The 113192-nt window shown below is 48.9% G+C and carries 121 protein-coding genes, 1 tRNA gene and 9 pseudogenes (2 of these 131 running past the window's edge); 52 read left to right on the top strand and 79 right to left on the bottom strand.

Annotated features, from left to right (window positions below):
* Window positions 1–419, top strand: the 3' portion of a protein-coding gene (locus A31E_RS01105; RefSeq protein ID WP_001143195.1) for a YjjI family glycine radical enzyme. 1132 nt of this gene lie to the left of the window's left edge; the window shows 419 of its 1551 coding nt (coding positions 1133–1551); the start codon falls outside the window, past its left edge; its stop codon occupies window positions 417–419.
* Window positions 391–1254 (top strand): YjjW family glycine radical enzyme activase, encoded by an 864-nt coding sequence (locus A31E_RS01110; RefSeq protein WP_001517705.1) that lies wholly within the window; start codon window positions 391–393, stop codon window positions 1252–1254. Before A31E_RS01105 ends, A31E_RS01110 begins: the two co-directional genes overlap by 29 nt.
* Window positions 1255–1354: 100 nt before the next feature.
* On the opposite strand, the gene A31E_RS01115 is transcribed toward A31E_RS01110, so the two are convergent.
* The 5 genes from A31E_RS01115 to prfC all read right to left on the bottom strand — a co-directional run bounded on the left by A31E_RS01115 (window position 1355) and on the right by prfC (window position 6209).
* Window positions 1355–2134, bottom strand: coding sequence for a metal-dependent hydrolase (locus A31E_RS01115; protein WP_000563020.1), 780 nt, complete (start codon window positions 2132–2134; stop codon window positions 1355–1357).
* Window positions 2131–3204 carry a patatin-like phospholipase family protein gene (locus tag A31E_RS01120; protein WP_000531526.1) on the bottom strand — a complete coding sequence of 358 codons (1074 nt, stop codon included), beginning with the start codon at window positions 3202–3204 and terminating at the stop codon, window positions 2131–2133. The genes A31E_RS01115 and A31E_RS01120 overlap by 4 nt, the downstream gene beginning before the upstream one ends.
* Window positions 3205–3327: 123 nt before the next feature.
* Entirely contained in the window at window positions 3328–3489 is a 162-nt protein-coding gene (locus A31E_RS01125) for a DUF1328 domain-containing protein (RefSeq protein WP_000490275.1), read from the bottom strand.
* Window positions 3490–3615: 126 nt separating this feature from the next.
* Window positions 3616–4221, bottom strand: coding sequence for a molecular chaperone OsmY (osmY, locus tag A31E_RS01130; RefSeq protein WP_000178899.1), 606 nt, complete (start codon window positions 4219–4221; stop codon window positions 3616–3618).
* A 401-nt stretch (window positions 4222–4622) separates the two neighbouring features.
* Window positions 4623–6209: a peptide chain release factor 3 gene (gene prfC, locus A31E_RS01135; protein ID WP_016249582.1), complete on the bottom strand. Its 1587-nt coding sequence runs from the start codon at window positions 6207–6209 to the stop codon at window positions 4623–4625.
* A gap of 219 nt (window positions 6210–6428) precedes the next feature.
* Between prfC and A31E_RS01140 the strand changes: the two genes are divergently transcribed.
* Complete coding sequence (locus A31E_RS01140; RefSeq protein WP_001217553.1) at window positions 6429–6677, top strand: DinI-like family protein; 249 nt, start codon at window positions 6429–6431, stop codon at window positions 6675–6677.
* Window positions 6678–6985: 308 nt separating this feature from the next.
* The gene (locus A31E_RS01145; protein ID WP_001766808.1) at window positions 6986–7990 is read left to right on the top strand and encodes an SDH family Clp fold serine proteinase; all 1005 of its coding nucleotides are present in this window, start codon (window positions 6986–6988) and stop codon (window positions 7988–7990) included.
* 50 nt (window positions 7991–8040) lie between these two features.
* Here the strand turns inward: A31E_RS01145 and A31E_RS25965 are convergent.
* Both A31E_RS25965 and A31E_RS0123390 read right to left on the bottom strand, forming a co-directional pair.
* Window positions 8041–8214, bottom strand: a pseudogene (locus A31E_RS25965) (LexA family transcriptional regulator); the annotation flags it as partial.
* 1 nt (window position 8215) lies between these two features.
* Window positions 8216–8560, bottom strand: a pseudogene (locus tag A31E_RS0123390) (recombinase family protein); the annotation flags it as partial.
* Window positions 8561–8586: 26 nt separating this feature from the next.
* On the opposite strand from A31E_RS0123390, the gene A31E_RS01150 reads away from it, so the two are divergent.
* Complete coding sequence (locus A31E_RS01150; protein WP_187415624.1) at window positions 8587–9120, top strand: phage tail protein; 534 nt, start codon at window positions 8587–8589, stop codon at window positions 9118–9120.
* Window positions 9120–9722, top strand: a complete 603-nt coding sequence (locus A31E_RS01155; RefSeq protein ID WP_001057696.1) for a tail fiber assembly protein — start codon at window positions 9120–9122, stop codon at window positions 9720–9722. Before A31E_RS01150 ends, A31E_RS01155 begins: the two co-directional genes overlap by 1 nt.
* Here A31E_RS01155 and A31E_RS01160 read toward each other — a convergent pair.
* The 35 genes and pseudogenes from A31E_RS01160 to A31E_RS01320 all read right to left on the bottom strand — a co-directional run bounded on the left by A31E_RS01160 (window position 9694) and on the right by A31E_RS01320 (window position 32445).
* Entirely contained in the window at window positions 9694–10131 is a 438-nt protein-coding gene (locus tag A31E_RS01160) for a tail fiber assembly protein (protein WP_016249579.1), read from the bottom strand. The two genes, A31E_RS01155 and A31E_RS01160, sit on opposite strands and share 29 nt — an antisense overlap.
* An 806-nt stretch (window positions 10132–10937) precedes the next feature.
* Window positions 10938–11234: pseudogene (gene stfP / locus A31E_RS0123380) on the bottom strand (protein StfP); the annotation flags it as partial.
* A 3-nt stretch (window positions 11235–11237) separates the two neighbouring features.
* Window positions 11238–11822, bottom strand: coding sequence for a YmfQ family protein (locus A31E_RS01165; protein WP_016249577.1), 585 nt, complete (start codon window positions 11820–11822; stop codon window positions 11238–11240).
* Window positions 11813–12871, bottom strand: coding sequence for a baseplate J/gp47 family protein (locus tag A31E_RS01170; RefSeq protein ID WP_000785308.1), 1059 nt, complete (start codon window positions 12869–12871; stop codon window positions 11813–11815). Before A31E_RS01170 ends, A31E_RS01165 begins: the two co-directional genes overlap by 10 nt.
* Entirely contained in the window at window positions 12858–13283 is a 426-nt protein-coding gene (locus A31E_RS01175) for a phage GP46 family protein (protein WP_000424732.1), read from the bottom strand. Before A31E_RS01175 ends, A31E_RS01170 begins: the two co-directional genes overlap by 14 nt.
* Entirely contained in the window at window positions 13283–13831 is a 549-nt protein-coding gene (locus A31E_RS01180) for a phage baseplate assembly protein V (RefSeq protein WP_001522208.1), read from the bottom strand. The genes A31E_RS01175 and A31E_RS01180 overlap by 1 nt, the downstream gene beginning before the upstream one ends.
* Window positions 13831–14910, bottom strand: a complete 1080-nt coding sequence (locus A31E_RS01185; RefSeq protein ID WP_000999510.1) for a phage baseplate assembly protein — start codon at window positions 14908–14910, stop codon at window positions 13831–13833. Before A31E_RS01185 ends, A31E_RS01180 begins: the two co-directional genes overlap by 1 nt.
* Window positions 14907–16280, bottom strand: coding sequence for a DNA circularization protein (locus A31E_RS01190; RefSeq protein WP_016249576.1), 1374 nt, complete (start codon window positions 16278–16280; stop codon window positions 14907–14909). The genes A31E_RS01185 and A31E_RS01190 overlap by 4 nt, the downstream gene beginning before the upstream one ends.
* Before the next feature lie 56 nt (window positions 16281–16336).
* Window positions 16337–16825: a hypothetical protein gene (locus tag A31E_RS01195; protein ID WP_016249575.1), complete on the bottom strand. Its 489-nt coding sequence runs from the start codon at window positions 16823–16825 to the stop codon at window positions 16337–16339.
* Between the two features lie 64 nt (window positions 16826–16889).
* Window positions 16890–18791 carry a phage tail tape measure protein gene (locus A31E_RS01200; protein WP_016249574.1) on the bottom strand — a complete coding sequence of 634 codons (1902 nt, stop codon included), beginning with the start codon at window positions 18789–18791 and terminating at the stop codon, window positions 16890–16892.
* A gap of 84 nt (window positions 18792–18875) precedes the next feature.
* Window positions 18876–19199 (bottom strand): phage tail assembly protein, encoded by a 324-nt coding sequence (locus tag A31E_RS01205; protein WP_000571713.1) that lies wholly within the window; start codon window positions 19197–19199, stop codon window positions 18876–18878.
* A complete protein-coding gene (locus A31E_RS01210) occupies window positions 19196–19552 on the bottom strand; it encodes a phage tail tube protein (RefSeq protein WP_016249573.1) in 357 nt (118 codons plus the stop codon). The genes A31E_RS01205 and A31E_RS01210 overlap by 4 nt, the downstream gene beginning before the upstream one ends.
* Window positions 19552–21048 carry a phage tail sheath subtilisin-like domain-containing protein gene (locus tag A31E_RS01215; RefSeq protein WP_016249572.1) on the bottom strand — a complete coding sequence of 499 codons (1497 nt, stop codon included), beginning with the start codon at window positions 21046–21048 and terminating at the stop codon, window positions 19552–19554. The genes A31E_RS01210 and A31E_RS01215 overlap by 1 nt, the downstream gene beginning before the upstream one ends.
* Window positions 21032–21202 carry a DUF2635 domain-containing protein gene (locus A31E_RS01220; protein ID WP_000497751.1) on the bottom strand — a complete coding sequence of 57 codons (171 nt, stop codon included), beginning with the start codon at window positions 21200–21202 and terminating at the stop codon, window positions 21032–21034. The genes A31E_RS01215 and A31E_RS01220 overlap by 17 nt, the downstream gene beginning before the upstream one ends.
* 8 nt (window positions 21203–21210) lie before the next feature.
* Window positions 21211–21771: a phage tail terminator protein gene (locus tag A31E_RS01225; RefSeq protein ID WP_016249571.1), complete on the bottom strand. Its 561-nt coding sequence runs from the start codon at window positions 21769–21771 to the stop codon at window positions 21211–21213.
* Entirely contained in the window at window positions 21768–22274 is a 507-nt protein-coding gene (locus A31E_RS01230; RefSeq protein ID WP_000213502.1) for a hypothetical protein, read from the bottom strand. Before A31E_RS01230 ends, A31E_RS01225 begins: the two co-directional genes overlap by 4 nt.
* On the bottom strand, window positions 22249–22659 hold the full coding sequence (locus A31E_RS01235) for a phage head closure protein (RefSeq protein ID WP_016249570.1): 411 nt from the start codon (window positions 22657–22659) through the stop codon (window positions 22249–22251). Before A31E_RS01235 ends, A31E_RS01230 begins: the two co-directional genes overlap by 26 nt.
* Window positions 22656–22979: a head-tail connector protein gene (locus A31E_RS01240; RefSeq protein ID WP_016249569.1), complete on the bottom strand. Its 324-nt coding sequence runs from the start codon at window positions 22977–22979 to the stop codon at window positions 22656–22658. Before A31E_RS01240 ends, A31E_RS01235 begins: the two co-directional genes overlap by 4 nt.
* A 2-nt stretch (window positions 22980–22981) precedes the next feature.
* Window positions 22982–23182: a hypothetical protein gene (locus A31E_RS01245; protein WP_000601360.1), complete on the bottom strand. Its 201-nt coding sequence runs from the start codon at window positions 23180–23182 to the stop codon at window positions 22982–22984.
* 49 nt (window positions 23183–23231) lie between these two features.
* Window positions 23232–24437, bottom strand: coding sequence for a phage major capsid protein (locus A31E_RS01250; RefSeq protein ID WP_000257507.1), 1206 nt, complete (start codon window positions 24435–24437; stop codon window positions 23232–23234).
* Window positions 24438–24451: 14 nt separating this feature from the next.
* Entirely contained in the window at window positions 24452–25102 is a 651-nt protein-coding gene (locus tag A31E_RS01255; protein ID WP_016249568.1) for an HK97 family phage prohead protease, read from the bottom strand.
* Window positions 25080–26321, bottom strand: coding sequence for a phage portal protein (locus A31E_RS01260; RefSeq protein ID WP_016249567.1), 1242 nt, complete (start codon window positions 26319–26321; stop codon window positions 25080–25082). The genes A31E_RS01255 and A31E_RS01260 overlap by 23 nt, the downstream gene beginning before the upstream one ends.
* Window positions 26321–26503, bottom strand: coding sequence for a protein YmfR (gene ymfR, locus A31E_RS01265; protein ID WP_016249566.1), 183 nt, complete (start codon window positions 26501–26503; stop codon window positions 26321–26323). Before ymfR ends, A31E_RS01260 begins: the two co-directional genes overlap by 1 nt.
* Before the next feature lie 11 nt (window positions 26504–26514).
* Window positions 26515–28248 carry a terminase large subunit gene (locus A31E_RS01270; protein ID WP_016249565.1) on the bottom strand — a complete coding sequence of 578 codons (1734 nt, stop codon included), beginning with the start codon at window positions 28246–28248 and terminating at the stop codon, window positions 26515–26517.
* Entirely contained in the window at window positions 28245–28739 is a 495-nt protein-coding gene (locus A31E_RS01275; RefSeq protein WP_016249564.1) for a phage terminase small subunit P27 family, read from the bottom strand. Before A31E_RS01275 ends, A31E_RS01270 begins: the two co-directional genes overlap by 4 nt.
* A gap of 125 nt (window positions 28740–28864) precedes the next feature.
* Window positions 28865–29215, bottom strand: coding sequence for an HNH endonuclease (locus A31E_RS01280; RefSeq protein ID WP_016249563.1), 351 nt, complete (start codon window positions 29213–29215; stop codon window positions 28865–28867).
* Window positions 29216–29349: 134 nt separating this feature from the next.
* Window positions 29350–29751, bottom strand: coding sequence for a DUF2513 domain-containing protein (locus A31E_RS01285; protein ID WP_000686855.1), 402 nt, complete (start codon window positions 29749–29751; stop codon window positions 29350–29352).
* A gap of 74 nt (window positions 29752–29825) precedes the next feature.
* Window positions 29826–30020: a hypothetical protein gene (locus A31E_RS01290; RefSeq protein WP_000219368.1), complete on the bottom strand. Its 195-nt coding sequence runs from the start codon at window positions 30018–30020 to the stop codon at window positions 29826–29828.
* Between the two features lie 54 nt (window positions 30021–30074).
* Window positions 30075–30296, bottom strand: coding sequence for a hypothetical protein (locus A31E_RS01295; protein WP_001125701.1), 222 nt, complete (start codon window positions 30294–30296; stop codon window positions 30075–30077).
* 48 nt (window positions 30297–30344) lie between these two features.
* Complete coding sequence (locus A31E_RS24970; RefSeq protein WP_235784125.1) at window positions 30345–30557, bottom strand: DUF2560 family protein; 213 nt, start codon at window positions 30555–30557, stop codon at window positions 30345–30347.
* 148 nt (window positions 30558–30705) lie between these two features.
* A complete protein-coding gene (locus A31E_RS01300) occupies window positions 30706–30954 on the bottom strand; it encodes a hypothetical protein (RefSeq protein ID WP_000885689.1) in 249 nt (82 codons plus the stop codon).
* Window positions 30955–31031: 77 nt separating this feature from the next.
* On the bottom strand, window positions 31032–31217 hold the full coding sequence (locus tag A31E_RS25960; RefSeq protein ID WP_001447355.1) for a hypothetical protein: 186 nt from the start codon (window positions 31215–31217) through the stop codon (window positions 31032–31034).
* On the bottom strand, window positions 31205–31642 hold the full coding sequence (locus A31E_RS25955; protein WP_016249561.1) for a lysis protein: 438 nt from the start codon (window positions 31640–31642) through the stop codon (window positions 31205–31207). Before A31E_RS25955 ends, A31E_RS25960 begins: the two co-directional genes overlap by 13 nt.
* Window positions 31639–32115 (bottom strand): glycoside hydrolase family 24 protein, encoded by a 477-nt coding sequence (locus A31E_RS01315; protein ID WP_001197766.1) that lies wholly within the window; start codon window positions 32113–32115, stop codon window positions 31639–31641. The genes A31E_RS25955 and A31E_RS01315 overlap by 4 nt, the downstream gene beginning before the upstream one ends.
* Window positions 32116–32118: 3 nt before the next feature.
* The gene (locus A31E_RS01320; protein ID WP_001120492.1) at window positions 32119–32445 is read right to left on the bottom strand and encodes a phage holin, lambda family; all 327 of its coding nucleotides are present in this window, start codon (window positions 32443–32445) and stop codon (window positions 32119–32121) included.
* Window positions 32446–32730: 285 nt separating this feature from the next.
* On the opposite strand from A31E_RS01320, the gene A31E_RS01325 reads away from it, so the two are divergent.
* Together A31E_RS01325 and A31E_RS01330 are read left to right on the top strand one after the other, a co-directional pair.
* Entirely contained in the window at window positions 32731–33753 is a 1023-nt protein-coding gene (locus tag A31E_RS01325; RefSeq protein ID WP_004030019.1) for a hypothetical protein, read from the top strand.
* A gap of 7 nt (window positions 33754–33760) precedes the next feature.
* On the top strand, window positions 33761–34345 hold the full coding sequence (locus A31E_RS01330; protein ID WP_001122064.1) for a hypothetical protein: 585 nt from the start codon (window positions 33761–33763) through the stop codon (window positions 34343–34345).
* Between the two features lie 3 nt (window positions 34346–34348).
* On the opposite strand, the gene A31E_RS01335 is transcribed toward A31E_RS01330, so the two are convergent.
* From A31E_RS01335 to A31E_RS01390, 13 genes are all read right to left on the bottom strand, one after another.
* Window positions 34349–34699, bottom strand: coding sequence for an antiterminator Q family protein (locus A31E_RS01335; protein ID WP_001205459.1), 351 nt, complete (start codon window positions 34697–34699; stop codon window positions 34349–34351).
* Window positions 34700–34716: 17 nt separating this feature from the next.
* A complete protein-coding gene (locus tag A31E_RS01340; RefSeq protein ID WP_016249560.1) occupies window positions 34717–35706 on the bottom strand; it encodes a DUF968 domain-containing protein in 990 nt (329 codons plus the stop codon).
* A 7-nt stretch (window positions 35707–35713) separates the two neighbouring features.
* A complete protein-coding gene (locus A31E_RS01345; RefSeq protein WP_001061444.1) occupies window positions 35714–36523 on the bottom strand; it encodes a KilA-N domain-containing protein in 810 nt (269 codons plus the stop codon).
* 19 nt (window positions 36524–36542) lie between these two features.
* Complete coding sequence (locus tag A31E_RS01350) at window positions 36543–36932, bottom strand: RusA family crossover junction endodeoxyribonuclease (protein WP_000767113.1); 390 nt, start codon at window positions 36930–36932, stop codon at window positions 36543–36545.
* Window positions 36929–37255, bottom strand: coding sequence for a LexA family protein (locus A31E_RS01355; protein WP_000210148.1), 327 nt, complete (start codon window positions 37253–37255; stop codon window positions 36929–36931). Before A31E_RS01355 ends, A31E_RS01350 begins: the two co-directional genes overlap by 4 nt.
* Window positions 37252–37905 carry a phage N-6-adenine-methyltransferase gene (locus A31E_RS01360; protein WP_016249559.1) on the bottom strand — a complete coding sequence of 218 codons (654 nt, stop codon included), beginning with the start codon at window positions 37903–37905 and terminating at the stop codon, window positions 37252–37254. The genes A31E_RS01355 and A31E_RS01360 overlap by 4 nt, the downstream gene beginning before the upstream one ends.
* Complete coding sequence (locus A31E_RS01365) at window positions 37905–38393, bottom strand: PerC family transcriptional regulator (protein WP_077688188.1); 489 nt, start codon at window positions 38391–38393, stop codon at window positions 37905–37907. The genes A31E_RS01360 and A31E_RS01365 overlap by 1 nt, the downstream gene beginning before the upstream one ends.
* Window positions 38390–39208 carry a helix-turn-helix domain-containing protein gene (locus A31E_RS01370; RefSeq protein ID WP_000061529.1) on the bottom strand — a complete coding sequence of 273 codons (819 nt, stop codon included), beginning with the start codon at window positions 39206–39208 and terminating at the stop codon, window positions 38390–38392. The genes A31E_RS01365 and A31E_RS01370 overlap by 4 nt, the downstream gene beginning before the upstream one ends.
* Entirely contained in the window at window positions 39205–39441 is a 237-nt protein-coding gene (locus tag A31E_RS01375; protein WP_000933942.1) for a hypothetical protein, read from the bottom strand. The genes A31E_RS01370 and A31E_RS01375 overlap by 4 nt, the downstream gene beginning before the upstream one ends.
* The gene (locus A31E_RS01380) at window positions 39434–40012 is read right to left on the bottom strand and encodes an ash family protein (protein WP_226112522.1); all 579 of its coding nucleotides are present in this window, start codon (window positions 40010–40012) and stop codon (window positions 39434–39436) included. Before A31E_RS01380 ends, A31E_RS01375 begins: the two co-directional genes overlap by 8 nt.
* Window positions 39942–40121, bottom strand: coding sequence for a DUF4222 domain-containing protein (locus A31E_RS26515; protein ID WP_001341559.1), 180 nt, complete (start codon window positions 40119–40121; stop codon window positions 39942–39944). The genes A31E_RS01380 and A31E_RS26515 overlap by 71 nt, the downstream gene beginning before the upstream one ends.
* A 145-nt stretch (window positions 40122–40266) precedes the next feature.
* A complete protein-coding gene (gene ymfL / locus A31E_RS01385; RefSeq protein WP_000515860.1) occupies window positions 40267–40818 on the bottom strand; it encodes a protein YmfL in 552 nt (183 codons plus the stop codon).
* A gap of 43 nt (window positions 40819–40861) precedes the next feature.
* Complete coding sequence (locus A31E_RS01390) at window positions 40862–41062, bottom strand: helix-turn-helix domain-containing protein (protein WP_000649477.1); 201 nt, start codon at window positions 41060–41062, stop codon at window positions 40862–40864.
* Between the two features lie 90 nt (window positions 41063–41152).
* Here A31E_RS01390 and A31E_RS01395 point away from each other — a divergent pair, with 90 nt between their 5' ends.
* The 6 genes from A31E_RS01395 (at window position 41153) to A31E_RS01420 (ending at window position 45625) form a co-directional block, all read left to right on the top strand.
* Window positions 41153–41827 carry a LexA family protein gene (locus A31E_RS01395; RefSeq protein ID WP_000859460.1) on the top strand — a complete coding sequence of 225 codons (675 nt, stop codon included), beginning with the start codon at window positions 41153–41155 and terminating at the stop codon, window positions 41825–41827.
* A gap of 668 nt (window positions 41828–42495) precedes the next feature.
* A complete protein-coding gene (yfdP, locus tag A31E_RS01400) occupies window positions 42496–42858 on the top strand; it encodes a protein YfdP (RefSeq protein WP_000135680.1) in 363 nt (120 codons plus the stop codon).
* 65 nt (window positions 42859–42923) lie between these two features.
* Complete coding sequence (locus A31E_RS01405) at window positions 42924–43748, top strand: YfdQ family protein (RefSeq protein WP_000081278.1); 825 nt, start codon at window positions 42924–42926, stop codon at window positions 43746–43748.
* Window positions 43749–43875: 127 nt separating this feature from the next.
* A complete protein-coding gene (yfdR, locus tag A31E_RS01410) occupies window positions 43876–44412 on the top strand; it encodes a 5'-deoxynucleotidase (RefSeq protein WP_001371719.1) in 537 nt (178 codons plus the stop codon).
* The gene (locus A31E_RS01415; protein WP_000335009.1) at window positions 44403–45281 is read left to right on the top strand and encodes a phosphoadenosine phosphosulfate reductase domain-containing protein; all 879 of its coding nucleotides are present in this window, start codon (window positions 44403–44405) and stop codon (window positions 45279–45281) included. Before yfdR ends, A31E_RS01415 begins: the two co-directional genes overlap by 10 nt.
* Complete coding sequence (locus tag A31E_RS01420; protein WP_000206055.1) at window positions 45278–45625, top strand: hypothetical protein; 348 nt, start codon at window positions 45278–45280, stop codon at window positions 45623–45625. The genes A31E_RS01415 and A31E_RS01420 overlap by 4 nt, the downstream gene beginning before the upstream one ends.
* Window positions 45626–46101: 476 nt before the next feature.
* Here A31E_RS01420 and A31E_RS01425 read toward each other — a convergent pair whose 3' ends face one another.
* From A31E_RS01425 to holD, 6 genes and pseudogenes are all read right to left on the bottom strand, one after another.
* Window positions 46102–47343 carry a hypothetical protein gene (locus A31E_RS01425; protein ID WP_016249556.1) on the bottom strand — a complete coding sequence of 414 codons (1242 nt, stop codon included), beginning with the start codon at window positions 47341–47343 and terminating at the stop codon, window positions 46102–46104.
* A gap of 184 nt (window positions 47344–47527) precedes the next feature.
* Window positions 47528–48751 (bottom strand): tyrosine-type recombinase/integrase, encoded by a 1224-nt coding sequence (locus A31E_RS01430; RefSeq protein ID WP_001218286.1) that lies wholly within the window; start codon window positions 48749–48751, stop codon window positions 47528–47530.
* Between the two features lie 226 nt (window positions 48752–48977).
* Window positions 48978–49046: pseudogene (locus tag A31E_RS26825) on the bottom strand (hypothetical protein); the annotation flags it as partial.
* A 90-nt stretch (window positions 49047–49136) separates the two neighbouring features.
* Window positions 49137–49814 (bottom strand): pyrimidine 5'-nucleotidase, encoded by a 678-nt coding sequence (gene yjjG / locus A31E_RS01435; protein WP_000870712.1) that lies wholly within the window; start codon window positions 49812–49814, stop codon window positions 49137–49139.
* A 14-nt stretch (window positions 49815–49828) separates the two neighbouring features.
* Window positions 49829–50275 carry a ribosomal protein S18-alanine N-acetyltransferase gene (gene rimI / locus A31E_RS01440; RefSeq protein WP_001092453.1) on the bottom strand — a complete coding sequence of 149 codons (447 nt, stop codon included), beginning with the start codon at window positions 50273–50275 and terminating at the stop codon, window positions 49829–49831.
* Window positions 50244–50657, bottom strand: a complete 414-nt coding sequence (gene holD / locus A31E_RS01445; RefSeq protein ID WP_016249555.1) for a DNA polymerase III subunit psi — start codon at window positions 50655–50657, stop codon at window positions 50244–50246. Before holD ends, rimI begins: the two co-directional genes overlap by 32 nt.
* 102 nt (window positions 50658–50759) lie before the next feature.
* On the opposite strand from holD, the gene rsmC reads away from it, so the two are divergent.
* Both rsmC and A31E_RS01455 read left to right on the top strand, forming a co-directional pair.
* Window positions 50760–51791, top strand: coding sequence for a 16S rRNA (guanine(1207)-N(2))-methyltransferase RsmC (gene rsmC, locus A31E_RS01450; RefSeq protein WP_001272304.1), 1032 nt, complete (start codon window positions 50760–50762; stop codon window positions 51789–51791).
* Window positions 51792–52102: 311 nt separating this feature from the next.
* Window positions 52103–52189: transfer RNA gene (locus A31E_RS01455), tRNA-Leu, on the top strand.
* A 38-nt stretch (window positions 52190–52227) separates the two neighbouring features.
* Here the strand turns inward: A31E_RS01455 and A31E_RS01460 are convergent.
* A complete protein-coding gene (locus A31E_RS01460; protein ID WP_001468488.1) occupies window positions 52228–52464 on the bottom strand; it encodes a DUF1435 domain-containing protein in 237 nt (78 codons plus the stop codon).
* 140 nt (window positions 52465–52604) lie between these two features.
* Between A31E_RS01460 and fhuF the strand changes: the two genes are divergently transcribed.
* On the top strand, window positions 52605–53390 hold the full coding sequence (fhuF, locus tag A31E_RS01465) for a siderophore-iron reductase FhuF (protein WP_016249554.1): 786 nt from the start codon (window positions 52605–52607) through the stop codon (window positions 53388–53390).
* Window positions 53391–53426: 36 nt separating this feature from the next.
* On the opposite strand, the gene bglJ is transcribed toward fhuF, so the two are convergent.
* The gene (bglJ, locus tag A31E_RS01470; protein ID WP_001517702.1) at window positions 53427–54104 is read right to left on the bottom strand and encodes a DNA-binding transcriptional activator BglJ; all 678 of its coding nucleotides are present in this window, start codon (window positions 54102–54104) and stop codon (window positions 53427–53429) included.
* Window positions 54062–54787: a helix-turn-helix domain-containing protein gene (locus A31E_RS01475; RefSeq protein ID WP_000936620.1), complete on the bottom strand. Its 726-nt coding sequence runs from the start codon at window positions 54785–54787 to the stop codon at window positions 54062–54064. The genes bglJ and A31E_RS01475 overlap by 43 nt, the downstream gene beginning before the upstream one ends.
* 627 nt (window positions 54788–55414) lie before the next feature.
* Here A31E_RS01475 and A31E_RS01480 point away from each other — a divergent pair.
* From A31E_RS01480 to opgB, 6 genes are all read left to right on the top strand, one after another.
* Window positions 55415–56185 (top strand): threonine/serine exporter family protein, encoded by a 771-nt coding sequence (locus A31E_RS01480; RefSeq protein WP_001468486.1) that lies wholly within the window; start codon window positions 55415–55417, stop codon window positions 56183–56185.
* The gene (locus A31E_RS01485; RefSeq protein WP_000538195.1) at window positions 56176–56649 is read left to right on the top strand and encodes a threonine/serine exporter; all 474 of its coding nucleotides are present in this window, start codon (window positions 56176–56178) and stop codon (window positions 56647–56649) included. The genes A31E_RS01480 and A31E_RS01485 overlap by 10 nt, the downstream gene beginning before the upstream one ends.
* 106 nt (window positions 56650–56755) lie before the next feature.
* The gene (dnaT, locus tag A31E_RS01490) at window positions 56756–57295 is read left to right on the top strand and encodes a primosomal protein DnaT (protein ID WP_001468485.1); all 540 of its coding nucleotides are present in this window, start codon (window positions 56756–56758) and stop codon (window positions 57293–57295) included.
* A gap of 2 nt (window positions 57296–57297) precedes the next feature.
* On the top strand, window positions 57298–58035 hold the full coding sequence (gene dnaC / locus A31E_RS01495) for a replicative helicase loader DnaC (protein WP_001468484.1): 738 nt from the start codon (window positions 57298–57300) through the stop codon (window positions 58033–58035).
* 48 nt (window positions 58036–58083) lie between these two features.
* Window positions 58084–58578, top strand: a complete 495-nt coding sequence (gene yjjA, locus A31E_RS01500; protein ID WP_001517700.1) for a DUF2501 domain-containing protein YjjA — start codon at window positions 58084–58086, stop codon at window positions 58576–58578.
* A gap of 259 nt (window positions 58579–58837) precedes the next feature.
* On the top strand, window positions 58838–61129 hold the full coding sequence (opgB, locus tag A31E_RS01505; RefSeq protein WP_024193626.1) for a phosphatidylglycerol--membrane-oligosaccharide glycerophosphotransferase: 2292 nt from the start codon (window positions 58838–58840) through the stop codon (window positions 61127–61129).
* Between the two features lie 179 nt (window positions 61130–61308).
* Here opgB and A31E_RS01510 read toward each other — a convergent pair whose 3' ends face one another.
* Window positions 61309–62331, bottom strand: a complete 1023-nt coding sequence (locus A31E_RS01510; RefSeq protein ID WP_000106014.1) for a zinc-binding alcohol dehydrogenase family protein — start codon at window positions 62329–62331, stop codon at window positions 61309–61311.
* A gap of 138 nt (window positions 62332–62469) precedes the next feature.
* Here A31E_RS01510 and A31E_RS01515 point away from each other — a divergent pair, with 138 nt between their 5' ends.
* Complete coding sequence (locus tag A31E_RS01515; protein ID WP_000091590.1) at window positions 62470–63375, top strand: GntR family transcriptional regulator; 906 nt, start codon at window positions 62470–62472, stop codon at window positions 63373–63375.
* A gap of 122 nt (window positions 63376–63497) precedes the next feature.
* Here the strand turns inward: A31E_RS01515 and A31E_RS01520 are convergent, their stop codons facing one another.
* The gene (locus A31E_RS01520; protein WP_001468481.1) at window positions 63498–65150 is read right to left on the bottom strand and encodes a Na+/H+ antiporter; all 1653 of its coding nucleotides are present in this window, start codon (window positions 65148–65150) and stop codon (window positions 63498–63500) included.
* A 730-nt stretch (window positions 65151–65880) separates the two neighbouring features.
* Between A31E_RS01520 and A31E_RS01525 the strand changes: the two genes are divergently transcribed.
* The 3 genes from A31E_RS01525 (at window position 65881) to A31E_RS01535 (ending at window position 68656) form a co-directional block, all read left to right on the top strand.
* On the top strand, window positions 65881–66852 hold the full coding sequence (locus A31E_RS01525; RefSeq protein ID WP_001468480.1) for a C4-dicarboxylate TRAP transporter substrate-binding protein: 972 nt from the start codon (window positions 65881–65883) through the stop codon (window positions 66850–66852).
* A gap of 62 nt (window positions 66853–66914) precedes the next feature.
* A complete protein-coding gene (locus A31E_RS01530) occupies window positions 66915–67388 on the top strand; it encodes a TRAP transporter small permease (RefSeq protein ID WP_001210260.1) in 474 nt (157 codons plus the stop codon).
* Entirely contained in the window at window positions 67385–68656 is a 1272-nt protein-coding gene (locus A31E_RS01535; protein WP_000118645.1) for a TRAP transporter large permease, read from the top strand. The genes A31E_RS01530 and A31E_RS01535 overlap by 4 nt, the downstream gene beginning before the upstream one ends.
* Before the next feature lie 42 nt (window positions 68657–68698).
* On the opposite strand, the gene tsr is transcribed toward A31E_RS01535, so the two are convergent.
* The gene (tsr, locus tag A31E_RS01540; RefSeq protein ID WP_016249552.1) at window positions 68699–70360 is read right to left on the bottom strand and encodes a methyl-accepting chemotaxis protein; all 1662 of its coding nucleotides are present in this window, start codon (window positions 70358–70360) and stop codon (window positions 68699–68701) included.
* A 513-nt stretch (window positions 70361–70873) separates the two neighbouring features.
* Between tsr and btsT the strand changes: the two genes are divergently transcribed.
* The 3 genes from btsT to yjiA all read left to right on the top strand — a co-directional run bounded on the left by btsT (window position 70874) and on the right by yjiA (window position 74314).
* Entirely contained in the window at window positions 70874–73024 is a 2151-nt protein-coding gene (gene btsT / locus A31E_RS01545) for a pyruvate/proton symporter BtsT (RefSeq protein ID WP_016249551.1), read from the top strand.
* Window positions 73025–73143: 119 nt separating this feature from the next.
* Window positions 73144–73347 (top strand): YbdD/YjiX family protein, encoded by a 204-nt coding sequence (locus A31E_RS01550; protein ID WP_000467859.1) that lies wholly within the window; start codon window positions 73144–73146, stop codon window positions 73345–73347.
* A gap of 10 nt (window positions 73348–73357) precedes the next feature.
* Window positions 73358–74314 carry a GTPase gene (gene yjiA, locus A31E_RS01555; protein ID WP_001297640.1) on the top strand — a complete coding sequence of 319 codons (957 nt, stop codon included), beginning with the start codon at window positions 73358–73360 and terminating at the stop codon, window positions 74312–74314.
* 33 nt (window positions 74315–74347) lie between these two features.
* Here yjiA and A31E_RS01560 read toward each other — a convergent pair whose 3' ends face one another.
* The gene (locus A31E_RS01560; RefSeq protein ID WP_000063150.1) at window positions 74348–74650 is read right to left on the bottom strand and encodes a BrnA antitoxin family protein; all 303 of its coding nucleotides are present in this window, start codon (window positions 74648–74650) and stop codon (window positions 74348–74350) included.
* The gene (locus A31E_RS01565; RefSeq protein WP_016249550.1) at window positions 74637–74924 is read right to left on the bottom strand and encodes a BrnT family toxin; all 288 of its coding nucleotides are present in this window, start codon (window positions 74922–74924) and stop codon (window positions 74637–74639) included. Before A31E_RS01565 ends, A31E_RS01560 begins: the two co-directional genes overlap by 14 nt.
* Window positions 74925–75120: 196 nt before the next feature.
* On the opposite strand from A31E_RS01565, the gene A31E_RS01570 reads away from it, so the two are divergent.
* From A31E_RS01570 to A31E_RS26510, 6 genes and pseudogenes are all read left to right on the top strand, one after another.
* On the top strand, window positions 75121–76287 hold the full coding sequence (locus A31E_RS01570) for a restriction endonuclease (RefSeq protein WP_016249549.1): 1167 nt from the start codon (window positions 75121–75123) through the stop codon (window positions 76285–76287).
* 63 nt (window positions 76288–76350) lie between these two features.
* On the top strand, window positions 76351–77973 hold the full coding sequence (locus tag A31E_RS01575; RefSeq protein ID WP_016249548.1) for a type I restriction-modification system subunit M: 1623 nt from the start codon (window positions 76351–76353) through the stop codon (window positions 77971–77973).
* The gene (locus A31E_RS01580; protein WP_016249547.1) at window positions 77960–79345 is read left to right on the top strand and encodes a restriction endonuclease subunit S; all 1386 of its coding nucleotides are present in this window, start codon (window positions 77960–77962) and stop codon (window positions 79343–79345) included. The genes A31E_RS01575 and A31E_RS01580 overlap by 14 nt, the downstream gene beginning before the upstream one ends.
* A 94-nt stretch (window positions 79346–79439) precedes the next feature.
* Window positions 79440–82703: a type I restriction endonuclease subunit R gene (locus A31E_RS01585; protein ID WP_016249546.1), complete on the top strand. Its 3264-nt coding sequence runs from the start codon at window positions 79440–79442 to the stop codon at window positions 82701–82703.
* Between the two features lie 93 nt (window positions 82704–82796).
* A pseudogene (locus A31E_RS26820) lies at window positions 82797–82850 on the top strand (GntR family transcriptional regulator); the annotation flags it as partial.
* Between the two features lie 77 nt (window positions 82851–82927).
* Window positions 82928–83326: pseudogene (locus tag A31E_RS26510) on the top strand (aminotransferase class I/II-fold pyridoxal phosphate-dependent enzyme); the annotation flags it as partial.
* A gap of 242 nt (window positions 83327–83568) precedes the next feature.
* On the opposite strand, the gene A31E_RS01595 reads toward A31E_RS26510, so the two are convergent.
* Window positions 83569–84513: an Rpn family recombination-promoting nuclease/putative transposase gene (locus A31E_RS01595; protein ID WP_016249545.1), complete on the bottom strand. Its 945-nt coding sequence runs from the start codon at window positions 84511–84513 to the stop codon at window positions 83569–83571.
* Between the two features lie 184 nt (window positions 84514–84697).
* Here A31E_RS01595 and A31E_RS01600 point away from each other — a divergent pair, with 184 nt between their 5' ends.
* The 6 genes from A31E_RS01600 (at window position 84698) to A31E_RS01625 (ending at window position 90451) form a co-directional block, all read left to right on the top strand.
* Complete coding sequence (locus A31E_RS01600) at window positions 84698–85978, top strand: DUF445 domain-containing protein (protein ID WP_010378299.1); 1281 nt, start codon at window positions 84698–84700, stop codon at window positions 85976–85978.
* Between the two features lie 118 nt (window positions 85979–86096).
* Window positions 86097–87248: a double-cubane-cluster-containing anaerobic reductase gene (locus A31E_RS01605; RefSeq protein WP_016249544.1), complete on the top strand. Its 1152-nt coding sequence runs from the start codon at window positions 86097–86099 to the stop codon at window positions 87246–87248.
* A gap of 9 nt (window positions 87249–87257) precedes the next feature.
* Entirely contained in the window at window positions 87258–88025 is a 768-nt protein-coding gene (yjiL, locus tag A31E_RS01610) for a putative 2-hydroxyacyl-CoA dehydratase activator YjiL (protein WP_001517686.1), read from the top strand.
* On the top strand, window positions 88022–88279 hold the full coding sequence (locus A31E_RS01615) for a putative Se/S carrier protein (RefSeq protein WP_001517685.1): 258 nt from the start codon (window positions 88022–88024) through the stop codon (window positions 88277–88279). Before yjiL ends, A31E_RS01615 begins: the two co-directional genes overlap by 4 nt.
* Before the next feature lie 64 nt (window positions 88280–88343).
* A complete protein-coding gene (locus tag A31E_RS01620; RefSeq protein ID WP_016249543.1) occupies window positions 88344–89204 on the top strand; it encodes an SdiA-regulated domain-containing protein in 861 nt (286 codons plus the stop codon).
* 68 nt (window positions 89205–89272) lie between these two features.
* Window positions 89273–90451 (top strand): MFS transporter, encoded by a 1179-nt coding sequence (locus A31E_RS01625; RefSeq protein WP_016249542.1) that lies wholly within the window; start codon window positions 89273–89275, stop codon window positions 90449–90451.
* On the opposite strand, the gene kptA is transcribed toward A31E_RS01625, so the two are convergent.
* On the bottom strand, window positions 90446–91018 hold the full coding sequence (kptA, locus tag A31E_RS01630; protein ID WP_016249541.1) for an RNA 2'-phosphotransferase: 573 nt from the start codon (window positions 91016–91018) through the stop codon (window positions 90446–90448). The two genes, A31E_RS01625 and kptA, sit on opposite strands and share 6 nt — an antisense overlap.
* Window positions 91019–91155: 137 nt before the next feature.
* Between kptA and A31E_RS25505 the strand changes: the two are divergent.
* From A31E_RS25505 to A31E_RS25930, 3 genes and pseudogenes are all read left to right on the top strand, one after another.
* Window positions 91156–91430 (top strand): annotated as a pseudogene (locus A31E_RS25505) (hypothetical protein); the annotation flags it as partial.
* A gap of 12 nt (window positions 91431–91442) precedes the next feature.
* Window positions 91443–92615 carry a beta-aspartyl-peptidase gene (gene iadA, locus A31E_RS01635; RefSeq protein ID WP_016249540.1) on the top strand — a complete coding sequence of 391 codons (1173 nt, stop codon included), beginning with the start codon at window positions 91443–91445 and terminating at the stop codon, window positions 92613–92615.
* A 4-nt stretch (window positions 92616–92619) separates the two neighbouring features.
* A pseudogene (locus A31E_RS25930) lies at window positions 92620–92795 on the top strand (LysR family transcriptional regulator); the annotation flags it as partial.
* A gap of 86 nt (window positions 92796–92881) precedes the next feature.
* Here A31E_RS25930 and nhaC read toward each other — a convergent pair.
* The 3 genes from nhaC to dhaR form a co-directional block, all read right to left on the bottom strand.
* A complete protein-coding gene (gene nhaC, locus A31E_RS01640; protein WP_001208427.1) occupies window positions 92882–94285 on the bottom strand; it encodes a Na+/H+ antiporter NhaC in 1404 nt (467 codons plus the stop codon).
* A gap of 14 nt (window positions 94286–94299) precedes the next feature.
* Window positions 94300–95670 carry a putative intracellular survival FAD-dependent oxidoreductase IbeA gene (gene ibeA / locus A31E_RS01645; protein ID WP_000397943.1) on the bottom strand — a complete coding sequence of 457 codons (1371 nt, stop codon included), beginning with the start codon at window positions 95668–95670 and terminating at the stop codon, window positions 94300–94302.
* A gap of 286 nt (window positions 95671–95956) precedes the next feature.
* A complete protein-coding gene (gene dhaR / locus A31E_RS01650) occupies window positions 95957–97891 on the bottom strand; it encodes a dihydroxyacetone kinase operon transcriptional regulator DhaR (RefSeq protein ID WP_016249539.1) in 1935 nt (644 codons plus the stop codon).
* A 393-nt stretch (window positions 97892–98284) separates the two neighbouring features.
* Here dhaR and gcl point away from each other — a divergent pair, with 393 nt between their 5' ends.
* From gcl to A31E_RS01670, 4 genes are all read left to right on the top strand, one after another.
* Window positions 98285–100024, top strand: coding sequence for a glyoxylate carboligase (gene gcl, locus A31E_RS01655; RefSeq protein ID WP_016249538.1), 1740 nt, complete (start codon window positions 98285–98287; stop codon window positions 100022–100024).
* A 12-nt stretch (window positions 100025–100036) separates the two neighbouring features.
* Window positions 100037–100819, top strand: a complete 783-nt coding sequence (gene hyi / locus A31E_RS01660) for a hydroxypyruvate isomerase (RefSeq protein ID WP_001051316.1) — start codon at window positions 100037–100039, stop codon at window positions 100817–100819.
* 18 nt (window positions 100820–100837) lie between these two features.
* Window positions 100838–101725 carry a 2-hydroxy-3-oxopropionate reductase gene (locus tag A31E_RS01665; protein WP_001020470.1) on the top strand — a complete coding sequence of 296 codons (888 nt, stop codon included), beginning with the start codon at window positions 100838–100840 and terminating at the stop codon, window positions 101723–101725.
* A gap of 74 nt (window positions 101726–101799) precedes the next feature.
* Window positions 101800–102942, top strand: coding sequence for a glycerate kinase (locus A31E_RS01670; RefSeq protein WP_016249537.1), 1143 nt, complete (start codon window positions 101800–101802; stop codon window positions 102940–102942).
* A 52-nt stretch (window positions 102943–102994) separates the two neighbouring features.
* Here the strand turns inward: A31E_RS01670 and A31E_RS01675 are convergent, their stop codons facing one another.
* From A31E_RS01675 to A31E_RS0123345, 4 genes and pseudogenes are all read right to left on the bottom strand, one after another.
* Window positions 102995–104545 carry a BCCT family transporter gene (locus A31E_RS01675; RefSeq protein ID WP_001199195.1) on the bottom strand — a complete coding sequence of 517 codons (1551 nt, stop codon included), beginning with the start codon at window positions 104543–104545 and terminating at the stop codon, window positions 102995–102997.
* 300 nt (window positions 104546–104845) lie between these two features.
* Entirely contained in the window at window positions 104846–106210 is a 1365-nt protein-coding gene (locus A31E_RS01685; protein ID WP_024193625.1) for an FAD-dependent oxidoreductase, read from the bottom strand.
* 17 nt (window positions 106211–106227) lie between these two features.
* Window positions 106228–107496 (bottom strand): MFS transporter, encoded by a 1269-nt coding sequence (locus A31E_RS01690; RefSeq protein WP_016249535.1) that lies wholly within the window; start codon window positions 107494–107496, stop codon window positions 106228–106230.
* Window positions 107497–107561: 65 nt separating this feature from the next.
* Window positions 107562–108643 (bottom strand): annotated as a pseudogene (locus tag A31E_RS0123345) (glycerol dehydrogenase).
* A gap of 324 nt (window positions 108644–108967) precedes the next feature.
* On the opposite strand from A31E_RS0123345, the gene dhaK reads away from it, so the two are divergent.
* Genes dhaK through ptsP form a run of 3 tightly spaced genes read left to right on the top strand, consistent with a single transcriptional unit; the run spans window position 108968 to window position 113059 of the window.
* A complete protein-coding gene (dhaK, locus tag A31E_RS01695; RefSeq protein WP_000733763.1) occupies window positions 108968–110032 on the top strand; it encodes a dihydroxyacetone kinase subunit DhaK in 1065 nt (354 codons plus the stop codon).
* A gap of 12 nt (window positions 110033–110044) precedes the next feature.
* Window positions 110045–110677 carry a dihydroxyacetone kinase subunit DhaL gene (gene dhaL, locus A31E_RS01700; RefSeq protein WP_000701649.1) on the top strand — a complete coding sequence of 211 codons (633 nt, stop codon included), beginning with the start codon at window positions 110045–110047 and terminating at the stop codon, window positions 110675–110677.
* A 3-nt stretch (window positions 110678–110680) separates the two neighbouring features.
* The gene (gene ptsP / locus A31E_RS01705; protein WP_016249532.1) at window positions 110681–113059 is read left to right on the top strand and encodes a phosphoenolpyruvate--protein phosphotransferase; all 2379 of its coding nucleotides are present in this window, start codon (window positions 110681–110683) and stop codon (window positions 113057–113059) included.
* Window positions 113060–113106: 47 nt separating this feature from the next.
* On the opposite strand, the gene iraD is transcribed toward ptsP, so the two are convergent.
* A protein-coding gene (gene iraD / locus A31E_RS01710) for an anti-adapter protein IraD (protein WP_016249531.1) crosses the window boundary here: on the bottom strand, window positions 113107–113192 show its 3' portion. Its footprint extends 298 nt past the window's final position; 86 of the gene's 384 nt are visible here — the last part of the coding sequence; its start codon lies off the right edge, out of view; the stop codon is at window positions 113107–113109.

Below are 113192 nucleotides of genomic sequence, written 5' to 3'. Positions count from 1 at the left end.
AGTCGGGGATCAGTTCTGATGTTGGCACCACACCGGGGGCGCGCTTGCCGTATGGCGATGAGCCAGATCCGATCACCCATCTGCAAACCGTCGCTCCACATCATGCATATTACTACTCCGGGATCAGCGACATTCTGACGCTCGACGAAACCATCAAGCGTAATCCGCAGGCACTGGTGCAGCTTTGCCTCGGTGCCTTTAAAGCCGGAATGCGCGAATTTACTGCCAACGTCAGCGGTAACGATTTGGTTCGTGTTACCGGTTATATGGTGCGTTTGTCAGATTTAGAAAAATATCGCGCCGAAGGCTCACGTACCAACACCACATGGCTGGGCGAAGAAGCTGCACGTAACACTCGTATTCTGGAACGCCAACCGCGCGTGATAAGCCATGAACAGCAGATGCGCTTTAGTCAGTAAGATCATCCCCTTCTCCTGCGTTGACGGGCCAGGCAGTCGTCTGGCTCTGTTTTTACAGGGCTGTAATCTGCGCTGCAAAAATTGCCACAATCCGTGGACGATGGGGCGCTGTAATGATTGCGGGGAGTGCGTGCCGCAGTGTCCACATCAGGCGTTGCAGATTGTCGACAGCAAAGTGGTGTGGAGCGTTGCGGTCTGTGAGCAGTGCGATACCTGCCTGAAGATGTGCCCACAACACGCCACGCCGATGGCACAATCGATGAGTGTGGACGAAGTGCTTAGTCATATCCGCAAAGTGGTGCTGTTTATCGAAGGGATAACGGTGAGCGGCGGCGAAGCCACGACCCAGCTCCCGTTTATGGTGGCACTGTTTACTGCCATCAAAAGCGATCCACAACTGCACCACCTTACCTGTCTGGTGGACAGCAACGGCATGTTGAGCGAAACCGGCTGGGAAAAATTACTCCCGGTGTGCGACGGCGCGATGCTCGATCTTAAAGCGTGGGATAGCGCCTGCCATCAACAGTTAACCGGACGCGATAATCAACAGATTAAGCACAGTATCTGTTTGCTTGCAGAGCGCGGTAAACTGGCGGAACTGCGTTTGCTGGTAATCCCCAATCAGGTGGATTATTTGCAGCATATTGATGAATTGGCAGCGTTTATCAGGCAACTTGGTGACGTTCCTGTACGGCTGAACGCGTTTCATGCGCACGGTGTGTATGGAGAAGCGCAAAACTGGCCGAGCGCCACGCCGGAAGATGTTGAGCAGTTGGCTGGCGCGTTAAAGGAGCGTGAGGTGAGTCGATTGATATTTCCGGCGCTGTATTTGTGACATGCCGGTGGCACAGGCCAGTAGGCATGACAAGACGCGTCAGCGTCGCATCCGGCATTGTGCGCCAACTGCCAGATACGGCGTGAACGCCTTACCCGTCCTACGGCACGTTAAACATCGCATATGTGTTATTACGCAACGCTTCAGCAATCTCATCTTCTGCTTCCGGACGTAACTCGCACAGCACGGCAAACACCCGGGCGGCCTGTTCCGGGCGGTTGGGCTGCCCCTGAAAACCGTTGAGCGGCATATCCGGCGCGTCGGTTTCCAGTAACAACGACGCCAGTGGCAGTTTCGCTATTACATCGCGAGTTTTACTGGCGCGTGGATAAGTGATGGTGCCGCCTACACCGATTTTGTAGTTCAATTGTACAAACCGTTCGGCCTGTTGCAGGCTGCCGGAAAAACCGTGGACTACGCCAGTGCGTGGCAAATCGTGGCGTTTAAGGTGCATCGCCAGTTTGTCATGAGTACGGCGCGAATGGAGGATCACCGGCAGATCATAGCGTTTCGCCAGTTTCAGTTGTTCGTCGAGCAACCACTGTTGGTGATCGAATTGTGGATCATCGCCAAAGAGATCCAGACCGATCTCCCCCACTGCCACCACCTTTGCGGGACGTCTTTCCAGCGCCTGCTGTAACTGTTCCAGCGACTCATCGGTGTGTTGATCCAACATCCCTGGGTGTAGCCCTAACGCGGCGTACAGCGGTTGATAATTTTCCGCCAGCGCCAACACGCGGGCAAAGTTTGCCGCCTCGGTTGCCGGAACAATGATCTTGCCTACGCCCGCTTGTGCCGCGCGTTGCAGGCTGGACTCTTCATCGCCACGAAACGGCGGAAAATCAAAATGACAGTGGGTATCGATAAAACGGCAAATCAAGCCAGATCCTCATTATTAAATGTCGGGTCATTCGCCTGCGGAGCGTCACTCACCCCGGCAACCAGCGTATCGTTGGCGACTGGCGCAGGCGGAATGACGATCGATTCAGGCGTCGCCGCGGGCACCAGATGGCGGGTAAGCGGCGCTTTTTCGGTTAGCATTTTACCGACGGTTGCCAGAAAATAACGACCGCATAAACGCCCGAGTTTATAGTCATCGCGCAGCGCCGGAAGCCGACTTCCCAGGGCGATACTATGCAGCGGCTTCGGCGGATAAATTTCGAATATCCGCAGCTTGCCCGGTGGTTTTTCAATAAATTGCTGGATGTCACGATAACTGGTTTCATGGTGCTGCACCAAATTCACCAGCGGTTGCAGGCTACTGTCGCCCAGCCAGCGTTCCATGCGTTTAAACCACTGCGGTGTGTAATACATTTGCGACGGCACAGTGCGGATCACCACCAGCGTTTTCGCTCCTTGTCTTGCCGCTTCCTTAACCGGGATCGCATCGCTGACGCCACCATCAAAATAGTTAATTCCATCAAGTGAAACTCCGGTGCGATAAAAACCAGGAATCGCACTTGAGGCGCGAATCAAATCCAGCCAGTTTTGTTTGGTCGGCAAAAAGTAGTTCGGCGTGTAATCGTCCTGACGACAGGCACACATATAAAACGATTTGCCGCTCTCAAACAGCCGCGCGGCGGTATCCATCTGCAACGGCATCTGGCTGGCCGTCGCCTCTATCAGCCAGTCCAGATCGATAAGATTTCCGCCACGCACAAAACGCACTGGATCGAAAAATTCGCGTTTTGTGGTATAGCGCATGATGACTTTGCGGGCGTAACCAGGCTGGTTACAAATATACGCCGAAAGGTTCTGCGCCCCGGCAGACGTGCCAAAATAAAGATCGAAAGGATTAAACTGCGCGCGCATAAACTCATCCAGCACGCCAGCCGTGAAGATACCGCGTTGCCCACCGCCTTCGCACACCAGCGCAATACGCCCGGGCTGGAACGGCCTTAGCGACAACGGCGCAATATTACCAAGCGTTACAGGTATTCGCTGCCCCACCTCTGCCTTCCTGTTTTTTTAATGTGAAAGACTGACAAAGTAACGCAATTTATTATTCGCTAAAACCGTAAAAGCCAGTCCGCTGGACTGGCTTTGTATAAAATTTTCTTAATGGTCTGAAATCTAGGGTCGTTTTCGGCCCATGAACAAACTCACCAGGAACAGAATAATCCCGACGACAAAGACAATTTTTGCTGCACCTGCAGCAGTACCGGCCAGACCACCAAACCCAAGTGCGGCGGCGATTAACGCGATAACCAGAAATATGATGCCCCAACGAAACATAAGCGTCTCCTTTACCATAGTTAATGTCACCGCTTGATATGAGCGTGCAAATCACTCAATGCGATATTTTTAGTGTGGTGCACATCGCGCCTCCCGACAAAGTTCGGGAGGACGAATTACGACGAATTACTTAGTTTTCAGATCATTTTTAACGCTTTTCACACCATCTACCGCTTTAGCGATACTTTCAGCACGGTCGCTTTGTGCCTGGGAATCAACAGTACCGGAGAGCTGAACCACGCCGTCGGTGGTTTCAACTTTCACATGACGGGAAGGGACGATATCGTCTGCCAGCAGTTTGGCTTTGATTTCACTGGTGGTGGCGGTATCACCTGCGTAACCCTTCACAGAGCCTTCTTTAGCGTCGCGAACGTGCAGTTTGTCGCTGACAGAGGTCACACCCTCAACCCCTTTAGCCACTTTCACGGCCTCTTCAGCCTGTGCCTGGCTTTCAACAAATCCGCTCAGAGTCACGACTTTTTGATCGGTTTTAACAGAGATATCGGTGCTTTTGATGTTGTCATGATCCACCAGAGCCGCCTTCACTTTCGCAGTGATGGCGCTGTCATCCATGAAATTACCGACTTTATTCATAGAGCTATCGACTTTTTGCCCTGCGGTTTCGTTGGTGGTCTGCGCGTTGTTTTCCGCAAAAGCAGAGCCTGTCGCCACGGCAGAGGTCAACATTACGGCCAGCAGCGTTTTCGAAATCTTCAGTTTTGTCATAGTCATCGATGTATTCCTGTATGTTTGCTCATAATTTGAGCCTGGCAACACGAGGTTGCATTGCTGAAAGGGAGAGACTTCACCCTGTACAGAAGTCAATGGTCGCCATCACAAAAGCGATGAGTGATGAATAACGACCATCACAGCCTCTGGATCAGTTATTAATATCAATAGAATGACATTTAACGGTTTTAAATACTGATATCCACGAATTGAACGGTATTTAAAGCCGTCACAAATGTCATCACTTTGTTAAATATAGATCACAATTTTGAAACCGCTCGCCGCATCGGCTAAAAAACGCGCAAACATAAGCAAAAGCGAATGTTTTAAGAACATTCCGCAAGCGGCTAATAAGGAAGGGAAAGTGACAGGGCGCAGCGGTTGCCGCGCCCTTGAGGCAAGAATTAATGTTCGCGAGTCTGGTGGAACTGAACATCCGGGTAACGCTCTTGCGCTAAGCGCAAGTTCACCATGCTGGTAGCGATGTAAGCGAGGTTGTCGCCGCCATCAAGCGCCAGTTGGCTTTCGTTCTTACGCTTGAACTCTTCGAATTTCTTCGCGTCCGCACATTCTACCCAACGGGCGGTGGCAACGTTGACCGACTCGTACACGGCTTCAACGTTGTATTCGCTCTTCAGGCGCGATACCACCACATCAAACTGCAGCACACCAACCGCACCTACGATCAGGTCGTTGTTGGAGAGCGGACGGAACACCTGTACCGCGCCCTCTTCGGAAAGCTGTACCAGCCCTTTGAGCAGTTGTTTTTGCTTCAGCGGATCTTTCAGGCGGATACGGCGGAACAGTTCTGGTGCGAAGTTCGGAATACCGGTGAACTTCATCATCTCGCCCTGGGTAAAGGTGTCGCCAATCTGAATAGTGCCGTGGTTGTGCAGACCAAGGATATCGCCCGGATAAGCTTCTTCAACGTGCGAACGGTCGCCCGCCATAAAGGTCAATGCGTCGGAAATCACCACGTCTTTCGCGGTACGCACCTGGCGCAGTTTCATGCCTTTTTCATATTTACCGGACACGACTCGCATAAACGCCACGCGGTCGCGGTGTTTCGGGTCCATGTTGGCCTGAATTTTAAATACGAAGCCGGTAAATTTGTCTTCGCTCGCCTCTACAGTGCGAGTATCTGTCTGACGCGACATCGGCGCAGGCGCCCACTCCACCAGCCCGTCCAGCATATGATCCACGCCGAAGTTACCCAGCGCAGTACCAAAAAATACCGGGGTGATTTCACCTGCAAGGAACAGCTCTTTGTCGAACTCGTTAGATGCGCCTTTCACCAGTTCCAGTTCATCACGCAGTTGTTGCGCCAGATCTTCACCAACAGCAGCATCGAGATCCGGGTTGTTCAGCCCTTTAACAATGCGCACTTCCTGAATGGTGTGACCTTTACCGCTCTGATAGAGATACGTTTCATCTTTATAAAGATGGTAAACGCCTTTAAACAGCTTGCCGCAGCCAATCGGCCAGGTGATCGGCGCACAACCGATTTTCAGCTCGTTTTCAACTTCATCGAGCAATTCCATCGGGTCGCGGATATCACGGTCAAGTTTGTTCATAAAGGTGAGGATCGGCGTATCGCGCAGACGGGTAACTTCCATCAGCTTGCGGGTACGATCTTCTACACCTTTTGCGGCGTCGATCACCATCAGGCAGCAGTCCACTGCAGTCAGTGTACGATAGGTATCTTCCGAGAAGTCTTCGTGCCCCGGGGTGTCGAGCAGGTTAACCAGGCAATCCTTATAAGGGAACTGCATCACAGAAGTGGTAATAGAGATACCACGCTGCTTTTCCATCTCCATCCAGTCCGACTTCGCGTGCTGGTTAGAGCCACGGCCTTTTACTGTACCGGCGGTCTGAATGGCCTGTCCGAACAGCAACACCTTCTCGGTAATAGTGGTCTTACCTGCGTCCGGGTGAGAAATAATTGCAAAGGTTCTTCTTTTCGCTACCTCTGCGGCCAAAAGGCTTGTCATAATTGTTGTCTCTTTAATTATGTACAATCATATGTACAAAGAAAAATTCATGCCGCTGATTGTACATTTTGGAGGTATCAGAGCATAGCAGAACATGATCAGTAGGTGTATTTGTAGCCAAAGAACATTTGTACATGCAGCAATCTTTGTTCTATTGACACTGTTTATTCATACAGTTAAAAATAATACTGTATACAAACACAGTGTAGAGGGACTTTTATGCGTATTGAAATCTGCATAGCCAAAGAAAAAATGACTAAAATGCCAACCGGTGCTGTGGATGCGTTAAAGGAAGAATTAACCCGACGCATCAGTAAACGTTATGACGATGTAGAGGTGATCGTAAAAGCCACCAGCAACGATGGCCTTTCTGTTACACGCACCGCAGATAAGGATTCTGCAAAAACTTTTGTTCAGGAGACTCTGAAAGATACCTGGGAATCTGCTGACGAGTGGTTTGTTCACTAATTAACACGTAAAATCGGTAACGGCTGGAAATCATTCAATACTCGCACTATCGAAAGTTCGCCAGCCAGCCGCAGCACGTTCTTGCATACGACGTGCCTGCGGTTTCCGAGACCGTTCTAACCGTCATACTTACACATCAACTTAGCGCCCATCCAGAGAAATTATCTTTTTTGCATTCCGAAGATTCAAAGAGTTAGCCTAATTTTCCAGATAGTTTTCTCGACAAATCTGAGGTATTTTGGTTATCGATACAGTGCTTTGGCTGAGGAACAGCATTAAATTCAACCATTTTATTCATAGGGATTAAAATGCAAGATACAGACGTTTACGTATACATAGGCGATGTTCACCGCTCTGGTCATCACGACATCACCAAAGCGATTAAAGAAAGAAAAACTAACCATGGTTTACAAAAAAATGTTCTTTTTTGCGTCGCTACCTATGGCGGTGATCCCAGCGCAGGATATAGAATTGGCCGCGCTTTGCAACACAACTATGAGCACATCACCGTTCTAGTTGTTGGCCCTTGCAAAAGTGCTGGAACATTGATGGCTGTCGCCGCTCATAAGCTCGTGATTGGTGATATGGGTGAGCTTGGCCCTCTAGATATCCAACTTAAGAAAAATGATGAGATCGGCGAATTGAGCTCGGGCCTTGTTATCGCAACGGCGATTGATGAAATAAAAGAGTGCGCTATTTCGACCTTTAGATCATACGTACTTGATATAAAGTACAGAAACCAAATTAGCACAAAGATGTCTGCAGATATTGCTGCTAAGCTTACTGAAGCAATCATATCGCCGATGGCCTCACAGATAGACCCTATCAAACTCGGGGAGCATCAGCGAGCAATGAACATAGCGCTTTCCTATGGGGAACGTTTGAATAGTCACTCGAAAAATCTTAAGGAAAGCTCATTAGGCAAGTTGATCGCTGGATATCCAGCCCATGGTTTTGTGATAGACCGTAAAGAGGCGAGGGAACTATTCAACCATGTTGAGAGTCCTACAGATTTTGCAGCCAACCTGTACGAAGTTCTTGGTGAAATGATTTCGTCAGGCGAAATCTCTATCTTCGACAAACCGATGATTAAAGATTTAACTCCTAAAAAACAATATGAAACAACTAACGCAGAGGAAGATTCCCATGACAACAGCAGAATTCAGGAAGGAGATGAAATCTCTGACCAAAATTCAGGAAGAGCAGAACCGCCAAGGGATGAACCTGTCCAGGGAGGCGATGGAAAACATGCGGAAACTGAAGAAGAGGCTGGAACCTTACCAGCAGAGCAACCAGATGAAGGCACTCAGTGAATATTGTAGTTTCTGATTGAGGACCTCGGCTACTACGCCGGGGTTTCTTTTTACATCACTGGACAGTCATTAAACTCCGTATTCCTAACATCATTATGATGTACGTGATTGCTCCGAAGATTGAGTGTGAATAATTGTAGCCACCACCATCATCTGGCAGCGCTTCCGTTCTTCAGATTTATTAGGTGGGACCAAGGGTGAGTACGATATCGCTTAATCCTGAAACTCAATTTCAGCCAAGCCCCCCATCACATAAAAGAAAAAACGCCCCATCGACGTGCTGATATCAATAGCATCCGTTAGGCTGCGAAAATTAACGCCACGTTCGCGCAACTCCTCAACCAGAATGACCAGATGCCGCATACTACGCCCCAGCCGATCCAGCTTCCAGACAACCAGAGTGTCACCTTCCGATAATGTCCTGAGCAGTTTTTTCAGTCCCGGCCTTTCAGACTTTGTACCGCTTATCTTGTCTTCAAAAATCAGCTCGCATCCTGCACAGTTCAGCGCATTACGCTGTAGATCTGTGTTCTGGTCATTTGTTGACACACGTACATAGCCAATAAGCATGGTAGATCTCCCTGACAAAAGCAGGAATGATGCCATTTGCTCGTTATTTCTGCATTTTCATAAACGTTGGTTTGGGAGAAGGCTCTGCATTACCTGTTGGTGTGCCTGTTCCGTGGCCTTCCGCCACTCCGCCGACAGGCTGGCTGAAATGCAATGGTGCGGCTTTTTCTGCTGAAGAATACCCGGAACTGGCAAAGGCTTACCCGACAAATAAATTGCCTGATTTACGCGGTGAGTTTATTCGTGGCTGGGATGACGGACGTGGAGTGGATAACGGAAGGGGATTATTAACGCTTCAGGACGGTGCGATTGTCAGTCATAACCACTATTGGGGAATCTGGACTTCACGAACTAACGACCAGACTCTGGAAAGTTTTACAGGCACCACGATTTTAAAACAAATCACGCCCCTGTCTCCGGCCATTGACTTCGATAATTACCCAATTCCCAACCAGGCTATTACAGAGGGTGGTGTTGTTGCGGCAACGACTAAACCTGCAGGTGCGAATGAAACACGCCCACGAAATGTCGCTTTTAACTATATTGTGAGGGCTGCATAATGAATAACGCAGAATTAAACAGTGAATTAATTGCCACTATGGCAGGAGAAATTACTGTTTATAACTTTGATGTCATGAGTCGGGAATATATTTCAGCTTCAACTGAATATCTTGCTATTGGTGTCGGCATTCCGGCATATTCCTGTTTAGATGCCCCAGGCGCATACAAAGCTGGTTATGCAATCTGCCGATCTGCAGATTTTAACTCATGGGAATATGTGCCAGACCATCGCGGTGAAATCGTCTTTAGCACCGAAACAGGAGAATCAAAAGAAATCACAGTTCCGGGTGATTACCCTGATAATACAACCACTATCGCCCCGTTAACGCCATACGATAAATGGGATGGTGAGAAATGGGTGACGGATACCGAGGCACAGCATAGCGCCGCAGTAGACGCGGCAGAAGCACAACGTCAGTCACTGATTGATACTGCAATGGCTTCCATTAGTCTGATTCAACTGAAATTGCAGGCCGGACGGAAGTTGACGCAGGCAGAAACAACCCGACTTAACGCCGTGCTGGATTACATTGACGCGGTGACGGTAACAGATACCAGCACCGCGCCGGATATCATCTGGCCTGAACTGCCGGAGGCGTAGGCCATTCAATATCTGGCGCACTGGAAGTATCGACCAGCTCCAGTGCGTCCAGATAATCCAGCCACAAATTATATTGCGCCAGTTCCTCACCTTTCAGACGACCAATAGCTGCTTTACCTGGCCATTGCCTGTTATTCATGTGCTCATTGGCAGTATCTATGCGCCGCTGACGCTCGTATTCTGCCATCTTTATCAGTTCTTCAGGTGCCAGTGGCGGAATATCACTCCATACGGGATAACCATCATCACCCGCAATCCTCATTTTTCCCTCCGGTGGCTTCTGAAATGCAGCAAAAGTCTCTTCATCAACTTCCACGCCTTTTTCGGGCCACATCCCTGCCGCCTCATAGTCTGCCTGCATTGCTAATGGATAAAATGCGTTAGTTACTGCGTCGTATAAATATTTCATTTTTATCTTCCTATTGCTATCCAGTTGGCACCAGCTCCTTTGACAGCCCCCTGACGCGATGACGCGAGATAAAAACCATAGTTATTTATCTTACTTGTCGAGAATGCCGGGCAGTCTTCTGCACTGGTTGGCGTATCGAAAGAACATGCGACGCGATAATCATCGGTAAAAGGTATCGGGAAATTAACAGCAGTTGGGTAGCCAGCAGAGCCTGAAATGTTCGTACCAAACTGCATGATGGTGCCGTCAGGAAATTTCACCCAGCCAGGACCTGATGTGAAATTAGCCATTGTCGGAACCTGATTATCCCCATTTCCCAAGTTTGCTGTTGCTGCTGAGCCAAGCCCTAAATTTGCTCGTGCGTCAGCAGCTGTGGTCGCGCCGGTTCCGCCCTGACTAAGCGCTAGAGCCATTGGCGTTCCGATATTGTTAAGTACGCCCCATGCACCACTATCATTCACAAACAGCCGATAGTTATCGCTTTGTGAAGTAATGTATGTGTCAACTAAGCCTTGTACTAAACGATTGACGCCAAGGTTACTACGCGCTTCTGCCAGAGAAGTCCCGCCAGTTCCCCCCTTAGACAGAGGTACTGTGTTCTCCGTTGCCACATCTCCCAGACCAAGATTACTACGCGCGCTGGCAGCATCTTTTGCACCTGTACCGCCAGATGATAATTGCAGTGCAATAGTCCCTGCTTGGGGATTTATTGAATATGCCCCCCATCCATCATTCTGCACAAAAACATAAGATTTTTTGTCTGGTGACCAAATGCGTGTTTCGTTAGTGTCCTGATCACATCTTTCTAAACCAAGATTTTCGAGAGCCGTTTTCACCGTGCCATCCGATTTGATATCACCAAACGGATTCTTGCGGCTTAACAGCAGCGCGCGAAGCGCGGTAAGTAGCTGGTTGTGCCGCCCCTTCTCCAGGCTGGCACCGGAAGCCTCCACCACGCTGCAAAGTTCCTCCTGCAACATGTCAAAGTAGTCATCATCCAGATCGGTGGCAGGTGTGCCGGTCTGGGGGTTACCACGGGTAAAACCGTTCTTACCCGCGCCGAACTTATCCTTCTGCGCGGTTTTCGTGTCTATACGATGCATGGATTACTCCGGATATTTAAAAATTACGTAGGTATGCGAAGGGCAGAGTTTGTTAAGTACACACTCGACAACGGTGTTGCCCCAGATACGCAGCGCGGAATCACAGGGATCGCCACATGTCATCCAGGTGGTGTTGGTGGCAGCTGGCATGTTGACCTGCCAGTAATACCGCCATTCCGGCGCGTTCACAGCGTCAGTACAGGCCGATGAGCAGGTGAACGTGCTTTTGTCGTATCGCGTGATGGTAGCGTCTGGTCTGCCCAGGGCAGCAAGCTGTGCAAGGTAAAAATCCTCATTGATGCCGCCCGCCAGGTTAACCTTCGCATCCAGTCGTTGCTGACGCTGGCGAAGGGGCTGTGTCCCTGCGGGAATACATTCATCCGGCAGGCCGCACAGACGCTCCCAGCGATTTATCAGTTCGGTGGTGGTGCGCGGATCCAGCTCCCGCATCAGGGCATCCGCACGCTGATGAACACGGGTTAATGACGGTGCCGCACCAGCAATCGCCGGATCGCTGGCTGACCACGCCGGACCGGGCGGCAACAGTGCCGATAACAGGCGGATGTAATCATCGTTTGTCACGTCCATGAAATCGTCCCCAGTACCGCCAGTTCGTTTTTCGCAATGGAGATATTGTCCACCGGTGCAAGCAACTGATGGCTGTATTCCCCGTTCGCACCGGAAATCGCCTCACTGATACGCGATACCTTCAGTTCTCCCTGCGGATAACCATCACGCAGCAGGAACGAACGCAACTCCGCGGTAATGGCAGCCCGTATTTCCGGTGTGTCCGGCGTCACGCGGATATGAAAATCCACCGTATGTGCCACCGGCCTGAATACATACAAATCAGAGCCTGCCACCGGGGCCAGTGGCCCGATATGTTGTCTTGCTGCCGTTTCCGTTGATTCTTCCGGAATGGGATTAATCAGGTCACTGCTGGCAATCATCACACCGACAGTTCCCGTTCCCATCCAGTGACGGTATGTCCATGCGCGGGTAATGCCGGGCACTTCTTTAGCCCAGACGACATAGTCCCCGTCAGCCCCGCCCTGCGGCGTCCAGTAATACCGCTCAATGACGCGGGCGCGCCACGTTTCCAGCTCTTCAGTATCAAATCCACCTGTCAGGGTATCTGCCACGCCGGAAGACGGCAGACCATTAACCGGCGTGACCAGGATTAATGACGTACCGTCGTCAGCGTTACCGACCGCGCCTGCACTTGAGCAGGCGATCGGCACGCGCAGGACACCACCGGAGCTGGTTGCATCGGCAGTTGCCGTGTACTGAACCAGGTCATCGCGCTGAATAACACTCCCGGCGGTCACCTTCAGGCCATCGCTGACACCTTCCCAGCGCATATACCCGCTGGCAGCCGTGGCCCCCTTGCGCGGACACCGTTTCATCGCAGCATGTCGCGCCAGCCAGGACTCATCGCACAGGTCAGGCAGCATGTTCATTGCCAGATAATCGATGTACCCGTAAACCGTATGCAGCGCCGCCGCATACACCTTTGCCCGCACGTCTTCATCCATGCGCCGGAGCGTGTCGCTGACGTCCAGCCTGGCGAATAAATCGTTACGGAGCATACTGATATTTTCTGCCAGCGTCGGGCGCTGAAATTCACTGTCCGCCATGCGTTATCGCACTCCACAGATCATCAAAAGAAATCATTACCGGTCCGTCACGACGCCAGAGAGTGATACTGTTACCCAGTTCATTAATCCCGGTGCGGCGGATATCCAGATCAATACGGGACACCACGCCGTCATCAATCATCCATTGCAGGCATTCGCGGATATACCCCCTTACTGTCTGCACCAGCTGATTGGTCAGTTTGCTGCGCTGAAGCAGCCACAGTCGGGAGCCGTAACGGTCATTCTGTACCGCAGGCCAGGTATCCCCCCACCATCCCATCGGGACGTCGGCGTTGTCATCAGGCTCCGCCCGCCGCCAGGTAAACAGGGAAATCACCACGGCGCGGGTCAGCGGATCCAGCGGTGCGCTGGCGCAGGTGCGTTTACCGTTCACCGTCAGCCACAGTTCCATCATGCCTCCATCGCTTTATCAGGTTTGTCGGTGTTACTGCCCTGACCGTTCTCTCTGTGACGATGCCCGTTATAGGCAAGCCGCATCGCTGACATGGTGGTGCCGCCGGAGTCGCACAGGTCTTTCACCTGTCCTGTCACTTCCAGGTCCATTTCAAAACGTGCCTTAGGCGCATTGCGAAACGTGATCGTTTTACCTGCACCGTCCACCACGATCCCCTCCCGGGTCAGCGTCACGGACTGCCCCTGATCGTCATAGACCGCCACCTCCCCCGTCTGCAGCCCTTTCAGGCGGTAGCGACGGTCCGACACCGTAACAACCACCGCATGAGAACGGTCGCCATCCGGAAACAACACCACCGCTTCCGCACCGCTGTTTGCCCTTGCGGTAAAACCGTAGGGTTCAAGATGTTCAACCCCGGCTTTGGGTTCACCGGCAATCAGGGACACATCCACGGTCTGACATTTCGTGGCGGCACTGATGCTTTTCACCACGGCCCGCCCAATCAGGCCGAGGAGTTGTCGCTGCATGGCTTCAATCGTCCTCATCAGAACGGGTCCTCCTGTACTCTGGCTTTTTTCTTTTTCCGCGCGCCGGGGGCTTCGGGTTCAGGCAGATAAGCATCAGGTGGGCCGACACGGATTTCCGTCAGGGTGCCGTTCTGGTCCTGAGTAAACGTGACTTCCGAAACAAGCAGTTCGGTATTGTCGAAACCACAGACCGGATCAAAGACAATCACCCGCTGGTTGGGCTGCCACAGCGTACCGTTACCCTGTCGCCAGCCCTGCACCACATAGGTGGTTTCATCCGTCCGCGCCGCCCGTTGTCGGGCTTCAAAGTCCGCACGGGCAATACAGCCTGCCCCCGTAGCCTGCCCTGTCTGCCTGATATACATCGGACGGTAACGGGCAATAAATGCGTCCTCTGTGCGGGCCCGCAGCGCGGTGGTGGTGGCCTCACCGAAATCATCGTCGTTTCCGGCACGCTGCCCCGCCACCTGGTAAACTGAAAACCGCTCCCGGATACTCTTCTCCGTATCACAGGAAAGGATGTTTTCCCCGAGTACCAGTGCAGTATGTGCCCGCGTTGAGCCAATACCGCCAATCACCAGCCTGCCGTGCGGGTCGTCGTAAGCCAGTGCCTGCTGCTGACCGAGTATTTTGTTGATTACCTCAATCACCGTTTCACCGTGATCAGGCTGAACATCAGGAATAACACCCGACGGCGCACCGCTGTTCACCACCTCAATGCCGAAAGGCGCAGCAAGCGCCTGCGCAATCTGCACCAGCGAGCGTCCGTTAAACTGTGTCGGTTCGGCTGCACAGTCAATCAGGTCAGCCGTCAGACTGCGTCCGGCAATACCGGTACTGACCGAACGGGCATCGTAACGAACGGGCGTCGCCTCCACCCAGCCGGTGATCACCAGCTCATCACCAATCAGCACCTCCACTTTTGAACCGTTTTTAATGCGCGGCTGAAGCGTGGTGATACCCTCATCTCCCGGCCACTGGCGGGTGATCTCCACACTGAAATCCCGCGCCAGCCGTTCAATACCGGCACCGATGCGCACCGATGTCCAGCCATTCCACTCCCGGCCATTTACCCGTAGCGTGACATTGTCGTTCATTGCACTGGCACCTTCAGAGGGATCACCGGCACAAAGCCGGGATGCGTAATGGCATTACGCCGGATAATGTCCGCGTCACGCGCCGCGTTATCAAACCAGGTCGCCGCCAGCACCAGCGCGGGTAAAACCTCATCCGGTGTGCGCTGAATGATCCGTGCAGACTGTTCAAGGCGCGTGTTGATATCCGCATTCAGATCTGCTTTCACCCGGCGCAGCGCCAGAAACAGCGCATCGCTGGTTGTACGGGACAACTCCTTATCAATTGCCGTATTCAGTGTGTCGCGAATGTCAGTCAGTTCTTCCCACGTCGGCAGGTCAACCGTGTTTTTCACCGCCGGTGCATTGTTCAGTGCCGGATGCGTGACGGAAGGCCAGCCAGTGCTCTGCGCGGGTGTTGTTGCCTGCCCCACTGCGGAATTCTGCATCACCGCGGAAGTTGTTGGCGCAGGCAATCGGGTGACGGTATACGCCGCTTCGCTGATTGCGGTCGTACGAAGGGTGCTGGCAACCACGTTACGCTGCTGCGTCGCCGTGGCGGTGGTTTTACTGTCCGTTTTCCAGACGCCGCGCGGTTGCAGATCGCTGCCGAGGCTGACACCGGAAAGCGTTTTGATCATGGTGACCAGGTCGCTGGCGTTACCATAAAGGCGTTTCCCGGTACGCCACATTTTCTGCACCTGCTCAACGAAATTTTTGCCTGACGATGGCGGCGGCAGAAGTACCGAGATATCCCCCTGCAACAGCCTGGCGGCATCCGATACGGCAGAATCCACCACTTTCATCGCATCAGAAACATACCCCAGCATTATGCTGGCATTACCGATAACGTCGTTCTGCACGAAATCCGCCACACCATCGATACTGAAACCGCTGAAGCTGTCACTGATGCAGTCATCCAGTGCAGAACAGGATGACATCAGCGTCTGCGCCGTCGCCGCACCTGATGTGGGGTAAGAGAGTTCTCCTGCTTCGACAAACTTCAGGTCAAAGCGGACAATACGCCCTTCACTTTTCGATGTGCTGACCCGAACTTCCCCGTCAACACAGACTTTCAGCTCACCATATGTCGGGTGGACAAGCGTGCCGGGACCGGGTTTATTCAGCGCTTCAATCAGGCGATCGCGCTGGTCAAAGCAGTCATCTCCCACCACATAAGCTGTGATGGACGGGCGGAAAGTGACTTTTCCCAGATCTTCGGTATAGGGCTTGTCGCGGTTCGGGTATTCATGTGTTTCCACACGGCGACCGGTTCCCGCACTTTCTTCTTCAACCTTAAACGGCACACCTCGAAATGATGCTTCAAGTAGCTTTTCACGCCAGCCACTTCGAGAATCAGAGGATAGGTACGAAGAAATATGAGAAAAATCCATGGCGTCACCTCAAATAAAAACCGCGTGTAAACGCGTTTTTTTATTAGGTAATAAAATTAACGAGCATAATCAATATTATGAGTATCTATTCTACATGATGAATAAGTAATTTCGCTTTCACCACTAATATTTACGCCAGCCTTTACCTTCCCTGTTTTCGTAACATCAACAAAGAATTGCCCTCTTGGCATTTTAAATGCAAAAGAGAAACCAATAATTTCCGAGTCAAAGTTATTTTCATCCTCACTAATTGGTACAATAAAAGTCAATGGTGCAGATTGTGAGTTATTTTCAAAATCAAAAGCACCAATGCTTTTATTAAACTCGTAGGATGCTTTTTTTATTAAAAGAGTTCCACTTGCCGACTTTGCTGGGCATATTACAGACAGTCTATTTATTCCCTCTACATCTAGATCTATATTCTTATCCGCTGAAGTTTTAACGTTATCTATAAAGTATGTAGCAAGCTGCTTTTCCGTTACTGGCTTCGCAAAGGAGTTTAATGGCAGTCCTACAGCCAACAACAATATAAACATTTTCTTCATATTCTCTCCTACTTTCAGCACAAGCTTTACCACTCAATAATCCTACTTGATTAAAGTAGTTATATTATCGTCTGAATGGAGAATACCCCACATCGTGCGTGATTTTCATCAGGGGATCGGCTTTGCCCGGTACATCAATTATCTTCATACTTGGCGGAGCATTCTCGAACGTGACTTTCAGCTCGCTGTGCTGTGTCATGGAAGAAGATGGATTCAACAGCGGAACATTGGGTTTGTACTGACTCAGGTTGGCCTGATACTGCTCGTACTCTTTACGATCAAAAAAAGGCGTCCAGTCTGAAGCCAGAAACAGCCCTTTATTATCCAGCCAGTTAACCGTATCTTCAGGAACAACACTTTCCAGAGTATCTTTAACCGGCTCATACATCAGGGTTCCCAGAAAATCATATACCCCGGCCTTCCCGATAAAGCCGCGGCCTTTCCCCATCAATCCCGTTTCTGCCGATACCTTCCCCAGCGTACGCATCTCTCTGGTCACTGCGGTAATAGATTTGGTAACGTCAGCAACCCATTTGGTTGCCATAAACAGGGCAATCGCTTTCAGAACAGTTTCCCATCCCCCCATCACCTGCGCCGTTTCATCCACCACGTGCCAGACTTTTTTTATGACAGGACCTACGGTTTCCCAATTATCAATAATGAGGTAAGCGCCACCAACCAGAAGAGCAATCAGCCCCTTAGCAGGCGTCATATTCATCACACCGCCGAGAACTTTCATGATTCTGGACAAAGAGCCTGCAGCGGCCCCCACTGTCAGTAAAGCCAGACCGATTTTAGCAATGGTCTTAACGAGCTCCGGGTTTTCACGGACAAACGTTCTCACTTCCTCAAGGAGCGGTTTTACCGCTTCAAGACCATCATTAACCTCAGGAAGAAACGTTTCCCCCAGAGTGGAAGAAATTGCATCAAGTTGATTTTGCAGAAGTAAAAGCTGGTTTTCCGTCGTCGCTGCCCTCGAAGCATATTCCTTCTGCATCGAACTGCCATACTGCTGGGAATCCGCAACCCGCCTGAAGTTGGTACGCAACAAATCAAGGTTAGTCAGCAGAGGTGCTATCGCGCCCAGAGACTCTTTCCCGAACAGGGCATTCAGCACAGCTGCCTGTTTTTCTTTAGGCACTTTAGCCATCGCATCCAGTACAGACAGCATGGTTCCCCGGGCATCTTTCTGCATATCAGCAGCTAATTTCTTCGGATTGATCCGCAGAAAACGTAATGCCTGTTTCTGCGATTTTGTCGCGGAATTTCCCGCGGTCAGGGAAAGCATGAAGTTCTTGATCCCTGTGGCGGCAATTTCTGACTCCACGCCCATCCCGGCAATGGTTGCCCCCATTGCCGCGATTTCGCCGGAAGCCACACCTGCAACACCACCTAAAGGACCAATACGCGTAACAATATCGGAGATTTTCTTCGCATTCGCCGGGCCGGTATTACCAAGGTAGTTGATTTTGTCAGCCAGCCCGGCCACTTCATCCTGCGTCATATTAAACGCAGTACGCCACTGGGCCATCATCTGCCCGGACTCTTCAGCCGTGGTATCAAAGGCCACGCCCATCTTCACCGCATCAGTGGCAAACTGCATCAGTTCATCACGTGCAATCCCGGCCTGACCGCCAGCCGCCACAATTTCCGCGATCCCGTCTGCAGACATGGGAAGCTCAGTAGACAAAGCGCGTACCTGCTCCGTCATGGCCTTAAACGCATCCGGCGTATCCAGACCGTCCACCACTTTGCGGACATCAGCCATCTTCGATTCAAGGGTGATGGCTGATTTTACAGGGAGTGCCAGTGCCCCCATTATTGCAGTACCCGCCCCGGCAGCGCCCAGAGCAAGGCTGGAGACTTCTTTCTGAAACCCCTTAAGCTGACGCTGCATACCTTTAAGCGGGCCGGATAGCCTGTCAACGGCGGTGATGATGGCTTTCAGCTGAAAATTATCAGCCATGCTTCATCTCCTCATTTATACGGACGGCCTCTGCCTCCAGATCAGCAAAGTGGGAAATAGCCGTCCGGCGAAGTTCAAGGGGGTTTAATTTCCAGAACCACGCGACATTGTAGAATCGCTTCCGGAGGTCTCTTCCGTCTCCAAGCCGGTAAAAAAACGCATTACAATCATGCCTGCCTTGAAAATATCCAGCTTCGTCATCTGCGCTGCAGACGAGCGCGGAATCCCGGCCAGAAGCGGGATATATTTCAGCGCTACCTGACTGTCCATTTTCATACCACCATCAGGCGAAACAGAGAAAGGGAACCCCAGCGCCTCAATCTCGTCATACGTAGGCTCACGTATTTCCAGCACATGCAGTGTTTCTTTGTGGGCGATGATCGGTTTTTTAAGTACAAGCTCAATCACTGGTAATCCCCTTCTTCACCGTGGAACTCAAGATCAACCGTGCCTTCTTCGGCATTATGGTTCGCTTCACCGTACAGCCAGGCAGACGACAATACATAGACCTGACCGTTCGCCAGCTCGGCAGTGATGGTCATCTCATCAGACGAGGTGATTTTGCTCACCGGAAAATTCTTCGGCACCTTGAAGGTCCCTTTGACATAAGGTGCACGGTGAGTTTCCTTGCGGTCCACTGAACCGTCCAGGCCGATGATGTCATCATTAACCGTCCTGTTCATGGGCACCTCAATGCCGCCGGTCAGCGATAGCTGCTGACCGTCAATTTTGAAATAACAGGTTCCCCCGATACGGGCCATTATGCAGACTCCTCTGAATACTGAAGACGGAACTGGTTAACCACGGCAAAGACACGCAACTGGTTAACATAGTCAGGCGGGAACAGCGTGTTCAGGCGGTTCGGATCGCTGGCATCACGCTCCACAACCAGGTACTGCTTAAACAGTTCGTAGTTTTCCACGATCCCCGCACGCTCAAGCTGACGGTAGGTTGCCAGCAGTTCCCCTTTGATCACCGCCGGTGTGACAATCGCCTGACCGGGACCAAAGCGGGTACCGTCGCTGGCAAGCTTGTGACGCCCGTACTTACTGGTAATGACGGATTTCAGTTTGCGCAGCACATACGCGCTGGTATGCAGCGTCTCGCTGTCGAGGTAGCTGTTATCCGCAACACCGTAAGCGTTTTTCCTGTACGTGGTGACATCACGCTGAATGCGCAGCACCCCGCTTTCGACATACGCCGTTGCCACGCCATGAGACAGCAGGGTCTGTTGTTCGGTCATCGTGAACCGTTTCCCCTTCGGCGCAGGCAGCATACCCACCAGCTCACCGGTCTGCGTGGGACGTGCCGGATCGTTGCGAATAAACACCGCTGCGCGGGCGGTACGGCTTGCCGCCAGCTCGTCGGCAGGCGTCTGGGTCTCTTTTTCGTATCCCGCCAGGGTAATGTGCTGCTGGTTAAACTGGTCACCTGCGGTCACCAGTTCTGACAGCGTGCCGATCTTTGCCGTATACACATGACCATACAGCTGACGCGCATAGCTCCAGCGACCGCTGGTATCGTTCATCTCGGTCACCAGCGTGTTAACGGAGGCCGTGTCGTTGAACGGCAGGCCGATATAATCAAACGGCTCATCCGCCATTGCAGCCACCGCGCCGGTGAGAACAGGAGCGCCCGTTCCGGCGGTACCCGTCGCCACGGCAATCTGTACGCCCGCTGGCAGCACTTCGCCCCCACCAAAGCCGTAGTAATTGAGGCTGACAGGAATTTCATTCCCGCAAAGCCCCTTATGACGCGCGGTCAGTGTGACCACGCCAGCCGAAGATGAGGCCGTAAACGGCAGGGCCGGAACGGCATTGATGGCATCTTTGATACTGCTGGCAATCGTCGTGACGTTATCGCCGTTGGTCACCGGAGCCTGCACGCGGGTACGTCCCACATAGACATTCACCGTGCCGGTTTCGGTTGCCGCCCCGGTCACCGTCAGCGTAACCGTTGCCGCCGCGCCTGTGGATTCAGGAACGGCAATCACATACAGCTCGCCAAACGGGTCGGTCTGGCGATAAGCCTCGACCATACGCGCCAGCTGACTTCCCGCACCACAAATCTGGCGTGCATAGTCTGCCGACGGCATCAGCACCAGACTGTTGGCAACAATCTCTGCACCGTTATTGGCATGACCAATCAGCAGCGATGCTCCGCTGTCCTGTGCAGTATTCGCAGCCTGGTTATCCATTTCCGCATAAAACAGCGGAACCAGCGTATTCGACGGAATGGTGTTAAAGCTTATCGTCATCGGTGTTCACCTTTTTATTCACGCGCCGGATATCACCCGCTGCTTCACGGCGCAGCCAGTAGTTGTTCTCATCAACATTTCGCCCTTCGGCGGGCAAAAGGTCGCCGCGGGCAGGGTCAGGCACTGACCGCCCTTTAACAGGTTTCACAAACATGATGATCCTCAGGAAGGAAGGGTTATTTCGGTGTGATGTTCGATATCGCCGTCAGGCCCGTTACCGGGATCGAGATAATCAACATCAATCGCCAGCGTTTGCAGTTCATCCAGACTGTTCAGGTCATCCTGCTGGCGGGTATCGTCTTCGGTCAGCTCGCTGATGACCGAAAAATCGAACTGATAAATCAGCTCATGACGATTCAGATCCAGCAGCGTGCCGCCGTCATAGGTAATCGGGTTACCGCACGCTTCCGGGTTCCAGCCCAGCAGAGTCTTAAAGAGCATCTGCCGGACATCGTCCACCACATCATACGAAGCAAACTGACCGCGCTCATCACGCCCGTTACTCAGTATGACAACCACGGAGAAGCCCTCTTTCAGCTCCTGCCAGTAGTCGGTCTGGCTTTTGTTTTCTCCCGGAGAGTCATCACCCGGTACCACATACGCCGCCGGGAGTCTCAGCTTTCCGACCTCCGGCAGATTTTTGAACTGTGCCGCGCCTGCCACCCGGTTTTCAAAATACGGGCAGCGGGCACGCAGCGCAGCAATAACAGGCGTCAGTTTCATCTGTGTCGTCGCTCCGGCTTCAGTGATTTACGCAATTCCCGCGCCAGAAAATAGCGTGTCCAGCTGCGGTTCTTTTCAAGCGTTTCCACCATGAAGTTATTACGTGGAGCCAGTCGCCAGCCGCTGCCACCGGATGCACCACGATGATGGCTGCGACGACGCTTTGCCCCTCGCCTCACGCCATAGAACAAAAAAGCCGGATAAAAATCACCGGTGATACGGCGGTTTCCCTCTCCATTACGCTGGTTAGGGGCTATACGTGCCATAAAACCAGGGCGATGTTTACTGGCTCTGGGTACCATGTAACCAATCGAACGAGCCAGGCGTCCGGTCTGATAACCGGGGTTTTCACCCGGTGCCGACCGCGCACGGCGCATCACCAGCCGACGGGCATCACGCATATGACGCTGACCAATCGTGACAAACGCCCGCCGGACACGGGCGCGGTTAAAGCGCATCTCCGCGGGCTGCTGAAAATCAACGTGCAAAAAGGAAGTCGTCATTGTTGCCTCCGTGACTCTGCCTACATTCGCCCAGCTCCGTACACTCCAGCAGCAGAAAGCGCCGCGCCCCGTTCAGATCGCGCTGACGTTTCACCCGGTACACACTGTCACCGCAGACCACCTCATAATCAGCGGTGATCCCCCGGCGGTAACGAATGGTGATGTAATGGGTGATGGCGTCCCCGGTCTGCGCGGTTTCCTGCCAGGTGGTGGCACTGGTCTGGACAACCTTCGCCCATGTCCGGAACGCAACCGGGTATTGAGGCTCCACGCCAAAGTTATCCGCGGGCATATCCACCCGCTGGCGGATCAGGACGCGTTTATTCAGTTCACCGGGGTCCGGCAGAATGTAGGTTACGCTGGTCTGCGCCTGACGAATTTTCATTGCGGAAAGTACCTGTACGGGCCGACAAGCCAGTTAAAGCTCATTGGCAACTCCATTTTCTCAACGTCTGTAACCGACGAGCGATTTTCGTAAAAATGGCTGATAAGCATCAGCATCCCCAGACGAATATCATCCGGCAGGTGCAGCCCGTCCGGATCGCTGTCCGGAATGGTTTCATCCGGTGCATAGAGCTTCCGGTTCAGATACGTTTCCGTCCGCTTTTGTGCCGCACAGGCCAGCAGTTGCAGATGGCGGTCATCAGTATCGAAATCCTCATCCAGCCGGAGTTGGGCTTTAATCTCTTCCATTGTCAGAAGCATGCTCAGCCCTCTTTACTGGTCGTGGCTTTTTTCTCTTTTGCCGCTTTACTGCTTTTTGCACTGATTCCGCGCTCTGCTAACCCGGCCTGAAGTGCAATCTCCTGCACACGGGCAGGAAGCGCCCCGTCGTCATACTCACCGGCCCGAATGACCTCAACACGCATACCGTCCGGTGACCATTTCAGATCTTGTTTCAGGATCATGATTCTTCACCCGTCAGAACAGGGGGCGCGGTTCCGCGCCCATGAATGATTACGCCGCTGCAATCTTCAGCAGTTTGATGGCCTGCGAATCGACCAGCATGCCGCCGGTGCGCTTGGTGGTATAAAAACCGACAAATGGTTTATTGGTGTACGGATCACGCAGAATGCGGGTGCCGATACGGTCTACGATGGTGTAACCCCGTTTGAAGTTACCAAATGCAATGGCTTTCGCATCTGCAGCGATATCCGGCATCTGCTCGTTTTCAGCGATACCGTAACCCGCCAGAGAGGACGGTTGCCCCAGTTCCAGCCCCGGACGCCACAGATAGTTACCCTCGGTGTCTTTCAGCAGACGGATGGCAAACAGGCTGTTGTTGTTCATCATGAACTTCGCGCCAGTGCGGTGTGCCTTACGCAGCGTGTAAATCAGTTTGATAATGGCGTCTGCGGTCACCGCAGTCGCTTCGCCGGATACAATATGCTGAAGTTTGCCGAACGCCCGGACCTTATCGGTTTCATCAGTGGATTCATACGCCAGGAACCCTTTCGGCTTCTTGGTGCCATCGCCAGAGGTAAAGGCAATTTCTTCCTGTTCAGCAAATTCGGTTGCCAGCTCGCTGTTGATCCAGGCCTCCACGTTGAAGAAGGCATCGTCCAGCATTTTCTGGGTAGCCTGCGGGTTGCCGTAGATTTCCCCCATGAGAGGTTCAATCAGCTCCAGTCTGGAGGTGGCAGTCTGGGATCGCGTATCCGTTTCCCCCACCCATCCGGAAGCCGTGCCGCCCAGATTCACCAGTTTTTTGTAGTCGGAACCGCCAACGGTGATCACCGTGGCTTCCTGACGCATCACCACTTCATCTTTCAGCAGGTTGAGAATGTTGCGATCCAGTTCTTCCGGCACGGCGTAGCCACCGTCTTCATCGGTGCCCACCTGCAATGCCTTACGCTCCAGATCGCGCAGACCATCTTCACGGCCTTTACGCAGGAAGCCCACAAACGCTTCTTTATGCTCGGTGGCCAGTTTATTTTGCGCACCACCTGCCGGACGTTTCAGCTCAAGCAACTCTTTTTCAAGGTCGCTTTTGAGATTTTCCAGCTCGCTGAGTTTCCCGTTCAGGGTTTCCACCTGCCCGGCAAGTTTGCCTTTTTCCTGCTCAATCGCATCCACGCGCTTGTCGTTCTTTGCTTTGAAGTCGTCAAACTTCTGCTGCAGCTCCTGCGCGACCTGTTCCACATCTTTAATATCAACCGCCATCGTATTTCTCCTGATTAGAAGTTCAGATTTTTCAGTGCATTCAGTGCAGAGCCCACATCCTCAGCGTCGCGCAGGGACAGTGCGCCATAGCCCCCGGCCATGAATGCTTTGGCCTGGGTACGGGAGAGTCCGACATCACGCAGGACTCTTTCGATTTTTTTCTGTTCGGGGATTTCCCCGCGGGCCAGCGCGTTCTTGACGTCGCTGATCCGCGCCTCGTCGTTAGACGGGAACGTCACCAGACTGACTTCCCAGAGGTCGATTTCTTTCAGCAGAAAGGCTTCTTTCGTCCGGTCGTATTCCCAGTCCTTCAGGACGTACCCAATAGAAAGGCCGGTTAACGAACCGGCCTTCATGTGTGCATGTGCGCGTTTTGCCAGGGGATCATCATCAATGAGCAACCGCCCCCTGACGTAAAGCCCGACATCGTCTTCCTTCATTTCGGTGTAAACACCGATGGGCTCATCCATGCGGTGCTGCCAGAGCAGCGCAGGTAACGCTTTTCTGTCACTCCACGCCCGCAGGGAGGCGGTAAATGCCCCGGACATCACCACATCATCGTGGCTGTCCTTTACACCAAAGACGGAGCCATACCCTTCAAACTCACCGGAGTCACTGACAGACTTCAGACTCAGCGGTACATCAAGACGTTGTTTCGTCTGCATTGGCGTTATCCTTCTGCTTACCGGCTTTACTGCCATCGGAGGGTTTCGTGGTCATGTTCATCGGTGTGAGATAGACATCACCACCGGGACGCGGATTCATATCTTCCAGGTCGCGGCAGTCATTGGGAGAGTAAATTCCCCAGTTGATCCCGGTGGCGTAGGCTTCAAAACGGGACTTCATATCCCCGCGCAGTAACGCCCCGGCGTTAAATTTGGCGTAATAAACGCCCTGCTTACTTTTTCGTACCAGTCCGGTGTTGATCCGCTGTTCGATGCGGGTCAGATACGGCACCAGTGAATAGTTGATAAATCCCAGCCCCAGCTCTTCGATATTGTTGAAGGTGGCGCGATCGGTGTTCTGCACCATGTGCAACGGCACCCGGAACAGACGACAGATTTCTTCAAGCTGAAACTTGCGGGTTTCCAGGAACTGGCTGTCCTCGGCGTTCAGCGCCATCGACTTCCAGTCCAGCCCCATCTCAAGGATCATCGGGCGGTGAGCATTACCAAGCCCGGTGTGACGCTCCTCAAAATCTTTCTTCAGGCGCTCATAAGCCTGATCCGACAGCGTCTGTTCTGTACGCAACACACCCGACGTCACCGCGCCATTGCTGAACAGTCTGGCCCCGTGCTCTTCGGTCGCAGCTGCCAGCGATATTGCCTCGCGGGCATAGGCGACGGGATTCAGTCCCACCAGACCGTCCAGCGTCAGCGTGCGCACATGCCAGATATCTTCCTGGCTCAGTACATCCGTGGAGCCGTCCGGGAATGTGACCTGGTAAACCGGTTCCCAGCTACTGTTAAGCTTCGGTACCACACAACCGGGATCGACGGGCAGCAGTTCAGCCACTTCGCCAAACGCTTTCACTTTGTAGGCGTAAAAGTTTCCCCGCAGGCACAGACAGGTGACCACCAGCTCCCAGAACTCCTGCGGCGTCATATAGCCATTGGGATGCGTGGAGATCAGCTTATGCAGACGTTCGCCGGTGGCCCTCTGCTTCAGGCTGCCGTTCAGGTAATACAGGTTGCAGGGCAACATCCCGACCGACTCTGCCAGAACCCTGACGCAGGAAAAAACCGCCGTCAGTCGCATGGCCCGCTGGCTGCTGATCTGCTTTCCGGTATAGGTGTCATATGACAGCCCGATAGCATCCGCCAGCTCTGCTGGCGTGGTCACCGGCGCGTCACTTTTTCGTTGAAACAATCCCGAAAAGAACACTATTTACCTCCGCTGACAGACGACTGTGTACGGTCGAGATATCGCGCCACCAGCCACGACCAGAACAGGCACAGCGCCCCGGCAACAACAAAACCCGCCGGGGGATAAATCAGCCAGGCACCATACGCCAGCAAAAGCGCACCCAGCACGCCCACCAGAGGCGCGAGAATCAGCATGATCATAATTACCTCAGTTAAAGCGAGCGGATCCCGTAGGACTCAATGTGATCAGACAGCGTGTCTTCTTTCTCGTACAGCATGGCTCTGCCAACCGCCATAATCAGCGCAACTGCACCGTCAATTTTGTTTTCCGCCTGCTCTTTGACGGGTTTCACCACATCATCGTTACCCGGCATGTTTTTGCCGACCACGTTGCCGATACACCAGGTCATGATGGGATTGCCGTCATGATGAAAACGTCCCGATTCAATCGCTGCTTCCAGCTCTTTCATCGGATCGGACATATTGGTGAAGTTCTGGAAGATAGTGACGGGATTCAGGTCTTCATCAGCAAGGTCATGTGACAGCCCGGTCGCCCCGAAGGGGTCGATGGGTGACTCGCTGACCGGGCTGATTTTGTTCGCCGCTTTGGCCTCTTCGAGGATGTAGCGATAATCCACCTCTGCACCATCGGTAACGGTCAGGACGCCCATTTCCACCCATTTCTGAAAGCGTTCGGCTGTCCGGCGATCTTCATTTTTCTCGACGCTGTACACCGTGTCATACGGTACCCAGAAACGCGGGGCCACACTGTAGTAATGCGTTTTACCGTCAATCTCGCGGGTATAAAGTCGCGCCATACTGTTCATATCCAGCTTACGCGCCAGGTCAAAGGCCAGGATGCACGGTTGCCCCTCGAACTGCTCAAGGGACAGTGATTTATCCTCGCAGCTCTGCCAGCTCACCAGGTTGAAATACGCCGAACGCGCCGACACCCAGATATTGAGGTGCTTTGTTTTAAAGACGTTTGCCAGACGGGCGTTATTTTTCGCACGCTGCTGCTGACTTAACAAAAATTCGCGATAAACCGACACGCCAATATTCGGGTTAGCTTTTTCCAGCACCTGCGGGTCGGTCCAGTCGTCACCTTCATCAACGGTATAGATGATCCCGAACAGTTCATCGTTGGGTACCGACCCGTTGAGCATCTCGATAACTTCCCGCCGCTTGTCGTAGCACGGCCCCTCAATGTTGTACCCGGCAGTAGTAATGGCCCACATCAGTGGCTGACGTCGCGCCCCCATCCCGGTAAGCATCGTGGTGTAAAGCGCATCTGTGGCGTGCTCGTGATATTCATCCACCACCGCACAGTGGGGTGATGAACCATCACCGGGGTTACCGATCAGCGGTTCAAACCGCGCGCCATCCTCCGGACGATTCATGTTTGAGGCGTTAACCTCAATCCCGAACGCTTCCGTCAGCATGGGTGTGCGTTTACACATCAGTCGAGCCGGGCGAAAGACTTCCCACGCCTGTTTCTCTGTCGTGGCACCGGAATACACTTCTGCGCCAAACTCGTTATCACAGGCAAAACAATACAGGGCAACACCGGCAGAGATTGCCGATTTGCCGTTCTTACGGGGGATTTCGGTATACACCTCCCTGAAGCGGCGCAGCCGGGAGCCTTTATTGACCCAGCCAAACGCACAGCAGATCACAAAGAGCTGCCACGGTTCCAGCGTGATGGGCATCCTCTTGAATGCCCACTCCCCCTTGGTGTGTGGCAACAGCTGAATAAATTTCGCGGCCCGTTCAGCCAGGTCCTTGTCGAAGCGGTAACGAAACGACTTACTTTTTTCCGCCATCAGGTCATCAAGATGGCGCTGGCAGGCCTGAATCACAAACTGGCAGGCCACAATCTTTCCGCGCACGACATCACGGGCATACTGATTGGCAGCATTTACGTTGGGGTAAGATTTCCGGCTCATGACTCGATGATTTTCAGAAACGGGTTAGTGGCTTTCTTCTGCCCCGCCAGGCCAATCAGACGCTGGCGGCTGCTGGGGTCGAGTCCGAGCATTGCCCCCGTGCTGCTCATCTCGGACTCCTGTTCTTTTTTGGCGGTCAGCTCCGGATTTTTGACCCTGCCGCCCATTGCACCGGTGATGGTGTTGCCCTGTATGGCAATATTTTTCACGGCACGTCGCCAGAACTCGTAGGCCACGCACCACCGCTCAAGCACCGCGAGGTCAGTCACGCACAGCAGGTCCTGACCGCAGAGTTCTTTGGTTGTCAGTTGCCACATGATCGTGGCGAGAGGGAGATCTTCTTCAGCGAACCACTCCGGTGGCTCAACACCTTTGATGGGCGTAAAAACAGGTTCATCTTTGTTCAGGGCTCGCTTGCCGGGGTTTCCGGCCAGCGCCTTGCGCGCCGTTGGCTTGGGGCGACGCCCGGAACGCCCCGCCGTTCCAGCCATATGCGGCACTCCTGGTTAAATTTCATTTTTCGCGGGTATAAAAAAACGATGGGGCGGGCAGTCCGGAAGACGTCAGGCCGCAGGGATTTGACCCGCCCCTCCCCTCAGGCAGTTGAGAATTATTATCACTTCAACCGTTCACGGGCCGTCTTCGCCTTATGACACGGCCAGCACAGACTCTGCAGATTACAGTCGGCATCAGTGCCGCCATGCGCTTTAGGGATGATGTGGTCAACGGTTTTCGCCTCGCGCACCACACCAGCACGCAGGCACAACTGGCATAAACCTTTGTCACGTTTCAGCACACGCGTGCGGATAACGTCCCACTTCGAACCGTAGCCGCGCTGATGACGGGATTGTCCTGGCTTGTATTGCTTCCAGCCTTCGCTTTTGTGGCTTTCGCAATAACCTGACGGGTCAGTGGTGGTATGGCGGCACCCGCGAACACGGCAGGCTTTTGGTGTGCGTGGTGGCATTATCCGTCCTTCGGTGATGTAGCTGCTTCTGTTGGGTTCATAGTTGAAATCCTGTTACGCCATAGCAATGTATCTGCCATCATAATGGCAATAAAAAAGCCCCGCGATTGCGGGGCTGATGGTTATATAAAATATTAGCCAATTAAGTCGTCAATTTTTTTCTGAATATAACCATCCAGCAAACGCCTTGAAACGTCAACTAATGTTCCAATGCTTGCATCTTTAAAGCCGGTCTTGAGAGAATTCCAAACCTCTTTATTCCTGAGAGCTTCAAGGAAGTCATGACCGCTTGAAGTTAATCGTAACGGTATAACGAACCATGATCCTCCATCAGCAGCCTCAGAGAAACCAAACCCATACTTGCCGTCTGTTCTAGCAATTAGTTGACGATCAGCCAATAAACGCATATGGAATAAAAATTCATCGGTGCTGTAGTCATACCCAGCCAGCTGCAGCTGCTTTATATCAGTATGCGGCTCTTCAGACGCCTCGAAAGCTTCCAAAAGACCTTTCAAATACTCGTGATCTATTTTCATAACATTCCCTTTTATGAATGAGGGAATAATTTAACATTAAACTAGGCACTTGATGAATACTTGGCGTAATGTCGCTAGTGGTCGAGTTGCAATACACCGTGATTCAGTAACTCTAAATAAGCGATGAGCCCGGCATAAACGGGGATAAACTCACAATCATCTTCGAATTCTGGGATTATTCCGGTTGCGATGGTGTATTGAGGCTGGCTATCTTCCTTCGCGAAGGATGCAAGGTCTTCAAACTGCTTAGCTGTAAGAACCACTGTCATACCTCTGTCGTTAAAAAGCCTCGCTATTGCGAGGCTTGGTTCGGAAGCTGATTATTACTTGGTGAAGTGTCTGATAGCCTTCTCAACTTTTTCGTCAGTGACCATACCGTCACAACGTGCGACGTTATAACTTATCCCGTCTAGTTCGTACTCCTCGATAGGCATAGTAAGCACGCCGCCCTTGTCACCCCTGAAGGTAACAATCTCCAGGTCGTCCTGGACAACAACATGATCAAACGCGTCACCCGGTAAAATAGCTATGACATTCTTTGGCATTTTTATCCCCTTTTTTTTGCGGAGGATTAAATTACCACATTCATTCACTTATGAACCAGATTCAGCTTCAAACCACAGTAGTGTGTCTTCCGACTCTTTGATAGCTTTCGTCGTTCTGGCTACCAGCCCGCTTTCAGATGTTACCCAGCTTAACTGGTTCACAAAGATTTGATACTTCAACGGATCGTCACCAACAAACTTAATCGCGTCTGCTGCAGCGGCGGTGTCATAGTACAGTTTCGCCAGCAGGTTTAAGCGGATCTGCTATGCAGGTGTAACCGTGATTTTAGACATTGTTTATCCCCTGGTGGGTATATTTATTGTCTTATCCGCTTGTTGGGATATCCATTATCAAAGCCACTCTGCAAGGAATGGCTTTTATGATGGCAATAAAAACAGTCGTAGGAGGTTAGATTAAGTCTTCACGTTTTTCATATTCATCGATATGATAAAGATGCATAAACTTTTCATCATGCCCACCAAATATCTGTGTTATCGATTCGTCATCCCGGCCTTCAACAATTAAATGCTTTTCATGTGTTCCTGGCATAAATAACGCCTTTACAACATATTCTAAGTGGTGTTTGAACTGTACGTGAAGCTCTCTTGCATCCTCAAAAGGAATATTTTCGGTAAGTTCAAAATAACGAAATGCCATATCTACCTCCCGTATAATGAGAGCTCATCATTAATGAATTTTCTTGTCATGACAATGACAAATTATTTCAGGTTCCATTAGATATAGCTTTGTAATGAACTGGCACTTATCTCAACACAGCCCTTACCGCGCGCCAGATGCTCAATATCAAGCATCAGCAATGAGATGTTTAATCTGGATTCGCTCCAGAAGTAAGCACCACCCTGTCTACAGAGCCAGATGTGAAGGATGATGAGTAAAATTATCGCTATCATCGAAGGCATTGCGTCCTGATGTACTCCTGCAGGTAGTTAACCTGCGCGGTTATCCTGTCGATTCCACTTCGGAGACGGTAATAATTGAGTTCAGCATCTGCTGTAAGTCCTGGGCTTTCTCCATCGCCCATGCTGCTGGCTCCGGTCGTTGACTTTGCACAGGTGGCGGCGACTTGCAGGCGCTTACGCCCAGCAGAAACATCAGCACGGAGACTTTCGATAGTCGCGTTAGCATCAGCAAGCTCCTTTGTATATCTGGCGTCGAGTTCTGCTACATCACGTTGACGCTTCTGCATGTCAGCGATGATGGATGTGGCTTTATCGCGCTGCTCTTTGTAGGCGATGGCGTTATCACGGTAATGATTAACAGCCCATGACAGGCAGACGATGATGCAGATAATCAGAGCGGAGATAATCGCGGTGACTCTGCTCATACCTCAATCTCTCTGACCGTTCCGCCAGCCTCTTTGAATTTTGCAATCAGGCTGTCAGCCTTATGCTCGAACTGGCCATAACCAGCGCCCGGCAGTGAAGCCCAGATATTGCTGCAACGGTCGATAGCCTGACGAATATCACCGCGATCAATCATCGGTAAAGCGCCACGCTCCTTAATCTGCTGCAATGCCACAGCGTCCTGGCTTTTTGGAGAGAAGTCTTTCAGGCCAAGCTGCTTACGGTAGGCATCCCACCAACGGGAAAGAAGCTGGTAACGTCCGGCGGCTGTTGATTTGAGTTTTGGGTTTAGCGTGACAAGTTTGCGAGGGTGATCGGAGTAATCAGTGAACAGTTCGCCGCCAACAATAACATCATAACCGTGGTTACGTGTCGGTTGTCGCCCGTTATCCGTTCCTTCTGACCATGCCACCATATCGAGGAAAGCTTTACGCTGGGAATTTAGTACCTGCATAAATTACTCCTTAGAGCCACCAAACTTATTACCGATTACTCTCATTGCAGCCCCACGAATAGCATCGACACCGATCAACCCAACGCCACCACCAATGGCAACAGAAAGCGATTTAGGCCATCCGACATACTCAAGCGCGGATGCAAAAGTCAGAGTCAGAGCGCCACAGAGCAAAATCTCGAGCGTTTTTCGCTTCCAGCCGCCACCACCACCAAAGTAGGCGATACGCAAACCAGCCATAACAATCGACATAATCACTGCGCCCAGCGGTGTGTCTCCACGCCACCAGCTCTGGAACAACTCCAGCCAGGTATTTGGGTTATGAGGCATTTGTAGTTATCTCTCACCTCGCTGATACAGCAGGTGCAAATTGAGGGAACATCATGTACAGCAAATTAGAAGCGGAAACGTCAAAGAAGCCGAACCAATGGATAACTGCGGAATAGACCAGGACCAACGAATCCCCAGCCCCAGAAACGACAAAACCCGCTCGACGGCGGGTTTAAGCTGTGTGGCGAAGTAACCACTCTTAACACGATACAATAATTTTTGCGTACGCGTTAGCGTTTTTGTAAGATTAACAAATAAATCGAAAAATCATAATCGGATGATTTCATGGCAAAATTAAATGCTAGCGAAAGACTCGTTACTCATCATAGTCTGACCATTGACACAAAGTTTAGAACCAAGGCAACACAAGAGGTAAAAGCCCAGTGTATATGTCCTGTTCCGGAAATGTACATGCTTGCCCCATTGATTGTTAAACAAAAGGGACTCGTTCATTCATATGATTCTGGGAATATTGTAGTTACTCTCCAAGATGTACAACTTTATCCTTTACTTCCAGATAACTCACCCACGCATATTGTCCTTCTTATTAATAGTGTTGATAAAAATGGAAGTACTACCGTTGTAAAAAATATAAATACTAATGAACGCGTTGAAATCCAACCAAAATATGAACAAGGTGAAGGCTATGAAGTTTCTACCTATGTTGTCATATCATTAAATGGAAATAAAAGAACCTATGATATGATTTGTACATCTACCCCAGGTGTATCTACGGCCCGGTTAAATAGTTTTTTAGACAAAATTCTCTTTGAAGTGGCGAAAGACAATGAAGACTTATTTACCGCAAAACATCCAACTAACGTTATTTCTGCAACATCAAAAAAAGAAGTAAAAATACGATACAAACCAATATTTGAATTTACAGGAATGTTAGACAAGGAGCTTTTTAATAAAATAAGCCAAAAAGGATTATCAGATGTCATATTAGTCAAGGATCAATTCGGAACAATTAATGCTCCTGATGTTAATTCACCTTACATTCCGACTGAAAGTACATTAAAATTACTTCCAAATCATGGTGACAATGTTATTGGATGGATTAAAAATGTAGCATCTCATTTCAATAAAAAAATGAATGGTGGTTATGATAAATTAAAGGTTAAATTCCAAGATCCTGAAACAAATAAACCAAGGCAGGTTGATTTCAAAACCTCAAACATCAATCTTAATAATTTAGAAAAAACATTTATTAAGAAAAGCATTATCGATAACTTTAATTCGCGCCTGAAGGATTCATATGTTAAAATTGAACTAGAGTTTGTTGTGAAAATGATAGATTTGATGTGAGGTTATTATGCCAATACTTTCAGTTTTCTCTCATCTAGGCAAGCCGTTTGGATATCTTTTTATTAAAGGTATTAGCGGCAAAGCTGCATATGATTGGGTAGCACCAATTCTACTTACTTCTATCACAGCAGTACTTTTCATTCTATTAAAAATCCCTGTCAAAGATTTATTTGATGACAATGGTTTCATTAAATCAATCGTTTCATTTATCTCTAACCTACCAGGGTTTTATATTGCCGCTCTGGCCGCCATAGCAACTTTCAATAGAGCTGAGATTGATTTACCATTGATTAGCAATGAAAGAAATGCCTCTATTGAAATAAAAGTAACAAAAGAAAATGGAAAAGTAGTAAATTCAGAGGAGGTTCTGACCAGACGATTATTTCTTTGCATGCTATTCTCTTTTTTAACAGCATTAAGCATTGTTATAATAATACTTAATGCTATATTTTCACCATTAATCAATGTCTATCAAAACAGTATTGTTTTAATGGTTTATACTGTTGTATTTACTTTCCTCGTTTGGCAACTCTTAGTATCAACTTTCTTTGGATTATATTATCTCGGAAACAGAATTCATATGAATTATTAAGCCCTACAGGGGCTTAATAATCAACAAAATACCTTCAATCACTCCTATTGCTGCTTGAAGTTGTTTTCTGATTGACCCGTCAGAGCATTTCCGTTTCTTTGCTATTGAACGGAGTGAAATACCGATAACAAAGTGAGCAATGATCAGTTCATATTCTTCTGGCTTATATTTCCGCAATCGCGCAACACAGCTGTCAATCATGATTCCTTCATCATCATCGCATTGTTGGCGTGTTTTCTTTCCATGAGGTAGTAAACCTTTAAACCCTGCAGCAACAGGCTGCCAGTCCACACCACTGTTATCTGCTGCAGCCCATGCTCCCCAGCGGTCCAATACTTCATACATATCACGCATCAACTTTCTCCACAAAATCAGGCCAGCACGCCGGTTGCCAGCGCACGATCGATAAAACGAAATATCAGCTCCAGCTGGGAGCCATACATCTCTTCAAATGCCACGGTATCCGCATGCAGCTCGTCGTGATGCTTTCTGCACAAAGGCAACACAAAGAGGTCATGCGCTTTTGTACCCATTCCACCCTGGCCGTGACCTATCAGGTGGTGGGGATCATCAGCAGGCTTTCCACAACATGCACACGGCTGTGTCTTAACCCAGCGCGTGTACTTTTCATTAACCCAGCGGCGACGTTTGGGGCGTAACATAAAAGACTCCGGCGACTCCGGATCCACTTTCAGCGTCAGCACCTTTTTCGCTTTATCCTGGATGATGCTGGTGGCAGGAACCGAAGGCACAAAGTCACTTTCCCGGGTGACAGACGGCACAACAGGCTTCGGTAATCTCAGTGCCTTACGGGCTGCACTTTCCGGTAAGGCATCCGCCAGGTCATTACGAATCAGCCACCAGCACAGTTCCGGCATTGTCACAACGTGACTATCATCAAAACCGAGATCCCGACGCACAACAGACAACACCCAGCGGGCACAGTTATCCGTTGCCATTGATTCCAGCCGTTCCGTGAACTGATCGCGCAGCTGGTTATCGCAGTGCCAGCACAGACGGATTGCGCCCGGCGCGTGTCGCATTGTGGCCATGTTCTCGCTGTGCCAGTCGGAATGAGGCCACTGACAGCCCTTTTCACGAAGTAACCAGCTTTCAAGACATTCCACGCCACCAGCACGACGGATCACTGCCTCATTGCGGAACACGGCCCGAACGGCAGGATCATCCGCCAGCGGTTGTGATGCCGCCGGAACGGCACCACTGGCGAAAGATGAATAACGTTCCGGCTCAGGCTCCAGTAGGACACGCCCCTGCATAAACAGGGGCATCAGCTCTGAACCTGGTCTGAACAATACGATCCCCATACGCGGGGCTATTTCAGGGGTCAGTAGTGCTCTCACGGTCACCTCAATGAACGGTATCGAGCAACTTTAACAGCTCAGGGAATCGGGATTCGAAGAAATGCGGCTGCGTCTCGCGCGGATTTGCGGGACTGGTGATGTTCTTGCCGAACATGCAGCCTTTCGCCGTCAGCGACCAGAATTTTTTGATGTTGTTAATCGCGGTACGGCTGTATCGTTCGCGCTGCTCGACGATCCCCAGCTTCGCCATCTGGTGATATGCCTGATTAGCCGTAAGGCGGATACCATACTGTTTCAGCAGTGCACTCAGCGACAGTGTCGGGCGACTTGAGCCATCAGGCGCGTCAGCAGGAGCATCAATGGCATAGCGCGGTGCCAGATTCGGTAAGCCAACAGCCTCCTGGAGTTTCTGACAGGCACCAAGCACTGAAGAGTTAGACAGGTTTAACTCCCTGCGCATAAAGTCCAGCAGAATCACTCCAGCCTGCATCTTGTCAGCAGCTTGTCCGGATAATTTTTCCGGTGCGCTGGTTACCATATCGAAAGTACGGATCACCTTCAGATGGAATGACGGGCTGATCCACATTGCATAGGCATACACCAGTTCCTTGCAGACATACGTTCCCCGTTCATTTCCCCCATGAATCACACTCACCGGGTCAACACCCAAATTCTGGGTGTTGGTCAATTCATGAACAAGCTCAACAGTTTGTTGGCTGGAAAGAAACTTTCCTGGCTCCTTGGTTCTGGCATTTGCACCAGATGCTACTGCTGCGCGATGCAGATCGTTCAGGCTGTAACGCCCATAAGCATCACGACGAACTTCAATACCATCAATGACCATCAGATTATTCATACTTCGTTTCTCCTCTTGATCAGGCGGCTGCACCCGCCGTTTTCTCGTACTTACTGATAGTGATCTCGACCTTCCCTTCCGGGATAACCGGTCCCCACTCCACCAACATTCTTTTCACCTGGCTGTCGTCTTCCCACACACCCGCGTGGGTCAGGGCGTCAAACAGCGCCTTGTTATAGTTGTCCAGATCGCGGATCCGGTTATCCGGAGGAAACAACACAATCTCCACTGAAGCAGGTGCCGACGTTGGTTTCGGCAGACGACGTAACTGCTCAACTATTGCTGCGCACGCCGCGCTCTGGAATTTTCGCCCCGCCGCACTTATCAGGCTCTTACCAGCAAATGCCCCTTTGTTGGGGTGTCGCCAGTAGGTGTTCACGCTGGGTGGAAAAGGCAGAATCAGCTTCATACTTTCAGCCCCCTCTCATGTAACCAGTGGGCTGCACGCAGCCTGGCGTTTTCCTCACCAGCAAGCAGTGCGCGGATAATCCCGGCCGCCTCGCTGTCGTCGTCCTTCACCGCGGTATGAAGCGTGATGCCCCGGGCCACACCACGCTTTATCGTGATGACGCCTTTTTTCTCCAGTGCGCGAAGATGCTCCACCGCTGCATTCACTGAACGGTATCCCAGCATGGTTGCCACCTCCTGATTGGTTGGCGGGAAGCCACGTTCTTTCTGATAAGAAATCAGCATATCCAGCACCTGCTGCTGGCATTGAGTTAACGTCGTCATGCCGCCATCTCCCTGACCAGTTTTTCCGCCTGCTGGCGAACCTGCGCCAGAAACGCCTCACCACATGCCTCAAGTTCATCGCGCCCGATGTAGCTGATTGCCGGTCCCTTCCAGGTCTTGTCGAAAACAGCAATAGCACCAGCGAAGAAAGCGCCTGTCGGCACCTGCTTCTCATCTTTCGGGATAAACCAGGCAGGCAGTTCAAAACCAATACGCCCGCGAATAAAAGCAATATGATCTGCATCTTCCGGCCACCACACTTCGCTGGTGGCAGCTTTGATCAGGAAAACATAGCGCCCGCCTTTATCACGCATGGCACTGGCATGCTTCATGATGTAACGCATGCCGGTGATGTATAGCCCCTCATGCTGACTGGCGCGGCTGTATGGGGGATTACCAAAGGCAGCGCCTTTAAGCTCCGCAAGACGTTCTGACCAGTCATGCGCCAGCGCGTTGTCTTCCGCCGTGTAATACGCGGCACATTTGGCGTTATCACCGTCAGTAAACAGATCCAGGACAAACGGGCCAAACAGGGTGTTAATTCCCCAGAAAATGTTATCCGGCGTGCGCCACTGATCGCCCACTTCCTTCAGTTCATGGGCTGGTTTGTTCCGCAGCTCCACCAGCGCCCGGCAATATTTATTACTCATTAAGCCCCCACGTAATTCCCTGACAGATACCACTCTTCACCCGATGCAGCGCGCTTGCTGCTTTTCCGTAAGCACCGCTCACGATGCGCCAGAAAATTGTTTCGTTCTGGCTGGGAGTGGCTTTCACGGAATGCCTCCATCCACACCGTTGCAGCTCGACGGAATAAGCCCCTGGACTCCAGTTCTTCAGCCTGGCGGGTCAGGCACAAAATCACCCGGGGGTCGTTAGTGCCGACATAGAAATTGCGCACAGGTCTGGTTTCACAAACTGGTTCCGGCTCCTGCGATATCTCAGCCTGGCGCGGGAAATGTCTGCGTGTATCCCCTTCACAACGGTGAGCCACACGCCCACTCTGACGTAACTTGCTTGCTGACTGCAGAACGCGCTGCCGTGAGTAACCTGCAAAAGCATCCGCAATGTCTCCGGAAGTACACCCCGGATGGGCTTCAATGAATTTCTGAACTTCATTCAAAAGACTCATGATCACCCCCTGAATCCTGCCGGGATCTGGCTGTAGTCCACGTTGTCGTAACTGGCTTTGAAGTACGGGTCCTCACGTCTGGCTGCAGATACCGCAGGAACTTCCCAGGATTCTTCGAAATGACGATCCGGACCAAAGAACGTGACAGCCTGTTTCACAAATTGTGTGCCGCTGTTACCCATCGCAGATACCCAGCCCGCGTAGCGTTTCACACCTTCCAGCATGGTTTCGGGGTTTACCCCCTCATTCAAACGGGCTTTCCAGGCTTTGAAGGCTGCAGATTTTGAATTACCACCAGCACGTTTGGGATATGCCAGCCATGCCTGCTCAAACTCCGGAGAGTATTCCGGCCGGTTTGAACGAACTCGCACGGACTCATCAACTGATGCACCAACAGCTATTGGTTCATTGACTGGTTCTTTGACTGGTTCAAAAGAGTGACTGGTTCTGGGTGAATCTCCTGCACTACCCCCTGGTGCAACTCCTGCACTACCTGGTGAATTTGCTGCACCAGATAGTGAATTATTTGCACTACCCCCTAGTGAATCTCCTGCACCATCCAGATGAAGGAGATAGATATTACTTGAGTTACCTTTTTCACCTTTCCGGGTGACTTTTTTTACCAGCCCGGACTCACAAAGGGCCGCAATATGATTCATCACAGAACGTTTGCTAATCTCGCACTGGTCAGCAATATGCTGGTAGCTGGGCCAGCACTCACCCTGATCGCTGGCATTATCAGCCAGCTTGATCAGAACCAGTTTTCGCAATGGATTACCCACTCGAATTTTCATCGCTTTAACCATCAGCTCCATACTCATGCTGCACCTCCGAGATGCTTCATGTTTTTTCCGGAGCGAAAGGCTATAAGCGGCATACTGACGCGGTAATTACGGCCCAGCGGTTCACAAATCACCTTCTGGCATTCACGGTCAACCAGGCTAACACGTAGAACATGCCCTGCAGGTGTGGTGTACCACTGCCCAACTGTAGGAATTGATGTTTTTTTACGCTGAAGCAAACGGCAAATATTGAGGATCAACGGATTAAGCATGACGATGCCCTCCGCTGATATTCAGGAGACGGTGAATATGAAAATTAGCCTTATCCGCCAGACGAATACGTTCAGCCTGCAAGTTAAGAAGGGTTTCTACCAGAACTTGATGCGCCTGCGGATCCGAAAGAGTTACCTTGCGCAGAGCACGTAGTGCAGTTGTTACATAACTGAGTTTATGTAAGTCTTCATCATTCAGACGAGCGAGGGTTGGGAGAGTAGTCATGGTGACAGCCCCTATGTTGAATTCAAAGAACTCACCACATGGGACGCCAATCACAGAGGTGGTGAGACGTACAGGGTTGGCGTAACCGGTCAACATAGAACCCGGCGCATCTTGCGATGCCCCTGCACGCCCCACCATAATTTGGACGTAGCAATGCTCATGATACGAAAAAACCGCATGAGCGCGGTTATGCTCTATATTGAATTCCAGGACGCCAATCCCGACACCCGCTTTATAAGGTGCCTGAACAGTGTAACGTCCCGGAATGGCAGAATCAATGTGCTGGTGGTCCTTCACACTCAACAAAATCACGCCTGAATTTCCACAAAGGACTAAAGCACTCATGCGGGTAGTCTTTGCGAAGATAGATAACGCGCTGCGTTTCTGGCTCCCAACGAATAACATGGACATAAAGCCCTCTTCCGTCACGAAACCAGCGGTTAAGTTCCTGCACAACTCGCCCCCCACAGTCAGGTAAAGTTCTCTGTGGTTACTTACAGCCAGGTGATTTGGTAATCTGCATTCATGCCGTAACAACAGGTGTTCAGCGACGCTGACCACCAGCTGTTGCGACAAACGGTTATTTGCCGTTAAACTGTTCATGCGTTAGTTTCTCCACAGACACAAAACGCCACGACGCCCGGAGCTGCACACTCGCGGGCGTCACTCTTTTCTGGAGCGCAAAAGATTTTGTAGACCAGTGCTGCATGCTCCTGGAGCTTCGAAATTGACAGATACAACTCATCATTAATTGCTGTCTGCTCGTGTGGCTCCACTACCCCGTCTTCGATTGCCGAACGAATCTGCTTTGAGTAACTCCCGATCTGTTCGATGACTTCCAGCAGGCGCTGGTTTATATCGGCGTTCTCTACTTCCTCAATTTCAGGAAGCGATACAAACACCCCACCAGCAGACTGTGCGACAGCATCCGCAATGTAGTGAGTGCCAGCCGCGCGCTGTAAAATCATTGCCCATCCCAGCGGGAAAATCTGATCGCCATCTGCACGAAGGCGGTTGAATAAAGCGTTCTCTGTTACATCCAGCCACTCAGCAGCTTCAGCGTACCCCCCCGGCAACGCCGCGATAGTTTTTCTGACAGCTTTCACGTACCACTCAGGCTGTTTTTCTACTTTCCAGTGATGCTTACCCACGGTTAGCCTCATCGTTCTGTGGTTAAAAATTGAAGGTGTTCTGTTAATCTTTCGGATAGATATCCGGTCTTAAGTCAGATTTCGTAATTGCACCTGACGTGCATTGCTCAAGTTTTTTAGCCAGCACAAAACTGGCTTTTTTATAACCATTGAAAACCAGCCGTAAGTAGCCTGGTGTTGAGCCAACTTTTCCGGCCAACTCGCCCTGCTGTTCTTTGGTTAAAGAGTCCCAATACGCTTTCATACAATATGTACCTCCAATATACATATTACATGATTGAGATGAACCTTCAAGATACTTGTACCCTATCGGTACAAAGGTTTTAATTTCGTTATGAAAACAGTCCATGACATCCGGCGGTCTAACGCCAGAAAACTGAGAGATGGTGTTGGCGGGAATTCTTCCTTTGCCACCATGATTGATCGCGAGCCAACCCAGACCAGCAGGTTTATGGGAGATGGTGCTACTAAAAATATCGGTGACAGCATGGCACGGCACATCGAAAAATGTTTCGACCTGCCTGTCGGATGGCTTGATCAAGAACACCAGACAACAAACATCACAAAAAAACCTGATGTTTCAATTACTAACAAACAAATAACGTTAGTCCCTGTCATATCATGGGTACAGGCCGGAGCATGGAAAGAAGTTGGCTATTCTGAGGTTGATTTGAGCACAGCAGAAACTTATCCCTGCCCTGTACCCTGTGGCGAAATGACTTATATCTTGCGGGTGATTGGTGATTCAATGATTGATGAGTACCGCCCGGGAGACATGATTTTTGTAGATCCTGAAGTCCCTGCCTGCCACGGTGACGACGTTATTGCATTGATGCACGATTCAGGCGAAACCACCTTCAAGCGGTTGATAGAAGATGGAACACAGCGTTATCTCAAAGCATTAAACCCAAACTGGCCTGAGCCTTACATTAAGATTAACGGTAATTGCTCTATAATTGGTACAGTGATTTTCTCGGGAAAACCAAGAAGATACACAATAAAGGCCTAATCAATATTTATGAACCTGCTTCGGCAGGTTTTTTTATGCTTGACAATGTACCCATGAGATACATAATGTATCTAAAAGAAACATAACACAGGCAAGATTAAAACAAAATTTGGTTGTAACACGGCGTATGGCACATGCGTCGTTAGCGGTCTGGTGACGTTAAAGGGGATAATCCACTCCTTGCTCGGGCAAACAAACCAGGTAGCCGGAATGTGCAAGTCAATGATGATGCTGATAAGACGCCTAACCAGCGTGGCGATTCGGTTTGACGCCTGGGAAGAGACCAGGGTGCAACGATGAGGGCATTTATGGAACCGCGACAAAGTGTGGTGCCGTAACTGGCTAAGTGCTCTCAGCGTTGTGGTAATCCGCGAAATGGCGCGGCGGTAAGTATGGCGGGGTTACTCTTTCCCCGTTGAGGACACCGGATTGTCAGGTTGACCATACGCCTGAGTGACAACCCCACCACAACAGCCACTGCTTTGGCGGTACCAGTTTGTACACTTGCTTCCGGCTGGTACCGCTCTTTTTACAAAACAGAGAAGAACATCATCGGACGACGGGCTCATAACCCAATCCATCCGGGCGGCTGCCACCGCAGGTGTTCTTCTCTGTTTTGTGGAGAAACTAACCGACCTTGCAGGGTCGATATGATGAGGAGCAGCAAAATGGCTAGTGAACGCAGTACTGATGTGCAGGCATTTATCGGGGAGCTGGACGGCGGCGTATTTGAAACCAAAATCGGCGCAGTTCTCAGTGAAGTCGCTTCCGGTGTGATGAACACGAAAACCAAAGGTAAGGTCTCACTCAACCTGGAAATCGAACCATTTGATGAGAACCGTGTGAAAATCAAACACAAACTCTCATATGTTCGCCCGACTAACCGTGGGAAAATTTCCGAAGAAGACACCACCGAAACGCCGATGTATGTCAATCGCGGTGGTCGCCTGACTATTCTGCAGGAAGACCAGGGACAATTACTGACTCTTGCCGGTGAGCCTGACGGAAAACTCCGCGCAGCAGGTCATTAATATCGTTCTTAATTAACTGATTATTTATCTCATCACTGAATATCTTAATATAGTGAGGACTTATTATGTCTCAGAACTTAGACGCAACCGCAATTAATCAAATCCATGCCCTTATTTCTGCTCAGGGTGTTAATGAAATTATCAGTAAGATTGGTGCCGATGCTGTGGCATTGCCTGAGAATTTCCGCATTCATGATCTGGAAAAATTTAATTTAAATCGCTTCCGTTTCCGTGGTGCGCTTTCCACTGCCAGCATCGATGACTTTACCCGTTATTCTAAAGATCTTGCAGATGAAGGCACCCGCTGCTTTATCGATGCTGATAATATGCGTGCCGTCAGTGTGCTTAACCTGGGTACTATTGATGAACCAGGTCACGCAGATAACACCGCCACTCTCAAACTGAAAAAGACAGCACCGTTCTCTGCCCTGTTGTCTGTTAACGGCGAGCGTAACTCCCAGAAATCACTGGCAGAATGGATTGAAGACTGGGCCGACTACCTTGTGGGCTTTGATGCTAATGGTGACGCCATTCAGGCAACAAAAGCGGCTGCGGCAATCCGTAAAATCACGATTGAAGCAAACCAGACCGCTGATTTTGAAGATAATGACTTCAGCGGCAAACGCTCCCTGATGGAATCTGTCGAAGCGAAGACCAAAGACATTATGCCAGTGGCATTTGAATTTAAATGCGTTCCGTTTGAAGGTCTGAAAGAACGTCCGTTTAAATTACGCCTCAGCATTATCACTGGCGATCGTCCTGTACTGGTTCTGCGCATTATTCAGCTGGAAGCGGTGCAGGAAGATATGGCTAACGAATTTCGTGATCTGCTTGTTGAGAAATTCAAAGACAGCAAAGTAGAAACCTTTATTGGTACTTTCACCGCCTGATTTCATTACTGCAAATGCCCCTGCAGGGGCATTTATGGAAACGTAATTAACTCAATAATCACCGGATGGTGAGGGCTTCCTTTTACCCAAATTCAGCGCGGTGCAGCGCATATACGTGGAGAACAAAATGTCATTTATTAAAACTTTTTCCGGGAAGCATTTTTATTATGACAGGATAAATAAAGACGACATCGTGATTAACGATATCGCGGTTTCCCTTTCAAATATCTGCCGCTTTGCCGGTCATCTTTCTCACTTCTACAGCGTCGCCCAACATGCGGTGCTTTGCAGCCAGCTGGTGCCGCAGGAATTTGCTTTTGAAGCGTTAATGCATGATGCAACAGAAGCGTATTGCCAGGACATCCCCGCACCACTGAAACGCCTTCTTCCTGACTATAAACGGATGGAAGAAAAAATAGATGCAGTAATCCGTGAGAAATACGAGTTGCCCCCGGTTATGAGCACGCCTGTGAAATATGCCGATCTAATCATGCTGGCAACCGAACGCCGTGATCTCGGGCTTGATGATGGCTCTTTATGGCCTGTACTGGAAGGTATCCCGGCAACAGAGATGTTCAAAGTTATTCCACTGGCACCGGGCCATGCCTACGGGATGTTTATGGAACGCTTCAACGAGTTATCGGAATTACGCAAATGTGCATAACTCATGTAGTTAGTTTTTCTGGCGGGAGAACATCCGCATATCTTGTTCACCTGATGGAAGAACAAAGAAAGGCTGGCAATAACGTCTGCTACATCTTTATGGATACCGGTTGCGAACATCCGCTGACATACCGCTTTATTCGGGAGGTTGTGAAGTTCTGGGGCATACCACTAACTGTGTTGCAGGTCGATATCAATCCTGAGCTTGGGCAGCCAAATGGTTATACAGAATGGGAGCCAAAGGATATTCAGACGCGAATGCCGGTACTTAAACCGTTTATGGACATGGTTAAAAAGTACGGCACGCCATACATCGGTGGCGCGTTCTGTACTGACAGGCTAAAACTCATCCCTTTCACGAAATACTGCGATAACCATTTCGGGCGAGGTAATTACATCACATGGCTGGGTATTCGTGCAGACGAACCCCGTAGGCTGAAACCGAAATCGGGCATCCGGTATCTTGCCGAACTGTCAGATTTTGATAAGTCGGATGTTATCCGGTGGTGGCGAAAACAACCTTTTGATTTGCAAATCCCGGAGCATCTCGGGAACTGTGTTTTCTGCATCAAAAAGTCAACGCAAAAGCTGGGGCTTGCATGTAAAGACGAACCTGGTCTGATGCGAGTTTTTAATGAGCTGGTTACAGGCAAACACGTCAGGGATGGTCATCGCAGAACAGGTAAAGACGTTATGTACCGTGGTCACCTGACGCTTGACGGAATTGCCAGAATGTCTGCCAACAGCGACTACAGAAATTTGTATCAGGCGATGGTACAGGCCAGGCGATTCGATACCGGCTCGTGTTCAGAGTCATGTGAAATCTGGGGTGATCAATTGGAATTAAAATTCGAAGAGGTAGGGGTATGACAACCGAAATTAACTACCATGCACTGCTTGAGCGCGCACGGAATAAAGTGCAGAGCATTGAGTTCGCCTTAACACAGAGTGCATTCGCTGAGATTCGCGCTGAGCTTGAAGATGATTTAGAACTGGCACGGATTGCACTGGCATCTCTGGAAGTTGAGCCAGATGAACGCGCAGCCTATGAATTATTTATGGAAAAGCGTTTCGGTAAAACAGTCGATCGTCGGAGAGCAAAAAACGGTGATAACGAGTACATGGCGTGGGATATGGCTCTCGGCTGGGTCGTCTGGAAACAACGCGCTGGCATGAGTCTTTCAACTGCACAACCACAGGAGGGTCAACAATGAACAACTTAATGACAACAAAACAAGTCGCCGAATTCTGTGGCGTTTCAATATCGACGGTGCTTCGCTGGAACAGTGTAAACCGGAGGACTGGTCAGAAATATCGGCCTGATTTTCCAGATCCTGATATTAAATCCTGCCCAAATAAATGGGCATCACGTAAGATATACAGGTTTGCAGGAGTAATTGAGTAACAAACATTAGCTCAAATGTGAGCTGGCACATCTATGGCACAAGCCAAACAGATCTGACTGTCTGCTCTGTATCAAGAGCAGACAAGCTATTTATTTTTTTACATGAAAATGCGCGCTCTTTGGACGTTAGGGTTATTCTATCCAGAGCCAGCAGCACCTCTTAGCCAAGTACATAATTGCAGGCACAATCCGGCATCGATGTGCAGCTCCGGTCGCTGAACTGCTGGAAAACCCTTCCGTTCATAAGCCAGTCTCGATACGTGGCAACAGTATCATTGATACAATTTATTTTAATTTTCCCGTACCTCGAAGAAGTGATAGGTATTGATCAGTGGCAAGTAATGGTAGATTATTCTCTTGGCTAGAGTCGATATCTCTAATTAAAATTGTACGGTTTTTTATGCTGAACTTGTATTTAGCCTCCAGCATTGCCCAAAACATTCTTTTATTTAATCTTGATAGTCTTATAAAATTTACAAGACCTTCAAGGCTCATAACTAAAACTTTCGCCCCTTTTGACTCTTTAAGGTTGCTAATTTCGTTATAAATCTTTTCAGCACCTTCTTTCTCTAAAACAAGATCTGAGATTATCACTAAATGATAAATACCCTTTCTGCGCTTTATTAAGCATTCCCTCCCGTCATAATTAATAACCACATCATTATTTAGAATTGGGATAACGCCTTTAACCTGATCGATCCCTTGCAATGCTTTTTTCTTATACATGCTACAAAGCTTTTCATGAGATTTCAAACCCATTTCAATCAAAGATGATGCTTTAGACTGTATAGATAATACATAGTCATTTTCTACAATAAGAATATCAACTAGTTCTCTTTTTTTATTACCCTCAATAATATCTGGAGAAAAAAACACTTCCTCCGTTGAAAAGACCTGCCGCAAAGCATGGTATATAAGAGCTTCCTGCTCATATCCCTCAGAGCCGTTTTCACTGACGCTAAATTCATATGTTAATACGGTATCGTTTGGTTCATGAACACTTGCTAGGTAAGATTTTTTATCGATTACACTTAGTGGCAGACTAATTATTTTCTCGTTACCAGTCAAAGCATTGTTGCAGAATTCATCCATTGCTTCATTACCTTCCCTAAATCCTGAATTGAGAGAATATGAATTAGCACAAAATTTTTTTAAACATTCACACGGTAAATTTTCCGAAACTTTTATTTTCAGGTCCATAACACGCATTGTATGCGAGTCAAAAAATGATAATAGAATACCATCATAAGCGCCTGACAATAACAAATCCAGCCCTTTAATTTCATCTGCCTCTCTTGGTGGATAGGCTAGTAAAAATGGATTATCGACATTATCTTCAATCAACATCCCAATCACTAGTATATTTTTAGTAGATAAACCTACCAAAAAGTGGATAGGTGCTCCTGACCAGACGGATTTAATTATAGGAAGGCTTGATTTAAGTATTATGTGGATATTACGATTTTCACTATCTACCCACACTCCATGTAACTCATTGTTTAAATAGGCCAAAAGTTTAGTATTCATTTCAACTTTCATTTCCTTATTGTGATAATGATGGTGTTCAACACAAACTGGCCAGCAGTTCCAGTATAGTACATCAGTAACTTAGATTGCTTAACTGCAAATCGCGCGTTTTCTAAACATCATATATCCGCTCCTCGCTCAAAGCGGACTGTCATATTTTATTGCGTTCAAAATATGCAAACTGTCAGTTGGTGTCTGAACCAGAACAAGTAACAATCGATTCAACTCTCTCCCACCATGCCTGGTAGGCTTTACGCTGTTCTTCTAAATAATCACTCTTGTCATAAACTTGCCATACCCCCGGCAGTTTATGACCGAGCATTATTTCTGCGATATGAGGCGCAGTAAGATCAGAAAAGTTTGTTCGTGCTGTTCGCCTCAAATCATGCAGAGACCAATGAGGGAATTGATACCCCAAACGCCGCCATGCATACTGCATTAAATTGTAAGGCAGCGACTGCAATGATGTCCGACCAACGGGTTCCCTGCTTCCTTCCTTAGTAAAAAGCATATCGGAACCATTGTTCATAGAAATAGCGTACTTTATAAGCTCTTCAACCGGTTCAATAATGGGCCGCTTTAGCGGTTCGCCCGTTATCTCCCCAGTCTTATGTCGTTCTGGTGGTACAGTCCATACTTTATTAATGAAATCAAAATCGTCCACCCTGGCGGTAATTAGCTCTGAACTACGGCAGCCAAAATGCAGCAATAGTTTAATGAAGGCCCGGTATTTAGGAACCATTCGAGAACCATCGATCGCAGCATAAAGGATTTTAATTTCATCATGTGTCAGAAACCGTTTCTTCTGACCTTTACGGATATCCATATCTTTACCCGTGATATCCGACAGCGGGCGAGTTTCAATGAGCTTTCTCTTATACGCCCAGACATGGGCCTGCTTTGCGTTAATTAGCAATCGGTCTGCTATTGCTGGAGTCTTAGTGCTAAGAGGCTCCAGGACTTCTAACCAATCATGCAATGTAGCTGCATCGTGAGGGATATTCCCGATTTTAGAGAACAGGTGCAGCTCAAACGAGCGGAGTATCTGTTCAGAGCCTTTTTTATTTTTTACACAATATGCTTCATACCAGGCACGGATCACAGACTCTACCGTCATGGCTTCAGTAGCTTTTCGTTTTTCAGCCTGCTTGACCAATCGTGGATTACGGTTTGACTCGAGTTCACCACGGAGACGGATAACTTCTTCTCTGGCCTCTTTTAATCCAGTTGCTGGGTAAGTTCCGATATCAAGACGCTCACCTTTCCCTGCCCATTGATAACGATATTGGAACACTACGCGACCTTTCGGTGATACTCTGACAGACAGACCATCACGATCGGATTTAACCAAAACCTTATCACGTTCCTTTCCAACGACTGAACGCAACCACGCATCAGACAGCGCCATTACTCACCTTGTACAAATCGCAAAACACCTCTGCTGCTTTGTACATTATGTACAAGCATATGTACAGATTTTTGATGAAAGCAAGCAGATCGATTTAAAGTTACATGAAAGAATTTTCAATTAAAGAAGCCACATAACTAAATGTATTTAAATGAGTTATATAGCTCAATCTCAATTAACTGAAAGGATTTTGAAAGAGTGAAAGAGCTTTAATTTGGGCTTAATTATTGGGGTGAGAAATAATGGCAAAAGTGCGGCGCTTCGCCACCTCTTGCAAATAAGGAGACAACGTCATAATTCTTTCTTCTTGAGTAAGCGGCATCGCGCCGCGCTTGTTGAAAACGAAAAATTGCGGCTATTTTACCCATCAACGGGGGGGAGGCAATCAGTGTTTACACAGGAGTTGCTCCAGTTCATGCAACGATGAAACGGTCCAGGTGGGTGCGATACCTTCTGGTTGCTCACGGTTGTGCGCATTCAGCCAGCAGGTCGCAAGCCCGGCATTGATACCACCGAGAATATCGGACTCAGCAGTATCACCGACCATCAGCACTCGTGAACGGTCAGGATTGCCCGCCTGTTCCAGGGCATAATCGAAAATTTTCTTATTCGGCTTGGCGACACCAACTTCTTCGGAAATCACCAGCAAATCGAAATAATCACGCAGGCCCGTGCGTTCCAGACGCACCTGCTGCAAGGCGCTAAAGCCGTTGGTGATGATGCCGATTTTGGCGTTGCCGCGAATGGCGTTAAGCAGGGAAACCGCGCCCGGCAGCGGCGTGCAGATTTCCGCCATCGCATTTATAAAGGCCTCGTTGAGTTTACCTGGCTCGACGTTCAGTCGTTCGGCCCAGCTTTCAAAACGCCCGTGCTGAAGCTGTAATGAAGTGATCGCGCCGTTTTGATAATCCACCCACAGTGGCTTGTTAACGGCCTGATAGTCCTGAAAATCTTCAGCGGTAAAGGTGACGCTGTAGTCAAGAAACATCCGCTGCAGGCCGGTGAACGAGTCAAAAGTAAACAGCGTTTCATCGGCATCAAAGAAAATCCAGTCCCACTTCATTATTCCACCTTGTCTTACATACTGATTGGCAACGCCATGATGATGGCGTCTTCGCGACCGTCCGTGGTGGGGTAGTAATTGCGGCGAATCGTCGCCTCGTTAAAACCTAAACTTTCATACAGGGCAATGGCGGCAGCGTTTGAGGCGCGGACCTCCAGCCATAGCGTTGCCACGCCGCGTTTTTCCAGTTCGTCGATCAGATGCTCCAGTAGCGCCCTTCCCAATCCCTGACGCTGATAGTCGGGATCGACAGCAATATTGAACAATGTAGCTTCATCCAGCACCACTTGCGTAATCGCAAACGCCGCCATTTTGCCGTTTTGCGTTAACTGAAAGTTGAGATAGCGTTCGCCCTGGTTGCTGGCAAAGGTTTTTTCGCTCCACGGAAAGGCGTGGGCGCGTTGTTCAATGTTAAAAGCCGCTGGTAAATCAGTCGTTTCGAGGGAAGAAATCGTGTTCATATGTGCAAATTTGTTGCCATAACGCGGCGCGTGCCGTTGGGTTTGCCCGTAATTCAGTGAGCGTCGGGGATGCTATCTGGGCACCTTCCAGTGACAGCGGTTCATCAGTGCCCAGCCGCCAACTGTTGCAGCGACTACCTTGCGGTAGCATCGCAATCCTTTCGGGCGTCAATTGCAGTACCTGCTCGGGGCTAACGGTTAATGTGCGCAAAACGTCACTCACCAGCGGATCGGTCAGGGCGGGAATATCGTTTGCCACCATCACCAGACGAACGTGTGCCGGGATCGCAATGGCTACCTCTCCCTGCAACGCGCCAGGGCGACGCAGCGACCACTGGGTAATGCCCAGTTGCTGTAACTGCCAGTCTCGTCGGGATGTCATAGCGAATCGCTCCTGTTGTCAGGGGCGCAAATATAGCAAATTCGTCGATACCGCGCCAACATATGGCTATAATCGCCGCCAGTATCAATTGAGGAGCATTCCATGTCTGCATTTACCCCGGCAAGTGAAGTCTTGCTGCGCCACAGTGATGATTTCGAACAAAGCCGTATTCTGTTTGCCGGTGACTTACAGGATGACCTGCCCGCGCGTTTAGATACCGCGGCCAGTCGTGCTCATACCCAGCAATTCCACCATTGGCAGGTGTTAAGTCGCCAGATGGGTGATAACGCCCGTTTTAGCCTGATCGCTACGGCGGACGACGTCGCAGATTGCGATACGCTGATCTACTACTGGCCGAAGAACAAACCAGAAGCGCAATTCCAACTGATGAACCTACTGTCACTGCTGCCGGTAGGGACAGATATTTTCGTCGTGGGCGAAAACCGCAGCGGTGTGCGCAGCGCCGAGCAGATGTTGGCGGACTACGCACCACTGAATAAGGTAGACAGCGCCCGCCGCTGCGGCCTCTATTTTGGTCGTCTGGAAAAGCAGCCGGAGTTTGATGCTGATAAATTCTGGGGCGAATACAACGTTGATGGCCTGACGGTCAAAACGTTGCCGGGCGTGTTTAGTCGTGACGGCCTGGATGTCGGTAGCCAGTTGCTGCTTTCGACATTTACTCCGCACACGAAAGGCAAAGTGCTGGATGTCGGCTGCGGTGCAGGCGTGCTTTCGGTTGCTTTTGCGCACCATTCACCGAAAATTCGCCTCACCTTGTGCGATGTCTCCGCACCGGCAGTAGAAGCCAGTCGCGCGACACTTTCCGCTAACGGTGTTGAAGGTGAAGTCTTTGCCAGCAACGTCTTTTCCGAGGTGAAAGGTCGTTTTGACATGATTATCTCCAACCCACCGTTCCACGATGGAATGCAAACCAGCCTTGATGCTGCGCAAACGTTGATTCGCGGCGCGGTACGTCATCTTAATAGCGGCGGCGAGTTGCGGATTGTAGCGAATGCGTTCCTGCCTTATCCGGATCTGCTGGATGAAACATTTGGCTTCCATGAAGTCATCGCACAAACCGGGCGTTTCAAGGTGTATCGCGCCATTATGACCCGCCAGGCGAAGAAAGGTTAAGTCTCTGGCACCTGTCGCCGCATGCCGTGTCGGATGCGGCGTAAACGCCTTATCCAACCAACAAAACCTGTACGTTAGCCCTCCGTAGGCCAGATAAGACGCGTCAGCGTCGCATCTGGCATATACAGCCACAAGCCATGTCGGATGCGACGTGAACGCCTGATCTGACCGACAAACGAATTATCCACAATCCACTGATGGCCATTTTTCCAGCAATCACACATCAGGCGACAATTAACTATTGACGAAAAACTGAAAACCACTAGAATGCGCCTCCGTGGTAGCAATTCTTTTTTAAGAATTGATGGTATGCGAAGGTGGCGGAATTGGTAGACGCGCTAGCTTCAGGTGTTAGTGTCCTTACGGACGTGGGGGTTCAAGTCCCCCCCCTCGCACCAATTATCTTTACTTCCTTTCTTGTTTCTTCCCTGTTTTATCATCCTTGATCCCAGCTCGTTATCATCAGTATGACGCTCGCAATTAGCGCCAGGCACGATGGCAACAAAACATAATGCCGTAACTGTTTGTGATACAGCATCAGCGGTGTCACCAATAATCCCATCAGCATGACAATCCGCCACAGTTCCGGCGATAAATCCACATACGTCAGTCCTGCAATCAGCAATCCCGGCAGCAACACTCCCCAACCACTGCCCAGTGTACGTTGCAACATGGTTTCATCTCTTTTATTGATAATGATAAGCAATATCATATGATAATTTTTATCGTTTGCAAGCTAGCAAAATCCCTTGCTATCGTTTAAACCTATCGCTAGGATTAGCAATCATTATCATTTAGATTACTATCACGATTATGGCCTATCGTTCCGCACCGCTTCTTGAAGATGTTATCTGGCGAACGCATCTCCAGCCGCAAGATCCAACACTTGCGGAAACAGTACGTGCGACGATCGCAGAACATCGTGAACATTTGCTGGAGTTTATCCGTCTGGATGAACCCGCCCCACTTAGCGCCCTGACGCTGGCGCAATGGTCTTCTCCAACGGCCCTGCGTTCCCTGTTGGCTGTTTATTCCGATCATATCTACCGCAATCAACCATTGATGCTCCGCGAGAATAAGCCGCTGATCTCACTGTGGGCGCAATGGTATATCGGTCTGATGATGCCGCCATTAATGCTGGCGCTGTTAACACAGGAAAAAGCGTTAGATCTTTCCCCGGAACATTTTCACGTTGAGTTTCACGAAACCGGGCGTGCCGCCTGTTTCTGGATCGACGTGTGTGAGAACAAGAACGCTCCGCATTTGCCACAGCAGCGAATGGAAAAGTTAATCAGTCAGGCGATCGCCCCGGTTGTGCAGGCATTAGAAACCACCGGCGAAATCAATGGCAAACTTATCTGGAGTAATACCGGCTATCTGATCAACTGGTATTTGACTGAGATGAAGCAGTTACTTGGTGATGCGACAGTTGAATCACTTCGCCATGCTCTCTTTTTTGAGAAAACACTCTCCACGGGTGAAGATAATCCTCTTTGGCGTACGGTGGTGCTGCGCGACGGCCTGTTGGTGCGCCGTACCTGCTGCCAACGTTATCGCTTGCCGGATGTACAGCAATGCGGCGACTGTACGCTGAAATGAAAAACTCTGCCGGGGTGATAACCCGGCATTAGCGTATTAAAAGGAATGCAACACATTGCTTGTTTCTGAAACCCGCATACATAACAGAATGTCTGCAGCCTCCAACAACCCAGCATCGGAACTGACGCCCAGTTTCGACATCACATTAAATTTATGCGCGCGGATCGTTTTAATATTTCGTTTAAGCTGCTCGGCAATTTGTGTCATTGAGTAGCCACGCGACATAAAACGCAATATTTCTCTCTCCGTTGGGCTTAGCGTCCGGCTTTGATTAATGTACCACTGATTGTTCAGGCGATCGGTAGCCTGACGCACGCCATTTAATGACAGAAACAGCTCCTGATAAAAAATGTCCAGCGTCGATGCTTTACTTAATACACCGTCCAACGGTGATGGCGATAATGATCCGATTAATCGTGCTTCAATATCATCATCCGCAATAACTAAACGCCGGGTACGCGGAAATTTAATAGCCAGCTCAGTCAAATAAGATAATCCCTCTCTGCGCTCACTTCTCATGGCAGAAAAAGAAAAAATAACCGCCGCAAATGAGACCCGCGACATCGCATCCTGAAACGCCTCCTGGCTTCTATAGATATGGAGTGTATAAGGGTTACCCGCAAACTTTCTGAATAAGCTTTCAATACCGATACTACTCATGACGCACTTCTCTATGAGTGCGACATTTCTCTTCTTAATTCGGCTGTGTTCCATTCTGCGGCATCTCCATAAACCGAAGGCAAGTTAAGTTCTCTTGCCCCCTGCGCGCTATTTATCCATGCATACATCTCAGCGTTGCTGTGAATTGCCAGCCGACGCATCGCACTGTTTTTTTGTGCGCTGATGGTTTTATTGCTTTTCTTAAGCAATGAAGCTATCTGGTTGATGCCCCATCCTTTGCCTAACAGCCGCAGTACCTTGCGCTCTGAAAGTGTCAGAATGACGGTGCGATAGCTAAAATCCTGAGTTTCAGTCATTGCCGGGGAGGTCAGCATGGCGCTGATACGCTCTGCATGCGCATTACCGGAACGAACCGTCTTAACCAGATTCTCAATGGGTTCGATATCGGACAGTAACGTCGCTGCCGGGCACATAAGCAGTTCTACCGCCTGAGAGTACCAGGCACGCGAAACCATGAAAACCCAATGAATTTCCCTGTATTGTGAGATCAATGAATAATAATGTTCACAAACGGAATGTGGATTGTCATTTTCGCCGGTTAAATCGGCAATGACTAATCCGGAGCGACGTAATTGTAATAAGGTAAGATCCTCCGCGGAGGCTCTGGATATTATTTCATATTCAGGGAAGTGAGTCCTCATAACCTCTTTTAACCCTGCTTGCATAACCGGTATTTTACTGATAACAATTCCATTTTTGCAGCATCCTGGCAACATATTTCCTCCACATCCACTGTCTAAAAATCATGATGGTTTATTCAGGATATTCATTCCTTAAATGCTTCCAGCAAATTAATAGATTAAGCGAATAAATTATCCTTAGCATTCACTTTCATATCAGCATACTCCTGCTGCACAATAACTCCACGGCATGTGTCAGAAGGTTAGCATCAAATGATAACCTGGTGAAATAGCCTGGAGACATTTAAAATAACTAAATTAACTTGTTAGAAATACTTAATGGAAACCCTGGAATTCCATTAGTTTAAGATATAATTAAAATACCGCCTTCCCATCGAACAAAAAACATCTCGTCAGCATTTATACAAAAAAAATCAGTAAAATCTGATGATTTTATCTGTTTAAAATTCAAAAGCACGAACGGCCATCCATTACTCTAATCCGTAAGAGACAAATTATAAATTCATTATAATTATAATATTCATATGATAATTTTTTTGCAGCGATAAAAAATTCGCTTTTCGCCACTGAACTTCACCCGCCAACCAGGACTAATCAGCGCAATTTTGATCTTAACCTACCCCAAAACAACCGCTCTTCATGATACAAATGGGGTCTCATTATTTGAACAATACGCAGCACGTCTATGACAAAGGACGAGTTATGCAGACTGAGCAACAGCGGGCCGTAACACGGCTTTGTATCCAGTGTGGATTATTTCTTTTGCAACATGGAGCGGAAAGCGCGTTAGTTGATGAGCTTTCCTCGCGACTGGGTCGGGCGTTGGGAATGGACTGCGTCGAAAGTTCTATCTCTTCGAACGCCATTGTGCTTACTACCATTAAAGATGGGCAATGCCTGACATCTACGCGCAAAAATCACGATCGCGGCATTAATATGCATGTAGTGACGGAAGTTCAGCATATTGTGATTCTGGCGGAGCATCACCTGCTGGATTACAAAGGCGTGGAGAAACGTTTTAGCCAGATTCAACCCTTACGTTACCCGAGATGGCTGGTCGCCTTGATGGTTGGTCTGTCATGCGCCTGTTTCTGCAAGCTCAATAAAGGTGGCTGGGATGGTGCCGTCATCACCTTCTTTGCCAGCACGGTCGCAATGTATATCCGTCAGCTACTGGCGCAACGTCATCTCCACCCTCAGATAAACTTTTGCATCACCGCATTTGCCGCCACCACGATTTCTGGTTTGCTTTTACAACTCCCTGCCTTCAGCAATACGCCAACAATCGCGATGGCTGCCAGCGTTCTGCTGCTGGTGCCGGGCTTTCCGTTGATTAATGCCGTCGCTGATATGTTTAAAGGGCACATCAATACCGGGCTGGCACGCTGGGCGATTGCCAGCCTATTGACGTTGGCTACCTGCGTTGGCGTGGTGATGGCACTCACGATTTGGGGACTACGCGGATGGGTGTGATCGAATTTCTCTTAGCACTAGTGCAGGATATGATCCTCGCGGCAATTCCTGCAGTCGGCTTTGCGATGGTATTCAATGTGCCGGTTCGGGCGTTACGCTGGTGTGCACTGCTTGGCGCGATTGGTCATGGCTCTCGAATGATCTTAATGAATACCGGGCTGAATATTGAATGGTCAACCTTTATGGCATCCATGCTGGTCGGCACTATTGGTATTCAATGGTCACGCTGGTATCTGGCGCATCCGAAAGTCTTTACCGTGGCAGCCGTTATCCCTATGTTTCCCGGTATCTCTGCTTATACAGCAATGATTTCAGCCGTAAAAATCAGCCAGTTAGGTTACAGCGAGCCGTTGATGATTACCCTGTTAACCAACTTTCTTACGGCATCATCAATTGTTGGCGCGTTATCCATCGGCCTTTCCATTCCTGGATTATGGTTGTACCGCAAGCGCCCTCGCGTATAAAATTGCCTCGCTTAAAGCACACGGATGAGAGACAGCCTCCTTTCATCCGTGTGTTACTATAAAAGTAATCTCCCTTCTCGTTCATCGTTCCATATTGAGAAACAGTATGTCTTCCAGAGTTTTGACCCCGGACGTCGTTGGTATTGACGCCCTGGTACACGATCACCAGACCGTTCTGGCAAAAGCTGAAGGCGGTATGGTTGCCGTATTTGCTAACAACGCTCCGGCGTTTTATGCCGTCACGCCCTCACGTCTTGCTGAACTGCTGGCGCTGGAAGAAAAGCTGACACGTCCAGGAAGCGATGTCGCTCTGGACGATCAACTCTATCAGGAACCGCAAACTCCCCCCGTTGCCGTACCGATGGGAAAATTCGCCATGTACCCGGACTGGCGGCCAGATGCTGATTTTACTCGCCTGGCCGCATTATGGGGCGTGGCGCTAAGAGAACCCGCCACCGCCGAAGAACTGGCCTCATTCATTGCCTACTGGCAGGCGGAAGGCAAAGTCTTTCATCATGTGCAATGGCAACAAAAACTGGCGCGCAGTCTGCAAATTGGTCGTGCCAGCAATGGCGGACTGCCGAAACGAGATGTGAACACAGTCAGCGAACCTGACAGCCAAATTCCACCGGGATTCAGAGGGTAACGATGAAAAACGTTGGCGACCTGATGCAACGTCTGCAAAAAATGATGCCTGCCCATATCAAACCCGCCTTCAAAACGGGTGAAGAGCTTCTGGCGTGGCAGAAAGAACAAGGAGCGCTCCGCGCCGCCGCTCTGGAGCGCGAGAACCGGGCAATGAAAATGCAGCGCACCTTTAACCGCTCCGGCATTCGTCCGCTGCATCAGAACTGCTCCTTTGAGAACTATCGTGTTGAATGCGAAGGGCAGATGAATGCGTTGAGCAAAGCGCGCCAGTATGTCGACGAGTTCGACGGCAACATCGCCAGCTTTATCTTTTCTGGCAAGCCTGGAACCGGTAAAAACCACCTGGCGGCAGCGATCTGCAACGAACTACTGCTACGCGGCAAATCGGTATTGATTATTACTGTTGCCGATATTATGTCAGCGATGAAAGATACTTTCAGAAATAGCGGCACCAGCGAAGAGCAACTGCTCAACGATCTGAGCAACGTTGATCTGCTGGTGATCGACGAGATCGGTGTACAGACCGAATCGAAATACGAAAAAGTGATCATCAACCAGATCGTCGATCGTCGTTCTTCTTCCAAACGCCCGACCGGGATGCTGACCAACAGCAATATGGAGGAGATGACGAAATTGCTGGGCGAACGCGTTATGGATCGTATGCGCCTGGGCAACAGCCTGTGGGTGATCTTCAACTGGGACAGTTATCGTAGTCGGGTAACGGGTAAAGAGTATTAATCCCCATTTCCGGCGTTATACTGCGACAAAATTCCATTATGAGTAATGATGATGAAAACTGTTAAACACCTTCTGTGCTGTGCAATTGTCACCACCGCATTCATTTCCGCCGGGACACATGCCGCTTCCTGGAAAGATGCGCTTTCCAGCGCCGCCAGCGAGTTAAGCAACCAGAGCAGCACCACACAGGAAGGTGGTTGGTCGCTCTCTTCATTAACGAGTCTGCTTAGCAGTGGCAACCAGGCGTTAAGCGCAGACAATATGAACAATGCCGCAGGTATTCTGCAATATTGCGCGAAACAAAAGCTGGCTTCAGTGACCGACGCGGAAAACATCAAAAATCAGGTACTGGAGAAGCTGGGCCTGAACAGCGAAGAACAGAAAGAAGACACCAACTATCTGGATGGCATTCAGGGTTTGCTGAAAACCAAAGATGGTCAGCAGCTTAATCTGGATAACATCGGCACCACTCCGCTGGCGGAGAAAGTGAAAACCAAAGCCTGCGATCTGGTATTAAAGCAAGGCCTGAACTTTATCTCCTGATCTGTTCTGTATAATGCCGCGTTTTAACTGTTAATCGGCTGGCGCGGCTCTCCCCTTCTCTTTTTCCCGCTTCTCACGCTTTCATCCCCCGCTATGCGGGACGCGACCTTGAATAAAAAAGCCTGTTTATAAACTAATTCCTAACAACATCGCATTTTTTTGACACTAGAATTGCAGCAATATGGCAGCGCCATTACATTGTGTTTCTCAAAAAATCTTAAACATCGGCTACACGGCCTGGTTTAGTGAGGATCGCCCGTTGTCAGAACTACTCTCTTTCGCCCTGTTTCTCGCCTCTGTGCTGATCTACGCATGGAAAGCGGGACGTAACACCTGGTGGTTTGCAGCCACGTTAACGGTGCTGGGGCTATTTGTCGTTTTAAATATTACCCTGTTTGCCAGCGACTATTTTACTGGCGATGGTATTAACGACGCGGTGCTCTATACCTTAACCAACAGCCTGACCGGTGCAGGCGTCAGCAAATATATCCTGCCAGGCATCGGCATTGTGCTGGCACTGACGGCGGTGTTCGGCGCGCTGGGATGGATCCTTCGCCGCCGCCGACATCATCCTCACCATTTTGGCTACAGCCTTTTGGCACTCTTGCTGGCGCTGGGTTCAGTGGATGCCAGCCCGGCATTTCGTCAGATAACGGAACTGGTGAAATCCCAATCGCGCGACGGCGATCCGGACTTTGCGGCTTATTATAAAGAGCCGTCAAAAACCATCCCCTCCCCCAAACTCAACCTGGTTTATATCTACGGAGAAAGCCTCGAACGAACTTATTTTGACAACGACGCTTTCCCGGATCTCACGCCAGAACTGGGGGCGCTAAAAAATGAAGGGCTGGATTTCAGCCATACGCAGCAACTGCCGGGAACCGATTACACAATTGCTGGCATGGTAGCCTCCCAGTGTGGCATTCCGCTGTTTGCCCCGTTTGAAGGCAACGCCTCTGCATCCGTTTCCAGCTTCTTCCCACAGAACATCTGTCTGGGCGATATCCTGAAAAATTCCGGTTATCAGAACTATTTCGTGCAGGGAGCCAACCTGCGTTTTGCGGGTAAAGATGTGTTCCTGAAATCACACGGCTTCGACCATTTGTACGGTTCGGAAGAACTGAAAAGCGTGGTGGCAGACCCGCATTATCGCAACGACTGGGGATTCTACGACGATACGGTGCTGGACGAAGCATGGAAAAAATTTGAAGAACTGTCTCGCTCCGGCCAACGGTTTTCGCTGTTTACTCTGACGGTCGATACCCATCACCCGGATGGTTTTATCTCACGTACCTGTAACCGCAAAAAATATGATTTTGACGGAAAACCGAACCAGTCATTCAGCGCGGTAAGTTGCAGCCAGGAGAACATCGCGGCGTTTATCAACAAAATCAAAGCCTCTCCGTGGTTTAAAGATACCGTTATAGTGGTCTCTTCCGACCATCTGGCGATGAACAACACCGCGTGGAAATACCTGAACAAACAGGATCGCAACAACCTGTTTTTTGTCATCCGTGGCGACAAACCGCAGCAAGAGACGCTGGCAGTGAAGCGTAACACGATGGATAACGGCGCTACCGTGCTGGATATTCTCGGAGGCGATAACTTCCTCGGTCTCGGACGCAGCAGCCTGTCTGGTCAGTCAATATCAGAAGTGTTCCTCAACATTAAAGAGAAAGTGCTGGCGTGGAAGCCGGATATCATCCGCTTGTGGAAATTCCCTACCGAGATGAAAACGTTCACCATTGATCAGAACAAAAACATGATCGCATTCTCAGGAAGCCACTTCCGCCTGCCACTGCTGTTACGCGTGTCAGATAAACGCGTGGAGCCTCTGCCAGAAAGTGAATACTCCGCACCTCTGCGTTTCCAGTTAGCTGATTTCGCCCCACGAGACAATTTCGTCTGGGTTGACCGCTGTTACAAGATGGCGCAACTGTGGGCACCGGAACTGGCGCTCTCTACCGACTGGTGCGTCTCACAAGGTCAACTTGGCGGACAACAAATTGTGCAGCATGTTGATAAGCCTGAATGGAAAGGCAAAACAGCGTTTAAAGACACGGTCATCGACATGAAACGCTACAAAGAGAATGTTGATACGCTGAAAATTGTCGATAACGATATTCGCTACAAAGCAGACAGTTTCATCTTTAACGTCGCTGGTGCGCCGGAAGAGGTGAAACAGTTCAGTGGAATTTCCCGCCCGGAATCCTGGGGACGCTGGTCAAACGCGCAGTTAGGCGATGAAGTGAAAATCGAGTACAAACATCCGCTGCCGAAGAAATTTGACCTGGTGATCACCGCCAAAGCCTATGGTAATAACGCCGGCCGCCCCATTCCGGTACGCGTAGGCAATGAAGAACAAACCATCGTGCTGGGTAATGAAGTGACCACCAATACGCTGCATTTCGATAACCCAACCGATGCCGATACGCTGGTGATTGTTCCACCGGAACCTGTCGTAACCAACGAAGGGAACATTCTCGGCCACTCGCCGCGTAAGCTCGGCATTGGTATGGTGGAAATCAAAGTGGTTGAGCGTGAAGGGTAATAATATTGCCTGGTTGTAGTTCGGATAAGACGCGCAAGCGTCGCATCAGGCATCGGCACACAACTGCCGGATGCGCCGTGAACGCCTTATCCGTCCTGCGGTATATTATTGAAACGTAAAAAAAACAGCGCCCAACACGTCCCCGAGCGCTGCATGGCAACTTTACCAATATCCGATTATCAGAAAGTAATAACGCCCTTAATCAACTCAGGATTGTTAATTACATCGCGCTCATAGATTTCCGCCAGCGTGGCGAACGGATAGCGATGGGTTAACATCATGTCAGCCGTGATTTTCCCTTCCGCCATCAATCTCCCGACTTTCGCGAAATCTTCCGGCGTGGCGTTGCGGCTACCCATCATTGTGGTTTCTTTTTTATGGAACTCCGGGTCAGAGAATTGCAACTCGCCTTTAAACAGGCCGACAAATACCACCGTGCCGCCGTGGCGAATCAGATTAACTGTGTTATTCATCGCATGTTGATTACCCGTCGCGTCGATCACTTTCTGCGCCAAAGAACCACCAAATTGCGCCCGCAACTGGTCATCAAAATCCTCTGCTGAAGGATCCAGCACCGGTAGTTCCAGACGCGTTGCTACATGCTCACGGCGAGTCGGACTGGTATCTGCCACTACCACCTGTGCACCATCAGCTTTAGCGATTGCCGCCGCGCCCAGACCGATTGGCCCCGCACCGACCACCAGCACCTGCTCGCCGGGCGCAACTGCCGCACGACGTACCGCATGAGCGCTAATGGCGAAAGGTTCAATCAACGCAGCCGCCTGCGGGTCAATGCCGTCTGCGGGTAGCAAATTAGCCGCAGGCACTGCCAGATACTCACTAAAACCACCATCCTGATGCACACCAATGACTGAAATTCTTTCACAGCAGTTGGTGCGACCACTTTTACACGCAGGACACTGCTGACAAGAGATATACGGAATTACTGCAACTTGCTGCCCAATATTAAAATTGTGAATATTTTTCCCTGCATCAATAATCTCCCCACATATTTCATGACCTAAAACACGTGGGTAGCTAAAAAATGGCTGATTACCCGCCCAAGCATGAATATCTGTACCACAAATTCCGACAGCTTTAATTTTAATTAATGCTTCATCGTCGCCTGCCACCGGCCTTTCCCGGATTTTCCAGACTAAACTCTTTATTTTCTGACAAATTAAGACTTTCATTGTAGACATGATTCACTGCTCCTTTTATTTTATTACTCCCAGATATCGTCGAATTTATAAGAGCGACTGAATTTGCCCATGAAATATGCGGATGATCACGCATAAAAATGTTTTAAATCGGTTTTTAATGCCGTACTGGAGGGAACAATGAGTCGTTCACAGAATTTACGTCATAACGTCATAAACCAGGTGATTGAAGATATGGCGCGGGGAAATATTCCATCCCCACTCCCTTCACAAAGTGGACTGGCAGAAATGTATAACATTAGCCGCACCACGGTACGCCACATACTCCAGCATTTAAGCGCATGCGGCGTGCTCACCCAGGTGGGAAAGGATTATGTTGTCGCCCGCAAACCCGAACAGAACGATGGTTTCGATTGCATCACAGTCTCGCTGACAGAGCAAAACTACATTTTCGAGCAGGCATTTTTCACCATGATTAACCAGCGTCAGCTACGCGCCGGAGAGAGTTTTTCCGAGCTGCAACTGGCGCGGACGGCAGGCGTCAGCCCGGTCGTGGTTCGAGAATACCTTTTAAAATTTGGCCGCTATGGTCTGATTCAGAGCGAAAAACGCGGGCAGTGGAGCATGAAGCAGTTCGATCAGTCTTATGCCGAACAACTGTTTGAACTGCGGGAGATGCTGGAAACACACGCGTTACAGCACTTTCTGAATTTGCCAGATGATGATTCACGCTGGCTACAGGCAAAAACACTGCTCGAACGCCACCGGACACTGCGTGACAGCATTGGCAGTAATTTTCGTATGTTTTCGCAGTTAGACCGCGATTTTCATGCCATGCTGCTATCTGCGGCTGACAACATCTTTTTTAATCAAACACTTGAAATTATATCGGTGATTTTTCACTGTCATTATCAGTGGGATGAAAGCGATCTGAAACAACGTAATATTATTGCCATTGATGAGCATATGACGATTCTTAGCGCGCTAATTTGCCGCAGTGATTTAGATGCCGTACTCGCGCTGCGTAATCATCTCGATACCGCCAGGCAATCGATGATTCGCTCAGTCAAACAGCATCATCGTTAAATTAAGTACAGATTAAAAACTACTATTCCGAGTTTATATCACGGCATAAAAATCAAGCCAATAATAAACGATGCTGAGTTAACAACACTCAGCCATCATTTATTGATTAAACAACAATAAAATTATTGGCTGTCCATAATTAATGCTTCCAGTACATCTAATTCACTGACAATTTTAGCCAGTGTTTCATCACACACTTCTTGCCTTGCTCGCATTTGATAAATAGCTGCACGTTTGGCATTCAGCGCCGCCAGATTAAATGTTCTTTCCAGTTTTGTCCGTTGCATATGCAACGAATTATCGTTTGCCGACATATCATCATCATTACGCCGCATATAATCGATAATTCTGGCCCCGGTTTCCATAATTAATTCATTATCGAGGTTTTCCGTGCTGGCACCAAGCAAACGTTGCTGAGTTTTTTGCACGCTCAGGATAGCCATTTTAGACATAAACAAATCGGCGGCGATCTCTTCTTTCTGCCGGTTATCGCTAAACAGGCTAACATTTTTCCCCAATAACAGCGGCAGAATGATAATGCCGCACAGCAACGAAAAGAGGATCACCCCGGTAGCGAGAAACACCAGCAAATAGCGCCCAGGGAACGGTTCACCATCGGGCAGTAATAACGGTATAGAAAGCACCCCCGCAAGAGTTATAGCCCCACGAACGCCAGCAAAAGTCGCTAACAACAAGTGGCGTGTTTTGTATCCGGCAAACAGCATTGGATGATTACTTTTCCGCCTGCGGCTGTACAGACGCATCAACCATAGCCAACCAAAGCGCATAACCATCAATGCAAGGTAGATCCACACAATATCCAGCACCAGCGACCAGGTTTGCACTAAGGGATCGTGTTGTGCGCGGGTCAGTGATTCCGAAATGATGGCCGGAAGCTGCAAGCCCAGAATCAAAAATACCATGCCGTTGAAGACATATTCCAGCATTGACCAGGAGCTTTTCGCCTTAATTCTCAGTCGTATAGGCGCATGATGCACGACGCCAATACGGCTGGTCGTTAGCCCTGCGGCAACAGCGGCGAGGATGCCGGATAAACCAAAATGCTCCGCCACCAGATAAACAATAAACGGCAGCAGCAACATCAACACGATCTGGATTGAAGGCTCATCGTGAGCGTAACGGCTGATCAACAACAGTCCTTTACCATATAACCAGGTAACGGCGATCCCAACGGCAATACCGCCCACTGCCACGACAAAAAAGGCGATAGTCGCACCATACACGCTAAATTCCATCGTCCCCATAGTCACTGCGACAGCAAACTTCAACGCCACCAAACCGGAGGCATCATTCATTAATGCTTCGCCTTCAAGCACTTCCTGAATGCTTTTGTTGATTCGTCCTTTACCGACGATCCCCAACAATGCGACAGCATCCGTTGGCGACAACACCGCAGCCAATGCAAACGCCGCAATAAGCGGAACATTCGGTAACAGTAAATGAATAACGTAGCCGACGGCAAAAATAGTGATTAAGACCAGGATCAGCGCCAGACCTACGATTTCCCGACTGTGTTTGATCAACTCTTTAGGTTGTATTTTTGAACTTTCAGCAAACAACAACGGTGGAATAAACAATAACAGGAAAAGTTCAGGATTAAATTCCACATGTAAACCAAAAATGGGCTGAGCCAGTAATGCACCGGCAGCAATCTGGATTAAAGGAAGTGGAATCTGGATGGGAGACAGACGTGTCAGCACACTGGTTAATGAAACAACCAGAGTAAGAATTAAAATCGTTAAAAGTATTTCCATATAATTACTCCGCATCCTCATGCATAAATAATGGATATAACTAACCTAACTTCATAAGAATAACATCCAATCTATTACTTACAATTAATCGTTAATCGCAACATTTACTCACGAGAGTATATTAAGAAATGCAACTTATTATTTTTCTTTTGTTTATTCATAGTGTGAATGGTTATGATCTACCCTCCTCATGCATACGCAACAGAAAAACTTTTTTACTCAAACATTTCAACCAGATATGAATAACCTCTCATTTTTAATACCCGGCGATAACATAACTGACAAAAATGAATCAATTCAGCATTTAACAAATTTAAAGGATATCGCTATACACCGTCAACCGAAAATTTATTCTGTTTATATTATCAATTTAAATAATTATCAGTAGATTATAAAATAAAAACAATCACTCCTTATGTGAAATAGCCTGTCGCCGCCTTATAAAATCGCAACAAATACGCTAACTACACGCATACTAAAAAAATGCTTATCTATCTGAAAACAGACCATTACTCATCAGACATTGCATAACTTAAGGATATACAATAAAAATCATATTAAAAACCGATTAAAAGCAGCAAAGTCATACCAGGAGCACGAATTCACGAAACATTTGCAGCAGTCAGTCTATTCGCTGATTATTTTCGCACAGACGACAACTTTTTCATGATGTTTCTCTCCAGATAGTAATGTTGGAGTTATTTATTCTATAACATGGAGTACGTGGAAGATGAGTAAAATAATAGCAATGCTAATTACTGTCAGCACCCTTTTTCTGCCGACAATAATTCAGGCAAAACCGATTTCGATAAAAGTTGCCTATGAAAATAACCCCGGCGAACCACTGGATGTTGTCATGCGCCACTGGGCGGATCTGTTGAATAAAAAAAGTGGTGGTGAAATAACACTGGCGCTTTACCCCAGTTCCCAATTGGGATCAAAACAGGATGTGACTGAACAAGCCATGATGGGGATGAATGTTATTACCCTGAGTGATGTCGCATTCCTCGCTGATTATGAACCAGATTTGGGCATTCTGTTTGGCCCCTATTTAACCGACGATCCGCAAAAGCTGTTCAAAATATATGAAAGTGACTGGTTCAAGCAGAAAAATGAAAGCCTGAAGAAAAAAGGTATTCATGTGGTTATGAATAATTATCTTTATGGCACCCGGCAGATCATTTCTAAAAAACCTATCCGCACAGTTGAAGACCTCGCGGGATTAAAAATCCGTGTGCCTAATAATGTCATGCAGATAAAAGCTATTCAGGCGATGGGAGCAACCCCAACGCCAATGCCATTAGGTGAAGTTTATCCTGCGTTAACCCAGGGCGTTATTGACGGAGTGGAAAACCCGATTTCTGTTCTGCAAGGACAAAAACTCTATGAGCAGGCGAAATACCTGACGATGGTGAATTACCTTACCAACACCTCCGTCTGGATTGGTGGCGAAGCTTTCTTTAGCACCCTCTCCCCGGAACAACTGGAAATGATTCACCAGACTGGTTATGAAGCTGGGCTCTATAGCCAGAAGCTCACTCTTGAGCGCGATGCTGAAATGCTGAAAGCCATGCAAGCTGAAGGTGTAGAGGTTATCTATCCTGATACCGAACCATTCCGTAAGAAAGCCCGCGAAGTTTACTCACAGTTCCCGGAGTGGACACCTGGCCTCTATGAAACCATTCAACAACAACTGAAATAAGTATCGATGCTAATCGTCCTGCTTTTTTCACAAAAGCAGGACAAGCCCTTACAGGAGGTTTCATGCGTTTTTTCGGCAAACTGGCAGAGTTTAGCGCTGCCTTTGCGCTGTTTGTTCTGGTTGTGATGACAATTGGAGCAGTATTTATGCGCTATTTCATCGGCCAACCGATTCAGTGGACAGAAGAGATGTCCGGGATGCTGATGATTTGGGTGGTGATGCTAGGTGGTATCGTGGCAGAGCGCGACCGGGCACATCTGACCATCCCTTTTGTAATGGATATGCTGCCAGCCACCATCAGACGAGTGATTGCTGTTCTGGTCGCCCTTCTCTCCCTCTGCGTATTGCTTTATATGGCCTGGCTGGGCTACCGGCTGGCGGAAATGGCGCAGTTTAAAGTGACACAAATACTGAAAGTTTCCTGGTTCTGGATCGATCTGGCGGTCCCCGTCGGCGCGCTGGCAACTGCTCTCTATACCCTTTACTGGTTAATCACCGATATAAAGCAACCCCATAGCGGAGACGAAAAACAATGAGTTGGTTATTGATTATCCCGCTAATGATCGTCTGTTTATTTCTTAACATTCGGGTCTATCTGGCGATGTTTATTGGCATCATCGCTTACTTTTTATTCTTCTCCAGCGTGCCGATCGAAATTGCCGTCCAGAGGCTAATCGCCCCGACGCAAAGTCCTTCACTACTGGCTATTCCGTTTTTTATTTTGCTGGGTACGCTAATGAGCTACACCGGCATTGCAGAACGCATTTTACAAATTGCCAACGTCCTGGTGGGGAAAATGCGCGGTGGTCTGGGCGTAGCGAATATTCTCGTCAGCACCATGATGGGCGGTGTCAGTGCCTCTAACCTTGCAGATGCAGCAATGTTATCGCGCATGATGGTGCCGGAAATGGAACGCAAAGGTTACAACCGTGCCTTTGCCGCCGCCATTACCGCTGGCGGTTCGTTAGTCACGCCAATCATACCGCCGGGAATTGCCCTGATTATTTACGGTCTGGTTGCGGATGTCTCTATCGGCAAAATGTTTATCGCCGGACTGGTGCCTGGTTTGCTGTGTGCGGTCGTGCTGATGTTTACCGTCTACCTCGTCGCCCGCAGAACAAACGCCAAACCCTCGCGTGAAAGCTGGCCAACGGGCAAAGAAGTGGTGTTCTCTCTCGGTCAGGCGTGGCCAGCGCTGTTTCTGATTTTTGCCGTAGTCGGCGGCATTCGGGCGAATATCTTCACCCCGACGGAAGCTGGTGCCGCAGCGGTATTAATCGTTCTGGCGATTGGCTTTTTCATCTACCGTGAAATGAAAGTTTCCCACGTAGTTAAAGCTCTCGGTGAAACCGCACGCGCCACGGCGTCGGTGATGCTGGTGATTATGGCCAGCGCCGCCCTGGGTTGGATTTTCTCAATGGAACATGCTGGCGTCGCGGTGGCGAATTTCGTCACCTCGCTGACTGAAAACAAATATATGTTCCTTTTGATTATCAACGTATTGCTTTTGACGTTGGGGATGTTTCTGGAAGGAAACGCCATTCTGTTGATCCTGGTGCCGCTACTGAAACCGGTGGTCGAACACTTTGGTATCGATCCGGTACATTTCGGTATCATCATGATCTTCAACCTGTCGATTGGCGCGTTCACGCCGCCGGTGGGCACCGTGATGCTGCTGGTGTGTAATATCACGCAAGTTTCTGTAGGTAATTTCTTTAAGCAATCTCTGCCACTGCTGGTAGCCCTGCTGCTGATGCTGTTGCTGGTCACATATATCCCGGCAATTTCGCTGTTCCTGGTATAACGATAAAAACGCCGGATGAAGCACTCATCCGGCGTCATTGTGTTAAAACGTCTCCCAGTTATCCCCGCTATCGGCAACGGCAATTTTGCGCGGCGCAACCGGTGCCACACTGTTTACTGCCAACGCTTCGCGCTGACGTTGTTGCTCTTGCTGAATACGAAATACAGCCACAGCTTCAGTCAGGCGGCTGGCCTGCTCTTCCAGCGCGGCGGCAGCGGCGGCAGACTCTTCCACCAGCGCAGCGTTCTGTTGCGTTACCCGATCCATCTCGACAACCGCTAAACCAACCTGATCGATACCACGACTCTGCTCATCAGAAGCAGAGGCAATTTCACCCATAATATCGGTCACGCGGGTCACGGCGCTGACAATCTCCGCCATCGTTTCCCCGGCACTTTCGACCAGCGTAGAGCCAACATCCACTTTGCCAACCGAGTCTTCAATCAGAGTCTTAATTTCACGCGCCGCCTGAGCGCTACGCTGAGCCAGATTACGCACTTCTCCCGCAACTACCGCAAAACCGCGACCTTGTTCACCCGCGCGTGCCGCTTCGACCGCCGCATTCAAGGCCAGAATATTAGTCTGGAAAGCAATGCCGTCGATAACACTGATAATGTCGGCAATTTTCTGCGAACTGGTAGAAATATCACGCATGGTCTGTACCACGCTATCCACCACATTTCCGCCGCGTTGTGCTGTTTCAGAAGCACTTAATGCCAGATGGCTGGCCTGCCGCGCGTTCTCGGCATTTTGTTTCACTGTCGCGGTCAGTTGCTCCATGCTGGCTGCCGTCTCTTCCAGCGAAGCAGCCTGTTGCTCGGTGCGCGAAGAGAGGTCATTGTTGCCGGTGGCGATTTCGCTGGCCCCGCTATAGATGGCATTCGCGCCGTTACGCACATCGCCTACGGTACGTACCAGCTCACTTTGCATATGACGCAAACTCTCTGCCAGTTGACCCACTTCATTGGAACCGTCCACCTCAATCGATTTCACCAGATCACCGCCAGCAATATGGCGAATGCTGTCGATCAGGCGATTCATCGGTGCCACCAGCGACGTTTTAATACCAAACCAGACGGCGAAAATCACCGCCAGTACGACGATCAGCACGCACGCCAGCACCCACATTGCCTGGTTATAGGAAGCATTATTATCGGTGACGGCGATGTCATAGAGACGATCGTTTTGCTGCATATACGCCATATACTGCTTTTCGAACCCGTCCTGATATCCCTGTGTAGGTTGGTCAAAAAACGCATTGATTTTGCCCGCACTTAACAACTGGATCAGCTCCGCCAGTGCATTGTGATAGATATCGTAATTGCGTTTGATCTCAGTAGCAGCCGCTGTGCTCTGACGCGAGTTACGCGGTAGTGCCTCGTAATCTGCCCAGTTTTTTTCCGCTTGTTTCAGTGAAAGAGTGGCACTCTGCATCAGCTCGGCAACAGTTGAACCACTGCCAATATTGTTCTGATCCATCATGTAGCGGATACCCGCGCGGTTGAGGGTGTTACGCGTCTGCAACAACTCAACCCAACTGCTATTCAGCGTAGATTGCTGCTGGCGAATGGTTTGTAAAATGGAGAAGTATTCTTTGTCCTTCTTTAAGGTATTAAAGAACAGACCGCCTGATGTTAGTTGTAAAAGGCCGAAAATGGCCAAAACCAGTAGTACACTGGTCACGATCCTGATACGTTTTAGCATGGTTTCTCTTTTCCTGTTGACCGATAGCAGGATTTTCGGCCTGGAATGAGAAAACTTTATAGGTAGCGGCTTTAAACTGGCTAAATTCACCTCACTTTTTTTTCTTATTTTTTCACACTAATTGTATCTATTTTGAACATGAGAATATTTGCCAATAGTTTAATATTATTGGCCAAAACAATATTACCGGTTGGGAAGTGTGGTTTTATATTGTTATTTAATATATATAGAATAAATATAATTTTTATATGAGTAACACAACCGGGAGATAAAATTCGCCCTGGGTGTGATCATCATCACATAAATAACCTTCGTAAACCTCGCCCAATACCGCTCAACTGCAAAACTGACCGCTTACATCCCTAATATAACCGCTCAGTTATTTACCTTACTTTACGCGCGCGTAACTCTGGCAACATCACTGCAGGATAGCGGTCAATTTACCTCCTCAAACGCAACGCAAACCTAGAACGGCTTCGGCCAACTATTAATCAATACATGCCAGGTTTTACTATGGATACTAAAAAGATATTCAAGCACATACCCTGGGTGATTCTCGGAATCATCGGTGCATTCTGCCTCGCGGTAGTTGCATTACGTCGGGGGGAGCACGTCAGTGCCCTGTGGATCGTGGTCGCCTCTGTGTCGGTGTATCTGGTGGCGTATCGCTACTACAGTCTGTACATCGCCCAGAAGGTGATGAAACTCGACCCCACGCGCGCGACGCCTGCGGTTATTAACAACGACGGTCTGAACTATGTTCCGACCAACCGTTACGTGTTGTTTGGTCACCACTTCGCCGCTATCGCCGGTGCTGGTCCGCTGGTGGGGCCGGTTCTCGCCGCGCAAATGGGCTACCTGCCGGGCACGCTGTGGCTGCTGGCAGGCGTGGTGCTGGCCGGTGCGGTTCAGGACTTTATGGTGCTGTTTATCTCTTCTCGCCGTAACGGCGCATCTCTCGGTGAGATGATCAAAGAAGAGATGGGGCCAGTACCTGGGACTATCGCGCTGTTTGGCTGTTTCTTAATCATGATCATCATCCTGGCGGTACTGGCGCTGATCGTGGTTAAAGCCCTGGCCGAAAGTCCGTGGGGTGTCTTCACCGTTTGCTCAACCGTACCGATTGCGCTGTTTATGGGTATCTACATGCGCTTTATTCGTCCGGGGCGTGTAGGTGAAGTCTCTGTCATTGGTATTGTGCTGCTGGTTGCCTCTATCTACTTCGGCGGCGTGATTGCTCACGACCCTTACTGGGGTCCGGCACTGACCTTTAAAGACACCACCATTACCTTCGCGCTGATTGGCTATGCGTTTGTTTCCGCGCTGCTGCCGGTGTGGTTGATCCTCGCACCGCGCGACTATCTGGCAACCTTCCTGAAAATCGGCGTTATCGTCGGCCTGGCGCTGGGTATCGTGGTGCTGAACCCGGAACTGAAAATGCCTGCGATGACTCAGTACATTGATGGTACTGGCCCGCTGTGGAAAGGCGCTCTGTTCCCGTTCCTGTTCATCACCATCGCCTGTGGTGCGGTATCTGGCTTCCACGCGCTGATCTCTTCCGGTACGACGCCGAAACTGCTGGCTAACGAAACCGACGCGCGTTTCATTGGCTACGGCGCAATGCTGATGGAGTCCTTCGTGGCGATTATGGCGCTGGTTGCTGCGTCCATCATCGAACCGGGTCTTTACTTCGCGATGAACACCCCGCCAGCGGGTCTCGGCATCACCATGCCTAACCTGCATGAAATGGGTGGTGAGAACGCGCCTGTCATCATGGCACAACTGAAAGATGTTACCGCACACGCGGCGGCAACTGTCAGTTCCTGGGGCTTCGTGATTTCGCCGGAACAGATCCTGCAAACTGCGAAAGACATTGGTGAACCCTCTGTCCTGAACCGTGCGGGTGGCGCGCCGACGCTGGCGGTAGGTATCGCTCACGTGTTCCACAAAGTGCTGCCGATGGCTGACATGGGCTTCTGGTATCACTTCGGTATTCTGTTCGAAGCACTGTTCATCCTGACCGCGCTGGATGCCGGTACGCGTTCTGGCCGCTTTATGCTGCAAGACCTGCTGGGCAACTTCATCCCGTTCCTGAAAAAAACCGACTCTCTGGTTGCCGGTATCATCGGTACTGCGGGCTGTGTGGGTCTGTGGGGCTACCTGCTGTATCAGGGTGTGGTCGATCCGCTGGGCGGCGTTAAGAGCCTGTGGCCGCTGTTCGGTATCTCTAACCAGATGCTGGCAGCCGTGGCGCTGGTACTGAGCACTGTGGTGCTGATTAAGATGAAGCGCACTAAATACATCTGGGTTACCGTTATCCCGGCAGTATGGCTGCTTATCTGCACTACCTGGGCGCTGGGTCTGAAGCTGTTCAGCAACAACCCGCAGATGGAAGGCTTCTTCTACATGGCAAACCAGTACAAAGAGAAGATTGCTAACGGTACTGACCTGACGGCACAGCAGATTGCCAACATGAACCACATCGTTGTGAACAACTACACCAACGCAGGCCTGAGTATTCTGTTCCTGATTGTGGTGTACAGCATCATCTTCTACGGTTTCAAAACCTGGCTTGCGGTGCGTAACAGCGACAAACGTACTGACAAAGAAACACCGTACGTTCCAATCCCGGAAGGCGGCGTGAAGATTTCTTCGCACCACTAACCGGTTGCCTTATCCGGCTTACAAAATGTCTATCGTAGGCCGGATAAGGCGTTTACGCCGCATCCGGCAAATCCCCAGCCCGGACAGCTTCCGGGCTTTACGCATATCTGGAAGGCAAAATGTTTGGTAACTTAGGACAGGCAAAAAAATATCTCGGCCAGGCGGCGAAGATGTTGATTGGCATTCCAGACTACGACAACTACGTCGAGCATATGAAGACCAACCATCCCGACAAGCCGTACATGAGCTATGAAGAATTCTTCCGCGAACGCCAGAACGCGCGCTACGGCGGCGATGGTAAAGGCGGTATGCGCTGTTGTTAATGGAGAGAGCATGAACCCGATTGCAGTCACCCTACTCACCGGTTTTTTAGGCGCGGGCAAAACCACCCTGCTACGCCATATTCTTAACGAACAGCACGGCTATAAGATTGCCGTAATTGAAAACGAATTTGGCGAAGTCTCCGTCGATGATCAACTGATTGGCGACCGCGCCACGCAGATCAAAACGCTGACCAACGGCTGCATCTGCTGTTCCCGCTCCAACGAACTGGAAGATGCGCTGCTCGACCTACTGGATAATCTCGACAAGGGCAATATTCAGTTCGATCGTCTGGTGATTGAATGCACCGGCATGGCCGATCCCGGCCCGATTATTCAGACCTTTTTCTCCCATGAGATTTTATGCCAGCGTTACCTGCTGGACGGCGTGATTGCGCTGGTAGATGCGGTACATGCCGATGAGCAGATGAACCAGTTCACTATCGCCCAGTCACAGGTTGGCTACGCCGACCGTATTCTGCTGACCAAAACCGACGTCGCTGGCGAAGCAGAAAAACTGCGTGAACGCCTGGCGCGCATCAACGCCCGTGCACCGGTCTACACCGTCACTCACGGCGACATCGACCTGGGTCTGCTGTTCAACACCAACGGTTTTATGCTGGAAGAGAACGTTGTCAGCACCAAACCGCGTTTCCACTTTATCGCGGATAAACAAAACGATATTTCGTCGATTGTGGTGGAACTGGATTACCCGGTAGATATCAGCGAAGTTTCCCGGGTGATGGAAAACCTGCTGCTGGAGTCGGCGGATAAACTGCTGCGTTACAAAGGGATGCTGTGGATTGACGGCGAACCTAACCGCCTGCTGTTCCAGGGCGTCCAGCGCCTCTACAGCGCCGACTGGGATCGCCCGTGGGGCGATGAAAAACCGCATAGCACGATGGTGTTTATTGGGATCCAGTTGCCGGAGGAAGAGATAAGGGCAGCGTTTGCGGGGTTGAGGAAGTAAGTTGGGATGATGGCCGCCACTTGGCGGCCTGAATTATTTTTTGTTCTGATCGCGCAGCATCGCTTCACGTAAAATTGCATTCAGGCGGGTTTGATAGCCTTTACCTGGCCGCTTCAGCCATTCCATCACATCAGCATCAATACGCACCGAAGCCTGGGTTTTCAATGGCCGATAAAACTTACCCCGTTCGGCGTTTGACCATTGCTCATCGCTGGAAGGAGGGATATCACTGTAATCAATATCCTCGTCGGATTTATTCGCCAGAGCCTTCAGTTCGGCCTCATGCTGCACATCGAGTGTAGAGGGTGTCCCTCGTTTATGTTTAACCATGCTCATAGCGACTCCTCTCTTTACGATCTGCTTTTCGTGCACTAATGATTCGAATAATTTCATTTCCGCTTTCGAAACGGATGATATGCGCAACCAGAATAACTACGATGCCGTGTACCAGGCCGATAGTCTGCCAGCGATACTCACCGTTTCCTACGCGATCTTGCTGTGACAAATGTTGTGGATCATCAAACACTAACACCGCATCTTCAAAGCGGATGCCATGTTTCACCCGATTACTTTTGGCCTTGTTTGCATCCCATTCAAACTCCATTGGCATAATTGCCATCCCTAATTGTATATACAAAAATGTATCTACAATTGTTCTGTAATTATAGCGTTGATGTTGGAAATAGCATCACGTTTTGGATAATCAACCATGAAATTGACAATGTGTGAGTTGGACTTGATTCATCCAATAGAATTTCTCGCCTGACGTGGCACACTAAGCACCTCGCTGTCGTTAAGGGATTACCGTGAAAAACTACAAAGTTATTACTCCGCTTTTTCCTACCTATGCGCAAGTTAAGGCTATGATGAAAGCCGTATCAGGCTATTCTCTGAAAGCGGTGCGCAATATGATTACCGCCATTCACGAGCAAACCGGTACGCCGCAAAAACCCGTTGACTGGTCAGAACCCGACCTGTGGATCAGCGAACGCTTAACGGGTGAAGATGCCGACATCGCCCGTCGTATTTGGGATACTGATAATCATATTCTGAACCCGCGCCACAGCTACGGCTGCTACTTATTCCTCAACTATCCTCAGTTTGAGCTGATGGAAAGCACGCCAGATGATACCTGGCAGCCCACCTCGCGCGGGGAAAAATTCCTGCAAGATGACGAAAAAACGCTGCGTTCACTGGACGATCAGGAAGGCATTCTGCAACTGCTTGAGCTGCTGGCTGGCCGCGAAATGTCGCGCCGCGCCGATTTATTGCCGGAATGGCAGGCCTTTTTGCATCAGCATTCGAAATTCGCTTCCGCCAGTTCGGTAAAAAGCACGCTCTACTCCCGTCTCTATAACCTTATCGACCGTGACATGGTTAACCGTGAAGGCATGAGCTATCGCATTACCGACACCGGGCGCGCCTGGCTTGGAAAAGCGTTGCCAGCACGAAAAAGTGATCCCCGTAAAGAGCTGCTGGAAGCAGTGAAACGCTACAACGAGCAGCAAAAAGAGCTGTTGCGCGAACAAATCAGCACGATGAACCCGTACAAGTTTGAGCAACTGGTCGGCCAATTACTGGAGGCAATGGGCTACGAACAGGTCGAAGTGACCAAAGCCTCAGGCGATAAAGGTGTGGACGTGATTGGTCAGGTGCAGGTCGGCATCACCACCATTACCGAAGTGGTGCAGGTCAAAAGAATGCAGAACACTATCACTCGCCCGTATATCGACCAGTTGCGCGGGGCGTTGCCTTACCACAAAGCCATTCGCGGTACGCTCATCACCACCGGGAAATTTGCGGCAAAATGTGCAGAAGCGGCGCTCTTTCCGGGGGCAGCGCCCATTACGCTTATCGATGGCGATCGCTTACTGGAACTGTTAATCGAAAATAACGTCGGCATTCGCCGCAGCAATGCAGTGGAATTGCTGGATGTAGATTTGCAGTTGTTTGATGAGCTGGAGATGGATTAAAGGGCGAAATCTGCCGCCTCTACCATTACAATAGCGACCCAATTTATCTGAACAGAGTTCATCATGGCCAAAGCACCAACTAAAAAAGCCAAAGCAAAAAAAGGCTTTGAAGAAACATTATGGGATACCGCAAACCAGCTTCGCGGTAGCGTTGAATCCTCCGAATACAAGCACGTGGTGTTAAGCCTCGTGTTCCTGAAATTCATCAGCGATAAGTTTGAAGCACGCCGCAAAAAAATGATTGCCGATGGGCAAGCAGACTTCCTTGAGATGGAAGTGTTCTACCAGCAGGACAACATTTTCTACCTGCCGGAAGAGGCGCGCTGGTCGTTTATCAAACAAAATGCCAAACAGGACGATATTGCGGTTCGTATTGATACCGCCCTCTCGACCATTGAGAAACGTAACCCAACCCTGAAAGGCGCGCTGCCAGACAACTACTTCAGCCGTCAGAATCTGGAAACCAAAAAGCTGGCGTCACTGATTGATACCATCGACAACATCGAAACGCTGGCACACGAAACTGACGTTGAAACGTTATCGAAAGAAGACCTGGTCGGACGCGTTTACGAATACTTTCTCGGTAAGTTTGCCGCAACCGAAGGCAAAGGCGGTGGTGAGTTCTACACGCCCAAATGTGTGGTTACGCTGTTAACTGAAATGCTCGAACCCTTCCAGGGCAAAATTTATGACCCGTGCTGCGGCTCGGCGGGGATGTTCGTGCAGTCGGTGAAATTTGTCGAGAGCCACCAGGGTAAAAGCCGTGATATCGCGCTGTATGGTCAGGAACTGACAGCCACGACGTATAAACTGGCAAAAATGAACCTCGCTATTCGCGGTCTTTCAGCAAACCTTGGCGAACGCCCGGCAAACACTTTCTTTAACGACCAGCACCCGGATCTGAAAGCCGACTACATTCTGGCGAACCCGCCGTTCAACCTGAAAGACTGGCGTAATGAAGCCGAATTAACCGAAGATCCACGTTTTGCCGGTTATCGTATGCCGCCAACCGGTAACGCCAACTACGGCTGGATTTTGCATATGCTCTCCAAGCTGTCGGCTAACGGTACAGCAGGTTTTGTGCTGGCAAACGGTTCGATGAGTTCTAACACCAGCGGTGAAGGCGAGATCCGTGCACAGATGATCGAAAATGATCTGATCGACTGCATGATCGCTCTGCCAGGTCAGTTGTTTTACACCACGCAGATCCCGGTGTGTTTATGGTTTATGACCAAATCGAAGGCTGCCGATCCGGCCAAAGGTTATCGTGATCGTCAGGGCGAGACGCTGTTTATTGATGCGCGTAACCTCGGCACTATGATTAGCCGCACAACTAAAGAGTTAACGACGGAAGATATTGCCACCATCGCCGATACCTACCATGCCTGGCGCAGTACGCCGGAAGAACTGGCTGCACGGATTGCGCGTGGTGACAGCAAGCTGGAAAAATATGAAGACCTGGCTGGCTTCTGCAAAGTTGCGACCCTGCAAGATATTAAAGATAACGACTACGTTCTGACACCGGGCCGCTATGTGGGTGCAGCCGAGCAGGAAGAAGACGGCGTAGCATTCGAGACAAAAATGCGGGAGTTGTCGAAGACGTTGTTTGAGCAGATGAAGCAGGCGGAAGAACTGGATCGTGCGATTCGCCAGAATCTGGAGGCGCTGGGTTATGAAAATATCTGAACTTGTAGAATTCAACCCTAAAAGGCCCCTCAAAAAAGGGGAGGTAGCATCTTTTATTGAAATGTCTTCTGTTCCAGAAAATGGACGGGATATAAATAAGGTTGATTCTAAAATTTACACTGGAAGTGGTTCTAAATTTAGAAACAGAGATATATTATTTGCTCGAATCACGCCTTGTTTAGAAAATGGAAAGACATGCCTTGTTTCAGGTCTAAGTGATAATGAAATTGCTTTTGGATCTACTGAATTTATTGTAATGGCTGCCAAAAATGAGTCAAGAGACACCAATTACTTATATTATTTAACTCGTCTTCCAGAGTTTAGACTTTACGCTCAATCTCAAATGACCGGCAGTTCTGGTCGTCAGCGTGTTTCATGGCAATCGCTATCAAATTTCGAATATGATTTTCCATCTTCTAATGTCAGATATGAGGCTGGTGAATTCCTTAAGAAACTCGATGACAAAATTGAAATCAATATAAAAATTAATAAAACGCTGGAACAAATGTCCAAAACCCTTTTCAAATCCTGGTTTGTGGATTTTGATCCGGTGATTGATAACGCTCTGGATGCAGGGAACCCTATCCCAGAACCTCTGCAATCTCGCGTCGAATTGCGTCAAAAAGTACGTAATAGTGCAGATTTTAAACCGCTTCCGGCTGAAATCCGCTCGCTTTTCCCAAATGAATTTGAAGAAACGGAGCTGGGTTGGGTGCCGAAAGGATGGAGTATTGTTAGAACTGAAGATGTTGCATTAAAAATAGGAATGGGACCATTTGGTTCCAATATTAAAGTATCCACATTTGTTAATGCTGGTGTACCCATTATAAGCGGTCAACATCTGAAAGCCCCCCTTCTTATCGATGGGGATAATAATTTCATTACTCCAGAGCATGCTGAAAAGCTCAAGAACTCTGCCGTATATAGAAAAGACATAATTTTTACACATGCAGGTAATATTGGCCAAGTTTCTTTAATTCCTGAAGATTCTGAATATGACAGATATATAATTTCCCAACGTCAATTTTTCTTACGCGTAAATGAATCAAAATCATCCCCGTACTATTTGATTCATTATTTTAGGTCAGAAAAAGGACAACATGCTCTGCTTTCTAACGCCTCTCAGGTTGGTGTTCCTTCAATTGCTCGGCCTTCAACACATTTGAAAAATATATCATTCCTAAATCCCCCAATGGTTTTGCTTAAAGAGTTTGAGAAATTTAGCACCCCTTTATTCCATCGCTTTAGTAAAAATAGAAAATGTGGAGTCTCACTAACCAACCTCCGCGACACCCTGCTCCCGAAACTTATCTCCGGCGAGCTATCCATGGAAGATCTTCCGGATCTCACCACCGATACAGAAGCTGCATAACGCATTTTGTCCCTGTAAAATCAGGGGCTTTCTGGTAAGGTTTTCTACTGATACGGGAATGCTTACCAGAAATTAGCCAGGGTTGGAGCGCGATATGAGTCTCTCTTTCAGTGAAGCAAAATTAGAACAAGCGATCATTGAACTGCTACAGGATCAGGGATATCAACACCTGATCGGCGATAATGTCCCACGTTCGAGCCTCGAGCAGGTCATTATCGAAGACGATCTCCGTCATTATTTAGCGGCGCGCTACCAGCCTGATGGCATTACTGAAGAAGAGATTCAGCGACTGATCAAACAGTTCACCACGCTTCCGGCCTCCGATCTTTATGAAAGCAACAAAACATTTTGTCGCTGGCTGGCAAATGGTTTTCTGTTCAAACGCGACGATCGGCAACAAAAAGATCTCTATATTGAATTGCTCGACACCCGGCATCTACCTGCCGCACTGCGCCAGATATTTGACGCCGAAGATGTCCCGTTGCAACAGGCAGCGGAACTCCCGCCCTCCTATCTTAATCCGCCACTTAACCGGATTAAGATTGTTAACCAGCTTAAAATCTCCGGCAAAGATAATCAGACTCGTATTCCTGACGGCATTCTCTATATCAATGGTCTGCCACTGGTCGTCTTTGAATTTAAAAGTGCGGTGCGCGAGCAGGAAGCCAGTATTGGCGATGCCTGGAAGCAGCTATGTAAACGCTATCGCCGGGATATTCCGCAACTGTTTATCTACAACGCGCTCTGCATTATTAGCGATGGCGTAAATAACCGGATGGGCAACCTGTTTGCACCCTATGAATACTTTTACTCATGGCGCAAAGTCACCGGTAATGAAAACCGTGAACAGGACGGAATTCCGTCATTGCACTCAATGATTCAGGGGCTGTTTCATCCGGTACGTCTGCTGGATGTGATTAAAAACTTTATCTGCTTCCCGGATAAAGCCAAGCACGAAGTTAAAATTTGCTGCCGTTATCCGCAGTACTATGCCGCCCGCAAACTCTATTACAGCATCAAGCAAGCGCGTAAACCTTTCGGTAACGGTAAAGGTGGCACCTACTTTGGTGCAACGGGCTGTGGCAAAAGTTACACCATGCAATTTTTAACGCGTCTTTTGATGAAGAGCGTGGAGTTTGCCAGTCCAACCATTGTTTTGATCACCGACCGCACCGATCTGGACGATCAGCTTTCTGCGCAAATGTGCAACGCCAAAAATTACATTGGCGACGACACTATCGTTCCCGTTACTAGCCGTGAAGATCTGCGTAATCAACTGGCGGGACGCAATAGTGGCGGTGTATTCCTGACGACGATCCATAAATTCACCGAAGACACCGAACTTCTTTCTGAACGCAGCAATATCATTTGCATCTCGGACGAAGCACATCGCAGCCAGGTTAACCTCGACCAGAAAGTCATCGTCGATAAAGAAAGCGGAAAAGTGCGCAAAACTTATGGCTTTGCGAAATACCTGCACGATTCACTGCCAAACGCCACCTATGTTGGCTTTACCGGCACACCGATTGACGCGACGCTCGATGTCTTCGGTGAGGTGATCGACAGTTACACCATGACCGAATCCGTTCAGGATGAAATCACTGTACGCATCGTGTACGAAGGCCGTGCGGCGAAAGTGATCCTGGACTCCAGCAAACTGGAAGAAGTCGAAAAGTATTACGAAGAGTGCGCAAACGCAGGCACCAATGAGTGGCAAATCGACGAAAGCAAAAAAGCCACCGCAACCATGAATGCGGTTCTGGGTGATGAAGACAGGTTAAAAGCCCTCGCGGAAGATTTTGCGAAACATTATGAAAAACGCGTAGCCGAAGGTTCCACCGTAAAAGGCAAAGCCATGTTTGTTTGTGCCAACCGTGAAATTGCCTGGGATTTCTACCGTCAGCTTAAAGCTATTCGCCCTGCCTGGTTTGAAGTGAAGCAAGCACCTGATGGCGTCGTCCTGACGGAACAGGAGCAGAAAGAGTTACCGCCTTCTGAAATGGTGAAGATGGTCATGACGCGCGGTAAAGATGACGACGAGGCGATTTATGATTTACTGGGCACAAAAGAATATCGTAAAGAGCTGGATAAGCAGTTCAAAAACGCTAAATCGAATTTCAAAATTGCCATTGTTGTTGATATGTGGCTGACCGGTTTCGACGTCCCGGAACTGGATACTATCTATATTGATAAACCCTTACAAAAACATAACCTTATCCAGACCATTTCTCGCGTTAACCGTAAACTGGAAGGCAAAAGTAAAGGGTTAGTGGTGGACTACATCGGAATTAAGAGTCAGATGAACCAGGCACTGGCAATGTATTCCCGCATTGATGCCACCAACTTTGAAGATATTCAGCAATCGGTTATAGAAGTTAAAAACCATCTCGATTTGTTGGGGCAAGTCTTTTACGAATTTGACAGCCGGGATTATTTTAGTGGTGAACCACAAGCGCAATTATCCTGCCTCAACCGCGCAGCAGAATTTGTTCTGCGCACCCAGAAAGTTGAACGTCGTTTTATGGGACTGGTTAAACGCATGAAAGCCGCCTACGACGTCTGCTGTGGCAGCGAAGCACTATCACAGACAGAACGTGACTATATTCACTATTATCTTGCTGTTCGTTCAATTGTTTTCAAGCTGACGAAAGGTGACGCACCGGATGTCACCCAGATGAATGCACGCGTTCGTGAAATGATTGCAGAAGCGTTAAAAGCTGATGGCGTAGAAGAAATTTATTTTCTTGGCGACAAAAAAGCGGAATCTATCGATATTTTTGACGAAGATTATCTGGCACGAATTAACAAGATCAAACTTCCGGCAACGAAGATCCAGTTATTGCAAAAATTACTGGAGAAAGCGATCAGCGACTTCAAAAAAGTGAACCAGTTGCAAGGGATTAACTTCACCCGCCGCTTCCAGGCGATTATAGATCGTTATAATGAGCGACGAGAAGATGATGTACTCAACGGTGAAGAATTTGATACATTCAGCCAAGAAATGACCGATATTATCTATGATATTAAAACCGAAATGGGCACCTGGGCCGATTTAGGTATTGATATTGAAGAAAAAGCGTTTTACGACATTCTTGCCCATATGCGCGATAAATATCAGTTCACCTATGACGATGAAAAAATGCTGTCGCTGGCAAAAGAGATGAAAAGCGTGGTTGACAACACATCGAAATATCCTGACTGGAGTAAACGCGATGATATTAAAGCGAAACTAAAAGTTGAACTTATTCTGCTTCTACACAAGCATAAATTCCCGCCAGTAGCGAATGATGATGTTTATATGGGTGTGCTGGCACAGGCAGAGAATTTTAAAGAACATCATATGAGTGCTTTAAATTAATTATGAAGGCCGGATACACTTTGTTATCCGGCCATTCTGAATTAACGTTAGATTGAGCAAGGGCTGTATCGTCACGGGGAGAAATTACCGTCGGTGCGCAGCTTAAGTCAGGAGCACGGCGTCAGCATCAGTACCGTGCAGCAGGCGTATCAGACGCTAGAGACGATGAAGCTCATCACTCCGCAGCCACGTTCGGGCTATTTTGTTGCGCAACATAAAACCCAGCCACCAGCAGCTTTAATGTACCGTCCACGCAAATGGCGGCAGCAACGTTTGTGCTGGAAGGTCACTATCATCGCCATATCCGGCGGATGCGGCAGAACTATCAGCGCAATATGGCGCTTTATACCTGCTGGATATGGGAATATTTTCCCTGCGAAATCTGTATTACACGTCCGAAAGGCGGATTTTTACTGTGGATAGAACTGCCTGAACAGGTCGATATGGTCTGCGTCGCGCGGCAACTGTGCCGCATGAAAATCCAGGTAGCGGCAGGCTCGATTTTCTCAGTTTCCGGCAAATACCGTAATTGTCTGCGCATCAACTGCGCTTTACCGCTCAGCGAAACTTATCGCGAAGCGCTGAAGCACATTGGCGAGGCCGTGTATCGGGCAATGGAATAAATACGAAATAGTAGCGAAGCGCTGGAATTTCCTCTCACGAATCGCCTGTAACTCGTTTTATCTCTGCTGGGTCATCGCCACGTTCCAACCTGACTTAGGCAAAGTGCACTTTGTTCATGCCGGATGCGACGTGAATGCCTTATTCAGCCTACAAATATCGTAAATTCAATAGATTGCAGATAAAATGTAAGTCTGATAAGCGTAGCGCATCAGGCAGTTTTTCGTATGCCATCAGTCTCTGATTAGTACTCGATCCATGGATCGCGCTTGCTTTCAGGCAAGGGCTGCTCTAATGCCTGCATTTGATCTGCCGAAAGTCCGGTGATTTTTTGTATCCATTCAGGATCTGCCCCATTCTGCAACAACAATCGGAGGAGGCGCTGTTCCCCTTCTTCTTTCCCTTTCTCCCTCCCCAACAGCCATCCATCATGATGAATTCGCTCTGCAATCGTCATTATTCGCTCCCTTTGTTGTGGCATTCGACGGGTAAGTTCGCTGATAAACTTCTTAAAACGCGCTTCATCACCAGTCAGTAAAATGTAATTTAACAGCGCAGTTATCTGGTTGTCATTAGCACACTCTGTAACCAGTAATACTACCAGTTGATCGATAAGCCCCATCAGATCGCGCTGGCGAATATGCTTTTGGATCAACTCCAACAGGGCGACTCTGCGATGCTGCACGATCTCGTCGTCCGGCACCACGGTGACATCCACCAGCGGGAACGCGGCGGAATAAAGTTTCCGTGCGGTAGCCGGGTCGGCAAATTCATCCAGCCAGCACAAAGACCAGGGATAAGGACTACGGCTACCGTGATAAAACAGCATAGGGATGACCAGCGGTAGCGGTTGGCGTTTATCATGCTCTATATGGCGCTGCATCACCGCCATGGAATATCGCATCAGACGAAAGGCCATATGAATATCCTCGCGGCTCTGATGTTCAATCACCACATAGATATAGCCATCACCTTCGCGGGTCTTTACCGACCACAGAATATCGGAGTGTAGCGCCCGCAATTTTTCATCGACAAAGCGGGCTGATTCCAGTTTTAAGGTGTCGAGATCGCACAGTTCACGTAAATCTTTGGGTAAGTGGATCTCCATAAAATCCCGCGCGGTGTCAGGGTGGGTGAGAAAGGATTTAAATAATGCGTCATGCGGCGTGCTGGTCGTGAAGTTTGTCATGGCGAGCCATCACCTATAAAAGAGATGGCCTGACTTTAGCGATTAATAAACCGACTCTCACCCGGTAATTTCCCATTCCCCGAGGCGCTTTCCAGGCTATTTTGGTTCTCCTGCAAGCGATACATTTTTCTGGAAGGCATCTCGATTTTTGCGTGAATCTACCGCCAGGCTCTATCCTTACGATATGAATAAAATCATTGAACTCCGACGCGCCAAAATGCTGGCGCTCTCTTTGCTGCTCGTCGCCGCTGCGACCTTTGTTGTTACGCTTTTTCTACCCGCCAATTTTTGGGTGAGTGGTGTTAAGGCTATCGCAGAGGCGGCAATGGTCGGCGCGCTGGCAGACTGGTTTGCGGTGGTGGCGTTGTTTCGCCGCGTGCCGATTCCGATTATTTCTCGCCATACGGCGATTATTCCGCGAAATAAAGACCGGATTGGCGAAAACCTCGGCCAGTTCGTGCAGGAAAAATTTCTTGATACCCAATCGCTGGTCGCGCTGATTCGTCGTCATGAACCGGCATTATTGATTGGCAACTGGTTTAGCCAGCCGGAAAACGCCCGCCGTGTCGGTCAGCATCTGTTGCAGATCATGAGTGGTTTTCTCGAACTGACCGATGATGCACGTATTCAGCGTCTGCTTAAGCGCGCGGTGCATCGGGCGATTGATAAAGTGGATCTTTCCGGCACCAGTGCATTGATGCTGGAGAGCATGACCAAAAACGATCGTCATCAGGTGCTGCTCGATACGCTGATCGCACAGTTGATTGCCCTGCTCCAGCGTGATAAATCGCGCAAGTTTATCGCCCAGCAGATTGTCCGCTGGCTGGAGAGTGAACACCCGCTAAAAGCCAAAATTTTGCCTACCGAATGGCTGGGTGAACATAGCGCAGAGTTGGTTTCTGACGCCGTGAATTCTTTGCTTGATGATATCAGCCGCGATCGCGCTCATCAGATCCGCCATGCGTTTGATCGCGCCACCTTTGCGTTGATCGATAAGCTAAAAAACGATCCCGAAATGGCGGCGCGCGCCGACAATATCAAAGCGTATCTGAAAGAAGATGAAGCCTTTAACCGCTATCTCAGTGAATTGTGGGGGGATTTACGGCAGTGGCTGAAAGCGGATATCAACAGCGAAGACTCTCGCGTGAAGGAGCGTATCGCGCGGGCAGGTCAGTGGTTTGGCGAGACGTTAATTGCCGATGACGCCTTGCGGGCGTCGTTAAATGGTCATCTCGAACAGGCCGCGCACCGCGTCGCGCCTGAGTTTTCGGCATTCCTGACGCGACACATTACTGACACGGTAAAAAGCTGGGATGCGCGCGATATGTCACGGCAAATCGAGTTAAACATCGGCAAAGATCTCCAGTTTATCCGCGTTAACGGCACGCTGGTTGGGGGTTGTATCGGGTTGATACTGTATCTTTTATCGCAAATCCCGACCTTGTTATCCATCGGCAATTTTTAGAGATCAATGAAAATACGCTAAGAGGCTAACCGCGAGAGAGATCAAATAAACCACACTAAAAACATGGTAATAATGTGGCCTCTTTTCATCATCTCCCGTGTTACGGGGAAGGAAAATCATGTCACTTGTCACCGATCTACCCGCCATTTTCGATCAGTTCTCCGAAGCTCGCCAAAAAGGCTTTCTCACCGTCATGGATCTCAAAGAGCGCGGCATTCCGCTGGTTGGCACCTACTGCACGTTTATGCCGCAGGAGATCCCAATGTCCGCCGGGGCGGTTGTTGTCTCGCTCTGTTCCACCTCTGATGAAACCATTGAAGAAGCGGAGAAAGATCTGCCGCGCAACCTCTGTCCGCTGATTAAAAGTAGCTACGGCTTCGGCAAAACTGATAAATGCCCTTACTTTTACTTTTCTGATCTGGTGGTCGGTGAAACTACCTGCGACGGCAAAAAGAAAATGTACGAGTACATGGCGGAGTTTAAACCCGTGCATGTGATGCAACTGCCGAACAGTGTGCAGGACGAGGCTTCGCGCGCGTTGTGGAAAGCTGAAATGCTGCGCTTGCAAAAGGTAGTGGAAGAACGTTTCGGGCAAGAGATCACAGAAGACGCGTTGCGCGATGCCATTACACTGAAAAATCGCGAACGCCGTGCACTGGCGAACTTCTATCATCTGGGGCAGTTAAATCCCCCGGCGCTTAGCGGCAGCGACATTCTGAAAGTCGTTTACGGCGCAACCTTCCGTTTCGATAAAGACGCATTGATCAATGAACTGGATACAATGACCGCCCGCGTTCGTCAGCAATGGGAAGAAGGTCAGCGGCTGGAGCCGCGTCCACGCATTTTAATTACCGGCTGCCCAATTGGCGGCGCAGCAGAGAAAGTGGTGCGCGCGATTGAAGAGAACGGCGGCTGGGTGGTCGGTTATGAAAACTGCACGGGGGCAAAAGCGACTGAGCAATGTGTGGCGGAAACGGGCGATGTCTATGATGCGCTGGCCGACAAGTATCTGGCGATTGGCTGCTCCTGTGTTTCTCCGAATGATCAACGTCTGAAAATGCTCAGCCAGATGGTGGAGGAGTATCAGGTCGATGGCGTGGTAGACGTGATTTTGCAGGCGTGCCATACCTACGCGATGGAATCGTTGGCGATTAAACGTCACGTGCGCCAGCAGCACAACATTCCTTATATCGCCATTGAAACGGACTACTCCACTTCGGATATCGGGCAGCTCAGTACCCGCGTCGCGGCCTTTATTGAGATGCTGTAAGAGGTGGCTGTGAGGTATTCGATAGGCATTGATTCCGGTTCTACCGCCACCAAAGGGATCTTACTGGCAGACGGCGTAATTATGCGCCGTTTCCTCGTTCCAACGCCATTTCGCCCGGCAATAGCAATTACAGAAGCCTGGGAAACTCTGCGCGAAGGGTTAGAGACAACGCCGTTTCTGACGCTCACCGGTTACGGGCGGCAACTGGTGGATTTTGCCGATAAACAGGTGACGGAAATCTCCTGCCACGGGCTGGGAGCGCGGTTTCTTGCGCCAGCAACGCGCGCGGTGATCGACATCGGCGGCCAGGACAGCAAAGTAATTCAACTTGATGGTGACGGTAATCTGTGTGACTTCCTGATGAATGACAAATGTGCGGCAGGAACCGGACGTTTTCTGGAAGTGATTTCGCGTACGCTGGGCACCAGCATCGAGGAACTCGACTGTATTACCGAAAATGTGCCACCGCACGCCATCAGCAGTATGTGTACGGTGTTTGCCGAATCAGAAGTGATCAGTCTGCGTTCTGCCGGGGTAGCGCCGGAAGCGATTCTCGCCGGAGTGATTAACGCTATGGCGCGCCGCAGCGCCAATTTCATTGCTCGTCTCTCCTGTGAAGCGCCGATTCTGTTTACTGGCGGTGTCAGCCATTGCCAGGTCTTTTCCCGGATGCTGGAAACTCACCTGGGAATGCCAGTACATACCCATCCTGATGCACAATTCGCTGGCGCAATTGGCGCAGCAGTGATTGGTCAGCGGCAGAGAAAACGGGCATGACGGAATTCTTATTTTTATTTCATTCAACGGTCGGCGTCGTGCAAACGCGCAAGGCGCTGCAAGCAGCGGGCATGGCTTTTCGCGTCTCGGATATTCCCCGTGAGTTACGTGGAGGCTGTGGGCTATGCATCTGGTTGAGGTGTCCTGCTGGTGAGGAAACACAATGGGTTATCCCAGGTCAAACAGAGTCAATTTATTATCAGCAGGATGGGAGCTGGCTGTGTATTGCAGATTACGATTCAACTCCGCGTTAAGGATTCATTAAGATCGCTACGTATACTTCTCGATATCTTATTGATTTTCCTTAAAGGGAATGCCATGACAAAAAGTTTTTCGTTACATAAACGCATCACGGGTATTGCTATTCTTTTTGCCATCGTAGTCGTGAGTTTTTTCTTTGTGCAATCTTGCGCCCGTAAAAGCAATCATGCGACATCATTTCAGAATTACCACGCCACCATTGACGGCAAAGAAATTGAAGGTGTAACGAATAATATCTCCTCGCTGACCTGGTCGGCACAGAGCAATACCCTGTTTAGCACTATCAACAAGCCCGCGGCAATTGTTGAAATGACCACCAATGGCGACTTGATCCGCACTATTCCTCTGGATTTTGTGAAAGATCTCGAGACGATCGAATACATTGGCGATAATCAGTTTGTCATTAGCGATGAGCGCGATTATGCCATTTATGTCATTTCTCTTAATGAAAACTCAGAGGTGAAAATCCTCAAAAAAATAAAAATCCCGCTGCAGGAAACGCCGACCAATAGTGGTTTTGAAGGACTGGCTTATTCTCGCCAGGACCACACTTTTTGGTTTTTTAAAGAGAAAAACCCGATTGAGATCTATAAAGTTACCGGACTATTACGTAGTGACGAGTTGCACATTAGCAAGGATAAATCATTACAACGGCAATTTACTTTAGACGACGTGTCTGGCACGGAATTTAACCCACAAAAAAATACACTTCTGGTGCTGTCTCATGAGTCTCGCGCACTCCAGGAAGTCACCCAAACAGGCGAGGTCATCGGTGAGATGTCGCTTACCAAAGGTAGCCGGGGTTTGTCACATAACATCAAACAGGCCGAAGGGATAGCGATGGACGCCACTGGCAATATCTATATCGTTGGCGAACCCAATCTTTTTTATCGCTTTACCCCTACATCATCACATTAACAGGCTGGCATGTTTTCCTTTTTTGTTATTAACTTGTTAACAACAAAAAAATACAAATAAGGTAAAACATGTCCCCTTCATTGCATCCCGTAGAACGCTTCTCTTTCAGCACCGCGTTTTTTGGGATGCTGGTTCTGGCCTTAGGGATGGGGTTAGGCCGCTTTCTGTATACGCCAATGCTACCTGTCATGCTGGCGGAAGGAACGTTTTCATTTAGCGAACTGTCGTGGATTGCCAGCGGCAACTACGCAGGGTATCTGGCAGGCAGCATGCTGTTTTCATTCGGCGCGTTTCATCTGCCGTCGCGTCTGCGCCCGTTTTTATTGGCTTGCGCCCTGGCAACCGGATTATTGATCCTCGCGATGGCATGGTTGCCGACTTTTGTTCTGGTGTTGTTGATTCGCTTTCTGGCGGGCGTCGCCAGCGCCGGAATGCTGATATTCGGCTCGACGCTGATTATGCAACATACCCGCCATCCCTTTGTACTTGCGGCGCTGTTTTCTGGCGTTGGCGTCGGTATCGCGCTGGGCAATGAATATGTGCTGGCGGGACTGCATTTTACCCTCTCCTCGCAAACATTGTGGCAAGGAGCCGGAGCGCTTTCTGCCATTATATTGATTGTTCTGGCACTATTGATCCCGTCGAAAAAACACCTCATCGCGCCTGCGCCGTTGGCAAAAAACGATCAACAGATGATGAGTTGGTGGTTGCTGGCGATTCTGTATGGTCTGGCAGGTTTTGGTTATATCATCGTCGCCACTTACCTGCCGCTGATGGCGAAAGATGCAGGCTCGCCATTGTTAACCGCCCATCTCTGGACGCTGGTTGGCTTGTCGATTGTCCCGGGTTGCTTTAGCTGGCTGTGGGCGGCAAAACGCTGGGGAGCGTTACCTTGCCTGACAGCGAACTTACTGGTGCAGGCGATCTGCGTACTGTTAACCCTCGCCAGCAGTTCGCCTTTATTACTCATCATCAGTAGTATTGGGTTTGGCGGCACCTTTATGGGCACCACCTCGCTGGTGATGACCATCGCCCGCCAGCTTAGTGTGCCGGGAAACCTCAACCTGTTAGGCTTTGTGACGCTTATTTACGGCATTGGGCAAATTCTTGGCCCGGCGCTGACCAGTTTGCTCGGCAACGGAACATCGGCTCTCGCCAGTGCCACTCTCTGTGGCGCAGCGGCGTTGTTTATTGCGGCGCTGATCTGCACAGTGCAATTGTTTAAGCTGCAAGTGGTGACTTCATAAGGGCTGTTTCCCTTGCCAGTCAAGAAACTCAACCGCAACAGTTGATGTCAGCCAGACCCCGTTTTCCGCTTGCCAGAAAGGTATTCCTCGTTTCGCCATTTCCTGTGCTTTGACGGTTAAGATAACCGGCGTTCCGTGTCTTTCTCCTACTTTGCGAGCTGTCGCTTCATCAGCAGAGAGATGCACATAGTGACGCTCCCCTGCAATTAATCCCTGACTTTTTATCGCCTCAAGGAAACGACTTGCCGTACCGTGGTAGAGAAATTGTGGCGGTGTTTTTTCGGTGAAGGCAATAGCGACCTGCGAAGTCGAATGCCCCTGAACAGCACGAATACACCTACCATCACTGGAATAACTAAAGCGCTTCTTATCACTGGTGGCGACCACGGAATCCAGTAATGCACGCGTTAACCGTTTGCCCGCTTTTTGTGCACAGAGTATGAGCTTATCGATATTCGCCCACCCTTCACGATCCAGCACGATGCCAATCGCCTCTGGTTTATGTCGGAGGACAAAACTTAAAAACTTACTCGTATCCGCCAGATCTTTTTCACTGTACTTTGCCATTTTGCATTCATCCTTGTATTTTCTGCCTTTACTTACTCATCGTTATTGTCACTGTGTTTATGAATTTTCTGCAACTCAATCCTATTTTTCCACTCTGCAAAAAACACGTAGCAACACACGGTCACAAAAACGTTGTGGGAATGCCCGGTGAAGCGGCAACTGTCTTTTAGCCACGTTGATGAGTATGGACGACGCGGTCGGCGTTGCTGCCAGCCAGGCGACCGCGGGCGCATTAACCGATCATGATGTCACCGTTTTACTGCTCGCGATGTATTTAATGGGCAACCCGGTGCAAAATGTCGGTCGCTGCCTGGAGACAGCCGAAGTGAATGCCAAATATTACCCGCATATCATTACGGTCTGCGTGATTAACGCATTGCTGTCGATTTGGGTTATGCAGCTTATTGTTTAACAAGGAGTTACCATGATTGATTATTCCGCAGCCGGTTTTACCCTGTTGCAGGGAGCGCATTTGTATGCGCCGGAGGATCGGGGTATTTGCGATGTGTTAATCGCTAACGGCAAGATTATCGCCGTTGCCAGCAATATCCCTTCTGACATCGTACCGGACTGCACGGTTGTCGATCTCAGCGGGCAGATCCTCTGTCCGGGTTTTATTGATCAACACGTCCATTTGATTGGCGGCGGCGGTGAAGCTGGCCCCACAACACGCACGCCGGAAGTAGCATTAAGCCGCCTGACGGAAGCGGGCGTCACGTCGGTAGTTGGCCTGCTGGGCACTGACTCTATCTCTCGCCATCCGGAATCCCTACTCGCCAAGACCCGAGCACTCAATGAAGAAGGCATCAGCGCCTGGATGCTGACCGGTGCTTATCATGTACCTTCCCGCACCATTACGGGTTCTGTGGAAAAGGATGTGGCGATTATCGATCGCGTGATTGGCGTGAAATGTGCCATCTCTGATCACCGCTCCGCCGCGCCGGATGTTTACCATCTGGCCAATATGGCAGCAGAATCCCGCGTTGGTGGCTTGCTCGGCGGTAAGCCTGGCGTCACCGTGTTCCACATGGGCGACAGCAAAAAGGCGTTACAGCCCATCTATGACCTCCTGGAAAACTGCGATGTGCCAATCAGTAAGTTGCTGCCGACGCATGTTAACCGCAACGTGCCTTTGTTTGAGCAGGCGCTGGAGTTCGCGCGCCAGGGTGGCACCATCGACATTACCAGCAGCATTGACGAACCGGTCGCCCCTGCCGAAGGTATTGCCCGCGCCGTTCAGGCGGGTATTCCGCTGGCACGCGTCACCCTTAGCTCTGACGGCAACGGCAGCCAACCCTTCTTCGACGACGAAGGGAATTTAACCCATATCGGCGTTGCGGGTTTTGAGACGTTGCTGGAAACCGTACAGGTGCTGGTTAAAGACTACGGTTTCAGTATCAGCGATGCCCTGCGCCCGCTCACCAGTAGCGTAGCCGGTTTCCTTAACCTGACCGGGAAAGGTGAAATCCTGCCAGGTAATGACGCGGATTTGCTGGTATTGACACCGAAGCTGCGCATTGCGCAGGTATACGCTCGCGGCAAACTGATGGTCAAAGACGGCAAGGCGTGTGTGAAAGGAACGTTTGAAACTGCATAAGCGGTTACGAGAATACCTGACAATTCAACTGGAAATTCGCAGCGGTAGCTTATTGTTCTGAATCGGGACGAGCTGGTGATCCCGATTCAGGCCTACGCATACCGAATGAACACCTGCATAAATCCAGTAGCGGAACGCTTCTGGCGTGAAATACGCGAGCTGGAAACTGTGCTTAGCTGAAATTTTTCTGGAGAAAATTGGATTCTGACATTAACGCCGGATGGAGATTAATCCATCCGGCAAACGCATTTATTATCTTGAATAACTCAGGCTTTTGCTTCATTAAAACGCAGTAAACGGAAACCTGTAGAAGCATAAATCAACGCAAATATCATCGAGCAGAAACAGAACACACAGTACGGCAGATAACTAAACGTCGGAACACCCAATGTTGTTGCCATATATAACCCAGCAGCCGACCACGGAATAATTGGCGCACTCATGGTGCCAAAATCTTCCAGCGTTCGGGCTAAGACTAATGGTGATAAATTAAGATCTTCGAACTTCTTCATCATCAATTCGGAAATAACAATCTTATTTAAACCATCAGAACCGGTAAGCAAGTTAATGATTATTGCTAAAACACCGCTTGCCAGAATAGCACCAAAAGCACTTTTTATTTTGTTTGCCGCACTTTGTAATGTGACATCCATCATTCCAGTTCCCGTCAGGATGCCAGCAAACATCATGGCACAGATAATAAATGACAGGAAACCGCCCTGATTATTAAGCCCCCCCTGTTCAAGTAGTTCTTTCACCGAAGGTAACAACGTCGTTGAATCAGTGATCATCGTCAGACGGAAACCACTCATTGTGGCCTTAATACCTTCTGCCAACGGGAAACCTTGATACAGCCATCCAACCAGCACTGCCACAAATGCACTGCTTAATAATGCAGGTACTGTAGGCAAACGCAAAAAGGTAAAGCACAAAACAATAAGCATAGGTAATAGCGGTAACAAACCAAACTTATATAATTCTTTGAGCTGTACCAGCATTTGCATACTTTCTGGAGAAATAGACCCTGTAGAAGTATGAATCATCCCCAGCCAGGTAAAAAACAACAGGCTAATAATCGTTGATGGGATGGTTGTCCAGAGCAGATATTTAATCAGATCATAGAGTTTAGTTTTGGTAACCGCAGAAGTCAGGTTGGTTGTATCACTTAATGGTGAAAGTTTGTCGCCAAAATAAGCCCCAGTAACAATGGCCGCCGCCAGAATCGGAAGATCGGCATTTAAGCCAGAACCAATCCCCATTAGGGCAACACCAATTGAAGCGACAGACCCCCATGATGCTCCAGAAACATAGGACAACACTGCGTTCAGAAAAAACGCTATGGCATAAAGCCATGCGGGAGCAACCAGTAACATACCGTAATAAACCAGCATCGGCAGCGTACCCGCATAGCTCCATGTCGCGACCATAAAGCCAACGAAAATAACAATAAGTACTGGTGCCATTACTGCCGAAATTTTATCAATAATAAAACCCTGGATTTCATCCCAGGTATACTTCAGCTTAGCCATCGCAATAATGCAGGAAAAAGCCGCTGAAATTAATAAACAGACGCTGGCAGGCCAGCCCATAACGCCGATGCCAACAACTAACACGATCATCATAAAAATGATCGGTGTTAGCGCGACATAAAAACTGGGTTTTTCTCTCATAACTCTATTCCCTGTTAAAATACTTTAACGCCATTTTGCTGTAAGCGTTCCTGTACAGCCTTAATATCCACCTGTGAAACGGCAGTATTATTTTTAATAGCGATTGCAGCGGCCGTTCCTGCACCTTCTCCAGTAACAATGCAGCAGCCCATATTGCGAATTGTCGCGTATGCAAAATTATCTGCATCAATTGCTCTTCCGCAAACCAGCAGATTCTCAACTTGCTGCGGAATCATTACACCATAAGGGATTTGAAAATAATGCGCTTCGAGAGGTAATTTAAGATGGCCATTGCCATCTATAAATTCAGGGAATACACCTATCGAGTCAGCATGACGCCCTTCATTACAAATATCATCTTCAGTTAGTTTATTTCGCCCAAGAATATGTCTTGATTCCCTTGTTCCCACTGTCATACCGAAGTTTTTTAATTGTGCTTGTTCGAATCCTGGCTGGAACTGACGCAAAGCTTCAATTGCCTGCATAGCTTGCTTACGGCCTTCTATTTCCGCACGTGTCAGGTCAAAAACATCCGTACAATCAACAGCCGGGATGCTAACAACGTTCAAATAATTTGCATCTCCATACTCGGTGACCGTACTCCAGGAACCACCTAACGTCACATCCTTTGGAATAATTCCTGCAGATTTTCCTTTCGCAAAGACTTTACCCAGATAAGGACTAAACATATCACGACAAGATTCATGGACATCATAAGACCAATTTTTATTTTCTTCGTCTGCTCCCCAATCACCATATTTAGGCTGAGTGGTCTTAATATTTTGCATAAACGCGTCTTTATTCACATTTGCACAGCTAAAAACAGTTGTCATGCACATTAGTTCTGCACGATCGCGCTTAATAAATGGTGCCCCGGCAAACCATGCAATATCAGCATCGCCAGTACAGTCAATAATGACATTCGCCAAAATAGCCTGACGTCCTGATTTACTCTCAGTGATTACTCCGAGTAAATTATTACCCTGCTTAATAACATCAACAGCAGTAATATGCAGTACGCGACGTACACCTGCCTGTTCAAGCATTGCATCCGCAACGAGTTTGAAACGCTCGGCGTTAATAGCCTGACTATTCGATTGCGGCTCGGGGCTGGACGCCCCCATTGATCTTGCGGTTTCTTCTATTTCGCGCGCCAGCCCGCCTGACTCCACCGTATTTTCATGACGCCACCAGGCAATTGACTCTACACCAGCCGTCGTCATCATGCCGCCAAAACAGCCGAAACGCTCAATCAGCATCGTTGTCGCCCCCTCACGAGCGGCACTCATTGCTGCAGCAATACCCGATGGCCCGCCGCCGACAACTAATACTTCTGTGGTTGCCAGAACAGGTATATTGCGAGCGGGTTCCAGATAAAATTCCATACTTTATCTCCGTATTCAATAATTGAGTAAAATAAACCCTCGCGCTTATATAAGCGCGTTGATATTTTTAATTATTAACAAGCAACATCATGCTAATACAGACATACAAGGAGATCATCTCTCTTTGCCTGTTTTTTATTATTTCAGGAGTGCGCACACATTTTCTTGCCCCTTAACTTATTATCATAATGGTATTTATGGAGCACATCACAATATTTCAATTCAATTCAGTCACTGCACCAAAATGAAACATTGCGATATTAAAGCCTTTTCAATTTGAAAAGCGTCAGTCTGCATGTTCAACATCCGGATAGAGATTATAGTTTTTAAGCTTACGCCATAATGTTGTACGACCAATTTTTAATACCTCAGCGGCTTTAGTCAGATTCCATTCGCAGATGCGACATGTATGCTCGATAGCTTGCATCTCCAGTTCGGCCAGTGAAGTAAGATGAGGGATATCATCTTCACCACTACCGTTATTTTGGCGGATATCCAAAGGAATATTCTCCAACCCGAGAACAAGCCGATTGCAGTTAATAAAAACCTTCTCCATTCGATTCTTGAACTCAGATATGTTCCCAGGCCAACGGTACTCAAGCAGAACTGCATTTGCATCTGGCGTGATCGTCATTTTCTTTCTGGTACGTTCCTGATATTTATCAATAATATCATCAACCATTTGCTTGAGATCTTCCCGACGTTTACGCAATGGCGGGATCTCAATTTCATTCATGGAGATCTCATAATATAACTGGCGGCTAAAAGCCCCTTGCTGAACGTACTCGCGTAAAGAACTACTGGTACATGTAATCAAACGAAAACGTACGGGGATAAAACGATGGCTGTCTGATCTTGTAACAAGTCCAGTTTTTAATACTTTCAATAAAACACTCTGAACCTCTCCAGAAAGATATTCCACTTTATCCAGATATAAGGTGCCATTATGCGCCAGCTCAAATTTCGATGGCGAAGGGCCAACATCAGAGCCAAGAAGTTCGTGTAAGATATTTTCTGGTGATAGCATCTGACAATCCACAGAAATAAACGGTCCATCACGTTGCTCGCTCTCATTATGTATTGCCATCGCCAGACTCAATTTGCCCACCCCTTCTTCACCATTGATCAGAATCGGAGAGATAGACTTAATTGCCCGGCGAGCGATAAGCAGTACCTGCTTCATGCCGCTTGAAGCTGCATGTAAACTATCAAAGGTAAAATTTGCGTTAGTACTTATTTGTTGTTGGGCTATTTTTCTAATTTTATCTAACGGGTGAAGAAAAAGTAGAAACGAACCATCACTCAGTGGACGAAGGGTAACCATTAGCTCAATGAACTCACCACGACATTCAAGAACAATTTGCTTTTGTGATAGTTTATTTCGTTGCGTAATTGCCTCATTTAAAATAGGCGGAAATACGAATCCTTTTCTAATGTTCTGACCAATTAAATTTTCCTTATCAATACTCAGTAATATTTGCGCCTGAGGATTGACCATTGTAATTAAAGAATTGCTATTCCAACAAATAAAACCATCATCCATACATTCAATCACTGCATTGTGTTGACAGAGCACTTTATTTATTAATTTTTGCTCATTTTCAATATAGATATAGTTAGCAATTTCTGTGGCACATGAATATGATGTTCTTAATTTAACGAGTTCTGCTGTTGCTTCAGTTATGCATAAAATATATCCATGAATATTACCATAATAATCAATGACTGGAGCGGAGCTCATTGCATAGCTATGCAATTGCTCACTGAAATGCTCTGCACCTTCCAGTTGCGTATATAAATTTGTTTCCCGGCAGAGACCATATACATTGGTTCCAATTCCATCTTCCGCCCATGACATGCCAGATTCAATCCCTAAATCTCTCAATTGACTGGAATAATCATCTGCTGCATATAACGATAATACCCAACCGTGAGGATCTAGGATTAAAAATGCCAGGTGGCCATCACCAGACAGCGTAAAATGGTCTTCAACAACTCTTTGCGAAATTCTAATAAACTCTTTGTTACGAGATAAAATCGTTTGTAATGTTTGCCCGGAAGCTTTAACAGGTGTGTTCCAGTGGCGAGGATCACAATGCTTCAGGCATTTTTGCCATGATCGCAGCATTACATGATTTGTCGAATTTGTTGCAACCCAACCATGCTTAACAAACATTTTCCATTTATTTTTTAGATCATTATGATACGACTCTTTATTCATTATAAGAATATCCATTTAAGTCACTTTTAGAACTTGTATCAGAATGCTATGGCAGTAAGATTGATCAAACGCAATAATATCAGGTCTACTTTGCTACAAAAACAGACCCTATCAACAATGTAATAACTCATCCATTAGAAAGAATAACCTTTAAAGCAATAAAAAACGAACGATACATTAGATAAATTTTAAAACTGCCAACAACATCTGAAATCTTTGTACTTGATATTTATAATTATCCAAACTGAAACAATATCATCATTAAAGCTGTTTCAGTGTGAAACAGTACAGCGAAAATTGTTCTGCCATTTCATTTCCTCAAAGATATTTCATCGTTAAATTCCAACATTGGCTGGCTATTCTAATCAGCGTAAATATCAGGAGAAATAATGTATGGCGAGGATGCGTGCAATCGAAGCTGCAGTAGAAATACTGAAAAAAGAAGGCATTAGCGTTGCTTTTGGTGTTCCCGGCGCAGCAATAAACCCACTCTATGCTGCGATGAAAAAATCAGGCGGTATCGATCACATTCTGGCCCGTCATGTTGAGGGCGCTTCGCATATGGCTGAAGGTTACACTCGCAGCCATAATGGCAATATTGGCGTGTGTATCGGCACATCTGGCCCTGCGGGTACTGATATGATCACCGGCCTTTATTCTGCCTCCGCGGATTCTATTCCTATTCTGTGCATTACTGGTCAGGCCCCTGTAGGAAAACTTCATAAAGAAGATTTTCAAGCCGTCGATATCGAGGCAATCGCCACGCCAGTGACTAAAATGGCACGCACTATTCTCGAAGCGGGTCAGTTACCGGGAATATTTCAAAAAGCCTTTTGGGAAATGCGTTCAGGCCGCCCTGGCCCGGTTCTTTTGGATCTCCCTTTTGATGTTCAGATGGCCGAAATTGAGTTTGATATCGATCTCTATCAGCCACTCCCCCCCTGGCAACCCCAGGCAACGCTGGCCCAGGCAGTACGCGCATTAGAAATGCTAAACCGCGCCGAAAAACCGGTAATCATCGCTGGCGGTGGAATTATTAACGCCGAAGCAAGCGAACTGCTACGCGAGTTTGTCGAATTAACCGGCGTTCCCGTCATTCAAACCTTACGCGGCTGGGGTGCATTATCAGACGATCATCCGCTAATGATTGGCCGCATGGGATGTCAGGCGGGTCACCGCTATGGCAATGCCAGTTATCTGGCCTCAGATTTTGTTTTTGGTATCGGTAACCGTTGGGCAAACCGCCATACCGGAGCCCTTGAGACCTACACAGAAGGTCGCAAATTCATTCATGTTGATATCGAGCCTGCGCAAATTGGCCGAATATTTGCGCCAGATCTGGGCATTGTTTCAGATGCTGAAAGCGCCTTAACGCTATTTATTCAAGTTGCCCGTGATATGAAAGCACGCGGCGAGCTGAAAGAACGCAGTAATTGGGTTGCCGAATGTGCCGAGCGTAAACGTACAATGCTTCGTCGCTCAGACTTTGATTGTAATCCGATTAAACCGCAACGCGTTTACCATGAAATGAATAAGGTTTTCGGACCTGAAACGCGCTATATCTCGACAATTGGCCTGGCACAAATTGCTGCGAACCAATTTTTGCATGTTTACCGCCCGCGCCACTGGATTAATGCCTGCCAGGCAGGCCCGCTAGGCTGGACAATGCCCGCTGCACTGGGCGCGGTAAAAGCTGATCCAACGGTTCCCGTTGTGGCAATATCCGGTGACTACGATTTTCAATTCTTAATTGAGGAATTAGCCGTCGGTGCACAATTTAATCTTCCGTATATCCATGTATTACTTAACAACGCTTATCTTGGTTTGATTCGTCAATCACAACGCGCATTTGATATTGATTACTGCGTTCAATTGTCATTTGAAAATATTAATGCTCCAGAGATTGATGGTTATGGCGTTGATCATAAAGCGGTGGTAGAGGGATTAGGGTGTAAAGCTATTCGAGTTTTCGCACCACAGGATATTGAACCTGCACTGCAAGAAGCTCAGCGTTTGCGTGACGAATTTCACGTACCTGTGGTCGTAGAGATTATTACCGAGCGAGTGACTAATATCGCTATGGGGCCTGACATTAATAAAGTCACAGAATTTGAAGAAACTCTCGACTTATAGGGGAACGGAATTATGGCAAAATTTGCAGCAAATTTATCAATGCTTTTTACCGAGCATCCATTTATTGAACGTTTTGCGCAAGCAAGTCACGCAGGGTTCCAGGGTGTTGAATATCTTTTCCCCTATGACTTTTCCACTGACGAGTTGGCTTCGCAACTGCATCAACATAATCTGAGTCAGGTTCTGTTTAATCTTCCTGCGGGTAACTGGCAAGATGGCGAGCGAGGTATCGCATGTCATCCAGGCCGGGCAAAAGAATTTCAGGAGGGTGTTTCCAGGGCGATAATGTATGCACAAGCGCTTAACTGTTCACAAGTTAACTGTCTCGCAGGGAAACATCCCGGTGGTTATTCGCACGAACAATGCCATGAAACACTGGTCGAAAATTTACGTTATGCGGCAGATAAGCTGGCATCTCATGGGATAAAGCTGGTTCTGGAAGCCATTAATACAAAAGATATTCCCGGTTTTTTTGTTAACAACACCAGACAAGCACTCAATATTATTCATGCCGTAAATAATCCTAATTTGCGCTACCAATACGATATTTATCATATGCAAATTATGGAAGGGAATATTGCCATAACGCTCAAAAACAACCTGGAGAACATTGGACATATTCAATTAGCCGACAACCCAGGACGCCATGAGCCAGGTACGGGAGAAATTAATTATCCGTGGTTACTGAATTATATTGACCAGATAGGTTATCAGGGGTGGATTGGTTGCGAATATATTCCATCTACGACCACGGCGGAAAGTCTGGACTGGCTAAAAAATGAGACGCATATTTAAACTCTAAGGATATTTATCATGAATATTGGATTTATCGGTACAGGTATAATGGGTAAGCCGATGGCTTATAATTTACAACAAGCCGGACATACCCTTTATTTTTCAGCACATTTTGAACCCGCACCGCAAGAACTGATTGGTGAACGTGGCATTGTTTGCTCTACTCCCCGTGAAGTTGCGCAGGAATGTGAAATCATCATCACCATGCTCCCAGATACACCGCATGTTGAGGATGTTCTTTTTCATCCTCACTATGGCGTAATACACGGTTTAAGCCAGGGGAAGGTTGTGATTGATATGAGTTCAATTTCCCCGGTTGCCACCAAGGCGTTTGCGCAACGTATTATCGCGGCTGGCGCGGAATATATCGATGCGCCCGTCTCCGGAGGTGAAGTTGGTGCGAAAGCCGGGACGCTTTCCATTATGGTTGGCGGACGAGAAGAAGTTTATTTGCAGATCAAACCAATTCTGGAACTGATGGGTAAAAATATCACCCTGGTCGGCAATGCCGGTGATGGTCAAACGTGTAAAGTCGCTAACCAAATTATTGTTGCACTGAATATTGAAGCGGTGGCTGAAGCTCTGCTCTTTGCCAGTAAATCAGGTGCTGATCCCGCCCGTGTACGTGAAGCTCTGATGGGGGGGTTTGCTTCCTCTCGCGTGCTGGAAGTTCATGGCGAACGGATGATCAAAGGAACATTCGAACCCGGTTTTCGTATTAGTCTGCATCAAAAGGATCTGAATCTGGCACTGGAAAATGCCCGCCTGTTGAATACACCGCTACCTAACACGGCGCTGACACAACAATTATTTAGCGCCTGCGCTGCGCTCGGCGGCAAAGAGTGGGATCATTCCGCTTTAATTCGGGCGCTTGAAACACAAGCCAATTACACCATTCGTAAATAATGAACAAAGGGGACCACTGGTTCCCTTTGTTCACTCGTTGCCCTGCCCCATCCCCTTATTTTGAGAGACCTGCTATGAAGATAGTTATCTCCCCCGACTCCTTTAAAGAATGCCTTCCCGCATGGAAAGTAGCCGAAGCACTGGCAACTGGCTGGCGCAAGGTCCTGCCAGGCAGCCAACTGGTGTGTTTGCCCGTGGCTGACGGTGGCGAAGGCACGCTCGAAACACTCATTCATGCGACTGACGGTACGTTTTACACTAAAACCGTCACTGGACCGCTTGGCGAATCGATACATGCGCAATACGGTATTTTAGGCAACCAAACTACCGCAGTGATAGAACTGGCACAGGCTTCAGGGCTAGAGCTGGTTTCCCCAGTCCTGCGCTCGCCCCTTTATACGACGTCGTTCGGAACTGGCGAACTTATTCTCGCTGCACTGGAACACAATATTGATACCGTTATTCTGTGCCTGGGTGGTAGTGCTACTAATGATGGTGGCGTTGGATTAATGTCGGCACTGGGCGCGCTGTTCACTGATGCTGATGGAAATTCTGTTTCGGTTAATGGTATGGGGCTGTCAGCAATTCACCATATTGACTTACAACATCTCGATCCACGGTTGAAAAATGTGAAATTTATTGCGGCCTGTGATGTCACCAACCCACTAACCGGTGATAACGGCGCAACCCGGGTTTTCGGTCAGCAAAAAGGGGCCAGTGCTGATGATCTTGAGCAACTGGAGCAGGGAATGAAAAACTATGCCCGTTGCATCCACCATTGCTGTGGTAAAGACGTCGACGCAATACCCGGAGCCGGGGCTGCAGGCGGCGTTGGCGCAGCGTTGATGGCGTTTCTTGATGCTCGTCTACAGCCCGGTATTTCGCTCGTGCTGGAAGCTATTCAATATACCCAGCATTTAAAATATGCGGCCCTGGCGATTGTCGGTGAAGGTAAATTAGATAGTCAGAGCCTGAATGGCAAAGCGCCTGTGGGTGCTGCCAAAATCGCCCAAATGATGGGGGTTCCGGTGATAGCAATCGCCGGGTATATCGACGATCAACTTGATCTGAATGAATTACGTCAGTGTGGAATAGAGGCCTGTTTTTCCGTCGTCAATGGCCCTTGTGATTTACCCACCGCGCTGAGTCAAGGGGAAGATAATTTAATTCGCCTTGGAGAAAATCTGGCGGGATATTTTCGTGCGGTTCTAAGTTAATTCCCGTTCGGTAAAATGCCCGATAATGCAAATTATCGGGCATTCCTGAACATCATATTCCAGCAATACTTACATTGTTTTTCTCATCAACTGCAAGTTGCGTCAAAAAACTCTTCAACAGGATAATCACGACACCGCAAAGCGGTAATCCAGCCAGAATAGAGACCGTTTGTAGCGGCTGCAAACTTTGCGCATCAAGAAGATAGAGAGTGATAGCGACGACTCCGGTCATAATCAACCAAAATGCCACATTCCAGAATGCAGGTTCACTATCACAATCTGCCCGTTTTTGCGTCGCAAAACCGAGGGCATAACCGACAGTACAGTGTCCGGTTATATATGAAATTAACGCTATAGCCCCAAAAGCAACCAAAAATATCTGACTTGCGGGTAGCTGTTCCAGCAAGCGAGAAACGACAACGCCTCGCCCTTGTTCATTCAGAATAGGAACAAAATCGATAAGATGAGTTGTCTGCAACGATAAGCCGAAATTAGCCAGTACCATATAGAAAACCATGCATCCCAATGAACCAGCGAGGGTTCCACAAACAATCAATTGCCGGATCGTCCTTCCCTTTGAAATGCGGGCAATAAATAAACCAAATGGGATGGCATATACGACCCACCATGAAAAATAAAATACAGTCCACATTTGTGGGAATCCGCTACGGCCAATAGCATCGGTACTTAAACTCATTGCCACAAAGTTTTGTAGCATCAGGCCGAGACCATCAATTGACTGGTTAAGTATAAATGCCGTTGGTCCACAAATCAGGATTGCCATAAGCATCAAAATATCGGCACGTATATTCCAGTTACTGGCCCATGCAACACCTTTCTTAAGTCCAAAAAAGAGAATTAATAATGGCACCAGCGTCCAGATAAAAATAACCATGACATTGATAAACCGCCCTGCGGGATCCAGATTGAATACATGGCAAAATACGGCAGAAATCATCGGTGTTCCCAGCGCCAGAGACGTCACTGCGCCACCGAGTAAACCAAACATATAGAAAAAGTTTACACAATGCCCGCAAAAACCATCAGCGCGTGCCCCCAGACATCCACGACATAATTCACTGACTTTTAATGATTTTGTTTTCTTAACATGCATAAACCAGCCAATGGGAACGGCACAAATCAGATACCATGCCCATGCTGACGGTCCCCAATGAAACATGCCATAAGCAGAGGCCCAACGAGCAGCCTGAGAGCTTCCTGCTGCTGCACCAAAAGGAGGTTGTTGAATGATCCAAATCCACTCTACAGAGGCAAGATATAACAGGCTCCCCCCCGTTCCGGAGGTAAAAATAAGGCCAAGCCAGGTCAACAAGCTGAAGTCAGGTTTTTCTCCAGGCTGGCCTAACAAAATATTCCCATAACGTGAAAAGGCCAGCCACAGACAACAAAGCACAACCAAAAAAGTCATGACCAAAAAAATACCACCCATTTCCCAGGTTAGGAAATGATGCATTTCATTAATATATTTACTGGTATTTTGTGGGTATATCGTCAAACACAGAATGATTATCGCAATAAATATCATTGCTGGAATAAAAACATTCAGTTCAATCAAAGAGAAGCGTTTTTTGAAATATTGCATGTCAGTCTCCTGAATGTTTTCATTCAATGAGGACGAATATTTCGCCGTTCCTTTTTCATTTGTTGCAATTGTCGGGAAAGGCGTAAAGAAAAAAATGCGCAAATAAGTGAGAGCGCAGCAATACAATACAGGGAAAAACCACGCTGATGTTGTTGCAGCATAAACAGGAATATCCCCAAAAAGAGGCCGCAGAGAACTGTGGTTATCCAGTAATTGGCACTTAAGTGCTCCAGATCATCATCCCTCATGGTATTTCTCCTGCAAGGCGCAGAGAGACTTTTTCCCCTCTGCGCCTTGTTGTTATGCCAGACGCACACCCTGCTGTTTCAGCGTGTTTTGCAAATCAGGGATAGCAACCTGACGCACGGTGCAATGTTGCTGTAGCGATACTACCGCCGCAGTCCCTGCAGCCTCACCAGTTACAGCACAACACATCATGTTGCGCATGGAAGTATGCGCGACGACGCCTGCGGAAATACAGCGCCCGGCGACCAGCAAATTCTCCACTTTTTGCGGCACCAGGCAGCCGTAGGGAATCTGAAAGAAGCGACCGGTCGTTGGCAAAATGAGATAACCGGAACCATCAATAAATTCCGGGAAGATCCCTACGCTATCTGTGCATCGCCCCTGGTTAAGGACGTAATCGTCAGCAATACGGATTTTCCCCTCGATAAGCCGTGATTCACGTGTGCCCAGCGTGGCACCAAAATTGCGTAGCCGCACATTTTCAAAGCCCGGAACATAGTGGCGTAATGCGTCAATCGCCCATAATGCTTGCTGCCTTCCGGCGATCTCTGCTTTGGTTAAATCGAAGACATCAGTACAGTCAAAACCAAAGGCGTACACCATATTCATTTGAAAAGCTTCGCCGCTTTCAGAAAAGGTTGACCAGGTTCCGGCAATCGCCTGTGCGTCGCCTGGGATGACCCCATCCTGTTGCGCGCGGGTAAAAATATCCTCCATATACGGGCTAAACATCTGGTCTTCTTTACCCGTAGTTTGAATCGTCCAGTTTTTCCCCCAATCCGCGTAGGTTGGCTTAAGTTCTTCCTCAACAAAACGGTTAAAGCGGGCCACATCAACACCAGCGCAACTGAACATTACGGTGACGCCCATCAATTGGTCCTTGCTCCGTTTCGTCCAGGGCGCGCCAGCACGAGCGGCAATATCAGCATCCCCCGTGCAATCGACGATTCTTTTCGCCAGAATTGCCCCCCGGCCAGATTTATTCTCGACGATAACACCGCATAACGTATCCCCTTCCTTGATCACGTCCACAACCCAGGAGTGATATAACGGCTCAACGCCAGCTTCCGTTATCATCTGATCGGCAACAACTTTAAACCCCTCTGTATCTATAACGTCGCTAATTGACTGAGGTTCTGGTCGCGTAAAACCCAATGCTCGTGCGCGACCTTCATATTCACGACAGATCCCTTCACAATCTACCGTCCCCGGATGACGATACCAGGCAAAACTTTCCACACCGACCTGCGTCAATACGCCGCCAAGCGATCCGTAACGCTCAACAATCATGGTTCTGGCACCTAACCGCCCCGCGGCTATCGCCGCCGTTAAACCTGCCGGACCGCCACCGATAACCAGAACATCCGTTTGCGCAATGACTGGCGTTTGTCGCGCACTTTCGTTAATCATGTCCACTATTTATTCCCCCGTCGGACTCAGGATGCACAGTCCACATTGTTTTGAGTAATTTCATTACCTTGATTCTTACTTTTACGATTCACACGCTGGAGGACCAGCGCGGCGATAAGGCCGATGAATGCGCAAACCAGCATGAACAGGAAGACATCCTGGTAACCGGCAATACCCGGTTTACGGTCGACCATATTGCCCACCATCGTGTAGCAGTAGATTTCCGGGAAATAGGTCAGTAAAGAGATCAAGCCAGCAGCAGTCCCTGTAACTTTTGCCGGAATGCGTACCTCATCAATAATTGAGAAGAACACTGCATTCGCGGAGTAAATAAACACGCCCAGGGCAACCATGTTCGCCAACGCGATGGTGACATAACGAGATTCACCAGGCAGGAAGAAATAAACGGTAGTAAAGACAATCATGCCGATGAAGGCGTAGATCATAAAACGCGTGCGTGACGCGCAGCGGTCAGCCAGTTGTCCGCCAATTAACCCGCCCATCGCAAATAACACATAGGCGCGAAGAATACTGGCAACTGCCACTTCCGATTCGCCCATATGCAGGATCTGCGTGAGATACGGCGTGACCATGCCAAAGCCGATATAAATTGACCACATACAAAAGGTCACAGCACCAGCCAGCCAAACCGTCGGCATTTTCAGCACGAATGCCATATCCGCCAGACGGAAATTGGCTTTATCTTCGCTGTGCGTTTCATCCTGACAAACAAACCAGGCTAAAACACCGGTCAGAATAGTCACTACGGAATAGAATATAATTGTCGCCCGTAAACCATCGACACCTTCACCAAATTTGGCAAATACCGGCACGGAAAGAAAACCTAGTACAATGGAGGTTAATCCCTTACCAAGAAACCAGTAACCATATAAGCGCCCTTGTTCTTCACTGGATCCCAGGGTACGAATAATACGCACACACACGGCCCAAAACGTAAATACGGTTGTCACAGCCCAAAGTGCATGTAACAGACAGATCATGGTATACGAGGGGAAAGTCGCATAATAAAAACCGCTAATTCCGGTTGATATTAATGAAAATGTCATTAATTTTCTTGCTGAAAATCTATCAGCGGCCCAACCGCCCGGTAAATATAATACAAAGTTCACCAGTCCATAGGCTGTCATTAAAAAACCAAGTTCAGCATTGGTTGCTCCGGTAGCCTGTTGCATGGCATCGTAATAGGTTTCCCGAAGATAAGGTAATTTATATATTGCACTTCCGGCAATACCGCATAACGCCAGCGTGATCCAACGTTTCCAGTTACTGGTCATATTTATTCCCGAATGAAGTATTTTAAACGTCACCAGCGGCCTGCTTTGTACAGGCCGTTTATTTTTTAAAGTCCTAAATTATGTGCGGTCAAAATTGCGGAAAGAACATCCTGCGCGGTCACCTCGAATGGCATATTATGGATAGTTTCTCCTTCAGCAGTAGCTGCTTCAGCAACTGCCAGTAATTTATCCTTGTTAATTTCTTTCACCCCCAACATATAGAGATTTGTTGGCAAGCCAACGCTACTACAGAAATTAAGTACGGTTTCAATTTCCTCCTGTGGTGCGTTTTCCAGTATGAGTTGAACCAGAACACCAAATGCCACTTTTTCACCGTGGTAGCAATGATGGCATTCCTCCAGTTGCGTCATACCATTATGGATAGCATGAGCTGCAGCCAGGCCGCTACTTTCAAATCCAATGCCACTAAGATAGGTATTAGCTTCGATAATATTCTCTACCGCTTTGGTGCTAACTCCCTGTTCAACCGCGACTTTTGCCTTAAAACCATCTTCCAACAGCGTGGTATAACAAAGCCGGGCAATAGCCAGCGCCGCCAGTGTGGACGCCCCGCCTGCCATTGTGGCTTTTCCTGATGCCTGATTGGCTCGCGCTTCAAACCAGGTTGACAGCGCATCCCCCATACCGGCCACCAACAGACGCACTGGCGCGGCTGAAATGATGCCTGTATCCATAATCACCATATCTGGATTTTTCGGGAAAAACAGATATTCACTAAACTGACCTTCCGGGGTATAAATTACCGCCAGCGAACTGGTTGGCGCATCCGTGGAAGCAATTGTCGGTACAACTACTACCGGAACTTTTTGGTAATATGCTACGGCTTTTGCTGTATCCAGCGTTTTACCACCGCCAATACCAATAACAACATTATATTTACGCTGGTTAAACTTATCACGAATTCGCGAAATTTCATTCTGCGAACATTCACCACAAAAATATCAAAATCCGCAGCGATATTTTCTTTTGCAAAGCTATTATTGACCCTGTCACCAACCAGACCGGTAACAAAATCATCTGCAATAATTAATGGTGCGGTTCCCAAACTTGCCGCATACATAGCAATATTATCCAAAGAACCATTTCCCTGAATATATTTAGCCGGACTTATAATAATCTTATCCATGTCATTCCTCGCGTAACTTGTTTTGCCTCACCGTTAACCTACTCGTTGCATCCAGTGGCGGCAAATGTTTCATTCACGAAAAATTATGTTTTATGATCATGCTGTAAAAAACATCATCCTTAGACAATAATAAAAAATATTTTTTAAGCTTTAATCACAATCCCCCAATTCCATCACAGGTTCCATTTCATTTTGAAACAACAGCATGAGCTAACCGTTTCATTATGAATCTTATTATCCTTTAGTTTGTTTTGTTGCGTCTGGAGAATTAATCTCGCAAACATCCTTAGCGCGGTTTACGTAATTATCAGAACAGGAATGACTATGAAGAAATTAATTAACCAGATTGATTCTGTTGTGACAGAACAAATGGAAGGACTCATCGCCACCTGGCCACACCTGCAGGCAAATTATTCTCCCCGGTATGTGTGGTGCAAACAGAACGATAATGCGGTGGCGCTGGTTTCAGGCGGTGGCTCCGGCCACGAACCACTACATGCAGGTTTTGTTGGCATGGGTATGTTAACTGGCGCTTGCCCTGGCGAAGTCTTCACGTCACCAACACCAGATCAAATGATCGAATGTGCTAAAGCGGTTGATAATGGCTCTGGTGTTCTGTTTTTTATCAAAAATTACACTGGCGATATTCTTAATTTCGAAACCGCAGTCGAGATGCTACACGAAGAAGGCATCGCCGTTGGCACAGTCATTATTGATGATGACGTAGCGGTAAAAGACAGCTTGTACACAGCCGGGCGTCGCGGAGTTGCGGGGACGGTGTTTGTCGAAAAAATTGTCGGCGCGGCTGCGCTTCAGGGTTATGACCTTGGGCAATGCGAGCAACTTGGCAAAGATGTTAACAATGCCACCCGCTCCTTTGGCATCGCACTATCAGCCTGTACTGTTCCCGCAGCGGGAAAACCCTCATTTGAACTGGCAGATAATGAAATTGAATTTGGTGTTGGGATCCACGGTGAACCCGGTATTGAACGACGTCCCTTGCAAGACCTGAACTCTTTAATCGACGACGTGATAGCGCAGTTACTGGATAATACGCCCTGGCGACGCACATTACGCCATTGGGATCGCCATGCCGGTGGATGGATTGACGCGGCATCAATGAATGAATCATTCGATAAAAATGCTGAATATATTGTATTAATTAACGGACTTGGCAGCACACCTGAATCAGAATTATATGGTGTAACCAGGGTATTTATGCGCGCAGCACAGCGCCAGGGACTTAAGATTACACGCCAGTTGGTCGGTAATTATTGCACGTCATTAGACATGGCAGGATTTTCCATTAGCCTGCTGAAGTGTACCCCAGAGTTTTTGCAGCTTTGGGATGCCCCGGTAAATACACCGGCTCTTCGTTGGGGATGTTAATAAGGACATTATATGAAAATTCAAAACAAACATATTATCGCCTGGCTGGAGAGTTGTGCGACACATCTCACTGAACAACAAGACTTTTTAACTGCACTAGACAGAGATATTGGTGACGCCGACCACGGTCTCAATATGAATCGTGGTTTCAGTGCGGTCAAAGCGATCTTACCCGACATTGAACGTCAGCATATTGGCAACATCCTTAAAAATACCGGTATGAAACTGCTTTCCAGTGTAGGTGGAGCCAGTGGTCCCCTCTACGGCACATTATTTATTCGTGCTTCTGCGGCGGTCGGAGCCAGAACGGAGTTAAGTCTGGAAGAGTGGCTGGCGTGTCTGGAAGAAGGAATTGCCGGAGTCATCGCGCGAGGAAAAGCAGAACAAGGGGACAAAACACTGTGTGATGTCTGGGTTCCGGTACTCAACGAAGCCAAAAAAAACCTGCAAGACGGAATGTCGCATTCCCTCCTGCTGAATACGATGGTGCAAGATGCTGCAACCGCAGTTGATAACACCATCAATATGCAGGCGAAAAAAGGGCGAGCCAGCTATCTGGGCGCTCGCAGTGTGGGCCATCAGGATCCAGGCGCTACCTCCTCCTGGCTGATGATTAAGGCTATGCAGGAAGGATTCGCGGAATAAATTATGGTTGCTATTGTTATTGTTTCTCATAGCCTACGCCTCGCCCAGGGGATTGAGGAGTTAGCACTTCAAATGTCTGGTGGTGTCGTTCCTCTGGCTATTGCTGCAGGTATTGATGATCCGCAAAATCCGATTGGCACTGATGCCATAGCAATTATGTCTGCTATTGAATCGGTCTGGACGCCGGAAGGCGTTCTGGTTCTCATGGATATGGGCAGTGCATTGCTTAGTACAGAGATGGCTCTGGAATTGCTTTCTGAAGAACAGAGAAGTGCTATCTATCTTTTGGCGGCACCGATAGTGGAAGGTGCCATGTCTGCGGTGACGTCTGCGGCAGCAGGACTTTCGGCCGCGGAGATTATCGCTGAAGTGGATCTTGCCCTATGTGCCAAACAGCAGCAACTCACGCCTCATCTTGCAGACACTGCTGCACCTGCGATATCACAGGTCAATCATTCCGTCGAATGGCAAACCTTTTGCTGGACGATACGTAATCCCCACGGTATTCATGCGCGTCCGGCAGCAAGCATCCTGAAAGTATCAGCGCAATACTCTGCAAACATCATCGTCATCAAAGGGGATAAACGCGCCAGCACCAGAAGCCTCAACGAACTGGCAATGCTGGGTGTCCGCTGTGGCGATGAAATCATCTTCCAGGCCGAAGGCGTTGATGCCAGTGATGCTCTTAAGGCAATTGAAACGTTGGCGAAAGATCATTTTGGTGAGGCTCACCTGCTCGCCTCTTCTGAGATTCTGCCAACAACAATGCCGATAGTAAGCGCCCCTGTTGATGGCGCAATATCAGGCCTGTCGGTACAAAATGGTATCGCTATTGGCCCGGTAAAATGGTTTACCTGTGAACTACCGGAAATAACGCAGCGAACGGTCAATTCTCCGCAAGAAGAACTATCGCGAATTGAGTGTGCAATCGACGCTGTAGTTCGTGAACTTGCTGATAAAGCAGCAGGACCTGAAGGCGATATTTTTGCCGCCCATAAGATAATGCTTGAAGATCCCGAGATTAACCGGCAATTACAGCAAAATCTGGCAAAGGGCAAACAGGCGGAATTCGCATGGTTAGAAGTCATGCAGGCATTGGCAGAACAATATTGTCAGGCAGAAACACTCTACTTACGTGAACGCGAGGCTGATATCCGTGATCTTACGCGTCAGGTACTGAACCAGCTTTGCGGGGTAAGTGAGCAACTCTTTATGACTACCGCACCCTGTATTTTGTTAGCCAACGATCTGTTGCCTTCGCAGATAACCAGCCTGAATAAAGAGCATATTCTTGGCATTTGTCTCCATCATGGGGGAACAACGTCGCATACTGCTATTCTTGCCAGAGCGATGGGTATTCCTGCGATTGTGAAGGCAGATATTACCCCGCAAAACGTCCGCGATAACGAAATGGTTATCCTTGATGGTGAAACCGGTCGCTTGTGGTTAAATCCGGATGAAATTACCCGCCTGGATTTGCTCCAACGATCTGAAGTCTGGCAGCAAAAAAGGGATCGTCAGTTAGCTGATGCTATGCTGCCCGCTATCACGCAAAGTGGTCGTAAAATTAGCGTACTGGCGAATATTGGTGACCTGCAAGACATTGAGGCAGCGCTATCTCACGGAGCTGAAGGCGTTGGTTTGCTACGCACAGAGTTTTTATTCCATGAGTCAGCGACATTACCCGATGAGGAAGAGCAATTTCGCGTGTATTGCTCTGTTGCCCGTGCTTTTGGCGATAAACCAGTAACTATCCGCACTCTGGATATTGGTGGCGATAAACCGTTGCCGTCGTACCCGCTGCCGTCAGAAGACAACCCATTCCTTGGTCTGCGCGGCATTCGGCTGTGCCTGGCGCATCCACAAATATTTATTCCTCAATTACGCGCACTTATCCGGGCGGGGAAACAATATCCCACGCTGCAAATTATGCTGCCAATGGTTTCAACACTTGAGGAAGTCAATGCTGTCAAAACATTGATACAAGAGCAGGCCAAATTGTTGAAGATCGCTACTGAAAATCTTCCGGCACTGGGAATTATGATTGAAGTTCCGGCCGCTGTAATGATTGCGGATAAATTAGCCAGCGAGGTTGATTTCTTCTCCATCGGCACTAACGATCTGACGCAATATATTATGGCGGCAGACAGGGGAAATAGTACCGTCGCAGAACTGGTCGATTATCGTAATGATGCGGTGATCAAAGCTATTGCTATGGTGTGTCAGGCCGGACGTAACAATGAAATTCCAGTCAGTATGTGTGGCGAAATGGCCGGAGATACCCAACAAACAACGCTTCTGCTCAACATGGGAATTGATAAACTCAGCGCCAGTTCATCCCGCCTTCCGGCCCTGAAAGCGGCAATCAGAGCTTCCCACTAATGCATACCCAATGCGATACGTCTTACACGTATCGCATTTTCCACTGTTTACTGCGGCATCAAGCAACACCAGCCATTACTCTGCCAGATCAATTCCAATGTTAGCGGTTCATCGTCGTGGTACAGCATCATCT

The organism is Escherichia sp. KTE159 (genome assembly GCF_000408805.1).
GTDB lineage: Bacteria > Pseudomonadota > Gammaproteobacteria > Enterobacterales > Enterobacteriaceae > Escherichia > Escherichia marmotae.
This window is presented reverse-complemented; position numbering and strand designations above follow the sequence as displayed.

Excerpts from the sequence above, each read along its gene's own strand:
- A31E_RS01140 (WP_001217553.1), top strand. The coding sequence starts at position 6,429 with ATGCGTATTGAAATCTGCATAGCCAAAGAAAAAATGACTAAAATGCCA.
- dnaC (WP_001468484.1), top strand. The coding sequence starts at position 57,298 with ATGAAAAACGTTGGCGACCTGATGCAACGTCTGCAAAAAATGATGCCT.
- A31E_RS01160 (WP_016249579.1), bottom strand. The coding sequence starts at position 10,131 with ATGAAATATTTATACGACGCAGTAACTAACGCATTTTATCCATTAGCA.
- A31E_RS01145 (WP_001766808.1), top strand. The coding sequence starts at position 6,986 with ATGCAAGATACAGACGTTTACGTATACATAGGCGATGTTCACCGCTCT.
- A31E_RS01285 (WP_000686855.1), bottom strand. The coding sequence starts at position 29,751 with ATGAAAATAGATCACGAGTATTTGAAAGGTCTTTTGGAAGCTTTCGAG.
- ibeA (WP_000397943.1), bottom strand. The coding sequence starts at position 95,670 with ATGGAATTTTATCTGGAACCCGCTCGCAATATACCTGTTCTGGCAACC.
- yjjG (WP_000870712.1), bottom strand. The coding sequence starts at position 49,814 with ATGAAGTGGGACTGGATTTTCTTTGATGCCGATGAAACGCTGTTTACT.
- A31E_RS01190 (WP_016249576.1), bottom strand. The coding sequence starts at position 16,280 with ATGGATTTTTCTCATATTTCTTCGTACCTATCCTCTGATTCTCGAAGT.
- iadA (WP_016249540.1), top strand. The coding sequence starts at position 91,443 with ATGATTGATTATTCCGCAGCCGGTTTTACCCTGTTGCAGGGAGCGCAT.
- A31E_RS01175 (WP_000424732.1), bottom strand. The coding sequence starts at position 13,283 with ATGGAACTGTGGCTGACGGTGAACGGTAAACGCACCTGCGCCAGCGCA.
- fhuF (WP_016249554.1), top strand. The coding sequence starts at position 52,605 with ATGGCCTATCGTTCCGCACCGCTTCTTGAAGATGTTATCTGGCGAACG.
- A31E_RS01620 (WP_016249543.1), top strand. The coding sequence starts at position 88,344 with ATGACAAAAAGTTTTTCGTTACATAAACGCATCACGGGTATTGCTATT.
- A31E_RS01665 (WP_001020470.1), top strand. The coding sequence starts at position 100,838 with ATGAATATTGGATTTATCGGTACAGGTATAATGGGTAAGCCGATGGCT.
- A31E_RS01390 (WP_000649477.1), bottom strand. The coding sequence starts at position 41,062 with ATGAAAGCGTATTGGGACTCTTTAACCAAAGAACAGCAGGGCGAGTTG.
- A31E_RS01155 (WP_001057696.1), top strand. The coding sequence starts at position 9,120 with ATGAATAACGCAGAATTAAACAGTGAATTAATTGCCACTATGGCAGGA.
- A31E_RS01580 (WP_016249547.1), top strand. The coding sequence starts at position 77,960 with ATGAAAATATCTGAACTTGTAGAATTCAACCCTAAAAGGCCCCTCAAA.
- dhaL (WP_000701649.1), top strand. The coding sequence starts at position 110,045 with ATGAAAATTCAAAACAAACATATTATCGCCTGGCTGGAGAGTTGTGCG.
- A31E_RS01535 (WP_000118645.1), top strand. The coding sequence starts at position 67,385 with ATGAGTTGGTTATTGATTATCCCGCTAATGATCGTCTGTTTATTTCTT.
- A31E_RS01575 (WP_016249548.1), top strand. The coding sequence starts at position 76,351 with ATGGCCAAAGCACCAACTAAAAAAGCCAAAGCAAAAAAAGGCTTTGAA.
- A31E_RS01150 (WP_187415624.1), top strand. The coding sequence starts at position 8,587 with ATGATGCCATTTGCTCGTTATTTCTGCATTTTCATAAACGTTGGTTTG.
- A31E_RS25955 (WP_016249561.1), bottom strand. The coding sequence starts at position 31,642 with ATGAGCAGAGTCACCGCGATTATCTCCGCTCTGATTATCTGCATCATC.
- A31E_RS01110 (WP_001517705.1), top strand. The coding sequence starts at position 391 with ATGAACAGCAGATGCGCTTTAGTCAGTAAGATCATCCCCTTCTCCTGC.
- A31E_RS01600 (WP_010378299.1), top strand. The coding sequence starts at position 84,698 with ATGAATAAAATCATTGAACTCCGACGCGCCAAAATGCTGGCGCTCTCT.
- A31E_RS01185 (WP_000999510.1), bottom strand. The coding sequence starts at position 14,910 with ATGAACGACAATGTCACGCTACGGGTAAATGGCCGGGAGTGGAATGGC.
- A31E_RS01380 (WP_226112522.1), bottom strand. The coding sequence starts at position 40,012 with ATGAGTGCTTTAGTCCTTTGTGGAAATTCAGGCGTGATTTTGTTGAGT.
- A31E_RS01165 (WP_016249577.1), bottom strand. The coding sequence starts at position 11,822 with ATGGACGTGACAAACGATGATTACATCCGCCTGTTATCGGCACTGTTG.
- A31E_RS01675 (WP_001199195.1), bottom strand. The coding sequence starts at position 104,545 with ATGCAATATTTCAAAAAACGCTTCTCTTTGATTGAACTGAATGTTTTT.
- ptsP (WP_016249532.1), top strand. The coding sequence starts at position 110,681 with ATGGTTGCTATTGTTATTGTTTCTCATAGCCTACGCCTCGCCCAGGGG.
- A31E_RS01325 (WP_004030019.1), top strand. The coding sequence starts at position 32,731 with ATGGCAAAATTAAATGCTAGCGAAAGACTCGTTACTCATCATAGTCTG.
- A31E_RS01180 (WP_001522208.1), bottom strand. The coding sequence starts at position 13,831 with ATGAGGACGATTGAAGCCATGCAGCGACAACTCCTCGGCCTGATTGGG.
- btsT (WP_016249551.1), top strand. The coding sequence starts at position 70,874 with ATGGATACTAAAAAGATATTCAAGCACATACCCTGGGTGATTCTCGGA.
- A31E_RS01320 (WP_001120492.1), bottom strand. The coding sequence starts at position 32,445 with ATGCCTCATAACCCAAATACCTGGCTGGAGTTGTTCCAGAGCTGGTGG.
- A31E_RS01405 (WP_000081278.1), top strand. The coding sequence starts at position 42,924 with ATGTCTCAGAACTTAGACGCAACCGCAATTAATCAAATCCATGCCCTT.
- rsmC (WP_001272304.1), top strand. The coding sequence starts at position 50,760 with ATGTCTGCATTTACCCCGGCAAGTGAAGTCTTGCTGCGCCACAGTGAT.
- A31E_RS01125 (WP_000490275.1), bottom strand. The coding sequence starts at position 3,489 with ATGTTTCGTTGGGGCATCATATTTCTGGTTATCGCGTTAATCGCCGCC.
- prfC (WP_016249582.1), bottom strand. The coding sequence starts at position 6,209 with ATGACAAGCCTTTTGGCCGCAGAGGTAGCGAAAAGAAGAACCTTTGCA.
- A31E_RS01290 (WP_000219368.1), bottom strand. The coding sequence starts at position 30,020 with ATGACAGTGGTTCTTACAGCTAAGCAGTTTGAAGACCTTGCATCCTTC.
- kptA (WP_016249541.1), bottom strand. The coding sequence starts at position 91,018 with ATGGCAAAGTACAGTGAAAAAGATCTGGCGGATACGAGTAAGTTTTTA.
- hyi (WP_001051316.1), top strand. The coding sequence starts at position 100,037 with ATGGCAAAATTTGCAGCAAATTTATCAATGCTTTTTACCGAGCATCCA.
- A31E_RS01550 (WP_000467859.1), top strand. The coding sequence starts at position 73,144 with ATGTTTGGTAACTTAGGACAGGCAAAAAAATATCTCGGCCAGGCGGCG.
- A31E_RS01395 (WP_000859460.1), top strand. The coding sequence starts at position 41,153 with ATGAAAACAGTCCATGACATCCGGCGGTCTAACGCCAGAAAACTGAGA.
- A31E_RS01220 (WP_000497751.1), bottom strand. The coding sequence starts at position 21,202 with ATGTTTGTGAAACCTGTTAAAGGGCGGTCAGTGCCTGACCCTGCCCGC.
- dnaT (WP_001468485.1), top strand. The coding sequence starts at position 56,756 with ATGTCTTCCAGAGTTTTGACCCCGGACGTCGTTGGTATTGACGCCCTG.
- A31E_RS01215 (WP_016249572.1), bottom strand. The coding sequence starts at position 21,048 with ATGACGATAAGCTTTAACACCATTCCGTCGAATACGCTGGTTCCGCTG.
- nhaC (WP_001208427.1), bottom strand. The coding sequence starts at position 94,285 with ATGAGAGAAAAACCCAGTTTTTATGTCGCGCTAACACCGATCATTTTT.
- rimI (WP_001092453.1), bottom strand. The coding sequence starts at position 50,275 with ATGAACACGATTTCTTCCCTCGAAACGACTGATTTACCAGCGGCTTTT.
- A31E_RS01360 (WP_016249559.1), bottom strand. The coding sequence starts at position 37,905 with ATGAGTAATAAATATTGCCGGGCGCTGGTGGAGCTGCGGAACAAACCA.
- A31E_RS01315 (WP_001197766.1), bottom strand. The coding sequence starts at position 32,115 with ATGCAGGTACTAAATTCCCAGCGTAAAGCTTTCCTCGATATGGTGGCA.
- A31E_RS01295 (WP_001125701.1), bottom strand. The coding sequence starts at position 30,296 with ATGCCAAAGAATGTCATAGCTATTTTACCGGGTGACGCGTTTGATCAT.
- A31E_RS01225 (WP_016249571.1), bottom strand. The coding sequence starts at position 21,771 with ATGAAACTGACGCCTGTTATTGCTGCGCTGCGTGCCCGCTGCCCGTAT.
- yjjA (WP_001517700.1), top strand. The coding sequence starts at position 58,084 with ATGATGAAAACTGTTAAACACCTTCTGTGCTGTGCAATTGTCACCACC.
- gcl (WP_016249538.1), top strand. The coding sequence starts at position 98,285 with ATGGCGAGGATGCGTGCAATCGAAGCTGCAGTAGAAATACTGAAAAAA.
- A31E_RS01415 (WP_000335009.1), top strand. The coding sequence starts at position 44,403 with ATGTGCATAACTCATGTAGTTAGTTTTTCTGGCGGGAGAACATCCGCA.
- A31E_RS01625 (WP_016249542.1), top strand. The coding sequence starts at position 89,273 with ATGTCCCCTTCATTGCATCCCGTAGAACGCTTCTCTTTCAGCACCGCG.
- tsr (WP_016249552.1), bottom strand. The coding sequence starts at position 70,360 with ATGCTAAAACGTATCAGGATCGTGACCAGTGTACTACTGGTTTTGGCC.
- dhaR (WP_016249539.1), bottom strand. The coding sequence starts at position 97,891 with ATGAATAAAGAGTCGTATCATAATGATCTAAAAAATAAATGGAAAATG.
- A31E_RS01200 (WP_016249574.1), bottom strand. The coding sequence starts at position 18,791 with ATGGCTGATAATTTTCAGCTGAAAGCCATCATCACCGCCGTTGACAGG.
- yjiA (WP_001297640.1), top strand. The coding sequence starts at position 73,358 with ATGAACCCGATTGCAGTCACCCTACTCACCGGTTTTTTAGGCGCGGGC.
- yfdP (WP_000135680.1), top strand. The coding sequence starts at position 42,496 with ATGGCTAGTGAACGCAGTACTGATGTGCAGGCATTTATCGGGGAGCTG.
- A31E_RS01355 (WP_000210148.1), bottom strand. The coding sequence starts at position 37,255 with ATGACGACGTTAACTCAATGCCAGCAGCAGGTGCTGGATATGCTGATT.
- A31E_RS01690 (WP_016249535.1), bottom strand. The coding sequence starts at position 107,496 with ATGACCAGTAACTGGAAACGTTGGATCACGCTGGCGTTATGCGGTATT.
- A31E_RS01480 (WP_001468486.1), top strand. The coding sequence starts at position 55,415 with ATGCAGACTGAGCAACAGCGGGCCGTAACACGGCTTTGTATCCAGTGT.
- A31E_RS01460 (WP_001468488.1), bottom strand. The coding sequence starts at position 52,464 with ATGTTGCAACGTACACTGGGCAGTGGTTGGGGAGTGTTGCTGCCGGGA.
- yfdR (WP_001371719.1), top strand. The coding sequence starts at position 43,876 with ATGTCATTTATTAAAACTTTTTCCGGGAAGCATTTTTATTATGACAGG.
- A31E_RS01560 (WP_000063150.1), bottom strand. The coding sequence starts at position 74,650 with ATGAGCATGGTTAAACATAAACGAGGGACACCCTCTACACTCGATGTG.
- A31E_RS01250 (WP_000257507.1), bottom strand. The coding sequence starts at position 24,437 with ATGGCGGTTGATATTAAAGATGTGGAACAGGTCGCGCAGGAGCTGCAG.
- A31E_RS01230 (WP_000213502.1), bottom strand. The coding sequence starts at position 22,274 with ATGACGACTTCCTTTTTGCACGTTGATTTTCAGCAGCCCGCGGAGATG.
- A31E_RS01670 (WP_016249537.1), top strand. The coding sequence starts at position 101,800 with ATGAAGATAGTTATCTCCCCCGACTCCTTTAAAGAATGCCTTCCCGCA.
- A31E_RS01255 (WP_016249568.1), bottom strand. The coding sequence starts at position 25,102 with ATGCAGACGAAACAACGTCTTGATGTACCGCTGAGTCTGAAGTCTGTC.
- A31E_RS01370 (WP_000061529.1), bottom strand. The coding sequence starts at position 39,208 with ATGAGTATGGAGCTGATGGTTAAAGCGATGAAAATTCGAGTGGGTAAT.
- A31E_RS01605 (WP_016249544.1), top strand. The coding sequence starts at position 86,097 with ATGTCACTTGTCACCGATCTACCCGCCATTTTCGATCAGTTCTCCGAA.
- dhaK (WP_000733763.1), top strand. The coding sequence starts at position 108,968 with ATGAAGAAATTAATTAACCAGATTGATTCTGTTGTGACAGAACAAATG.
- A31E_RS01280 (WP_016249563.1), bottom strand. The coding sequence starts at position 29,215 with ATGCCACCACGCACACCAAAAGCCTGCCGTGTTCGCGGGTGCCGCCAT.
- A31E_RS01530 (WP_001210260.1), top strand. The coding sequence starts at position 66,915 with ATGCGTTTTTTCGGCAAACTGGCAGAGTTTAGCGCTGCCTTTGCGCTG.
- A31E_RS01565 (WP_016249550.1), bottom strand. The coding sequence starts at position 74,924 with ATGCCAATGGAGTTTGAATGGGATGCAAACAAGGCCAAAAGTAATCGG.
- A31E_RS01485 (WP_000538195.1), top strand. The coding sequence starts at position 56,176 with ATGGGTGTGATCGAATTTCTCTTAGCACTAGTGCAGGATATGATCCTC.
- osmY (WP_000178899.1), bottom strand. The coding sequence starts at position 4,221 with ATGACTATGACAAAACTGAAGATTTCGAAAACGCTGCTGGCCGTAATG.
- A31E_RS01345 (WP_001061444.1), bottom strand. The coding sequence starts at position 36,523 with ATGAATAATCTGATGGTCATTGATGGTATTGAAGTTCGTCGTGATGCT.
- A31E_RS01210 (WP_016249573.1), bottom strand. The coding sequence starts at position 19,552 with ATGGCCCGTATCGGGGGAACCTGTTATTTCAAAATTGACGGTCAGCAG.
- A31E_RS01585 (WP_016249546.1), top strand. The coding sequence starts at position 79,440 with ATGAGTCTCTCTTTCAGTGAAGCAAAATTAGAACAAGCGATCATTGAA.
- A31E_RS01195 (WP_016249575.1), bottom strand. The coding sequence starts at position 16,825 with ATGAAGAAAATGTTTATATTGTTGTTGGCTGTAGGACTGCCATTAAAC.
- A31E_RS01425 (WP_016249556.1), bottom strand. The coding sequence starts at position 47,343 with ATGAATACTAAACTTTTGGCCTATTTAAACAATGAGTTACATGGAGTG.
- A31E_RS01510 (WP_000106014.1), bottom strand. The coding sequence starts at position 62,331 with ATGTCTACAATGAAAGTCTTAATTTGTCAGAAAATAAAGAGTTTAGTC.
- A31E_RS01520 (WP_001468481.1), bottom strand. The coding sequence starts at position 65,150 with ATGGAAATACTTTTAACGATTTTAATTCTTACTCTGGTTGTTTCATTA.
- A31E_RS25960 (WP_001447355.1), bottom strand. The coding sequence starts at position 31,217 with ATGCCTTCGATGATAGCGATAATTTTACTCATCATCCTTCACATCTGG.
- A31E_RS01275 (WP_016249564.1), bottom strand. The coding sequence starts at position 28,739 with ATGGCTGGAACGGCGGGGCGTTCCGGGCGTCGCCCCAAGCCAACGGCG.
- A31E_RS01170 (WP_000785308.1), bottom strand. The coding sequence starts at position 12,871 with ATGGCGGACAGTGAATTTCAGCGCCCGACGCTGGCAGAAAATATCAGT.
- A31E_RS01515 (WP_000091590.1), top strand. The coding sequence starts at position 62,470 with ATGAGTCGTTCACAGAATTTACGTCATAACGTCATAAACCAGGTGATT.
- A31E_RS01375 (WP_000933942.1), bottom strand. The coding sequence starts at position 39,441 with ATGCTTAATCCGTTGATCCTCAATATTTGCCGTTTGCTTCAGCGTAAA.
- A31E_RS01475 (WP_000936620.1), bottom strand. The coding sequence starts at position 54,787 with ATGTTGCCAGGATGCTGCAAAAATGGAATTGTTATCAGTAAAATACCG.
- A31E_RS01240 (WP_016249569.1), bottom strand. The coding sequence starts at position 22,979 with ATGCTTCTGACAATGGAAGAGATTAAAGCCCAACTCCGGCTGGATGAG.
- A31E_RS01525 (WP_001468480.1), top strand. The coding sequence starts at position 65,881 with ATGAGTAAAATAATAGCAATGCTAATTACTGTCAGCACCCTTTTTCTG.
- A31E_RS01430 (WP_001218286.1), bottom strand. The coding sequence starts at position 48,751 with ATGGCGCTGTCTGATGCGTGGTTGCGTTCAGTCGTTGGAAAGGAACGT.
- A31E_RS01245 (WP_000601360.1), bottom strand. The coding sequence starts at position 23,182 with ATGATCCTGAAACAAGATCTGAAATGGTCACCGGACGGTATGCGTGTT.
- A31E_RS01270 (WP_016249565.1), bottom strand. The coding sequence starts at position 28,248 with ATGAGCCGGAAATCTTACCCCAACGTAAATGCTGCCAATCAGTATGCC.
- A31E_RS01235 (WP_016249570.1), bottom strand. The coding sequence starts at position 22,659 with ATGAAAATTCGTCAGGCGCAGACCAGCGTAACCTACATTCTGCCGGAC.
- holD (WP_016249555.1), bottom strand. The coding sequence starts at position 50,657 with ATGACATCCCGACGAGACTGGCAGTTACAGCAACTGGGCATTACCCAG.
- A31E_RS01595 (WP_016249545.1), bottom strand. The coding sequence starts at position 84,513 with ATGACAAACTTCACGACCAGCACGCCGCATGACGCATTATTTAAATCC.
- ymfR (WP_016249566.1), bottom strand. The coding sequence starts at position 26,503 with ATGATCATGCTGATTCTCGCGCCTCTGGTGGGCGTGCTGGGTGCGCTT.
- A31E_RS01330 (WP_001122064.1), top strand. The coding sequence starts at position 33,761 with ATGCCAATACTTTCAGTTTTCTCTCATCTAGGCAAGCCGTTTGGATAT.
- A31E_RS01300 (WP_000885689.1), bottom strand. The coding sequence starts at position 30,954 with ATGGCATTTCGTTATTTTGAACTTACCGAAAATATTCCTTTTGAGGAT.
- bglJ (WP_001517702.1), bottom strand. The coding sequence starts at position 54,104 with ATGGAACACAGCCGAATTAAGAAGAGAAATGTCGCACTCATAGAGAAG.
- A31E_RS01335 (WP_001205459.1), bottom strand. The coding sequence starts at position 34,699 with ATGCGTGATATGTATGAAGTATTGGACCGCTGGGGAGCATGGGCTGCA.
- A31E_RS01420 (WP_000206055.1), top strand. The coding sequence starts at position 45,278 with ATGACAACCGAAATTAACTACCATGCACTGCTTGAGCGCGCACGGAAT.
- A31E_RS01615 (WP_001517685.1), top strand. The coding sequence starts at position 88,022 with ATGACGGAATTCTTATTTTTATTTCATTCAACGGTCGGCGTCGTGCAA.
- A31E_RS01350 (WP_000767113.1), bottom strand. The coding sequence starts at position 36,932 with ATGAAGCTGATTCTGCCTTTTCCACCCAGCGTGAACACCTACTGGCGA.